The 115,343-nt window shown below is 62.7% G+C and carries 100 protein-coding genes, 1 tRNA gene and 1 riboswitch (2 of these 102 running past the window's edge); of the genes, 59 read left to right on the plus strand and 42 right to left on the minus strand.

The annotated features are described in order from the left end of the window. The 6 genes from NUH88_RS05000 to NUH88_RS05025 all read right to left on the minus strand — a co-directional run. Positions 1 to 971: the 5' portion of an ABC transporter ATP-binding protein gene (locus tag NUH88_RS05000; protein WP_257770323.1), read on the minus strand. 889 nt of this gene lie to the left of the window's left edge; the window shows 971 of its 1,860 coding nt (coding positions 1-971); it begins with the start codon at positions 969 to 971; the stop codon falls past the left edge of the window. A gap of 187 nt (positions 972 to 1,158) precedes the next feature. Next, on the minus strand, positions 1,159 to 2,505 hold the full coding sequence (locus tag NUH88_RS05005) for an MATE family efflux transporter (protein ID WP_257770324.1): 1,347 nt from the start codon (positions 2,503 to 2,505) through the stop codon (positions 1,159 to 1,161). Between the two features lie 18 nt (positions 2,506 to 2,523). Continuing rightward, entirely contained in the window at positions 2,524 to 3,240 is a 717-nt protein-coding gene (locus NUH88_RS05010) for an FAD-dependent oxidoreductase (RefSeq protein WP_257770325.1), read from the minus strand. Positions 3,241 to 3,326: 86 nt separating this feature from the next. After that, a complete protein-coding gene (locus NUH88_RS05015) occupies positions 3,327 to 5,756 on the minus strand; it encodes a TonB-dependent receptor (protein WP_257770327.1) in 2,430 nt (809 codons plus the stop codon). A 130-nt stretch (positions 5,757 to 5,886) separates the two neighbouring features. Beyond that, positions 5,887 to 6,819, minus strand: coding sequence for a FecR family protein (locus NUH88_RS05020; protein WP_257770329.1), 933 nt, complete (start codon positions 6,817 to 6,819; stop codon positions 5,887 to 5,889). Positions 6,820 to 6,908: 89 nt separating this feature from the next. Next, positions 6,909 to 7,427: a sigma-70 family RNA polymerase sigma factor gene (locus NUH88_RS05025; RefSeq protein WP_257770331.1), complete on the minus strand. Its 519-nt coding sequence runs from the start codon at positions 7,425 to 7,427 to the stop codon at positions 6,909 to 6,911. A gap of 277 nt (positions 7,428 to 7,704) precedes the next feature. On the opposite strand from NUH88_RS05025, the gene NUH88_RS05030 reads away from it, so the two are divergent. The 6 genes from NUH88_RS05030 (at position 7,705) to NUH88_RS05055 (ending at position 12,690) form a co-directional block, all read left to right on the plus strand. Next, the gene (locus NUH88_RS05030; protein ID WP_257770332.1) at positions 7,705 to 8,430 is read left to right on the plus strand and encodes an AzlC family ABC transporter permease; all 726 of its coding nucleotides are present in this window, start codon (positions 7,705 to 7,707) and stop codon (positions 8,428 to 8,430) included. Then, a complete protein-coding gene (locus NUH88_RS05035; protein ID WP_257770333.1) occupies positions 8,427 to 8,765 on the plus strand; it encodes an AzlD domain-containing protein in 339 nt (112 codons plus the stop codon). The genes NUH88_RS05030 and NUH88_RS05035 overlap by 4 nt, the downstream gene beginning before the upstream one ends. Before the next feature lie 123 nt (positions 8,766 to 8,888). After that, on the plus strand, positions 8,889 to 9,398 hold the full coding sequence (locus tag NUH88_RS05040; RefSeq protein ID WP_257770334.1) for a hypothetical protein: 510 nt from the start codon (positions 8,889 to 8,891) through the stop codon (positions 9,396 to 9,398). Positions 9,399 to 9,668: 270 nt separating this feature from the next. Further along, entirely contained in the window at positions 9,669 to 10,718 is a 1,050-nt protein-coding gene (locus tag NUH88_RS05045; RefSeq protein WP_257770336.1) for a hypothetical protein, read from the plus strand. Between the two features lie 9 nt (positions 10,719 to 10,727). Further along, positions 10,728 to 12,161, plus strand: coding sequence for a PI-PLC domain-containing protein (locus NUH88_RS05050; protein WP_257770338.1), 1,434 nt, complete (start codon positions 10,728 to 10,730; stop codon positions 12,159 to 12,161). Positions 12,162 to 12,375: 214 nt separating this feature from the next. Beyond that, complete coding sequence (locus tag NUH88_RS05055) at positions 12,376 to 12,690, plus strand: cupin domain-containing protein (RefSeq protein ID WP_257770340.1); 315 nt, start codon at positions 12,376 to 12,378, stop codon at positions 12,688 to 12,690. 157 nt (positions 12,691 to 12,847) lie between these two features. Here the strand turns inward: NUH88_RS05055 and NUH88_RS05060 are convergent, their stop codons facing one another. Continuing rightward, positions 12,848 to 13,018, minus strand: a complete 171-nt coding sequence (locus tag NUH88_RS05060) for a hypothetical protein (RefSeq protein WP_257772319.1) — start codon at positions 13,016 to 13,018, stop codon at positions 12,848 to 12,850. On the opposite strand from NUH88_RS05060, the gene NUH88_RS05065 reads away from it, so the two are divergent. From NUH88_RS05065 to NUH88_RS05075, 3 genes are all read left to right on the plus strand, one after another. Continuing rightward, positions 12,974 to 15,328 carry a response regulator gene (locus NUH88_RS05065; protein WP_257772145.1) on the plus strand — a complete coding sequence of 785 codons (2,355 nt, stop codon included), beginning with the start codon at positions 12,974 to 12,976 and terminating at the stop codon, positions 15,326 to 15,328. The two genes, NUH88_RS05060 and NUH88_RS05065, sit on opposite strands and share 45 nt — an antisense overlap. Positions 15,329 to 15,830: 502 nt before the next feature. Then, entirely contained in the window at positions 15,831 to 16,388 is a 558-nt protein-coding gene (locus tag NUH88_RS05070; RefSeq protein ID WP_257770342.1) for a hypothetical protein, read from the plus strand. After that, on the plus strand, positions 16,388 to 17,344 hold the full coding sequence (locus tag NUH88_RS05075) for a putative sugar O-methyltransferase (RefSeq protein WP_257772147.1): 957 nt from the start codon (positions 16,388 to 16,390) through the stop codon (positions 17,342 to 17,344). The genes NUH88_RS05070 and NUH88_RS05075 overlap by 1 nt, the downstream gene beginning before the upstream one ends. Before the next feature lie 174 nt (positions 17,345 to 17,518). Here the strand turns inward: NUH88_RS05075 and NUH88_RS05080 are convergent, their stop codons facing one another. Further along, positions 17,519 to 18,871 (minus strand): ABC1 kinase family protein, encoded by a 1,353-nt coding sequence (locus NUH88_RS05080; RefSeq protein WP_257772149.1) that lies wholly within the window; start codon positions 18,869 to 18,871, stop codon positions 17,519 to 17,521. Positions 18,872 to 18,984: 113 nt separating this feature from the next. Continuing rightward, positions 18,985 to 19,141, plus strand: a riboswitch (FMN riboswitch). An 87-nt stretch (positions 19,142 to 19,228) separates the two neighbouring features. On the opposite strand from NUH88_RS05080, the gene NUH88_RS05085 reads away from it, so the two are divergent. The 4 genes from NUH88_RS05085 to NUH88_RS05100 all read left to right on the plus strand — a co-directional run bounded on the left by NUH88_RS05085 (position 19,229) and on the right by NUH88_RS05100 (position 22,230). Then, the gene (locus NUH88_RS05085) at positions 19,229 to 19,714 is read left to right on the plus strand and encodes a 6,7-dimethyl-8-ribityllumazine synthase (RefSeq protein WP_257770344.1); all 486 of its coding nucleotides are present in this window, start codon (positions 19,229 to 19,231) and stop codon (positions 19,712 to 19,714) included. Positions 19,715 to 19,825: 111 nt separating this feature from the next. Next, a complete protein-coding gene (gene msrP, locus NUH88_RS05090; protein ID WP_257770346.1) occupies positions 19,826 to 20,839 on the plus strand; it encodes a protein-methionine-sulfoxide reductase catalytic subunit MsrP in 1,014 nt (337 codons plus the stop codon). A 40-nt stretch (positions 20,840 to 20,879) separates the two neighbouring features. Continuing rightward, positions 20,880 to 21,566, plus strand: coding sequence for a class I SAM-dependent methyltransferase (locus tag NUH88_RS05095; protein ID WP_257770348.1), 687 nt, complete (start codon positions 20,880 to 20,882; stop codon positions 21,564 to 21,566). 118 nt (positions 21,567 to 21,684) lie between these two features. After that, the gene (locus NUH88_RS05100; RefSeq protein WP_257770350.1) at positions 21,685 to 22,230 is read left to right on the plus strand and encodes a PAS domain-containing protein; all 546 of its coding nucleotides are present in this window, start codon (positions 21,685 to 21,687) and stop codon (positions 22,228 to 22,230) included. On the opposite strand, the gene NUH88_RS05105 is transcribed toward NUH88_RS05100, so the two are convergent. Beyond that, on the minus strand, positions 22,227 to 23,030 hold the full coding sequence (locus tag NUH88_RS05105; RefSeq protein WP_257770352.1) for a class I SAM-dependent methyltransferase: 804 nt from the start codon (positions 23,028 to 23,030) through the stop codon (positions 22,227 to 22,229). The two genes, NUH88_RS05100 and NUH88_RS05105, sit on opposite strands and share 4 nt — an antisense overlap. A gap of 108 nt (positions 23,031 to 23,138) precedes the next feature. Between NUH88_RS05105 and NUH88_RS05110 the strand changes: the two genes are divergently transcribed. From NUH88_RS05110 to NUH88_RS05125, 4 genes are all read left to right on the plus strand, one after another. Next, positions 23,139 to 23,552, plus strand: a complete 414-nt coding sequence (locus tag NUH88_RS05110) for a GFA family protein (protein WP_257770353.1) — start codon at positions 23,139 to 23,141, stop codon at positions 23,550 to 23,552. Between the two features lie 98 nt (positions 23,553 to 23,650). After that, entirely contained in the window at positions 23,651 to 24,619 is a 969-nt protein-coding gene (gene trxB / locus NUH88_RS05115) for a thioredoxin-disulfide reductase (protein ID WP_257770354.1), read from the plus strand. Positions 24,620 to 24,760: 141 nt separating this feature from the next. Then, on the plus strand, positions 24,761 to 25,654 hold the full coding sequence (locus NUH88_RS05120; RefSeq protein ID WP_257772151.1) for a LysR family transcriptional regulator: 894 nt from the start codon (positions 24,761 to 24,763) through the stop codon (positions 25,652 to 25,654). 463 nt (positions 25,655 to 26,117) lie between these two features. Further along, the gene (locus NUH88_RS05125; RefSeq protein ID WP_257770356.1) at positions 26,118 to 27,311 is read left to right on the plus strand and encodes an APC family permease; all 1,194 of its coding nucleotides are present in this window, start codon (positions 26,118 to 26,120) and stop codon (positions 27,309 to 27,311) included. 21 nt (positions 27,312 to 27,332) lie between these two features. Here the strand turns inward: NUH88_RS05125 and NUH88_RS05130 are convergent, their stop codons facing one another. From NUH88_RS05130 to NUH88_RS05150, 5 genes are all read right to left on the minus strand, one after another. Beyond that, positions 27,333 to 36,467, minus strand: coding sequence for an SPM autocatalytic domain-containing protein (locus tag NUH88_RS05130; RefSeq protein WP_257770357.1), 9,135 nt, complete (start codon positions 36,465 to 36,467; stop codon positions 27,333 to 27,335). A gap of 1,244 nt (positions 36,468 to 37,711) precedes the next feature. Further along, entirely contained in the window at positions 37,712 to 38,623 is a 912-nt protein-coding gene (locus tag NUH88_RS05135) for a DUF2927 domain-containing protein (protein ID WP_257770358.1), read from the minus strand. Between the two features lie 144 nt (positions 38,624 to 38,767). Then, complete coding sequence (locus NUH88_RS05140; protein WP_257770359.1) at positions 38,768 to 40,237, minus strand: HlyD family type I secretion periplasmic adaptor subunit; 1,470 nt, start codon at positions 40,235 to 40,237, stop codon at positions 38,768 to 38,770. Next, positions 40,234 to 42,402 carry a type I secretion system permease/ATPase gene (locus NUH88_RS05145; protein WP_257770360.1) on the minus strand — a complete coding sequence of 723 codons (2,169 nt, stop codon included), beginning with the start codon at positions 42,400 to 42,402 and terminating at the stop codon, positions 40,234 to 40,236. The genes NUH88_RS05140 and NUH88_RS05145 overlap by 4 nt, the downstream gene beginning before the upstream one ends. Positions 42,403 to 42,657: 255 nt before the next feature. Continuing rightward, a complete protein-coding gene (locus tag NUH88_RS05150; protein WP_257770361.1) occupies positions 42,658 to 44,040 on the minus strand; it encodes a sensor histidine kinase in 1,383 nt (460 codons plus the stop codon). A gap of 639 nt (positions 44,041 to 44,679) precedes the next feature. Here NUH88_RS05150 and NUH88_RS05155 point away from each other — a divergent pair. From NUH88_RS05155 to fhuB, 6 genes are all read left to right on the plus strand, one after another. Next, positions 44,680 to 44,874: a hypothetical protein gene (locus NUH88_RS05155; protein ID WP_257770362.1), complete on the plus strand. Its 195-nt coding sequence runs from the start codon at positions 44,680 to 44,682 to the stop codon at positions 44,872 to 44,874. 157 nt (positions 44,875 to 45,031) lie between these two features. Next, positions 45,032 to 46,072: a siderophore-interacting protein gene (locus tag NUH88_RS05160; RefSeq protein ID WP_257770363.1), complete on the plus strand. Its 1,041-nt coding sequence runs from the start codon at positions 45,032 to 45,034 to the stop codon at positions 46,070 to 46,072. Positions 46,073 to 46,099: 27 nt separating this feature from the next. Then, positions 46,100 to 48,187 (plus strand): TonB-dependent receptor, encoded by a 2,088-nt coding sequence (locus NUH88_RS05165; protein ID WP_257770364.1) that lies wholly within the window; start codon positions 46,100 to 46,102, stop codon positions 48,185 to 48,187. Between the two features lie 35 nt (positions 48,188 to 48,222). Continuing rightward, a complete protein-coding gene (locus tag NUH88_RS05170) occupies positions 48,223 to 48,990 on the plus strand; it encodes an ABC transporter ATP-binding protein (protein WP_257770365.1) in 768 nt (255 codons plus the stop codon). Positions 48,991 to 49,015: 25 nt separating this feature from the next. Further along, the gene (locus NUH88_RS05175) at positions 49,016 to 49,951 is read left to right on the plus strand and encodes an ABC transporter substrate-binding protein (RefSeq protein WP_257770366.1); all 936 of its coding nucleotides are present in this window, start codon (positions 49,016 to 49,018) and stop codon (positions 49,949 to 49,951) included. Next, positions 49,951 to 51,924: a Fe(3+)-hydroxamate ABC transporter permease FhuB gene (gene fhuB / locus NUH88_RS05180; RefSeq protein WP_257770367.1), complete on the plus strand. Its 1,974-nt coding sequence runs from the start codon at positions 49,951 to 49,953 to the stop codon at positions 51,922 to 51,924. Before NUH88_RS05175 ends, fhuB begins: the two co-directional genes overlap by 1 nt. Positions 51,925 to 51,942: 18 nt before the next feature. Here the strand turns inward: fhuB and sbmA are convergent, their stop codons facing one another. Then, a complete protein-coding gene (gene sbmA / locus NUH88_RS05185) occupies positions 51,943 to 52,947 on the minus strand; it encodes a peptide antibiotic transporter SbmA (protein ID WP_257770368.1) in 1,005 nt (334 codons plus the stop codon). Between the two features lie 98 nt (positions 52,948 to 53,045). Continuing rightward, on the minus strand, positions 53,046 to 55,268 hold the full coding sequence (locus tag NUH88_RS05190) for a PAS domain-containing sensor histidine kinase (protein ID WP_257770369.1): 2,223 nt from the start codon (positions 55,266 to 55,268) through the stop codon (positions 53,046 to 53,048). A 174-nt stretch (positions 55,269 to 55,442) separates the two neighbouring features. On the opposite strand from NUH88_RS05190, the gene NUH88_RS05195 reads away from it, so the two are divergent. Beyond that, complete coding sequence (locus NUH88_RS05195; protein WP_257770370.1) at positions 55,443 to 55,916, plus strand: GNAT family N-acetyltransferase; 474 nt, start codon at positions 55,443 to 55,445, stop codon at positions 55,914 to 55,916. Between the two features lie 9 nt (positions 55,917 to 55,925). Here NUH88_RS05195 and NUH88_RS05200 read toward each other — a convergent pair whose 3' ends face one another. After that, on the minus strand, positions 55,926 to 56,714 hold the full coding sequence (locus NUH88_RS05200) for an enoyl-CoA hydratase (RefSeq protein WP_257770372.1): 789 nt from the start codon (positions 56,712 to 56,714) through the stop codon (positions 55,926 to 55,928). A gap of 75 nt (positions 56,715 to 56,789) precedes the next feature. On the opposite strand from NUH88_RS05200, the gene NUH88_RS05205 reads away from it, so the two are divergent. From NUH88_RS05205 to NUH88_RS05240, 8 genes are all read left to right on the plus strand, one after another. Continuing rightward, positions 56,790 to 57,164, plus strand: a complete 375-nt coding sequence (locus NUH88_RS05205) for a winged helix-turn-helix domain-containing protein (RefSeq protein WP_257770374.1) — start codon at positions 56,790 to 56,792, stop codon at positions 57,162 to 57,164. A 79-nt stretch (positions 57,165 to 57,243) separates the two neighbouring features. Next, positions 57,244 to 58,026 (plus strand): molybdate ABC transporter substrate-binding protein, encoded by a 783-nt coding sequence (modA, locus tag NUH88_RS05210; protein ID WP_257770376.1) that lies wholly within the window; start codon positions 57,244 to 57,246, stop codon positions 58,024 to 58,026. After that, a complete protein-coding gene (gene modB, locus NUH88_RS05215) occupies positions 58,023 to 58,700 on the plus strand; it encodes a molybdate ABC transporter permease subunit (protein ID WP_257770379.1) in 678 nt (225 codons plus the stop codon). Before modA ends, modB begins: the two co-directional genes overlap by 4 nt. 7 nt (positions 58,701 to 58,707) lie before the next feature. Continuing rightward, positions 58,708 to 59,829 (plus strand): molybdenum ABC transporter ATP-binding protein, encoded by a 1,122-nt coding sequence (gene modC / locus NUH88_RS05220; protein WP_257770380.1) that lies wholly within the window; start codon positions 58,708 to 58,710, stop codon positions 59,827 to 59,829. Between the two features lie 429 nt (positions 59,830 to 60,258). Continuing rightward, entirely contained in the window at positions 60,259 to 61,686 is a 1,428-nt protein-coding gene (locus NUH88_RS05225; protein WP_257770381.1) for a DUF4856 domain-containing protein, read from the plus strand. 57 nt (positions 61,687 to 61,743) lie between these two features. Then, a complete protein-coding gene (locus tag NUH88_RS05230) occupies positions 61,744 to 63,756 on the plus strand; it encodes an extracellular solute-binding protein (protein WP_257770382.1) in 2,013 nt (670 codons plus the stop codon). Then, positions 63,750 to 65,420, plus strand: a complete 1,671-nt coding sequence (locus NUH88_RS05235) for an ABC transporter permease (protein WP_257770383.1) — start codon at positions 63,750 to 63,752, stop codon at positions 65,418 to 65,420. The genes NUH88_RS05230 and NUH88_RS05235 overlap by 7 nt, the downstream gene beginning before the upstream one ends. A 21-nt stretch (positions 65,421 to 65,441) precedes the next feature. Further along, entirely contained in the window at positions 65,442 to 66,611 is a 1,170-nt protein-coding gene (locus NUH88_RS05240) for an MFS transporter (protein WP_257770384.1), read from the plus strand. A 19-nt stretch (positions 66,612 to 66,630) separates the two neighbouring features. Here NUH88_RS05240 and NUH88_RS05245 read toward each other — a convergent pair whose 3' ends face one another. After that, on the minus strand, positions 66,631 to 67,266 hold the full coding sequence (locus NUH88_RS05245; protein WP_257770385.1) for a pyridoxamine 5'-phosphate oxidase family protein: 636 nt from the start codon (positions 67,264 to 67,266) through the stop codon (positions 66,631 to 66,633). A 61-nt stretch (positions 67,267 to 67,327) separates the two neighbouring features. Then, positions 67,328 to 68,314, minus strand: a complete 987-nt coding sequence (dusA, locus tag NUH88_RS05250; protein WP_257770386.1) for a tRNA dihydrouridine(20/20a) synthase DusA — start codon at positions 68,312 to 68,314, stop codon at positions 67,328 to 67,330. Between the two features lie 246 nt (positions 68,315 to 68,560). On the opposite strand from dusA, the gene NUH88_RS05255 reads away from it, so the two are divergent. Genes NUH88_RS05255 through NUH88_RS05270 form a run of 4 tightly spaced genes read left to right on the plus strand, consistent with a single transcriptional unit; the run spans position 68,561 to position 72,084 of the window. Beyond that, positions 68,561 to 69,541 carry a C4-dicarboxylate TRAP transporter substrate-binding protein gene (locus NUH88_RS05255; protein ID WP_257770387.1) on the plus strand — a complete coding sequence of 327 codons (981 nt, stop codon included), beginning with the start codon at positions 68,561 to 68,563 and terminating at the stop codon, positions 69,539 to 69,541. 44 nt (positions 69,542 to 69,585) lie between these two features. After that, a complete protein-coding gene (locus NUH88_RS05260; protein WP_257770388.1) occupies positions 69,586 to 70,032 on the plus strand; it encodes a TRAP transporter small permease in 447 nt (148 codons plus the stop codon). A 6-nt stretch (positions 70,033 to 70,038) separates the two neighbouring features. Then, positions 70,039 to 71,322 carry a TRAP transporter large permease gene (locus NUH88_RS05265; RefSeq protein ID WP_257770390.1) on the plus strand — a complete coding sequence of 428 codons (1,284 nt, stop codon included), beginning with the start codon at positions 70,039 to 70,041 and terminating at the stop codon, positions 71,320 to 71,322. Positions 71,323 to 71,355: 33 nt separating this feature from the next. Further along, on the plus strand, positions 71,356 to 72,084 hold the full coding sequence (locus NUH88_RS05270; protein ID WP_257770392.1) for a GntR family transcriptional regulator: 729 nt from the start codon (positions 71,356 to 71,358) through the stop codon (positions 72,082 to 72,084). A 9-nt stretch (positions 72,085 to 72,093) separates the two neighbouring features. Here NUH88_RS05270 and NUH88_RS05275 read toward each other — a convergent pair whose 3' ends face one another. Continuing rightward, positions 72,094 to 73,254, minus strand: coding sequence for a mandelate racemase/muconate lactonizing enzyme family protein (locus NUH88_RS05275; RefSeq protein WP_257770394.1), 1,161 nt, complete (start codon positions 73,252 to 73,254; stop codon positions 72,094 to 72,096). A gap of 46 nt (positions 73,255 to 73,300) precedes the next feature. Further along, positions 73,301 to 73,648 (minus strand): winged helix-turn-helix transcriptional regulator, encoded by a 348-nt coding sequence (locus tag NUH88_RS05280; protein WP_257770396.1) that lies wholly within the window; start codon positions 73,646 to 73,648, stop codon positions 73,301 to 73,303. A 93-nt stretch (positions 73,649 to 73,741) separates the two neighbouring features. Between NUH88_RS05280 and NUH88_RS05285 the strand changes: the two genes are divergently transcribed. Continuing rightward, the gene (locus tag NUH88_RS05285) at positions 73,742 to 74,185 is read left to right on the plus strand and encodes a GFA family protein (RefSeq protein WP_257770397.1); all 444 of its coding nucleotides are present in this window, start codon (positions 73,742 to 73,744) and stop codon (positions 74,183 to 74,185) included. 44 nt (positions 74,186 to 74,229) lie between these two features. Here NUH88_RS05285 and NUH88_RS05290 read toward each other — a convergent pair whose 3' ends face one another. Beyond that, positions 74,230 to 74,523 (minus strand): DUF1330 domain-containing protein, encoded by a 294-nt coding sequence (locus NUH88_RS05290; RefSeq protein ID WP_257770399.1) that lies wholly within the window; start codon positions 74,521 to 74,523, stop codon positions 74,230 to 74,232. 126 nt (positions 74,524 to 74,649) lie between these two features. On the opposite strand from NUH88_RS05290, the gene NUH88_RS05295 reads away from it, so the two are divergent. The 3 genes from NUH88_RS05295 to NUH88_RS05305 all read left to right on the plus strand — a co-directional run bounded on the left by NUH88_RS05295 (position 74,650) and on the right by NUH88_RS05305 (position 76,679). Further along, positions 74,650 to 75,255, plus strand: a complete 606-nt coding sequence (locus tag NUH88_RS05295) for a TetR/AcrR family transcriptional regulator (protein WP_257770401.1) — start codon at positions 74,650 to 74,652, stop codon at positions 75,253 to 75,255. A gap of 69 nt (positions 75,256 to 75,324) precedes the next feature. Then, positions 75,325 to 76,161: an RNA polymerase sigma factor gene (locus NUH88_RS05300; protein ID WP_257770403.1), complete on the plus strand. Its 837-nt coding sequence runs from the start codon at positions 75,325 to 75,327 to the stop codon at positions 76,159 to 76,161. 116 nt (positions 76,162 to 76,277) lie between these two features. Further along, complete coding sequence (locus NUH88_RS05305) at positions 76,278 to 76,679, plus strand: YybH family protein (RefSeq protein WP_257770405.1); 402 nt, start codon at positions 76,278 to 76,280, stop codon at positions 76,677 to 76,679. 23 nt (positions 76,680 to 76,702) lie between these two features. On the opposite strand, the gene NUH88_RS05310 is transcribed toward NUH88_RS05305, so the two are convergent. Then, complete coding sequence (locus NUH88_RS05310; RefSeq protein ID WP_257770407.1) at positions 76,703 to 77,146, minus strand: Lrp/AsnC family transcriptional regulator; 444 nt, start codon at positions 77,144 to 77,146, stop codon at positions 76,703 to 76,705. 148 nt (positions 77,147 to 77,294) lie between these two features. On the opposite strand from NUH88_RS05310, the gene rocF reads away from it, so the two are divergent. The 3 genes from rocF (at position 77,295) to NUH88_RS05325 (ending at position 80,326) form a co-directional block, all read left to right on the plus strand. Then, positions 77,295 to 78,230, plus strand: coding sequence for an arginase (gene rocF / locus NUH88_RS05315; RefSeq protein WP_257770408.1), 936 nt, complete (start codon positions 77,295 to 77,297; stop codon positions 78,228 to 78,230). Between the two features lie 21 nt (positions 78,231 to 78,251). Continuing rightward, complete coding sequence (rocD, locus tag NUH88_RS05320; RefSeq protein WP_257770409.1) at positions 78,252 to 79,460, plus strand: ornithine--oxo-acid transaminase; 1,209 nt, start codon at positions 78,252 to 78,254, stop codon at positions 79,458 to 79,460. 128 nt (positions 79,461 to 79,588) lie between these two features. Then, positions 79,589 to 80,326 carry a hypothetical protein gene (locus tag NUH88_RS05325; RefSeq protein ID WP_257770411.1) on the plus strand — a complete coding sequence of 246 codons (738 nt, stop codon included), beginning with the start codon at positions 79,589 to 79,591 and terminating at the stop codon, positions 80,324 to 80,326. 93 nt (positions 80,327 to 80,419) lie between these two features. On the opposite strand, the gene glk is transcribed toward NUH88_RS05325, so the two are convergent. Then, complete coding sequence (gene glk / locus NUH88_RS05330) at positions 80,420 to 81,367, minus strand: glucokinase (RefSeq protein WP_257770413.1); 948 nt, start codon at positions 81,365 to 81,367, stop codon at positions 80,420 to 80,422. A gap of 180 nt (positions 81,368 to 81,547) precedes the next feature. Between glk and NUH88_RS05335 the strand changes: the two genes are divergently transcribed. The 9 genes from NUH88_RS05335 (at position 81,548) to NUH88_RS05375 (ending at position 90,860) form a co-directional block, all read left to right on the plus strand. After that, positions 81,548 to 82,618: a radical SAM/SPASM domain-containing protein gene (locus tag NUH88_RS05335; protein ID WP_257770414.1), complete on the plus strand. Its 1,071-nt coding sequence runs from the start codon at positions 81,548 to 81,550 to the stop codon at positions 82,616 to 82,618. A 61-nt stretch (positions 82,619 to 82,679) separates the two neighbouring features. After that, positions 82,680 to 83,741: an Ldh family oxidoreductase gene (locus NUH88_RS05340; protein ID WP_257770415.1), complete on the plus strand. Its 1,062-nt coding sequence runs from the start codon at positions 82,680 to 82,682 to the stop codon at positions 83,739 to 83,741. 230 nt (positions 83,742 to 83,971) lie between these two features. After that, positions 83,972 to 85,489 (plus strand): ABC transporter substrate-binding protein, encoded by a 1,518-nt coding sequence (locus NUH88_RS05345; protein ID WP_257770416.1) that lies wholly within the window; start codon positions 83,972 to 83,974, stop codon positions 85,487 to 85,489. Between the two features lie 106 nt (positions 85,490 to 85,595). Continuing rightward, on the plus strand, positions 85,596 to 86,513 hold the full coding sequence (locus NUH88_RS05350) for an ABC transporter permease (RefSeq protein WP_257770417.1): 918 nt from the start codon (positions 85,596 to 85,598) through the stop codon (positions 86,511 to 86,513). Positions 86,514 to 86,517: 4 nt separating this feature from the next. Continuing rightward, positions 86,518 to 87,426 (plus strand): ABC transporter permease, encoded by a 909-nt coding sequence (locus NUH88_RS05355; RefSeq protein ID WP_257770418.1) that lies wholly within the window; start codon positions 86,518 to 86,520, stop codon positions 87,424 to 87,426. 36 nt (positions 87,427 to 87,462) lie between these two features. After that, entirely contained in the window at positions 87,463 to 88,467 is a 1,005-nt protein-coding gene (locus tag NUH88_RS05360) for an ABC transporter ATP-binding protein (protein WP_257770419.1), read from the plus strand. Then, complete coding sequence (locus NUH88_RS05365; protein WP_257770420.1) at positions 88,464 to 89,432, plus strand: ABC transporter ATP-binding protein; 969 nt, start codon at positions 88,464 to 88,466, stop codon at positions 89,430 to 89,432. Before NUH88_RS05360 ends, NUH88_RS05365 begins: the two co-directional genes overlap by 4 nt. 9 nt (positions 89,433 to 89,441) lie before the next feature. After that, positions 89,442 to 89,894, plus strand: coding sequence for a GNAT family N-acetyltransferase (locus NUH88_RS05370; RefSeq protein ID WP_257770421.1), 453 nt, complete (start codon positions 89,442 to 89,444; stop codon positions 89,892 to 89,894). 78 nt (positions 89,895 to 89,972) lie between these two features. After that, positions 89,973 to 90,860, plus strand: coding sequence for an endonuclease/exonuclease/phosphatase family protein (locus tag NUH88_RS05375; RefSeq protein ID WP_257770422.1), 888 nt, complete (start codon positions 89,973 to 89,975; stop codon positions 90,858 to 90,860). A gap of 12 nt (positions 90,861 to 90,872) precedes the next feature. On the opposite strand, the gene NUH88_RS05380 is transcribed toward NUH88_RS05375, so the two are convergent. The 3 genes from NUH88_RS05380 to NUH88_RS05390 form a co-directional block, all read right to left on the minus strand. After that, positions 90,873 to 91,796, minus strand: coding sequence for a DMT family transporter (locus NUH88_RS05380; RefSeq protein ID WP_257770423.1), 924 nt, complete (start codon positions 91,794 to 91,796; stop codon positions 90,873 to 90,875). Positions 91,797 to 92,161: 365 nt separating this feature from the next. Then, positions 92,162 to 93,892, minus strand: coding sequence for an ankyrin repeat domain-containing protein (locus NUH88_RS05385; RefSeq protein WP_257770424.1), 1,731 nt, complete (start codon positions 93,890 to 93,892; stop codon positions 92,162 to 92,164). 348 nt (positions 93,893 to 94,240) lie between these two features. After that, a complete protein-coding gene (locus NUH88_RS05390) occupies positions 94,241 to 94,927 on the minus strand; it encodes a GntR family transcriptional regulator (RefSeq protein ID WP_257770426.1) in 687 nt (228 codons plus the stop codon). Positions 94,928 to 95,087: 160 nt separating this feature from the next. Between NUH88_RS05390 and NUH88_RS05395 the strand changes: the two genes are divergently transcribed. Further along, a complete protein-coding gene (locus NUH88_RS05395) occupies positions 95,088 to 95,801 on the plus strand; it encodes a Fe2+-dependent dioxygenase (protein ID WP_257770427.1) in 714 nt (237 codons plus the stop codon). A gap of 7 nt (positions 95,802 to 95,808) precedes the next feature. Here NUH88_RS05395 and NUH88_RS05400 read toward each other — a convergent pair whose 3' ends face one another. Beyond that, on the minus strand, positions 95,809 to 96,042 hold the full coding sequence (locus tag NUH88_RS05400; protein ID WP_257770428.1) for a hypothetical protein: 234 nt from the start codon (positions 96,040 to 96,042) through the stop codon (positions 95,809 to 95,811). Positions 96,043 to 96,072: 30 nt separating this feature from the next. Then, positions 96,073 to 96,633 (minus strand): GNAT family N-acetyltransferase, encoded by a 561-nt coding sequence (locus tag NUH88_RS05405; RefSeq protein WP_257770429.1) that lies wholly within the window; start codon positions 96,631 to 96,633, stop codon positions 96,073 to 96,075. A gap of 119 nt (positions 96,634 to 96,752) precedes the next feature. Between NUH88_RS05405 and NUH88_RS05410 the strand changes: the two genes are divergently transcribed. Together NUH88_RS05410 and NUH88_RS05415 are read left to right on the plus strand one after the other, a co-directional pair. Beyond that, positions 96,753 to 97,736, plus strand: a complete 984-nt coding sequence (locus NUH88_RS05410) for a zinc-dependent alcohol dehydrogenase family protein (RefSeq protein ID WP_257770430.1) — start codon at positions 96,753 to 96,755, stop codon at positions 97,734 to 97,736. A gap of 164 nt (positions 97,737 to 97,900) precedes the next feature. Further along, positions 97,901 to 98,521 carry a glyoxalase superfamily protein gene (locus tag NUH88_RS05415; protein WP_257770431.1) on the plus strand — a complete coding sequence of 207 codons (621 nt, stop codon included), beginning with the start codon at positions 97,901 to 97,903 and terminating at the stop codon, positions 98,519 to 98,521. Here the strand turns inward: NUH88_RS05415 and NUH88_RS05420 are convergent. Genes NUH88_RS05420 through NUH88_RS05430 form a run of 3 tightly spaced genes read right to left on the minus strand, consistent with a single transcriptional unit; the run spans position 98,518 to position 100,372 of the window. After that, positions 98,518 to 99,375: a S49 family peptidase gene (locus tag NUH88_RS05420; RefSeq protein WP_257770432.1), complete on the minus strand. Its 858-nt coding sequence runs from the start codon at positions 99,373 to 99,375 to the stop codon at positions 98,518 to 98,520. The genes NUH88_RS05415 and NUH88_RS05420 overlap by 4 nt on opposite strands. 12 nt (positions 99,376 to 99,387) lie before the next feature. Continuing rightward, positions 99,388 to 100,176, minus strand: a complete 789-nt coding sequence (locus NUH88_RS05425; protein ID WP_257770433.1) for a tRNA1(Val) (adenine(37)-N6)-methyltransferase — start codon at positions 100,174 to 100,176, stop codon at positions 99,388 to 99,390. After that, positions 100,151 to 100,372 carry a putative signal transducing protein gene (locus tag NUH88_RS05430; protein ID WP_257770434.1) on the minus strand — a complete coding sequence of 74 codons (222 nt, stop codon included), beginning with the start codon at positions 100,370 to 100,372 and terminating at the stop codon, positions 100,151 to 100,153. The genes NUH88_RS05425 and NUH88_RS05430 overlap by 26 nt, the downstream gene beginning before the upstream one ends. 153 nt (positions 100,373 to 100,525) lie before the next feature. Between NUH88_RS05430 and NUH88_RS05435 the strand changes: the two genes are divergently transcribed. After that, a complete protein-coding gene (locus NUH88_RS05435; RefSeq protein WP_257770435.1) occupies positions 100,526 to 101,542 on the plus strand; it encodes a polyprenyl synthetase family protein in 1,017 nt (338 codons plus the stop codon). Between the two features lie 9 nt (positions 101,543 to 101,551). Here the strand turns inward: NUH88_RS05435 and NUH88_RS05440 are convergent, their stop codons facing one another. After that, entirely contained in the window at positions 101,552 to 103,897 is a 2,346-nt protein-coding gene (locus NUH88_RS05440; protein WP_257770436.1) for a methyl-accepting chemotaxis protein, read from the minus strand. A gap of 245 nt (positions 103,898 to 104,142) precedes the next feature. Here NUH88_RS05440 and NUH88_RS05445 point away from each other — a divergent pair. Continuing rightward, positions 104,143 to 104,219, plus strand: a tRNA-Pro gene (locus tag NUH88_RS05445). 79 nt (positions 104,220 to 104,298) lie between these two features. On the opposite strand, the gene NUH88_RS05450 is transcribed toward NUH88_RS05445, so the two are convergent. Next, positions 104,299 to 105,285: a hypothetical protein gene (locus NUH88_RS05450; protein ID WP_257770437.1), complete on the minus strand. Its 987-nt coding sequence runs from the start codon at positions 105,283 to 105,285 to the stop codon at positions 104,299 to 104,301. 421 nt (positions 105,286 to 105,706) lie between these two features. Here NUH88_RS05450 and NUH88_RS05455 point away from each other — a divergent pair, with 421 nt between their 5' ends. Further along, positions 105,707 to 108,526 (plus strand): DUF4347 domain-containing protein, encoded by a 2,820-nt coding sequence (locus tag NUH88_RS05455; RefSeq protein ID WP_257770438.1) that lies wholly within the window; start codon positions 105,707 to 105,709, stop codon positions 108,524 to 108,526. A gap of 9 nt (positions 108,527 to 108,535) precedes the next feature. Here the strand turns inward: NUH88_RS05455 and NUH88_RS05460 are convergent, their stop codons facing one another. Further along, positions 108,536 to 109,228 carry an HTTM domain-containing protein gene (locus NUH88_RS05460; protein WP_257770439.1) on the minus strand — a complete coding sequence of 231 codons (693 nt, stop codon included), beginning with the start codon at positions 109,226 to 109,228 and terminating at the stop codon, positions 108,536 to 108,538. After that, positions 109,225 to 109,689: a hypothetical protein gene (locus tag NUH88_RS05465; protein ID WP_257770440.1), complete on the minus strand. Its 465-nt coding sequence runs from the start codon at positions 109,687 to 109,689 to the stop codon at positions 109,225 to 109,227. The genes NUH88_RS05460 and NUH88_RS05465 overlap by 4 nt, the downstream gene beginning before the upstream one ends. A gap of 186 nt (positions 109,690 to 109,875) precedes the next feature. On the opposite strand from NUH88_RS05465, the gene NUH88_RS05470 reads away from it, so the two are divergent. Beyond that, a complete protein-coding gene (locus NUH88_RS05470) occupies positions 109,876 to 110,622 on the plus strand; it encodes a class I SAM-dependent methyltransferase (RefSeq protein WP_257770441.1) in 747 nt (248 codons plus the stop codon). A 58-nt stretch (positions 110,623 to 110,680) separates the two neighbouring features. Here NUH88_RS05470 and NUH88_RS05475 read toward each other — a convergent pair whose 3' ends face one another. From NUH88_RS05475 to NUH88_RS05500, 6 genes are all read right to left on the minus strand, one after another. Then, on the minus strand, positions 110,681 to 111,232 hold the full coding sequence (locus NUH88_RS05475; RefSeq protein ID WP_257770442.1) for a hypothetical protein: 552 nt from the start codon (positions 111,230 to 111,232) through the stop codon (positions 110,681 to 110,683). A gap of 172 nt (positions 111,233 to 111,404) precedes the next feature. Continuing rightward, a complete protein-coding gene (locus NUH88_RS05480; protein WP_257770443.1) occupies positions 111,405 to 112,085 on the minus strand; it encodes an esterase/lipase family protein in 681 nt (226 codons plus the stop codon). A 3-nt stretch (positions 112,086 to 112,088) separates the two neighbouring features. Further along, entirely contained in the window at positions 112,089 to 113,201 is a 1,113-nt protein-coding gene (locus NUH88_RS05485) for an NAD(P)/FAD-dependent oxidoreductase (protein ID WP_257770444.1), read from the minus strand. Between the two features lie 79 nt (positions 113,202 to 113,280). After that, positions 113,281 to 114,249, minus strand: a complete 969-nt coding sequence (locus tag NUH88_RS05490; RefSeq protein ID WP_257770445.1) for an MBL fold metallo-hydrolase — start codon at positions 114,247 to 114,249, stop codon at positions 113,281 to 113,283. A gap of 116 nt (positions 114,250 to 114,365) precedes the next feature. Further along, positions 114,366 to 114,956 (minus strand): YeeE/YedE thiosulfate transporter family protein, encoded by a 591-nt coding sequence (locus NUH88_RS05495; protein ID WP_257770447.1) that lies wholly within the window; start codon positions 114,954 to 114,956, stop codon positions 114,366 to 114,368. 1 nt (position 114,957) lies between these two features. Continuing rightward, a protein-coding gene (locus tag NUH88_RS05500) for a YeeE/YedE thiosulfate transporter family protein (RefSeq protein ID WP_372743546.1) crosses the window boundary here: on the minus strand, positions 114,958 to 115,343 show its 3' portion. 241 nt of this gene lie beyond the right edge of the window; the window shows 386 of its 627 coding nt (coding positions 242-627); the start codon falls outside the window, past its right edge; it ends in the stop codon at positions 114,958 to 114,960.

Below are 115,343 nucleotides of genomic sequence, written 5' to 3' on the forward strand. Positions count from 1 at the left end.
AGTCCCTCGACCTTCAGAAGCGGCTCCGCCTCGTGCCGGACGGTGTCCTGCATCTCCTCGAGCGTCGCCTCGGCGCTGGCGCCTTCCTTGACTACTTCGCCCTCGGCCCGGCTCACGTCCACATTGGCGAACTTGGCCGGAAACTTCTTGCCCTGCATGGAGCCGAGCTTCGGCACCGCCGCGAGCAGCGCCTTGGTATAGGGATGCTCCGGGTGATGGAAGATCTGCTCGGCCGGGCCTTCCTCGACCTTCTCACCCTTCAGCATGACGACAACCCGGTCAGCCACCTCGGCCACGACGCCCATGTCGTGGGTGATGAACATGACCGACATGCCAATTTCCTGCTGCAGCATCTTGATCAGGTCGAGAATCTGCGCCTGGATCGTCACGTCGAGCGCGGTGGTCGGTTCGTCCGCGATCAGCAGGCTCGGCCGGCAGGCCAGGGCCATGGCAATCATCACGCGCTGACGCATGCCGCCGGAAAGCTGGTGCGGATATTGAGTGAGCTGCTTTTCCGGCTCCGGAATGCGCACAAGCTTCAGCATCTCAAGCGCGAGATCGAGCGCTTCCTGCTCGCTCTTGCCCTGGTGCAGCATGATGGTTTCGGCGATCTGGAACCCGATGGTGAAAACCGGGTTCAGAGAGGTCATCGGCTCCTGGAAGATCATCGAGATATCGTTGCCACGAATATCCCGCATCACGCTCTGCGGCGACTTGGCGATGTCGATCACCTCGCCGTTCTTGCGCCGGAAGTTGATGTCCCCGGAATTGATCTCGCCGCCGGCGTAGTCGGTCAGACGCATCAGCGTCATCGCGGTCACGGACTTGCCGGAACCGGACTCGCCCACAACGGCCAGCGTTTCGCCCCGGTCGATATGCCAGGAAACTCCGTCCACCGCCTTGACGGTCTGATCGTCAAGCGGGAAATAAACCCGAAGATCGTCAACTTCGATCAGTCGGTTCTCATCCATTTATACGGCCTCCCTGGCTCGCTCGGTAGGGCTCGGCGCATTGAATTGTTTTTGTTTTTGCACCGAATTCAGCCGCAGAGTGTGTCCGCTTTTAACCGTCGAATCCAGACGCAATCTGGCAATTTTCGCTTGCCGGAAGAGCCAGAGCGCGAACCGCGCGGAAAAGCCCCGGATAAGTTGCGCTCCGTCAGCCAGCGGCGGCGTCCGGGATCAGCCTCACGCTTTGCCAGGTCCGGCGGCGCCAGAGCAAATACATCGCCGTTCCTTTCAGCGCCTCCTCCGTCAGATAAGCGTACCAAAGCCCTTCGACCCCGACGTCCAGCACCTCCATCGCTAGATAGGCTAGAGGCAGCGCCAGAGCAAAGGTGATGGTGAGGTTCGTCAGGACCGGCCGGTTGACGTATCCGCATGCCTTGAGAGAGTTGAACAGGATCAGATTGACCGCGCTGCAGGGCGTCACAAAGATCTGGACCAGAAGGATCTGCTTCACGCTCGCGAGGATTTCAGGATCCGAGGTCAGGAGCCCGGCGAAGAAATCCGAGAAGATATAGAGCAGCAACGAAGCGATCATCCCGACCCCGGCTGTGGCCAGTGCTGTCTTTCGCGCACGCCGGAAGGCCGTCTCGTCGTCGTCGCCCCCCTTGTCGTAACCGACGAGCACCTGGTTTCCGTGCGAAATCACCATCGTGATGATGAGCAACAGGGAAGCGACCGTCAGCGAGTACGACCGGGTCAGAACGCCGCTCACTCCCAACGCCGCGACCATCGATACGATGGCCAGCTGATAGAGGTTGTAGCTGAGATTCTCACCAACGCTTGGCGTGGAAATCTTGAGGATCTTGCGGACCGTCTGCCAGAAACCGGCTTCGAGATCCGCGAGAGTGATCCCGAGGCGCCAGTAGAGGATGAAGAGCAGCAGCGCGATGCTGGAAAGCCGGACCACCACTGTCGACAGTCCGGCGCCGTAAATCCCCATCTCCGGAAAGATCCAGACACCGTAGACCATCATGTATTCGATGCCGATATAGGTCACGTTGCCGATCAGCCCGAGCACGAGGATCTCGAGCGTATGGCCGAACCCGGTCAGGACCGCCTTGGCCGCCATGATGAATCCGTTGAACATCATGGCGGCGGCAATGATGTAGACATAGATCACGACGTCTTCGTAGATCTCCGCCGGGGTATTTACCCATTCCGCGAAGAACCGTGCGCCGATCACCAACACGCTCGCGATCAAAGCCCCGAGACCGAAACTGGCGATGATGCCGGTCACCGCCACGCCGCGCGCCTTCGCCACCTCGTCACGCCCGAGATACTGGGAAATGAGCACGAGCGCGCCGATCGAGATCAGTCCGGAGAGGTCGTAGGCGACGCCGAGAATCTGGTTCGCCATGCTGACCGAGGCGGCCAGATTCTCCTGGTAATTGGACAGCAACATGGTGTCGGCAAAGGACACGCCGATGGTCATCGCACCGTAGAAAAACAGCGGAAAGGTTATCTGGAACAAGTTCTTGCGTTTGAATTTCTGTGCCATCGGGCGCCCGATCCAGGGTCAGTAATCGAATTTCTCGGTGCGAATGCGGTCCGGCTCGACGCCTGACGCCGCGAGGAAGTCCTTCACGTCGGTCACGAACCCCGCCGAACCGCAGACGAAACAGATCTGATCCGGAACGCCGATCCGCCGCTCTATGGCCGCAAAAAGACTGGCGCGGCCGACGAACGCCACCCGCCCCGGCCATGCCCCCCATTCGTCGCGGTAGAGGTAATCGCGGCCCGCATAGATCAGCGACCAGTCAGCCTCGCTCTCCCCGAGCTCCGCGATATGCGCGCGGATCGGCGCGATCCCAATCCCGCCGGCAATGAAGAGAAGCGGCCGGTCCTCGGTCGTCCGGTCGCGGACGAAACCGCCGCGAACGGTGTGGAAGCCGACCGTGTGACCGACCCTCGCCCGCCGGAACCGGCGCTTGAAGCGCGATCCCGAGGCAAGATCCATGGAAATTGCGATTTCCGGCTCGGCCGGCGCCGAGGCGAAGGACATGTGCCGGACGGTATGGTTCGTCAGATAGGCGTTCGGCGCGATGACATGAACATACTGGCCCGCCTCGTAGGTCAGGTCGGCCGGCTTCAGGAAATAGTAGGTCCAGACATCGTCATACTCGTTCACCATCCGGGCAATCGGAAGGGTATGGACCCGGAGCCCCGGATATCCCCTCAGCCGGAAAACGAGAAAGTAGACCGGGCGGAGAAGCCTCTTCAGCCATTCCGGCATGGCACGCTCATCGATATCCGGTTTCGGAAACGGAGCGGGAATCCGCAGTCGGGTCCCCGCTCCCGCAGATCACGTCCGGGCAACGCTCAGAACCGCGCGAAGACCTGGACACCGAACGTCCGGCCGTCCCCAACGCTGGCCTCGATCGTGTTCGATGAGATGCCGGTCAGGTACTCCTCGTCGAAGATGTTGTCGACATAGAGACTGGCACTGAAATGCCCGAGCGCGTAGCCGATCCGGGCATTGGCCAGGTAGTACTCGTCGACCAGACGGGCATCGTCGTTATCGATCGCCGAGTTGGAGTAGAAGTCGCTTGTGTAACTCGCATCGGCGGCGGCAAAGAAGCCGGACTCATGCCGGTAGGACGCGCCGATTGAGGCGGTGACTTCCGGAGCCTCGGGGAACTTGTTCCCGTCGCAGATATTGTTCGTATTCGAGCAGAGAATGCTCGTCAGATCCTTGATCTCGGTCTTGAGCACCCCGAGCGCGCCGAAGGCCTGCCAGCCGTTGCCGAAACTGTAACGGCCCTCGACCTCCGCACCGTAGGATTCAGAACTCCCGGCATTGTCCGTGAGGACAGCACCGTCGAGCCCGACATCCCGGATCGTGATCTGTTGATCCTTGTAGGAATTGTAAAAAATATTGCCGCCGAGCGTCAGGCCCTCGATGGACTGATCACGGTAGGCCAGCTCCGTCGTCCAGACGAATTCGGGGTCGACTTCCGCCACCTGATCGATCGTGGAGTCGGCCACCTGGCTGAAACCCTGACGATAGCCCCGCGCCACGGTCAGCGCGACAGTGCGGTCCGGCGTCAAATCGTAGGCGATACCGGCCTTCGGCAGCAGGACATCGTATTCCTGCGTCGCATCCATCGACTTGTCGTAGAGGATATCGGCGATGGAATTCTCCAGAAACCCAGTCACATCCGTCACGATGAAATTGCGGACCTCGTCCCGCTGAAACCGCAGGGCGCCGAGCAACGAGAAATTCTCGGTCAGCCGGTAGCGCAGGTCCGTGTAGACCGCCGCACTTTCCGTTTCGTTCTGCGTCCGGGAGTCGATCGTGTGGTCGCCGGCACCGAACAGGATCGAGGAATCCAGGAAGAATCTGGAATCCGTCTCGTAGTCGAACTTGCCGTAGAACAATCCGACCGTCCCGGTCAGATCCCCGCCGCCATCGAGTTCGAGCCGGAGATCCTGGGTGAAATCGTCGTTCTCACGTCCCCCGGTGCGGGAATAGACCGGGTTCCCCGGCGCGGTTCCGATCGTGAGATCCGCATCGTGCAGCGCCGTGATCGAGCGCAGGGACAGGCCACCGTCGAACTCGTAGGTGACGTCGACGCCGTAATTGTTCACCTCGTTCTTGCGCAGTTCGGCCGTCGAGTAGCCGCTGGCACTTGAGTCGAACCGCCGGTCGAAATAGTCGGGGCCGGTGACGGTATTCGAGGCCGGCTGGTCGAACACGTCATTGGCAGTCAGTTTGATGCTGAGGCCGTCCACCGCCTTCGGAACGATCAGCAGCTTGCCGCGTACATTGCGGTATTTGTCGTCGTTCAGATCTTCGTCTGCGCTGTTCACAAAATCGATGTCCTTCTCCTCCTGCCGGAACTCACCGGCGAGGCGGAAGGCGACCTGATCCTCCATGATCGGGCCAGACAGCATGAAGGCCCCGTCCCGGCGCTCTTGATTTCCAAGCGTGCCCCGGGCGCTGCCTTCATAATCGAACGTCGGATCGTTGGATTCGACGACGATCGCGCCGGCCATCGCATTGCGGCCCTGCAGCGTCGATTGCGGCCCGCGCAGCACCTCGACCTGCTTCAGGTCCCAGGTCCCGCGGGAGCCGCGCCGCAGTGCCTCGGAGGACTGCACGACACCGTCGATCACCACCGTGATCTGCGGCGCGGAGTTTTCCGGTGCGGTAATGCCGTCGGCATTCACGCCGCGGATCTGCATCGCGTTGTTGCCGCCATTACTCGAGAAATAGCGGACATTGGCCATCGTGTTGAAAACGTCGCTGAGCTCGTCGAGCTTGTAGGTCTCGATATCCGCGCCGGTGGCCACGCCGACGCTGCTATAGGTCTCCTGATAGCTGCGCTGGACCTTTTCGCCATAAACCACCAGCGGCTTCAGTTCCGCGGCGTTCGAGCGCTGCTCCGCGGCAATGACGGCAACCGTCGTGCCGTTCAAGCGGTAATCGAGGTCGGTCCCGGCGAGGAGCTGCCGCAGGGCCTCCTCGACCGACATCGAGCCGGAAATAGCGGGGCTTTGATGGCCCTCCACAAGGTCGCCGCGCGCCGAGATCTGATGACCGGACTGGCTGGCGAGAGCCTGCAACGCACCGGCGAGATCCTGCGCCGGAATGTCGAAGGAATATGCCGCGCCGCTCTGGGCGATGACGGTTTCTTCGGCCGCGGCGGATCCGGGCGCCGCCATCGGTGCAAAAGCGGATATCAGCGCCAGCAACGCGGTTGTCCCGATGGACGGCCGCATTCCCCGTTCCAGCCTCGCGAATTCCATTCCCCTACCCCTTGGTCCCCGATGAAATCAAAATGCAAACCAGTCTGATTTGCATTTTCATATTTTCACTGACGACCGTCGGTGCGGAATGTTCAGAAAAAACTTTCACCGTCCCGGATGGAGCGGCGCGTCACTCTCCGGAGATGAGGGTGATCCAGGGAGAAAACCGGCGGATCCGCGCACCGTGCGAGAGGGAGAGGGCATCGAGAGCCGCCTCGGGGTCGTCGAGACGGAAGGCTCCGGTCACGGTCTGCCGACCGAGCCTCTCGTCGGTCACGATGACAAGGCCAGGCAGGAAGGCATCGATCTCCTCGACGACATCGGAGAACCGGTCCTGCGCGGCGAGGAGCCGGTGGTTCCGCCAGAGCGCGATCCGCTCCGGCATGCGTTTGCTGCGGAGCGCCTTTCCATCGGCGGAGAAGGCCAGCATGTCCCCGGCACGCAGCGTTTCCGAGACGGCGTCCCGCCCGGCACGCACCACGCCGTGCTGCACGGCGACCGAATTCCGGCCTCCATCGCCGCGTATTTCGAACGCGGTGCCGACGACCACGGCTTCCATTCCCTCGGACCGAACGGTGAAGGGCCGCTGTTTGTCGGGCGCGACCTCGAAGAAAGCACGGCCCGCCAACAGAGTGACCTCGCGGCGCGCGCCGGAGAAGGCGACATCGATTGCCGCGCCGGGCGCGAGCACAATCTCGCTGCCGTCCTCCAGACCTATGCGCCGGAGCTCCGAGCCCGGCGCCGCGTAGTCCGCCGTCAATCCGGGGAAGAGGCCCTGGCCGACAAAGACGAGCAGGCAGAGCGCGGCGGCTGCCGCTCCCCAGACCAAACCTTTGCGCCCCCGGAGCACCGGCTGCGGCATCGGGCTCTCCAGCTCCGCGCGCGCCGCCCCCCTGGCGTCGAGCAGGTCGCGCAGATGCAGGAGCTCGTCCCACTCCCGCACGTTCTCGTCCGAAGCAGCGAGCCAGACATTGAACCTTTCGATAAGAACGTCGTCATCCGGGCATTCGCGCAAGGCGATCAACCATTCGGAGGCCGTCCGCGGATTTGAAATCTCTTGCAACGCATCTCTCACTTGTCGTCTCGGCGGTTCAGTAACCGCCGCCTTGCCTTATCGACGTTCCGGACCGGGAAATGTTCAAAATGCACGGCCTAGACCTTGCCGCCGCGCAGCTTCAGCCGGCAATGATCGAGCCCGTCCGCGACGAGCGAATGGGTTAGCCCGAGCGAGATGCCGAGGGTTCCGGCGATGTCCCGCAGGGTGAAGCCTTCGTACCAGTACATCTCCAGCACGCGCCGGGTGCGGTCGGGGAGTTCCTCCAGCGCCAGTTCGAGACGGGCCATTTCCTCGCGCGAGCTGGCTTGGCGCTCCGGGCTCGGGCTACTGTCGGCGACATGCGCAAACGCGATGTCGCCGGCAGTGGATATCTGGCTCGCCTCCCGGACGTGCTTGCGTTTCGCGTCGAGCGAGAGATTGCGGACGATCCTGTGCAGATACGCAATCGGCTCGTCCAGGTCCTGCACCGCCGCCGCGCTGGAGAATTTCAGGTAGGCCTCCTGCAAAATATCTTCCGCGCTCGCCCGGTCGCCGACGATCCCGCTGGCATAGGAGACAAGGAAGTCCTTGTGCAGCCAGTAAACTTTCAGGATTTGGCTCTTCGAGATCGTCACGTCGGGAAAATCCGGTCGGCCTGTGCCACGTGATGCGCCCGCAGGTCCGCCGGAAAGGCCGGCCCTGCAACGTCGCAAGGAATGTCGGGCAGCCGGACGTAACCGGTATCGTTGGCGAAGGGCGCCGGTTCGTCTCCCGCAGCGGAGGGATTAACCTACGAATAGCCGCGCGGCCAAGACAAGAATTTCCGGAGGCTTACCCGCCCGCTCTGGCCAAGACGAGATCCGATCTGTCAGATTGCGGCATCGGAAACGACCGCGATGAATTGGGACAGGTGTGAGGGAACGGGGGACGATAGAGGCGCAGGGACCGGTCAGGCGCGTCGCATTTTTCGAAGGTGTCCGGCATGGCCTCGCGGTCCCCTCCATCGTCGTCTTCGCGACCATGCTCGGCTTCGGGTCCCTCGCCCACGCCAACGGTTTCTCAGCCCTTGAGGCCCTGCTTGCGACGGCGCTGATCTGGGCCATGCCCGGCCAGGTGGCGATGGCGGACCTGAAAGCCTCCGGCGCCGATCTCTTCGTCATTCTGCTCGCCGTCTCAATGGCCAGTGTGCGCTTCTTCCCGATGGCAACCATCCTGGTCGGAACCTTCCGGACCGAGGCGCGCCACCCGGCGGCACGCTTGCTGCTCGCGCATTTGATGTCCGCCTCGACCTGGCCGATGGGCATGGCGGCGGCGCAGCGCATGCCGGCCGCCTCGGCGCTGGTCTATTACTGGCCGGTCGGCACGCTCTGCATTACGGCAGGCTGTATCGGGACCGTCGCCGGCTACTGGCTTTCCGCCGACATGCCGGAGATCGTCCGCCTTACCCTGGTCTTCCTGAATGTCGTCTTTCTTGCCCTGCTCTTCGCCCTCAACCGCGATCGTCTGGTGATTCTCGCTGTGGCGGCGGGCGCAGTGCTCGGCCCGCCCCTGCACGCACTGGAGCCAAATTACGGCGTTGTTCTGACCGGGCTCATCGGCGGCACCTTCGCCTACGCGATCCTCGGGAGGCGGAGATGAGCAGCTTGGCGGTCACCCCCCTCGTCCTGGTCCTGCTCTCCGCGGCGGTGACATTTCTCTGGCGCGGGCTGGGCGCGGCACTCGCCTCGCGGATCGATACCGAGGGTACGCTTTTCCGCTGGATCGCTTGCGTCTCCTACGCCACCGTGGCGGGACTCATCTCCCGCATGACCGTCCTGCCGACGGGCGAGATCGCGGAAACTCCGCTGGCGCTCCGCCTCGGCGCCGTCGCGATCGGCTTCGCGGTGTTCTTCCTTGCCAAACGGAACCTGTTGCTGGGCGCAGCCGCCGGCGCCGCGAGTTTCGCAAGCGGGTTAATCCTACTTGGAAGTTGACGAGAGAGTCAGTCAAACCTCCGAATTCATTAGATATTTCCAATTTCTTCGGAAATCGGGCAAACTGACCGCGGATGGGAGAGCCCGGCGGCCGGCAAAGACCGCGCGAGGAGGACTCGCCCTATGGCAAAAGAGCTGAACCCGATCGACACCGAGGAAGAAGACCGCGCCGATCCGCTCAATCCGGCGGAGGACACGCCAAGCGAACTTGCCGAGACCACCCACGCCGAATTTCTCGCGATCTACACCGACGCCTCGGCCAACCTGCGCTATGCCAAGACGCAGCAATGGCGGTCTGTCCTCTATTTCTCGGTCGGTGCGGCCCTGGTCACCGGGTATGGGGAATGGACCCACTGGCAGGACAAGGAACTTTCCCGCCTTCTGCTTTTCATGGTCTGGGTGTTCAGCGTCGCCAGCGCCGCGCTCATCGTCAGCCTGCAATGGTGGCAGGCCGCCGAAAACGCCAAGATCACCTACGTGACCTCGAAATGGAGCAGCTTCAGCACTGCCGCGCGTAAAAGAAAATCCAAGCTGATGAGCGATATCCAGCGCTACGGAATCCTGATCGCGATGATCCTCTATCTCGAGTTCGCCACGATCGCCGTGACACGGATCTTCCTGCTGAAATTATAAGCTCGCGTCTCGGTCCCGGAAGCGGGATCAGGACCCAGATTCTTAGATCCACCTGGCACCGCGCGAACGGACTCTCGGAAAGCGGTTGCGTCCAATTGTTGCACCTGACGCGGGCAACCAAGCACGACTAACCCTACCTGCGACCACAGCATCAATATCGATTTTTATTGATTTTTCTTAGAAAATTTTCCGTTACTTTCAATGCATTTATACACGCTATGGTCGATTCGCATTCGCTCAGAATGAGTTTAGCAATCAAAGGAATTAACCATGTCGAACCCGACTTTTCCCTACCAAGGCGTACTCGTCCGGGACTCGTTCGCCGATAACGGCACTGAAGCCTCCATGGATTGCGTGTATCGCTCTCCCGACATCATACCATATGGAGACGATTTGCTTTCGCTGCAAGATGCCATTTCCAGCTACGGCAGCGACATCGGGAAGGGCCTGTCCACCGGCGCACACTCGGTAAACAACATCTACGTGCGGTCGAAGAACCTCAATTCCGCAAACCAGTCCGCCACGGTGGAACTCTACTATGCCCGCGCCTCACTGCTGAACGCGCCGACGATCGGCGGAACCTGGCAAAGCATTCTGAGCGGCACCGGCAACCAGAAGATCAATTTTGCGGTTCCCGCCACGCCCACGCCGTCCACCACCATTCCGCCGCAGGGAATCGCCGCCACCGAGCAGGCTTTCGCCCTCAACGATCTCGCCGCACCTCCCACCGGCGATCATTTCTGCCTTATGGCGATCGTCTACGATCCGGGTTTCGAGATCACCATCCCCTCGTCCTGGGCTTCAAACTCGGCCTTCGCCAACTGGGTCGCGCAGAACCCCGCAGTCGGCTGGCGCAACATCAGCTACTACACGAACACGACCAACGCTTTTTCGGGTACCTACCAGTTCGGCAACTTGAACGCCTCGAAGGAGACTTTCGAGTTCATCTTGAGCTGCGACGGCCCTTACCTTCCGATCGGAACGACGGTCAATATCTCCTGCACGGACGCGAAGTTCCCGATCTCTATGTCGCAGACCGTGGCCAGCGTCCCGACTTCCGGCACGCAATATATGACCTTCATCCCGGAACAGGACATGCCGGCGAACTTCACCGGGGCGCTGACGGTCGAAATCGTCCCCGGCACGGAGACCCCGATCCCATCCGGCCTGAGCGTCCACTTCAATTACTACCAGGTCCCCGACGCCAGCATCGAGCTGGACGTGCAAATGACCAAGACCGTGTCCTTTGCCGACCATACCGGCGCGGAACATTCCCAATCCCTCGTCGCGCTCGGCGCGATCACCATCGTGACCGAATAGGAGCCGACCATGACCAGCAAAGGCGTCGACTATTACTTCGTAAACACGTCGTCCTACGCGTTGAACGCGGAAGCGAAGAACACCGACGGCAGCTACGCGCTGTCTCCGATATCGGTCACCTCCAGCCCCCTGATAACCACGGGGAACTGTCAGGTCTCGCTGGAATTCCCGTATCTGGACCCGTATGGAAGCTTCCAGTTCAGCACCACGACCACCCCATCAAAGGCGGTCAACGAGAGCATCAACACCGTCACCGGGAATACCAGCGGACCGCTCGCGGACATGATGGACACCCCGTCCCTGATCGGCAGCGACTTCGCGCTTTCCTACGGCATGTTCGATGCGGGAACCGGCTCCGGGACGGGACTGACCAACCAGGATCAGATCTATGCCTACCTGACTCCGTCGCAGAAGAACTGGATGGGCAACCTGGCGGCGTCCAATGCTTCGGTGAATGCGGCCCCGCTCGCCAGCTTCGTGCTTCCCGGTGCGCATGATGCCGGCACCTTCGACCTGACCCAGGTCAACAAACTGTGCGGCTCGGCAGCGGGCGTCGCGGCACTGGCAGCGGCGATCCTGAGCTGGATTCCCGGTGCCACCATCATTCTGGGGCTTGCCGCGGCACAGCTCAAAGGGGTGGTTGTCGGCGAGGCGGTCACCCAGAAAGACAACACCACCACAATGCTGGACCTCGGTTGCCGCTATTTCGACTTCCGTCCCGGATACGCCCCGAGCGCGGTCAGGTCTATCTCTCCGGGCGTCTACCACATCCACAATGTCGTGCCCGGCGCGACCTATCAGGGCTTCATGCAGGACGTACTGACCTGGCTCGTCGCCAACCCGACGGAAATCGTCGCCGTCAGCCTGGGGACCGCCGGATTCAACGATCACAGCACGATGGATCCCTCGACCGAGACCCTGCAAAGCCAGTTCATCGCTGCCCAGCAGGCGGCGGGCGCGACCTCGATCCAGATCGGCGCCGCCTCGGATCTGCAGACTGCCTACAAGGATCTGATCGCAGCCAACAAACGGCTGTTCTTCCTGAACCAGCCGAGCCTGAACTGGTATCCGGCCGAAAAGTACGACTCCTACAATGACGATGATTACGCCACCACCGATCCCGCCACGATCATCAGGGCTCTGAACGGCATGACAAAGAGCGGCCAGGCGGGTCACGATTACACGGTGCTGCAGTTCCAGGCGACGGCAACCAACCAGAATGTCGTCAACAACGTCCTCGCGCTGGCGGACTCGCTGAGCAACGCTTACGAACCGCTGATGTCCACGAAGGCCGACATGGACTCCAATACCTACCCCTGGGCACTCACGAACGTTCCGAATCTGGGCGACGATCAGTTGGTCGTGCTGCTGAACGATTTCGTGGACAACGCCCTCGCCGGCTCCGTCGCGAGCGCCCTCACACTGGAACGATGCACATCCTGATACTTTCGGCCGACGGTCTGGCGGGGTCCCTTCGAGGTTCCCGCCAGCACCGGACCCGCGCCAGGTGTGCCAAGCGGCGGTATCCAGCCAAGCGCCACGTCCTATTCGAAAATTTTCCGAAAATTCACACCAGAAAATTGTTGAGAATTGATTGACGCAATATGATTGTCGGCATTACGAATTCCCCATTCACATGATTGGGGTGGGGACCGCAATGACTGTCTTCAATTACGATTCCGAGCAAGGCCACGGCGTGGCGATCAGCTCTCCGAACATCAAAGGCCATATCGTCGTCCTTCCGGAAAAAGGCGATGCGACCGACTGGCACAAATACGGTGCGGGCGAGACCTATGTCGTTACGGCAATGACCCGATTCCCGTTCCGCCGCGAGGTACGCCGGGAAGACGGAACGGTCGAGGTGGAAGAATACGATCTCGCGGCCGGGTCGACGATCAAACGCTCGGGGCCGTTCGAGCATCGCGTGATCAACCTTTCCGACGAGACCGTCGTCTTCGGCAAGCGCAGCTGACCGGGCGCGCTTTTCCGTCTGCGGCAAAGGCGGGCCCGTCGGGGCCCGCCGACAGCCGGATGTTCCGCTGCGTGTCCCCGGCAAGACGTATGCATTCCGGCCCGAAGGGCCCAGTTCCGTCTATGCGCGAGAGATGCAGCATATGAGCGATTTCCCGTTACGCCGCGGCCCGGACGGATCCGAGCCGCGTTTCCGGAGCCTGGCCGGCCTCCTGAGCGGGATTGCGGCCGCCGCGGACATAAACGCTCTCCGCCGGATCCTGCACGACGGCCTTCCGGAAATCCTGCCGTGCGATCGCGCGCAGCTTCTTCTCGTAGATAACGAACATCAGACCCTGGTCTCGGAACCGGGACAGACCGTCGGGGCCATTCCGCTCACGGATCCCGACTCGCTGTTCGCACGCTGCATTCGCAGCCGCGCGCCGATCTCCGCAATGGACCTTTCACCGAGCACGCCCGCGGCTCAGGGCTCGCACCTCGCGGCACCGCTCGTCACCGCCTCCGGAACGATCGGCGCGATCGCCGCCAGCTCCACTCAGGCGGATGCCTTTTCCGACACCGACCGTGAGATCCTCAGCGCCGTCTCGGCGACCGCCGCCCTCGTGCTGCTCGCTTTCCTCGACAACGGGCGCGTTCTCGCCGCCGCCCGGGACCAGTCCCGCCAGCTGCATGCCGAGCTGGACGCGGCGCTCCACGCCATCCCCCATCCGGTGATCATCTACGACAAGGAGTTCAACTTCCGCGCCTGGAACGACGCCTTCGTCGAAATCCAGGGCTACAGCCATGAACTGATGCGCGAGATGGGCGGCATGGCCGGCCTCATCCGATACGAGGTCGAGGAACTGAATTCCTTCCCCGGCCAGACCTACGAGGAGGTCTGGCAGCAATATCGCGACTATTACAAGTTCGAGGACTTCAACCACTCCTATCAGTACTGGCCGATGCGGCAGAAACATATCGACCGGCGGACCAGCCGCACGGCGTCCGGCGGGTGGGTATCGGTGCTGGTCGACATCACCGAATGGATCGACGATCAGGAAAAGATCCGCCAGGCGAAAGAAGAGGCGGAAGCGGCCGCCCGCGCCAAGGCCGCGTTCCTGGCGAATATGAGCCACGAGATCCGGACTCCGCTGAACGCCATCATCGGCTTCACCCAGCTGGTCCTGCGCGGCGACCTGACCGCCAAGCAGCGTGACCAGCTCACCCAGGTGGAGGGCTCGGGTCAGCTCCTGCTCCGCATTCTGGACGACATTCTGGACTTCTCCCGGATCGATGCCGGCATGCTGCAGCTCGAGGACGTGCTGTTCAAACGCGACGACGTGCTGGCCAATGTGATCACGCTGACCGCGAACAACCTCAATGCGCCGGATGTCGATCTGCTGCTGTCTGTCGGCGAAGGCGTTCCGGAAGTGCTGGTCGGCGACCCGCTCCGCCTGGCGCAGATCCTCCTCAATCTGACCAACAACGCGGCGAAATTCACCAGCAGCGGCACCATCGTTCTCGGCGTCGGTCTCGAGGCGCGGGACGAGACGAGCGCCACCCTCCGGTTCGAAGTGACGGATACCGGGATCGGGATGGAAACGGAACAGTTCGAGCGGCTGTTCCAGGCGTTCAGTCAGGGCGACAGCACGACGACCCGGCGTTATGGCGGCAGCGGCCTCGGGCTGGCGATCGCCAAGGCCCTGACCGAACTGATGGGCGGGACGATCGGGGTCACCAGCGAGATCGGCACCGGCAGCCGCTTCCATATTTCGGTCCGTTTCAATCTTCCCGGCGAAGCGATCGGCGCGGAGGTTCCGGCCGGCGAGGCGCGCGGCGGGATTGGCGTGCTCGTCATCGACGATTGCGCGGAGGCGCGGGAGCATATCGGACGCGCTTGGAAAGCCGCCGGCGTGACCGTCTCGACCGCTGCGGACCGCGCAACAGCCGAGGCGCAGCTTCGCACCCGGGAGGATCCGGTCGACCTTGTCCTGCTCGACCAGGGCCTCGCAAGCCCGGATGCGGTAGGCAGTCTTTCCGCCGCGCTCAATACCCCGCCATCGGGAAACGCCGGATCTCGAAACCGCTTTCTCCTGATTGCCGTCAGCGGGCATCAGGAGACGGCCGAGACCGCGATTGCCGCGGCGGACGGATCGCTGCCCAAAGCGGCCACACCGGCACAGATCGAAGGCGTGCTATCGACCCTGCGCGGAAAGACGGCCGGAAAAGCCCCCGCGGCCGCTCCGGTCGAACCCACCCTGCTCTCCATTCTCTCGGGGCTGCATGTGCTGCTGGCCGAGGACAATGTCACCAACCAGCGCGTCGCCCGCGAGCAGCTCGAACTCGTCGGGGTCGAGGTGACGATCGCGGAAAACGGCCGACGCGCTGTCGAGGAGGTCCGCCGCGCCGCGCCGGACAAATTCGCCGCCATCCTGATGGATCTTCAGATGCCCGAGCTGGACGGACTCTCCGCCGCCCGGGAGATCCGGGCGGACCCGGCCTTCGCGGATCTTCCGATCATCGCCATGACCGCCAACGCCTTCGACGAGGACCGCGACAACAGTAAGGCCGCCGGCATGGTCGAGCATATCGCGAAGCCTGTTTCGTCCGAAAAGCTCTACGCGGTGCTCGCGAAGCATGTGCGGCGGGGTGAGAAATGAGGTCGGCGGGGAAATCGGCGAACGGGTTTGCGGGACCAGGCCCGGACCGACGTTTGCCTCGCGAATTAAGTCGTGTGTCCCCTTAATCCGTCCCCTTAATCCTGCGTGTGTCCCCTTAATCCTGTCGAATTAAGTCGTGTGCCCCCTTAATCCTGTCCCCTTAATCCCCCCTAATTCCTCTTATTTCCCCTTAATTTTCGCATACTCAAAAAATGGGAAGTGACTCAGCTGTCAGAGCTAGTCATAGAGGTCGGGATAGCGTACCTGATGAATTGATGAACATCGACATGCGCTGCGTTTTTCGTTAAATCCGGAAGAGAGTTGATCTGCCTTGAACCGTAAGCGGTTGACCCGCTCTTTTCGGGATTTTCGGTTGAGTAGAATTTTATGTCTGGTGCGCTAATCGGAAGCCGCGATCACGGTATTTTGCTTGCCAATAGAACCAAGATTAAACTATTGGCTGCAAATTTTGTTTCGATGTCAATTTGGGTTGGATAGATACGTGACAGTAAAGTGGAAGTTTGCGATTGAGAAAGAGTCTGCTCAACAATTGGCTGACTTGGCAAAGATGCCACTCTATTCGCAAGAACGGTACCCTGCAATCCTCGCGCTTGCAGAAAAGGGTGTCACCTCGTATGCGCTGAAGTATGAAGCATTTAGAAATCTTCGTGGCCTTATCGAATTCGCGTTTGACGTAGAAGATGAGAAATTACGGAAGCATTATTTTTCATCAATATTCAAATTGATGCCCGAGTCACCGTCTTTGCCTACTACACTTTCCGACGAAATCAAGAAAGAGATCGTTGCGTTTGCAAAAAACACCATATTTGATCAGGACAAATCCAAAGGCTCAACAGTCCATTGGACGAGAAAGAAGGAAATTTCCGAATATATAATACGACACTTTCAAAACCCTAATCATTTAGTCTACTATGCTCAATCCAATGCGTCTGGATTTGACCACAGATCCATTTCCGATGAGGACGCAAAGAAAAATTCGATTTCAAAGTACGGTTTTTTTCTTCCGATTTTCAAATACAACCAGAACTACATGAAATAATATCTGATACCGAATTCTGTCTTCCTTTCGGTCAAAAATTTTGGAAGGGCCGAAAATACAGCACAACATCGTTTTGGCATGGACATTTTTACTTTAGCATCCTCAAAGGGCTTCAAAAAGCTTCCGAATCTCCAAACAACTTAAGTATTGTTGAATTTGGCGGTGGATACGGCAATCTAGCCCGAATTCTACTTGGGGCTGGAATAGCAAATTCCTATGTAATTGTAGATCTCCCAGAGTCATTGGTTTTTTCCTATACTTTTTTACGTTTGAATTTTCCAGATCTTAAAGTTTCCATGCTTTCTGATGCAAGTAACATTGATAATGAAGAATACGATATCCTGCTAGTACCGTTCGAGTTGCGGAGCGCCATTCTCTCTAGAGGTGTAGATATCGTCATAAATACCGGCAGCCTTCAGGAAATGCCGCGCAGTACAGCTGAAGAAATAATGCGATTCATCGAACAAGATATTTCATGCAGATACTTCTTCAGCGTGAACTACGCGTTCAACGCGGCCGGAAGCCGCAAAGAGCTCATTCAGTATGAGCCGAGAGAATTTAATTTCCTGGCGCCGACTCTTGATACTGGGTGGGATGTTGTGGATTTTCAGATCAATCCTAGAGATATTCTAGTTGATAGCTCAAGAAACTGGCTGAAAATTTTTGTTAAGAGGGACCTTGATGAGACGCGTGCGCTCCCAGAAGTCCCATCTTCGGATTGGACGGAGGAAAAAGAAGCGCAAGAGTGGTTCGCGTCTGTCTGGGGGCGACTTTGGAGGCACCCAGATAGCGAACTGATAGACCAATATTTGGATTGCATTGGGAAATTGATGCAGGGGAATTATCATATTCCGTTCGTAATTCATAATACGAGCGCTCCACCAGAATTAGACGATATTGGCGAAGTGAAATATTGGACGAAAATAAAGAAAGATATGATGACGCGCAGTGATTAGCCTTAGAAAATACATAATTATTCATAACACACCCAATAAAATGCAATACTTTCAGCTACCCTCCCAAAATCAATGTTCGACTGAAGCGATTTGAATGATGAAAATCGGTCCCGTCCGCACGGCACCAAATACTATTAGCAACGAGGGCCCTGTCGCGCCGAAATGCCCGCGCCATCACTCCGCCGCCGGCACCCGCGCCTCTTGGAGCGCCTTTGCCTGCCGCTTTGCCAGCGCGTCCACTTCGAAATCCGCGATCAGCTCGTGGAACAGCCGGTACCAGTTCACCTCCGCCTTCAGATGCAGGAAGACCGAGCCGAGGCCGATCGCGGCGCGGTCCATCAGGACGAATTCGCGCGGCGGTTTCACACCCTGCAGGCGGCGGAGTTCGACATGGACCTTTTCCGCCACCTCGCGGCCGTACATGCCCGTGTTGGTCTCCTGAATGCGGCGGGCCTTGTCCTCCATCAGCGGGGCGTAGATGAAGCGGGCCCACATGTTGAGAACATCGATCGTCTCCTTGTCGAGCCCCTCGAAGCCCCAGCTCTCGTAGGCATGGACCGCTAGCGCCTCGTCTTCCGTCGAGAGCGCGTTATAGAGATCGATCACGCCCTTCACGAAGCTCGGCGGGAAGACGCGGATACAGCCGAAATCAAGCAGGTTGATGCTCCCGTCCGGCCGCACCGAATAGTTCCCGAGATGCGGGTCGCCGTGGATCACGCCGTACTCGTAGAACGGCACATACCAGGCGCGGAACATGTTGAGCGCGACGCGGTTCCGCATCTCCTGGTCCTCATGCTCCCGGATGAAGTCGAGCAGCTTGGCGCCGTCGAGCCAGTTCATCGTGAGCAGCCGCGGCGTCGTCAGCCCCTCGACCGCCTCCGGGACATGGACGTTCGCCTCGTCCTTCAGCATCAGGCCGTAGAGCGCCATGTGTTTCGCCTCGCGCTCGTAGTCGAGTTCCTCGCGCAGACGGGCGGAGAGTTCCTTGTAGATCTCGTCGGTATGGATCGCCTTGTCGTAGCGGGCATAGATCGAGAAAATCAGCCGGAGCTGGCGAAGATCCGCCTCCACCGCCGAGGCCATGTCCGGATATTGCAGCTTCACCGCGAGCGCGTTGCCGTCATGGTCCGTTGCCTTATGCACCTGGCCAAGCGAGGCGGCGGCCGCGGCCTCGTGCTCGAAGGTTCCGAACCTTTTCTGCCAGCCGGCGCCGAGCTCCCGGCTCATCCGGCGCTTCACGAAGAGCCAGCCCATGCTCGGCGCGTCGGCCTGCAGCTGCACAAGCTCGTTGGTATATTCCTTCGGCAGGGCGTCTGGGATGGTGGCAAGGATCTGCGCCACCTTCATCAGCGGGCCCTTGAGGCCGCCGAGCGCCTCGCGCAGCTCCGCCGCATGCGCGCCCTTGTCAAGGCTGAAGCCGAGATAGCGCTCGCCCGCCATGCGCGCCGCAAGGCCGCCGACCGCGCCCGTGACCCGGGCGTAGCGTTTCACGCGGCCGCCCAGCGTATTGCGTTCCCTGTCCGTCATGCCGGTGAAGATAGGACGCTCCCGCCCCGATGCCAGAGGCAATCGACGCGGATTTGGCAATTGTCTCCCGCCCGCTCCGCGCCTACATTCCGGGTGCCGCCGGGCGACCGGCGGCATGTTCTCGGGGCGGGGTGGAATTCCCCACCGGCGGTGACATGGGGAGCCTCCCGGCTCGCCCTTGAAGCCCGCGAGCGCCCGGCTCTGCCGGGGTCAGCAGATTCGGTGCGATTCCGAAGCCGACGGTCACAGTCCGGATGAGAGAGAACGGCATGGGAACGCCGCGCCTTTGGCCCGGCGCATGTCCCCATGTTCGAACTCGGCCCCGATTCCTTTAGGTTTGACAAGGAGTTGGAACCGATGACCCAAATGACTTCAGGACAGAGCGCATCCGCCGGGCCCGGCGGCCGCATCGCCGTCATCCAGGCCGGGTGGCACAAGGACATGACCGACCGGGCGCGCGACGGCTTTACCGCAACCATGGCCGAACACGGTGCCGATCCGGCAAGGACCGACCTCTACGAGGTTCCCGGCGCCTTCGAGATTCCGTTGACCGCACAGCGGCTCGCCGCGACGGGACGCTATGCCGCGATCGTGGCTATCGGCTTCGTCGTCGACGGCGGCATCTACCGGCACGATTTCGTCGCCTCCGCGGTGATCGACGGGCTGATGCGGGTGCAGCTCGACGGCGGCGTTCCGGTGCTTTCCGTGGTGCTGACCCCGCACCATTTCCACGAGAGCGAGGACCATGTCCGGTTCTTCCGCGAGCACATGACCGGCAAGGGACGGGAAGCGGCCGAAAGCTGCCTGCAAATCCTCGACCTCGACAGCCGCCTCGCCGCCTGAGGCGGAGCCTGCGCGATGCCGGACACGGCCCTCTCACCCTGACGTGACTGGCCGTGTCCGGCCGCCTGGCTTATGTCTTCTCGCACGATTTTCTGCCGCGGAGGACGAACCATGCTGATCAAATGCTGGAAAGGCTGGGAGCTGCCGGAACGGGCCGTGACCGACGAGTCCCTGTTCCGCAACCGCCGCGCCCTGCTGAAAGGCATCGCCGCCGGGCCCATGATGCTCTCGGCGGCCGCGCTCGCCGGCTGCGGCGAGGAGGCGACGGCGGAAGGCGACCCGGCGAGCATGCTGGCCTCCCTGCCGCCCGATCCCTCGGCGCATCTCTACCCCGTGAAACGCAACCCGGCCTATGCCGATGCCGGCAAGAACTATCCGCTCACGGACGAGGACCTCGCCACCAGCTACAACAATTTCTACGAATTCGGCTCCCACAAGAACATCGTCCGCGCCGCGCAGGATCTGAAGATACGGCCCTGGACCGTCGTCCTCGACGGCGAGGTGACGAAAGAGAAGACCATCGATATCGACGACCTGCTGGAGCAGATGCCGCTGGAAGAACGGGTCTACCGCCACCGCTGCGTCGAGACCTGGTCCATGGTCGTGCCCTGGAGCGGTTTCCCGCTCTCCGCCCTGGTCAAACTCGCCGAGCCCCTCTCCTCGGCGAAATATGTCCGCATGGAGACCTTCAAGGATCCGGAGATGGCGCCGGGCCAGAAGCAGCACTGGTATCCGTGGCCCTATGTCGAGGGCCTAACCATCGAGGAGGCGATGAACGATCTCGCCTTCATCGCGACCGGGATCTACGGCAAGCCGATGCCGCGGCAGAACGGCGCTCCGCTGCGCCTCGCCGTGCCGTGGAAATACGGCTTCAAATCCACCAAATCGATCGTCCGCTTCACCTTCACCTCCGAGCGCCCGGTCTCCTTCTGGGAAGAACTGCAGTCCAGCGAGTACGGCTTCTGGGCCAATGTGAACCCGGAAGTGCCGCATCCACGCTGGAGCCAGGCCTCCGAAAAGCCCCTCGGCGGCGGCACCAAAATCCCGACCCTGCTCTATAACGGCTATGCCGAGCAGGTGGCGGATCTCTACAAAGGACTGGAGGGAGAGCGTCTCTTCATGTAGGTCCGGAGGTCCGATCCAAACCGGCTTCAAGGGCCCTGCCATGAGCGGACCGACCGACGATCCCTTTCTCGACGTCGTCAAAGACGCCGATGCCGCCCGGCGTCTTCTCGTCCCCTATCGCGACTCCATTCACCGGACCATCATCGACCGGCTTCCGCCCGCGGACGGTGTTGAGCCGCTGCGCATCCTGGATCTCGGCCCCGGAACGGGACTGCTGGCCGAACGGATTCTCGCCGCCGACGACACCGCCGAGCTTACCCTGATCGACATGTCCGATGCCGTTATCGCCGATGTCCGCGAACGGCTCGAAGGCTTCGGCCCGCGCGTGACGGTTACGGCAGGCGACTATGTGCATATGACCTATGACGGCCCCTACGACGCCATCATCGCCGAACTTTCGGTCCACCACCTCAATCCGAAATCCATCAGGACATTGTTCTCCGCAAGCTACGCGGGGTTGAAAAGGGGCGGCGTTTTCATCAATGCCGATCAGGTCAGGGGCGAAACCGAAGCGGTGGAAAGCGCGCATCTTGAGGCCTGGAAGCGCGATTCCCTGGCGCTCGGCGCGCCGGAGGGTGAAATCGAAGAAGCGATCGAGCTGCACAGCGAGAGCCGTCCGCCGACGCTGCAGGCAAGCATGCAGAATCTCTCGGACGACGGCTTCGAGAATGTCCGCTGCGACTACAAGCAATGGTGCTTCGCGGTCATGTCCGGCGACAAAATCTGAACGCCGGCCTGCCGCACCTCAAGATATTCAGGAATGACAGCCGGCTAACGGTTGCTAAACCATCCAGGCGGTACCTTCGGAACCGTCACGGCATGAAGAACGCTCTCAGACACAGGACATGACCCACACCGACAACGCGATCGAGCAATTGAGGAACCGCATTCCTCAGGCGGATCCGAGGCTTTTCAAATTTTTCGCCTGCTGGCTCGACGCACGCGAAGACGCGCTGGTGCCGCGCCGCCGCGATTTCAGCCCTTTCGAAGTGCCGACCTTGTTGCGGTTTATCTGGATCTACCGCTTCGATCCCGAGGCCGGGGACTATGTCTGCCAGCTCGCGGGCGAAAGCGTGAACGAGGCTTGGGGGCAGGGCATCAAGGGCCGCACGATCCGGGAGGTCGTCGGCGAGAAGGATTACCCGGTCTGCAAGAAACGGTGGGACCGCATCATCGGCGAACCGGCCGTGCAGTACGGCGCTGTCGAGGAAAAACTCTCGGCGCTCGATGCCTGGCACGCGGAACGCCTGATCCTGCCGATGGCCTCGGACGACGGTACGGTCGACGTGATCCTCGGCATCAGCCTCTACAATCTCGACCATGTCATCTCGGAGGGGAACGCGAGCGTCTCCGAATATATCCTGCAGATTCCCTGCGAGGAGTTCCGCTAGTTCCCGCCGGCCGTCCGCCGATACATGACGAGGTCCGTCTCGGCGATGTGCACCAGCGGCAACTGCTTCGAAAGCTCGTTCAGGAAGGCGAACACGTCCGGCGCATCCGGCTTGTAGTCGTGCCAGAGGATCACGCCCTCATCGGCGAGCATATTCAGCGCCTTGCGCGTATCGCTCTCGACATAGGTCCGTGTATGCGCCCCGTCGACGAACACCAGGTCGACTTTGCCTCGCAGCGCGCTCTCGTCGTAGGCTTTGCTGTCCGAGAAGATCTGGCGAATGTTCTTTTCCGTCGGCTGACCGTTGTAGAAAAACGTCTCGAACGCGGATTCCTCGACCGCGACGTCGCGATGATGCTTGTCGTCGCCGAGCCCGAACTCCAGAGCGGCCAGATCTTCGGGATGCAGCGTCAGGGTATGGATCTCGGCGTCCGGCGCCGCGTTCAGCGCGAAGACATGCGCCGTCTTGCCGGTACAGGTGCCGAACTCGAAGATCCGCTTCGCGCCCTTGGCGAGCACCGCCATGACCCAGGACTCCCGGTCCGAGAGCGAGGCCACGACACCTTCCCCTCCGATGAAGCGCACCTCCGACGCCGGACTTGGGCCATAGCGCGTCATCTCGAAACAGGGCGCGACCTCTTCCAGTTTAGCCTTGCGGATCGGATAGCCGGAGAAGGCGAAGGCCCGCTTTTTCTGCCGCCGCAGCTTCAGCATGCGCCTCGCGACGAAAAAGAGCGCAACCAGCGACAGCAGATTGGTCGCGATCAGCAGGATGGTCAGCCAAGCGGGCCAATCGGGCATCGGGTCCGTCCCTGAGGTTCGTTCGGATGGTCGTGACACATGCAGGCCCGGGACAATAGTGTCAAGCTGCCGCCTTCGGCCGAGCCGCGATCCTCGGGGGAGCACATCATGACGGAGCAGGATATCGAGCAACGAGGCCATTGCCTCTGCGGTGAAACGCGCGTGGTCTTCGCCGGACAACCCAAATGGGTAGCGCATTGCCACTGCGAAAGCTGCCGCCGGCAGACCGCCTCACCTTTCACGACTTTCCTCGGGCTTCCAAGCGATGCCGTCCGATTCGTCGGCGCGGAACCCGACGTCTACCGCTCGTCGCCCGGCGTCCGGCGTCTCTTCTGCCGGACCTGCGGATGTCCAACCGCCTTCATTTCGGAGGCGTTTCCCGGCGAGATCCATCTCTACGCGGCGACGCTGGAGGAACCGGAATCGGTCGCCCCCGAATGCCACGTGCATTGGGGCGAACATATCCGGTGGATCCAATGTGAGGACGGATTGCCGAAACACGAGCGTGGAAGCGCCGAATAGGCGCAGCACCGCTTGTGGCCCGCCGCCCGGTTGCTTATGTTCGAAAGACGCGCGGAAGCGCACTCCTTGCCTCCAGAAAATCAGGACCGCCCAGCCCCATGACCGAACATCGCGAGAAGATCGTTATCATCGGATCCGGCGCCGCCGGACTGACCTCGGCCATCTACACCGCCCGCGCCAATCTCAAACCGGCGGTGCTCGCGGGCCTGCAGCCGGGCGGCCAGATGACGATCACCTCCGAAGTCGAGAATTATCCGGGCTTCGCGGACGTGATCCAGGGCCCCTGGCTGATGGAACAGATGCAGAAGCAGGCCGAACATGTCGGCGCCCGGATCGTCTACGATCTCGTCACCTCGGTCGATTTTTCGAAGCGCCCATATACCCTCTCCATGGATAGCGGCGATACCTTCGTCGCCGATGCGGTGATCATCGCGACCGGCGCGCAGGCGCGCTGGCTCGGGTTGGAGAGCGAGCAGACCTTCAGCGGCCGTGGCGTCTCCGCCTGCGCTACCTGCGACGGGTTCTTCTTCCGCGAACAGGAGGTGATCGTTGTCGGCGGCGGCAATACCGCGGTCGAGGAAGCGCTCTATCTCGCCAATATCGCCTCCAAGGTGACGCTGATACACCGCCGCGACTCGCTCAGGGCAGAGAAGATCATGCAGGAACGGCTGTTCCGGCACGACAAGATCGAGGTCGTCTGGGACAGCGTAGTCGAGGAGATTCTTGGCGGAGAAGGCCCGATGGCCGGAGTCGAGGGCGCCCGGATCAAGAACGTGAAGACCGGCGAGACAAGCGAAATCAAGGCAACGGGCTTCTTTGTCGCGATCGGTCACGACCCGGCGACAAAGCCGTTCGTGGAAGCGCTCCAGGCGGATGAGGAAGGCTACCTGCTGACAGAGCCCGGCAGCCCCCGCACGTCCGTTCCGGGCGTGTATGCGGCGGGCGACTGTGTTGACAAGGTCTACCGTCAGGCGGTGACGGCGGCTGGCATGGGCTGTATGGCGGCTCTTGAGGCGGAAAAGTTCCTTGCCGCGCTGGAAGACGCCGCGGCCGTGGCCGCCGAATAAGGCGGCTTTCGGGTAACGAACCGATAACCCTCTTGCGGTAAAGTGCTTTTTGCCCCGTGTTCTTCTGGCCCATGCCGATTTGCTGGCCTAGACTGACCGCCGGGACGTTGAGCTAGGAAGGCGAGTCGGTTCACCATGGCCATGGACTGGGACAAACTCCGGGTCTTTCACGCCGTTGCGGAGGCGGGCAGCTTCACGCATGCGGGCGAGACCCTCAATCTCAGCCAATCCGCGGTCAGCCGGCAGATCAGCCAGCTCGAAGACTCGCTAAAGGTTGCACTCTTTCATCGCCACGCGCGCGGCCTGATCCTCACAGAGCAGGGCGAAACGCTTTACCGCACTGCACGCGAAGTCTTCGCCAAGCTCGCAGCCGCGGAAGCCAGCCTTTCCGAAGGCAAGGAACTGCCGCGCGGACCGCTGAAGATCACCACGCCGGTCGCCTTCGGCTCGACCTGGCTGGCCTCCCGCATCGGCCGGTTCCTCGAGCTCTATCCTGAAATCACGGTCAACCTGATCATCGACGACGGGGAGCTCGATCTCGGCATGCGCCAGGCGGATGTCGCGATACGGCTCAGCCCGCCACGGCAACCGGACTTGATCCAGCGCCATATCAAGAACATCAAGCTGCACCTCTATGCCGCGCCCTCCTATCTGAAGAATGCCGGCGTGCCACAGACAGCCGAAGAGCTGCAGGATCACAGGCTGGTGCTTTTCGGCGACACGCCGCACCCGCCCTTCCCGAACGTCAACTGGCTGCGCGAGCTTGCCACCGGCGGGAACCGTCGCGTCCACATGAACACCTTCTCGGTGAACAACTACTACGCCATCTTGCGCGCCGTTCAGGGCGGCGTCGGGATCGCAGCGATCCCGGACTATCTCGCCCAGGAAGACAGCAGCCTCGTCCGCGTCATGCCGGACGTCGAAGGCCCGCAAGTTCCCGCCTATTTCGTCTATCCGGAAGAACTCCGCCATTCGAAGCGGATCACAGTCCTCAGGGATTTTCTGATCCAGGAAGTGGCGAAAACGCAGTTTTGATTTTTAGAAAAGGTCGAAATTTCTGCTATTTCCGGATAACGTTCTTAAAGCCAGAAGACCAGTTTGCTTTCGATTCGGAATCTAATAGAGTTGCCAAATTGTGACATTCAAGGCGAATCGGTCATGCATTTTTTGCATATCCGAACTGAACAAAAATGCATGGTCGTTAACGTCTTATAGACATATCTAAGACATAGTAACGGTGCTGCTCTGCAGCATCTTCCCTTCAGGCCCCCGCCTGAAGTAGAGGGCCCTTCGGGGTCCTACGTCTCCCAGACGTGAAGCCTCCCTGTTCAACTTGCCGGGAACCCAACGGTTCCCGGCATTTTTTCTTTCCATCGTGTTTCCGGATTCGCAGCGCCTTCGGCATATGGCGGCAATTCGCTATATTGCGGCGCAACGCTTCGTCTATGCTTCTTCAGCGCTGCCCCAATCCTGAGCCGAAGCCTCTTCCCGGGACCCCATGCCGGAACCGACACTGAAACGGTCACTCTCGCTCCCGCTCGTCGTCCTCTACGGTCTCGGCGTGACGATCGGGGCCGGGATCTACGTTCTGCTCGGCGCCTCTGCGGGTCGGGCCGGCATCCATGCGCCGGTCGCCTTTCTTCTGGCCGCCACCGCCGTGCTGTTCAGCGCGATCAGCTTCGCCGAGATGGCACGCCGCTATCCGGTCAGCGCCGGCGAAGCCGCCTATGTCCAGGCCGGGTTCGGCCTCGGATGGCTGTCGACGCTCGTCGGCCTGCTCGTGGTTGCCGCGGGGACGATCTCCTGCGCCACCATCGCCCTCGGCAGCACCGGCTATATCAGGGAGTTCCTGGATCTCCCCGCCTCGACCATCCTGCTGGCCGTCATCCTGCTACTGGGCGCCATAGCCGCCTGGGGAATTACAGAATCGGTGCTCGTCGCGGGACTGTTCACGATCGTCGAGATCGGCGCGCTTCTCGCCGTTATCGTCGCCGGGCTCTGGACCGACCCTGGGATCGTGACCGAGATCCCGAAGGTCCTGCCGGCCCCCGGCGACGCCGCTGCCCTCACCGGTATTCTCTCGGCGACCTTGCTCTGCTTCTTCGCATTCATCGGCTTCGAGGACATCGTCAATCTCGCCGAAGAGGTGAAGCAGCCGGACAGGACGCTTCCCCGCGCAATCTTCATTACGCTTGCGCTCGCCGCCCTGCTCTATTTCTCGGTAACCGCGATTGCCGTGCTCTCGGTCCCGCTGGACGAGCTTGCCGCCTCGCCGGCGCCGATGAGCCTGGTCTTCGAGCGGGTGAGCGGACTTTCGCCCTGGACGATCACGCTGATCGCCATCGTCGCCACGCTGAATGGGGTGGTTGTACAGATCGTCATGGCGTCCCGCGTGCTCTACGGTCTGGCTCGACAGGGATCGATCCCCGCTGTCCTCGGAAGGGTGAACCGGGTAACGCAGACGCCGCTGCTCGCCACAAGCCTGGTTATTGCAATTATTCTGGTCCTCGCGCTCGCGTTTCCGCTTGAGCCTCTGGCGGAAATGACCTCCCGGATCGTGCTCACCACCTTCACACTGGTGAACGCATCGCTGCTTCGCCTGCACCTGCGGGACGGCGCATTGCGCAGGATCTGGCTACCCGCAGCGGGGTGCCTGACCTGCCTCGCACTGTTGTTCGGAACCCTCCGGTAGGCGCCTCCCGACTGGAGCCGATCAGGCTGCGATCCCGACCTGATCCTCGTCCTCGTCCGGGAAAATCTCTTCCGGCAGTACAGCGCCACTGTCGTCCGTTCCACCGTCTTCGTTATCGCCCGGATCCATCGCCATCGCACTCGCGAGCATCATCGCCTGATCCGCCGGAGACGGCGCATCGACGGAAACCTCTTGCGAAGACGGGCCATCTTCCGCATCCGGTCCACCTGCGACCGGGTTCCCGGCCACGCTCTCCGCATCGGCATCCGAGACCTCGGCCGTTCCTGCCTCGTCACCGGAGACGGAGCTGTCCTCAGGCTCCGGCGAACCGTTTTCCGCGATCGCCTCGTCGCCGCCTTCCTCGTCAGCGCCGGCATCTTCTCCAGATTGCAGAACCTCACGGTCAAAGACCGGTTCGTCCTGACCGTCTTCCAGATCCTCCGGGACGATATCCTCGCCCAGACGCAGGAAGCCATCCTGGTCGAAATTGGCGTTCTCGCCATAGCTGGTCACATAAGCAAAGCCGACATCCAACAGCTCGCCGACGGAGCCGTCCGCCCAATGGAAGCTCCCTTCGGCGACCAGTTCGGTGGTGCCATCCGTATCGTCGATCCGTGTCCAGCCGAGATCAATCGCCTCGACACCTCTTTCCGCGACGCTCGAAAGTTCGTCCGCGTCCGAGATGCCGTCCTGGTTCAGGTCCTGCCACAGCAGCAGCTGCGCATAGCCCGCGTCCAGCGCGTCGACGCGGCCATCCTCGTTCTCGTCAAGGCTGGCGAGCGCGGCCTCGCCGTCCGCAAAGCTCTCGCCATTGAAATGCTCGGAGAGCAATTCGGTGCGGTCATCGATCAACCCGTTTTGATTGAGATCCATGACCAGCATGGCATCGTCCGCCGCAACCCAGCCGGTCTGCTGCCGCGTGCCGTCGCCCGCCATGTCGAAACGCGCCGTACTGTCGAACATGTCGACCAGTTCCACTCCGTCGCCATCGAGATCAAGAACGACAGGATCCTCGGCCGTGACGTTGGTGTATTTGGCGATCTCCGTAGCATAATCGTTCAGGAACGCATCGAGCTTGGTCTGCGCCTCGGCAGCGGTCGATCCGTTATCCTGGAAAATCGTCTTGGCGAAATTGTCAAAGCTGTAAGTTGAGCCTTTGTATTCGAAAGATTCGATACGAGGATTGACGAAGGCCAGCGCACCGGCGGATGTCTGCAACATCAGATGGGCCGCTCCCTCCCACCATATAGTGCTCGCCCCGGTGATCGTTCCGCTTCCTTCGACAACGAATTTGTCGTTCCCCGTCGATACGTAGACGACGCTGGAATTGTTCGGATACTGATGGTCGGATTCGCTGATCCGGAACTGGGTGCTTCCGCTCGCGCCGTCAGTATCCCAAATGTAGGTGTCGTTTCCGTGTCCGGCGAATCCGTTCCAGACCGAGTGCCCTCGTATCGTGTCGTCGCCCGACTTTCCTCGCACCTGGGATGCAACACCTACATCGAGAAAATTGGCGCTGGAATTGCCGTAAATATTGTCGTAGTAGGCGGACCCTCTGACATGCTCGAAACCGGAATATGAATCTCCGGCAGCGTCTCCACCAGAAGCGGAATTGCTCCGCAGGTCAATGGTGACCGCCTCTGAGGACCCCGAGTAATCGAGCGTGTCCTCACCGGCTCCACCCGCCAGCACGTCAGCGCCGGCTCCGCCGGCAACGATGTCGTTGCCGTCCCCGCCGTCGATCGTGTCCGCATCGGCGCCGCCTGAGAGCACGTCGTTTCCGGCGCCGCCCGAGAGCACATCCTGGCCGCCGCCGCCCGAAACCGTCTCGTTGCCCGTGGACAAGGTGATGTTGTCGCCGTAGCCGGTCCCGACGACAGCTTCGAAATTGGTTGCGGTCGCACCGCTCGAACCGGCGCCGGTGATGCTACCGGCGGCGATGTCGAAGGTGACGGCGCTGGTCGCACCGGCGAAAGAAATGGTGTCGTTACCGCCGCCGCCGTCGAGACTGTCGGAGCCGCCGCTGAAGGCCAGCGCCTCGTCCCCGGCGCTGCCGATGATGGTGTCCGCGTAGGCCGAGCCGACGACATATTCGAAGCCGCTGATCGTATCCCCGTCGGCATGGCCGCCCGAGACCACGCCGGTTCCGAGATTGACATAGACCGCCGCGTTGGAGTTGGCGAAGGAGATGGTGTCGATCCCCGCGCCGCCGTCGAGATAGTCGGCGCCGAGCCCGCCTTCGAGGAGATCGTTACCGTCTCCGCCCAGGAGACTGTCCGCGCCCGCATCGCCGGCGAGAATATCGTTACCTGCTCCACCGGACAGCGTGTCATCGCCGTCGCCGCCGAAGAAACTGTTCGCGTTGGCGTCCCCGGTAAGGCCGTCGCCATAGGCAGAGCCGTTGACGTTCTCGACTCCGGTGAGCGTATCGCCGCCGTCGCCTGTGCCGGAACCGAGATTGACCGTCACTCCGGCCCCGGCCTGGCCATAGTCGGCTGTATCGATTCCGGCCCCGCCGTCGAGCAGGTCGCCGTCATCGCCGCCGGAGAGAAGATCGTTACCAGCACCGCCCGAAAGCGTGTCGGCACCGCGCTCGCCGGACAGCGTGTCGTTGCCATCTCCGCCATCCAGCAGGTCGTTTCCGGCCGCTCCGCGAAGGACATCCGCCCCGCCGGCCCCCGAAAGCTGGTCGTGCCCGGCGCCGCCGCTCATCGTATCGTCGCCCGCGGTGCCGGTCAGCGTGTCGCCGTCCGGCCGGTCGGCAAAGATGAAATGGCCCTCGGCAAGTGCACTTGAGGCCACACCGTAGAAGGTCAGCTGGTCGTTCGAGTTCCAGGAAATCCGCGCATGGCCGTTGCTGTCATTGGCCAGTTTCTGGCGCAGCTCTACCATGTCGTAGATCTGCGTCCCGCTCAGATCCACCTTGTCCGCGCCGGTGTCGAAATCGAGGATCAGATCGGCGCCATCGCCGGTTCCACCATGAATGAAACTGTCGGCCCCGGCTGCCCCCTGCAGGCTGTCATTTCCGGCGCCGCCGCTCAGCTTGTCGTCGCCATTTCCTCCATTCAGCAAGTCCACGCCATCGCCGCCGACAAGAGTGTCCGCGTCGTCACCGCCAAGCAGGGTATCGGCATCGGCGCCCCCGCTTAGAAGGTCCGCGCCGCTGCCGCCGGAAAGCAGGTCCGCGCCGGCTCCGCCATCTGCCGTATCCGCTCCGGAACCGCCGTTCAGCAGGTCGTTCCCCGCACCGCCGCCGAGCACGTCGTCGCCATCCTCTCCCGCGAGCGTGTCCGAACCGTCTCCGCCTGCGAGGGAATCCGCGTCGGTGCCGCCGTAGAGCTGATCGTTGCCATCTCCCCCGGAAAGCGTGTCGGCACCTGCTCCGCCGGAAAGGGTATCGTTGTTTCCGCCTCCGGCCAGAATGTCGTCCCCGGCCGCGCCCGAAAGCAGATCGGCTGCGCCGCCGCCGCTCAGGGTATCCGCGTGGCCCGAACCGGCGACGACCTCGATTCCGCTCAGGGTATCGCCCGCCGCCTCGCCGGACGTGCCGCTTCCGGTACTCAGATCCACCGCGACACCGGCCGCGGCAGCAGAGTAATCGGCCACATCGGTACCGGCACCGCCAATCAGGCTGTCCGCGCCGGCACCGCCCGAGAGCGTGTCGTTGCCGTCCTCTCCCGCGAGGGTGTCCGCTCCATCCCCGCCGAGCAGATTGTCATCGTCCGCCCCGCCGACCAGGCTGTCCGCACCGGCATTGCCATAAAGGCTGTCGCCGCCACCGCCACCGCTGAGGGTCTCCGCGGCTGCCGCGCCCGAAATCGTATCGCCGGCGGCCGTGCCGACGACCTGTTCAATACCGGTGAGGCTGTCGCCTTCGGCATCGCCGCCGCTCCCGGTACCGGCCGCAAGGTCGACGGATATCGCCGACGAGGAGGCCGCGTAATCGGCGAGATCGGTGCCGTCGCCGCCATCGAGGGAATCCGCGCCGGCGCCGCCCCAAAGCGTGTCCGCATCGTCGCCTCCGGAGAGAGAATCGTTTCCGGCGCCACCGGACAAGCTGTCCTGTCCGGCCTCCCCTGCAAGCACGTCGTCGCCATCGCCGCCGGAAAGCAGATCGTCCCCCGCGCCGCCGTTCAGACTGTCGGCGCCGTCCGCGCCGGTGAGTTCGTCCGCTCCGGCGCCACCGCTCAGCGAGTCCTCCGACGTTCCGCCAACCAGCGTGTCGTCAAAGGCGGAACCGACGACCTGTTCGATACCGTCAAGCGTATCGTCCTCCGCATCGCCGGCGGTGCCCTGTCCGGCAGCGAGATTGACGGCGACGGCAGTCGCCGAAGCCGCGTAGTCCGCCGCGTCGCTCCCCGTCCCGCCGGAAAGCAAATCCGCACCGGCGCCGCCGACAAGCGTATCGTTGCCGCTGCCGCCCGACAGGGTATCCAGTCCATCACCGCCGGAAAGCGTATCGGCACCTTCATCGCCGATCAGAATGTCGTTATCGGCGCCGCCATCCATGAGGTCGCCGCCGGTGCCGCCCTCCAGGCTGTCTTCTCCGGCGTTGCCGGTGATCCTGTCGGCACCCGCTCCGCCGCTGAGGGTGTCCGCTGCGCTCCCGCCGATAAGCGTATCGTCGTAATCGGATCCCGCGACCTGCTCGACGCCTTCCAGCGTATCGCCTTCCGCGTCACCGCCGGTCCCGGCGCCGGTCCCTCCGGTCATGTCGATCGAAATCGCGGCAGAAGAGGCGGAATAGTCGGCAAGATCGTTGCCGTCGCCGCCGTCGAGCATGTCCGCGCCGGCACCGCCCATCAGCGTATCTGAACCGCCAAGGCCCCAGAGGGAATCATCCCCGTCGCCGCCGGACAGACGGTTGCTCAATGCATTCGCCGCTATCGAGTCGGCTCCGTCCGTTCCGACAAAGTCCACCGGCAGGGGCGGCGGCGCGGAAACCGCCGCTTCCTCCGCAATGATCGTATCGGACGTCGTGCCGGTTTCGGTCGCACCGCTGCCGGTGTCCGCCGTGTCCGTATCTGTTGTGGCCTGTTCGACCGTATTGTCCGGACCGGAATCGGCCTCCGAACCGTCCGTCGCGGCTATCAGCGAGTCGAGAAGATCGTCATCGTCGTCGTCATCGAACACGCCGCTCTCGCCGGCGGCGACAATGTCCGCGCCGGAAATCGTATCTTCAGCCGCATTCCCGCTGGTCGAGGTCTCCGGACCGGAGGTTTCCCCGAGAAGGGTATCGTCTTCCGCTCCATCATCCGAATCCGCGACCGTGTCCTCGTCCGCGTTTTCGCCGCCTTCACCGCTTCCGCTCTGGGGCTGCGCCCCGGCGCCTCCCGGCGTTGCGGCGCCGGACGCGGCTTGGCCGCTTCCGCCTGTGCTTTCCGTGGTTGTCGCCGGGTTCCCTGCGGCGGCGGTTTCCGCACTTTCCTCCGCGCCGCCGGTTTGCCCGCCATCGCCGGAGCCTTCGGGATCGGCACTCGCCGCATCCGTCTCGGTCTCGGCGGTCTCGGGTGCCGCGACATACTGCACGTTGTCCAGGCTTTCGTCCGCTGCCGCCTGTTCCGCCGCGGCGAGAGCCGCAATCGCTGCAGCCGCCTCCGAAGCCGTCGCCCCGGTCTCGGCCGCAAGCATTTCCGCCTGGGCCGCAGCCTGCGCTTCCTCAGGCACCCCGGCCACCAGGGCCGCGCTCGCGCCAACGGCGGCGGCCAACATGACCTCGCCAAGATTGGCATTCGTCGCCGCAGCCTGCGCATTGGCCTGTATCGCCGCCTGGCGGGCCGCAAGCGCAGCTGCGGAACTCGCGCCGCCACCCGCTCCGGCCCCGCCGGCCGCCGCCGGGTTACCGGAACCCGATCCGGCTCCCCCACCGCCTGCCATGGCGGCGGCGTTGCGAAGCTGTGCCGCCTGTCCCGCGGCACCGGTCACCGCCGCCCGGGCGGCGGCCATCCGGTCCGCCGCGCTCTCGCCGCGACCAGTACTGCTCTGAGTGCGGTCGCGCTGGGTATCCGTACCGGACGCCGCACGTTCCAGAGCGGCCTCGACCTCGGCCTCGGTCTCGAGACGGGACTCCTCCGCTTCCGCGGCCTCTACCTCCCGGCGTGCGGCGTCTTCCTCGAGCAGCGCCTCGAGGCGCGCTTCCTCGGCCGCCTTCGTCTCCGCCGCGTCGATTTCGGCGGCGGTCTCCGAAAGCACGCCGTCCTCGCCATAGGCGCCCGCGCCGCCTTCCTCGCTCAGGGAGACGGTCTCGCCATCGTCGAACGCGACCCTCTCGACCCCGCGCGCGGTTACCTTTCCGCCGTCATTGGTGGTGATGATCGTCTGCCCGCCGCCTTCTTCGATGGTGACGTCGGCGCGGTTGTAGCCCTCCATGCGGAGCGCGTCGGAGCCGCTCTTGTCGACGATGACGTCCTCGCCGCCGCCGCGGCTATAGACGTAGGTATCGGCCCCTTCGCCGCCATAGAGCGCGTCGTTGCCCTTGTTGCCGTGCAGTTCGTCATCGCCGACGCCGCCATGCACGGAATCGTCTCCCTGGCCGCCATAGAGCGTATCGTCGCCCTCGCCGCCGACCAGCTCGTCCTCGCCCTGGTTGCCGTAGGCGACATCGTCGCCGGCCCCGCCGTGAACGATGTCCTCGCCCTTGTTGCCGTGCAGTTCGTCGTCGCCGAAGCCGCCGAGGGCGGTGTCGTCGTCCTGGCCGCCATAGAGGCTGTCGGCACCGGCGCCGCCGGAGACCTCGTCCTCGCCCTGGTTGCCGTAGACGACGTCGTCGCCGGCGCGCCCGTCCAGGGTGTCGTCGGCGTAGGAGCCTTCCAGCCGGTTGCCGTCGGCATCGCCTGCGAGACTGTCGGCATGGGTCGAACCGCGGACATTCTCGATCCCTTCCAGCGTGTCGCCCTCGGCATGACCGCCCGAGAGCGCACCGCTTTCGAGATCGACCGAAACGCCGGCGTCCGAATGATCGTAGGCGGCCGTGTCCGATCCGTCGCCGCCGGCGATCAGGTCCGCCCCGGCACCGCCTTCCAGATTGTCGTCGCCTTCGCCGCCGTCGAGCGTGTCGTCGCCCTGGCCGCCATAGAGCGCGTCGTCGCCCTTGTTACCGTAGAGCTCGTCATCGCCTTGGTTACCGTAGACAGCGTCGTCGCCCTGGCCGCCATAGAGGTCATCGTCGCCCTTGTTGCCGTGGAGCTCGTCCTCGCCCTGGTTGCCGTAGACAGCATCGTCGCCCTGGCCGCCGAAGACCGTGTCGTCGCCCTTGTTGCCGTAGAGCGTGTCCGCGTCCTGGTTCCCGTAGACGACATCCTCGCCCTGGCCTCCATAGGCGACGTCCGCGCCCTGGTTGCCATGCAGGGTGTCGTAATCCTGGTTGCCGTAGAGAACGTCCCCGCCCTGGCCGCCGAAAGCCTCGTCGCTGCCCATGTTCCCGTGCAGCGTATCGTCGTCCTGATTGCCGTAGAGCGCGTCGCCGTCCTGCCCGCCATAAAGCGCATCGGCCCCGGCACCGCCGTACAGCGCATCCTCGCCCTGGTTGCCGTAGACGACGTCGTCGCCCTCGCCGCCATAGGCGACATCGTTCCCGGCACCGCCCGAAAGCGTGTCGTCACCGCCGCCGCCATAGAGCGTGTCGGCCAGCTCGCCCGCCTCCAGCAGATCGGCCTCGTCGGTGCCGGAGAGCACCTCGCCCTGCTCCTCCTGCAGGTACTCGGCATCGTTCGCGCCCTCGCTCCACCACTGGGTCGCCTCGCCGATGGTCACCTCGTCGAGCCCGAGTTCCTCGGCCCGGGCGATGGCGTCCTTCAGCATCTCCGCCTCGGCCCCGCCCGCGGCAATCACCGCGGCGGCCCAGCCGGTATCCATCAGCGCGTGCTCATAATCGGCGGCGGCCTGAAGGTCGCTGAGCAGGCCGTAGATGTCCTCGGAATCGGAATTCTCGAAAGCCTCGCGGGCAAACGGATTGCCGCCTTCGAGATCCATCTGCTTCAACGTCTGGAAGGCGACTTTGTTGACGAGGCCATCGGCGGAGTCCGCGGTCACGCCTTGGCGCACCACCGGCCGCTCGAGGGTCATGTTGTGGTCGTCCCAGACCTCTTTGTAGACCCGCTGCTCGACCACACCCTCGCGGTTTTCCTCCGCGACGATATGATAGCCGCCCTCGAAACCTTCCTCGCCGCCCGACTCCCGCTTGTAGGTGGAAACCGCGCCGTCGTCCGCATCCGGTCCCGGCGGAACCTCGATCAGGCTCTCGACATCCTTGTCGTACATGCCGATGGAGCCGACGAAATCGCCTTCGCGCCAGCCAATCCGGAAATCGGCGAAGTCGTCCTCGTTCACCACATTGGCGCCGATATGCTTCAGGATCCCGTCCATCAGCTCCTCGGCGCTCTGCCCCATGGCCGCCGCAAGTTCCTCCGGTCCGCCATCCTTGGCATGGGTGCGCACCAGATCGACTTCGTCGCCGTTCGCATCGAGGATCGCTGTCGCAGTCGGCTTCGGCTTGCCGATGCCGGCGACCGAGCCGGCAAAGGCGGCGACGGCGATTCCGGCGATGGCCGCCGGGCCGAGCGCCGCGCCGGCAGCGGCGTAGCTCGCGAACGACATGGACGCTGTGCCCGCCGCGGTGATGGTGACGCCTGTCGCCGATGCCGCTGTGAAGGCTGCCGTCGCGGCCCCTCCGAACAGGGTGCCACCGATCCCCCCGCCGCCAAATTGCTCGCCGAGGAAATTCCCTGCGAACGAGGCGACCGACGCCGGATTGAATATATTCGCCTGGAAGCCGGCGAGACTGCCGCCGTTCGTGATCGCGTGCACGGCACCGTTCGCGGCCCAGCCGACGACCGCATTCCCGGTAAAATTCGCGATCGCGGCGGCCGGTCCGTCGAGATCCTCGGTCAACTCGCTGACGACATGAGAGCCCGCCGCCGCCAGCGCCGCCGTTGCGACGGAGCTGACATAGGCCCCGCCGTCAAAATTCTCCACCAGATCGCCTAGCGTCTCGACGCCTTCCATGGCGTCGAACACAGACCTCCAAGTGGACTGCAGGCCGATCTCGAGCGCCGTGTTGTCGATCCCAAGCCCAATCAGCGTGCTGCCGAAATTGGAGACGGCATTGGCCTGGTTCTCGGTGTAGGGGGCCTCCTCTTCATAGGAGGCGTCGGTCATTACTTGACCAGAGTCGGCAACCTGAACTTGCCCATCGAGAGTATCACCGCCGGTGCTCCCGACGAGAGTATCACTGCCAGTACCCGCAACGAGCGGCGGAGGTGCATCCGGGTCAGGCTCTTGTGGATCATAGTCCGGGTGCCGGTCGTAGTCATTTAGCAGACCATCGTCTGGCACGGATTCTCCATTCCCGTTAGACTGACCACTACCTGGAGCTGCATCGGGCCATATATCGTCAAAATGGTTGGGATCCCCGGCGCCGCTGGAGGGATCTTCGCCGGTTCCTGCGCCTTGCCCGCCCCCAGAGGGCGCATCCGGCCAAACGTCATCGAAGTGATTCTGATCGCCGAGGCCCGGGTTTACCTCGGGACCGTCTCCCGCAAGCGGCGGCTCAATGACTGGGTGTGCCGGCGGAACAGCCGGCTCCGGCCACATATCGTCATAGTAATTGTCGGCGCCCGGCTTCGGCGAGATGTCCGGATTAATCGGATTGTCGGCCTCGGGATCGTGGTTCGGATAGCCACCACCTGTGCTTGGATCATTCGCGTCATTGTCAATATCTGTCGGCGGCGTTTCACCGACTACGCGGCCTGATCCAGGCGACTCAGGGGGAGCGTCAAGACCAAACAAATCAACTAAATCGCCGAGCGTACCGAGCTCAGTTTCCCAAGCGTCTCCATCAAGCTCGACTTCTGCGCCCTGAGGGTGCGGTTTTCCATTCTTATCCTGACGCGGTTTCCCATCCGCATCCAGAACAGGGTTTATTCGAAGCGAGTATGACGCACGAGCCGTCACCTTGTACTCGTCAAGGTCACCGGCATTTTGAAGATTTTCGTTACGGACAACGATATTAAGACCGGGCGCAAGAGTAAAAAATCCCGCTTTTCCGCTAAAATTAGCACCCCCATGAATTTCTAAAGAAATATTTCCGCTATCCTCAGCAGTGAGTCGAAATGTTGCGCCGGGTCTAACAGAAATTTCTGCACCACTATTACCGGCACTACCGCCTATTCCAATTTTTGGACCAATTCGAAATTGAACGACCGGCTCGCCATCATCATTATAATACTGCTTTAATTCCACCAATTTATTATCAGATGAAATAACTTTCGATATTGCTGGCGGAAGACTTATTGAAACATCAATACCCGCATCATCCAATGCTTTATTTATCACATCATTTATAATATCATTTTGCTCACTCTCAACAATATTTGGATTTGACATAATATTAATTCCCGATATCAATCACAGATTCGTTTATAAAAACACATTTCGAACCAATTTAATTCCTCATCGAAAATTATCTCAATGTTCTCCTTTATATCAATCCAACTTGATCCACTTTGAATTTTTTTATTATACAACAATCTCAACAACAACAAATCTATTGCCCCGTATTTTTCTATATTATCTTCAAAATTCAAGACACTGCCATCCAATCCATTCATATCATTTGTTAAACCAAATACCTGTATTATCTCCTCTAACGCACACGATTTGAATGATTGATCCCGCACCTTATCGACCAAGCCGATAGTAGAAACAGACAACCCCCTTGCACCATCATCAACACCAATCACCGCGAAACAATACTCCCCAGATCTTAATGTACTGTCATATATTTTATGTCTTGTTTTATCATAATGTTGTATGAGAGTTATATTTTGAGACACGTTATTAATATATATCGCTATATCGACACCCTCCCAGGAGCTGTATGGTTTTCTTTTCACCTCCAATATTCTTAAGTTTGTGATTTCTGACAACCCCTTCATTATTGACCTTATATAATTCACTCTATCGATATTAGCTTTCGAATTGTTTAAAATTACATAATTCACTTGATCAAAACGCTTCCACGCGCCATCTGGCTCAGATTCAAATTCAGATTCTTTTCTCAAAATTATTTCTTTAAAATATACTTCAACGTCCTTGATTGAATATTTATTTATATGATCTACATATTTCTTTCGATCTACTCCCATAAAATAAATTTCATTTGTAGTAACTTCGTAAATTTTATTATACCCAGCAAACGCTAAATTCTCTATTCGAGAAAAACCGAATGCAATCGCAATAAAAACAAATGGAGGCAATATACGCAGGAAGACAGAGCGCTTCACCCTATTATCTTCGCTAATTTTATTTAACATTTTTGTCTCATTAAAAAGCGATTTCAAACAAGGAGCGCCGATATCCAACGACATTGCGTTGTAAAATGTACTTAGATACGACCCCCTCGCCAACAAACATCGCCTTGCATTTGATCTAATTTTCCCGCCATACGCGCAGGAAACTCACCGCTCCCGGAGACTCTCCTTGCGATAGCGCAGGACCGGCGCGAGCAGGTATTCGATCAGCCGCCGTTCGCCGGTGATGATGTCCACCGTTACAGCCATTCCGGGGGCCAGGGTGCGGCGGCCGGCGGCCTCGAAGGCGGCGACGCTGTCGGGGTCGAGATCGATGCGGGCCTCGTAGGGCTGGGGGGCCTGGCCGGCGCCCGCCTGGCCGGCGGAGCTCGCGGCCGCGGAGGTGCCTTCGCCGTAACCCTTCTCCGCCTCGGCGGAGATCGAGACGACGATGCCGCTGATGGTGCCATGGCTGACGAAAGGATAGCCCTCGACCTTGACCTCGACCCTCTGGCCGGGGCTGACCCAGCCGACATCCTTGTTCAGCACCCGCGCCTCGGCGCGGAGCGGGGCGTCGGTCGGGACGATCTTCAGCAGCGGGTCGCCCTCGCGCACCACGGCGCCGATGCTGTGCACGGTCAGTTCCTGGATCGTGCCGGAAGCCGGCGCGCGCAGGGTCTTGCGGGACTGGCGCTGCCGCGCCTTGTCGAGTTCCAGCGCGGTGCGTGCAACCTCGCGCTCCGCCCCTTCCAGCTCGGCGAGGCGGGCGGTCAGGAAATCGGTGCGCACCTTGGCCAGCGTCTCCCGTGCCACCGCGATCTCGGCCTCATTCTGCTTCAGCGTCCGGCGCAGCACCGCCAGTTCGCCCTCGCTCTCGATCAGGCCGCGCTGCAGTTGCAGCAGGGTCGAGCGCGCGACCAGTTCCTTTTCCCGGAGCTGCTGCTGCACCTCGACCAGGTCGCGGCTGATCGGCAGGGTCGCCTCGAGCTTCTCGATCTGCGCCGCAGTCGTCGCGTGCTGGGCCTCGAGGCGGACCACCTCGCGCCGCGCCACCGCCTCCTCCCGGCCGAGGCTTTCCCATTCGCTCTCCAGGCGCTCCCAGGCCGCGGCGGCAAGTTCGCTGCCTATCCCCTCCGGCGGGAGGAAATGCGCCGTTGGATGGGTTCCGTCCTCCGCCCGCGCCGCGGCGACGAGCGCGGAAAGGCGCGCCGCTTCCAGGGCGGACGCGTTGCGGTCGCTCTCCAGCTGCGCCAGATCGACCGTGGTTTCCGTCGGGTCGAGCGAGATCAGCGCATCGCCCTCAGACACCTTCTTCCCGTCGGCGACATCGATCCGGCGCACCACGCCCGAGCTCGCCGCCTGCACCACCACGGTCGGGCGCGACGGCACCAGCGTGCCCTGGGCCACCGAGACGATGTCCTGCCGCCCGATCCAAGACCAGGCGAGCAGCGCAAGGATGAAAAGGAAAATCAGGCCCGGCAGCAGCACGAGAAAGCGCGTCGGGGGCGTGTCCTGGATCTCGACCAGCCCGGGCAGAAAGCCGTGCGCGGCGGCGGGCGCGGCCTGTGCCGGGGCCTTCTTCTCGTCGCGCCACGCGCCCCACGCGACGCCGAAAGCGCGTTTCAGACCGCCGATCATTCCGCCGCCTCCTCCCGCGGCGCGACGTCGCGCTCGCCCTGCTGGATCTCGTAGAGGTGGCGGTAGCGCCCGCCCTCGCGGCCCATCAGCTCGCCGTGGCTACCTTCCTCGACGACCCGACCGTGCTCGATCACCAGGATGCGGTCGCAGTCGCGCACCGCCGCGAGCCGATGGGCGATGACGAAAACGGTGCGCCCGGCGGCGATCTTCTGCATGTTGCGATGGATGATACGCTCGCTCTCGTAATCTAGGGCCGAGGTCGCCTCGTCGAGGATCAGAATACGCGGATCGGTGACCAGCGCGCGGGCAAGCGCGATACGCTGGCGCTGACCGCCCGAAAGCGCCGCGCCCCGCTCGCCGACCGGCGTGTCGTAGGCCTCCGGCAGGGTGAGGATGAACTCGTGCGCGCCCGCCAGCTCAGCCGCCTCCTGGATGCGGTCCATCGGCAGCGACGGGTCGGCCAGCGCAATGTTCTCCCGGACCGAGCGGTTGAAGAGGAAGTTCTCCTGCAGCACCAGCCCGACTTTGCGCCTGAGCCATGCTGGATCGATCAGCGCGATGTCGACACCGTCGATCAGGATCTTGCCGCTTTCGGGCACATGAAGGCGCTGCATCAGCTTGACCAGGGTCGACTTGCCGGAGCCGGAAGCGCCGACGATGCCGATGCGCGCCCCGGCGGCGACGTCGAATGAGATATGGGAGAGGATCTGCGGGCCGTCCGGGCGGTAGCGGAAGGAAACGTCGCGGAAGAGTACCGCCCCCTTCAGATCCGGCAGAGAAGAGGCCTGGGTCCGAGCCGGCTCCGGGCGCTGGTTCAGGATCTCTCCGAGCCGTTTCACGGCGAGGCCGGTCTGCTGTACCTGCTGCCAGAGCTGGGCGAGACGCTGGGCCGGCGCCGTCACCCGGCCGGCGAGCATGTTCATCGCCATGAGCTGACCGGCCGTCAGGTCGCCGCTGATCACTCCCTTGGCACCGATCCAGAGGATCATCGCGGTCATCAGCCGGTTGAGAAAGGTGACCGTCTGCTGGGTCATGGTCGAGAGCCGCTCGGCCTTGAAGGCCTCGGAGGAGTGGCTCGCGATCTGGTCTTCCCAGCGGCGCTGCATCTGCGGCTCGACCGCGAGGCTCTTCAGGGTCTCGATCCCGGCCACGTTCTCGACCAGAAAGGCGTGGTTGTCGACCGAACCGGAGGATTTCTTCGAGAGCCGCGCCCGCAACACCGGCGTGACCACGGCATAGATCAGGATGAAGACCGCGACGAAGGCGACGACGATCCAGGTGAGCGAAGGCGCGTAGTGATACATCACCGCGAGGAAGACCACGGTGAAGAGCAGGTCGATCGCCGAGGTCAGCGCGGGGCCCGTGAGAAACGAGCGGATCTGCTCCAGCTCCGCCACGCGTTGCGCCGTCGCACCGACCGCCCGGGTCTCGAAATAGCTGACCGGCAGCCGTGCCAGATGGCGGAACAGCCGCGCCTTCAGCTCGACATCGATGCGATTGGTGGTGTGCGAGAAAAGGAATTGGCGGAGCGCGCTCAGCGCCAGTTCGAAAAGACCGACGCTGATCAGGCCGAGCACCAGCACGTCGAGCGTCGAGACCCCGCCCGAGACCAGCACCTTGTCCATCACAAGCATGACGAAGAGCGGAGTGGCGAGGCCGAAGGTCTGCACGATCAGCGAGGCGAGCGTGACCTGGAAAAGGATCTGCCGGTGCTTGATCAGCGGCGGGATGAACCAGGTGAAATCGAATGCCCGCTCCTCGCCGGCGATTTCCTCCGAGCGGGCAAGCAGCAGGAGGGAGCCGCTCCAATTCGCCTCGAACTCCGCGCGCGCAATTTCCTGCGGTCTCCCCACTTGAGGGTCCTGCAGCAGCACCCTGTCGGACATAACGCGGCCAAGCACCACCCAGCGGCCGTCCAGCATCGGAACGAGCGCCGGACAGGGAACGTCTTCGAGATCTTTCGAGCGGACCCGCTTCTCTGCCGCCTTCAGCCCGCGGGCCCGGGCCAGGCGGACAAGGTCGGCCGCCCCGGCCAGGTCCGAACCGAGCCCCGCCTCATGCTGCAATTGCCCGAGATCTGATGGGTACTCCAGAACAGCGAGCGCAACCGCAAGCGCCATAAGACCGCTATCACCCGGTGCCGAACTGTGCTCCCCTGCAGTCATCGCGCGCCCGACCTTCCGCCACGAGTTTCGCCTCTATGTTGCAAACCCAATAGAAGCAGAATGCGGTCGTATTCAAATATTATCGTTTTGGATTTATCACATAAATTCGGATAAATCCGAAACACGCGGCCCGCCATGGGCCGGGACCCGCAGAATGCGAAGCAGTAACCAGATCAACTTTATGGTTATGTCGTTTTTCGCAACAAGGCGGGATCACGCACCCGGTCGAGCAAACCGAACCCGATATTGTCCGCGTCAGCTCTGTGGCGGCACCGCGGGCAAGACAACGCTGATTGCCGTGCCGACGCCCGGTTCGCTTTCGATTTCCATTCGCCCCCCATACATTTCGACGAATTTCTTCGACAGCGCGAGGCCGATGCCTTTGCCATGGGGGTTGTAGGTCTTGCCGCTTTCCAGCTGGTTGAACGGCTCCAACGCGCGGGGGATCTCCGCTTCTGTCATCCCAATGCCCGTGTCCGAGACCCTGATCTCAAGGAACCCGCCGTCACGCAGCTTCGCGGACAGTTCAATCCTCCCCCCCTGCAGAGTGTAGTGGATGGCATTGTTCAGAAGGTTGATCAGGACCTGCCGCAGCTTCAAGGGATCCATCAGGACTTGCGGGAGAGGCTCCCTGTTGCGCAACAGTCGGAGATCGATACCCCGCGTCTTAGCAAAAGGCGCAAGCAGATCCCTGCAAAAGACCATAACATCACTGACATTGACCGGCTCGCCATCCACTGGCGGTAGGACGTTGTCCCCCCGTGCAAGGGTCAGCATTTCGTCGATCAGGCTTGCGAGATGCTTGCCGCTCTCGGCAACCAGACAACCATACTCTTTGTATTTCGTTGAACCGATCGGGCCGACCGCCTCGCCACCGATGATCTCGGCAAAGCCGATGATGCTGTTGAGCGGCGTTCGAAGCTCATGGCCGAGCTTGTTGAAAGTCTCCTGTTTGAACTCCCTCTCCAGCTCGGCCTCGCGCTGGGCAAGCTCGAGATTGGCCAAAAGGGTTTCCTTTTCTGCTGCAAGGGACAGCCGCTCTTCCATGGATTTCGCGATGGCACGCCCCCAGACAAGCACGACGGCGACATAGACGAGCCCCATAAGCGCAATGACGACGCTGCCTTCATGCCCCATCAAAGCAATACCGGCGATCGTCCCGATCCCGGCAGGTATCACGTAAGCTCGAAAGACCCGTTGACTGCCGGTCAGACTGAAAGTCGCGCCCGCCAGCATGCCGCACACCGCCATCGCCACGATTGCAAGAACTTCGGGCGGCATCGGGAACCTTGCGATCGCGAGACCGGTCGCGGCCCAGAGCAGCCCCTGACCGGCGACGCAACCGAGCAACCGGCGCTCCCACACGAGCAGCTCCGGGGCCTCAGCTCCGGACTGGAGGAAACCGGAACCGAGGCGGATGCGCAGAAAGGAAAATGCGCCCATCAGAGCGATCCAGACGAGCAAATAGCTCAGCGGAACGTAATTTCTTGCGGCGACCGCGACGAGGCTTGCGATCATGACGTTCGCGAGCGCCGGATAACTCGACCGGAACAGCGGCTCGATCCGCTGATAAAGAAGATCCCCGGCTGCGTCGCGAACGACGGAGTCTTCGATCGGATCCGGAGAAGCCTCACCCATAGACCTTCTGCCCCACTTATCGATCTCGAAGAGCTTACAGGAAGTAAGCCCGCCAGCCTCTCGGGAGTCGAGGCAATACGTGATTTTCGGCATCTAGGCGTGCTCGATCTGTTTGAATTCTCACAATCCTTTCGTGCCCACGCCTAGTACGTCAGCAAAGCTGACATTTCAGAAATGACCAAAAGGTTAAAATTCCGCACAAAAAGGCGCTAAAATTGGACTTGAAATCGAAGCCGTCGCCGAGACATCCCGCGAAATACTCTTTGCGAGTGCCGCTGCGGCGATCTGTTTCCTACACCGTGACGGAATAGATGATCTCCACGGCATTGGCCGCCGGCAAACCTGCCGTTACGAGAGCGACGGCGGCGGCCGCGCCCCTCGGAATGGATTAGACGCTCTTGTTTCGTGTTGTTCCCTTTCTTTTTCGAATTTCCTGTTCTGCGCGGGACGGTGAGTCGAACGAGTCGAACAACGCCTTCATCCGGTCTGCGTCCGGCGTAACGCCGGTAAACAACCCAATCGTGCGGACGGCCTGAAACAGCGCCATGCCAGCGGGGCGTGGTCTTTGGGCCGCCGGTTGAGCTCTTCCACCAGTCCTTCGGCCAAACCACAATTGAGTTCCCGGACCGGCCAAAGGCCGTGAACATTCTCTATGACGGGGACGATAGGTGCGAGTATTTCCAGATATACAGCCCGAACTATGCTGAAGGCTTCTTCTTCGAGATCGCCGAGCGCCGGAACGCATTTGCCGGATATTGCGCAGCGAACGCGCAGTTCAGAATCGCGGCGCAAAAACGGGTCATGAGTCCCGGATCATTTCAGCCCGGCACCTGACACCGCCGTCCCGCATCGCGAAAATACGCCTGATTTCAGATACAAGCGCCAAGCCCACTCGCTTCGGCGCTTGACAATGCGGCGAAATTGCGACTGATTCTGCGAACAACTATCATTTGCAATTGCGGCCGTCGAATGCCGCTACCGGCGCGGGGCCATGCAGTCAGAATTATCCGTAGAACTCGGGAATGCCGGGGTTTGGCTTGACGAGCATATCCGGCATCTTGCGACGCACGACATCCACCCTGTCGAGCGGCGCGAGGGCCGGGCCGTGTTCGAAACCGATTTCGGCACGGTCCGGCTCGCGGCAAGCGGCAAAGGCTTGGATGTCCGGGTCGATTCCAGCGATGCGAACGACCTCACGGTGCTTCAGGGCTCAATCTCCGAAGCCTTAGTCGCGGCAGATCCCGCGCTTTCGAAACGAATCACCTGGAGCGGAGAGGCGCCGAAAACCGGCCGCCCGAAGAATTTCCGGACGATGACAGTAACCGAGGTCCGGCCCGTCTGCGACTGGCTGCTCCGCATGACGCTCGAAGGAGACGACCTTTCCCCTTTCAGCGAGCGCGGGCTTCATGTCCGCCTGATGGCGCCGGCGCAGAGAGACGACCGCGAGATCATATGGCCGACCATCGAAGCCAACGGAACAGTCCGTTATCCAAGCGGTGAAGACGAACTGACGGTCCGAGTCTATACGATCCGGTCGATCGACGCGGAGAACGGAAAGCTCGACGTCGATATCGTTCGCCACCGGGGCGGCGCGTTCTCGGATTGGTCTGAAATGGCGCGGCCCGGTGACATGGTCGGCATGATCGGCCCCGGCGGCGGCTATTTTCCGCCGGAAGGCCGTCTGACGATCGGCGGCGACGACACGGCCGTTCCAGCGATCCTGCGGATCCTGGAAAACCGCACCGGCGATGCCGGGGGCCATGCCGTCATCGGCCTGCGCCAAAATCAGGCGCCGTTGAAAGTCACCCTGCCCGATGGCTTCGCCCTCGACTGGGTTCCGGTCAAAGAATTGCCGGCTGCGATGAAGGAAGCCGCTGCGGCGCACGGCGCCGATCAGTTCGGCTGGTTCGCAGGCGAAGCCGAACAGGCGCGCGAGATACGCAAACATTTCCAGACCGTCCTCGAACTGCCCACGGAGCGGCGCTACAGCGCCGTTTACTGGCGCCGGGACGAGTCCGCTCATTCCCACTGAATTCACAAGTCCGAAGCGAGTACCCAAATGAAGAGACTGTTTCTAACGGCGCTGACCGCCTCCACCGCTCTCACCGCTGTCGCGGCCCAGGCGCAGGATTCAACCGATCCGGTCGCCCTGGACCAGATCACCGTCACATCCGTCACCCGCACGGAAACGCCAGTCGAGGAGAGCACGGTCTCGGTCACCGTCGTGACGCGCGAGGAAATCGAACAGCAGAGCACGGTCAACACACCGGTCGGCGAGATCCTCGGCAAGACCGTTCCCGGTTTCGGACAGCCCACGCAGAACCTGACGGAATACGGCCAGACCTTGCGCGGCCGGAACTTCCTCACCCTGATCGACGGCGTGCCGCAGACCAACACGCTCAACAACAATTACCGGGCGCTCAACAGCATCAGCTCCAGCGCGGTCGAGCAGATCGAAGTCGTGCGCGGCGCGACCGCCGCCTATGGCTTTGGCGCGCCGGGCGGCCTCGTGAACATCATCACCAAGCGGCCAGAGGACGGCGAAATCAATTACGACGCTTCCGCCGGCTTCCGTTTCCAGCCGGAAGATGTCGGGGACTCGGCCAGCTACAATGCCAATGTCGGCGCGTCAGGCCGGACCGGGCATATCGACTATCTGGTGAACGGCAATTTCGATCGTGCCGGCAGCAGCTTCACCGCGGACGGAGAGCGTCGCCCGCCAGACAGCTACGGCACCCAGGGCGGCACCGACGATGTCGATTCCTACAATTTCCTCGGTAAGGTCGGCTTCGAACGCGAGGACCACCGCCTGCAGCTCAGCGCCAACTATTACGACTACACCCAGGATAGCGACTGGGCCGGTGTGGTTGGCGGCGGCAGCATCGCGAACAACACCAGCGCGACGCCCTCCAGGGGCAATCTCAATACCAAGAAGCCCGGCATCGAAAACCTGACCCTCAACGCGACCTACAGCAACATCGACGTGCTGGGCAGCGCGGTCAGCCTGCAGGGTTACTTCAACAACAACACGACGACCTTCACCCGGACCGAATTCCTGAATTTCGTCTATAACCAGTACGAAACCGAGTCCGAGAAATATGGAACGCGTCTGACCATCGACACACCGCTCCCGGTCGACGCCCTGCCGGTCAACCTGATCTGGGGCATGGACTACATCCACGACAAGACCGTGGTGAACGACATCGACGCCCCCTCCACCGTTCCCGATTACACGATGAACGGTTACGCCCCCTTCGCGCAGCTCCAGGCGGACCTGACGCCGGAGCTCAAAGTGACCGGCGGGGTTCGCTATGAGTTCATCGATGTCGATATCCCGACCCATGTGAACGAGCTCGGAACCACGGTGAATGGCGGAACCGTCGACTATCGCGAACCGCTCTTCAATATCAGCGCCTCCTACCAGCTGCTCGAAGGCCTAGGTGTCTTCGGCGGCTACTCCGAAGGCTTCCAGCTCGGCGATCTCGGCCGCTATCTCTATGATTCCGGCTTTACCGATGTCTCCCAGCTCTCCTCCGAGGGGCAGAAGACCGAAAGCTACGAGCTCGGCTTCCGGATCGAGCATGGCGGCCTGCTGCTTGAGCCGACCGTGTTCTATAACGAATCCAACAACGGCGTGACCTATGACGAGAACCTGAACATCCAGCTCGCGCCGGAGAAGGTCTACGGCGTCGAGGTCAATGCCGCCTATGCCCTGCATGAGAAAGTCGATATCGGCGGCACCTTCACCTGGCTCGAAGGCCGCTACGATGCCAACGGCGACGGCGATTACGATACCGATCTCGGCTCCGACCGGATCGCGCCGCACAAGATCACGACCTTCATCGAAGCGCGCCCCTGGGACATCGCCTCGTTCCGACTGCAGTCGCTCTACTCCGGCTACCGCAATCCGGACAGCAACCAGTTCAGCGGGCTGCAGACCATCGAGGACTATTTCATCGTCGACCTGCTGAGCCGTTTCCAGGTCGGACCGGGCGTCCTCAGTTTCGGCGTCGAGAACCTGTTCGACGAAAGCTACGTGCCGGTTCTGCAGCAGTCCTACTCTGTGCAGTCCTACGCCTATGACGATTACTATTACGTCAAAGGCCCCGGCCGGACGGTGTCGCTGGCTTACAGCGTGAAGTTCTGATCTAAGGGGGCGCTCACCGGCGCGGGGCTGTCACGATGTACGAGATAAGCGACCTCAGGGTCTCCTATGGAGGACGGACCGTCCTCGATCTCGAGCAGCTGACGATCGCCCCGGGCCGGTTTACCGTCATTCTCGGCCAGAACGGGTCCGGCAAATCGACCCTGATGAAAATCCTCGCGCGCCAGCAAAGCGCCGGAAGCGGCCGTGTCCTGCTCAAAGGCCGGCCGATCGGGGAATACAGCCAGGCGGAGTTCGCACGGACCGTCGCCTATCTTCCGCAGAACCTGCCAGAAGCGCCCGGCCTCGACACAAAGGCACTCTGCCGGCTCGGCCGCTATCCCTGGCGTGGCGCCTTCGCCCGCTGGCGTCCGGAGGACGACAGGATCGTCGCCGACTGCCTGAAGGCGATGAATGTCGAGCACTATGCCGGCGAACTGGTCGACCATCTCTCCGGCGGCGAGCGCCAACGCGGTTGGATCGCCATGGCGCTGGCGCAGAAGGCGGACTGCGTGCTTCTCGATGAGCCGGTCTCCGCCCTCGACGTCGCGCATCAGATCGAAGTCGTCGAGCATCTCTCCCGACAGAACAAGGAGACCGGGATCGGCGTCGTTGCCATCCTGCACGACATCAATCTCGCGGCCCGCTATGCCGACGAAATCGTGACCCTGAAGCAAGGCCGGTTGGCCTTCAAGGGCGCCTCCGAGGATTTGCTGGACAGTGCTCGGCTCCGGGAATTGTTCGGCCATCCCTTTTCCATCGCGCGGCATCCCCGCGACGACCGTCTCGTTGCGCTGAGCGACTGAGCCCAGATATCACAAGGATCCCTCCATGCGCTCCCTCGCAAGACGCCTTCTCTGCGCCGGCCTGCTCCTTGCGGCATCCGCCTGGATCGGACCGGTACCGCTCTTCGCCGGCGAGGCGCGCAGCATCACGGACGCGCGCGGGCCGCACAGCTTCGCCTCCGCACCAGAGCGGGTGATCTCGCTCAACTGGGCCCTCACCGAACAGCTGATCTCGCTCGGGATCGCACCGGTCGGAGTCGCCGATCCCGAAGGCTATTCGAACTGGGTCGCAGTGCCCGCCATTCCCGAGGCGTCGGTCGACATCGGCAAGCGCGAAGCTCCGAACCTTGAGCGAATCCTCGGCCTGCAGCCCGACCTGCTCCTGCTCGGCGGCCAGCAATCGGCCTATGTTCAGCATGCGGAAGCCGTCGCGCCGGCGCTGCAGTTCCAACTTTATAGCGAAGACCACGACAACGCGGCTGCGATCCGGGATAACTTCCTCGCGCTCGGAACCCTGTTCGACCGGCGCGCGCTCGCCGAGCAGAAGCTCGCGGAGATGGACCGGAACCTTGCCCGCCTGAGAGACGAGATCGCCGCCGCCTATCCGGACGGCGCCCCGAAAGTGACCTTAGTGCGCTTCATCGACGACAAACGGGTGGTGATTTCCGGCAAGAACGGCATGCCGGAGGCCGCCATGAACGCGCTCGGCCTCAAGAGCGGCTATCCGACGGAAAACTCTCGCTGGGGTATCGCCTTTAAACCGGTCACAGCGCTCGCTGCGATCAAGGAAGGGTATGTCTTACACATGGAGCCGTTCGAGAAGGGAGACCAGCTCTTCAACACGGAACTCTGGCACGAAATGCCGTTCGTGAAGTCGGACCGGTTCCGCACCTTGCCAACGCTCTGGACTTATGGCGGCGCGCTTTCGATAGGACGGATTGGCGAACAGATCGCCGAGACCCTGATGGCCGACAAGAACTGATGCGCCCCGCCGCGATCGCGCTGGCCCTGCTTCTCGGCAGCGTCGTGCTGCATGTGGCGGCCGGCTATCCCACGGGACTGACGCTGCGCGAGCTGATCGACGGCACCGGCCTCCAAAGCCTTCTGTTCTGGAGCTCGGAACTGCCTCGCGTCGCGATGGCGCTGCTGGTGGGCGCCGGCCTCGGCCTCGCCGGCAGCACCATGCAGGAAATAACCCGAAACCCGCTAGCCTCGCCTTCGACGCTGGGCACCATCGTCGGCGCCTGGCTGGCGCTGATGGTCGCGACCGTCTTCTGGCCGGAATTCGCAGGCCGCTACGGTGTCTGGATCTGCCTCTTCGGAGGACTCTCTGTCACCGCAGTCGTGCTCACCGTATCCGGGCTCTCGCGCATGGACGGGATCGTTGTGATCGTCGTCGGAATGGCGACCAACCTCTTCCTCGGGGGTGTCGTTCTGGTGCTCGCACTGCTGAACGGCGAAACCGTGCAGGCCGTTTTCGTTTGGGTCGCGGGGGATCTCACACAGACCGGCTGGGCCGACGCTCAATGGCTCGCGCCACAGATCGCCGTTGGCGCCGCCCTCATCCTCGCCCTTGCCCGTCCGCTGACCATCCTGCGGCTTGGCCAGGATGCAGCCAGAGCCCGCGGATTGGCGGTCCTGCCGCTGGTGATCGTGCTGCTCTCGCTCTCCGTCTGGCTGACCGCGGCCTCCATCGCGGTGGTCGGCGCCATCGGCTTCATCGGCCTGATCGCACCGAACGCGGTCCGCCTGCTGGGCGTCCGCTCGGTCGTTCCCGGCCTGCTGCTCGGCGCTCTTCTCGGAGCAGCGAGCCTCACCCTCACCGACGCCATTCCCGTCGCGCTCACCGACTGGTCCCGCACGCTCATCCCAAGCGGGTCGGCTGCGGCCCTAATCGGCGCCCCGGTACTGGTCCTGGTCGCGATGAAACAAATGCGGCCGGATGCCTCAAGCGGCTTCCAGATGGTCTGGGGACTTGAAAAGCTTCCTCCATTCGCGCAGCCGGCTCTCAGTATCGCCGCCATCGCGGCAACCGCGCTCGCCATCGGTTTCGGAGCCTCACCCGACGGTGCGGTCTGGATTGGCGATCAGGCGGAACGCCTCCGTCCGATGCTGATCTCTCTGCGCTGGCCGAGCGTCATAGCGGCAGCGGGTGCCGGAGCCGCACTCGCGACCGTCGGGGTGATCCTGCAACGTCTTCTGCGCAACCCGCTCGCCAGTCCGGACGTTCTCGGCGTCACCGCCGGCGCCACCTTCACCGCTGTTGCCGGCGTGGTCTTTCTTGGCTTGCCGGCCGCCGAAACCGCGATCCCCAGCGCCGCTTTCGGCGCCTTTGCCGTTCTGATCCTGCTTTCCCTGCTCTGGCGCCGCAGCGAGACGCCGCCTGCCATGCTGATCCTGGCCGGTATCGCGCTGGCGGCCCTGCTCGACGCACTGATCCAGTTCGCGATGGCGCGCGCCGGCTCGGAAGCGAATGAGCTCCTGGTCTGGCGCACCGGCGCAACCTCCCTCGCGACGCCGACCGGGGCAGTGACACTATTCGTCACCGCAGCTGTCATCCTCGCGCTCGCCCTGTCGTTCCGTCGCTGGCTGACCCTGCTGACCTTCGGCGAGGGCATGGCCTCGGCACGAGGGCTCGGCGTGATCCGCGCGCGTCGCACCTTGCTGGTGCTCGTCGCCGCCGGCGCCGGCAGCGTCGTCGCCTGGGTCGGACCGATTTCCTTCATCGGCCTGCTGGCGCCGCACGCGGCCACTATGCTGGGCGCCCGGCAGGTGGGTCAGCAACTCGTCGTCGCCACCGCGCTCGGCACGATCCTGCTTGTCGCGGCGGAAGTCACCGGCCGCTTCGTCGCCTATCCGAACCAGCTTCCGACCGGCGCCGTCGCATCGCTGATCGGCGGCGCCTATCTCTTCGGACTGCTGCTGCTCTCGCTTTTCCGGCGCAAAAGCATCTGACGCCGGCCGGACCGCCGCTCAGTCCGCCGCCTCCGGCTGCGGGACGGGTGGCATCGATCCGATCTGGGCCTCGAAGGCACGCAGACGCTTGTAGACGGAGATCAATTCGACGATCGTGCCCCAACTCCGCACCAGGAACTGGAAAGACGATTCGACCCGCCCGAAGGCGCGGACGATCTGCTGCATGACGCCAAGCGTAATGCCGGCCGCGACGATGGTCGGCGCCAACGCGATATAGGGCACCAGCACGCCGAACTGCAGGTAGCTCCATTTCGCGACATCGAAATACATGTAGTGGAAGAACAGGCGGAAATAGTTCCGGCGGACATTCAGGAACAGCTCGCGCACGGTCGGTGGATCGGCGCGCTCCTCGTGATCCTCGCCATAAACCAGTTCCTTGCGATAGGCCGCCTCGACCTTCTGGTTGTTGAACTCGAGCCCCGGCAGCTTGATCCCCACCGCCGCGAGAACCGCCGTTCCGAAGAGGGCAAAGATGATGGCGACATAGACCAGGGCATGATCGACCTCGCCGAAAAACGGGACGACCTTGATCTGTTTCGAGAGCCCCCAGAGGATCGGCAGGAAAGCAATCAGGGTCATCAGGGAGTCAAGCAGATTGCTCCCGAGGGATTCCATGATCACGGCAAAGCGTCTCGTGTCTTCCTGGACGCGCTGGCTCGCGCCCTCGATATGGCGCAGATGCTGCCAATGGCTCATGTAGAAATTGTTCATCGCCTGGCGCCACCGGAAAACCCAGTGCTTGGTGAAGAAGCTGAGCATGACGGCGACGAATATGTAGATCCCGGCGATCTGTCCGAAGGTCATCAGGAACCGGTAGAACTCGCCGATGCTGATGCTGCCAGGCTCGCCCAACGCCTTTTGCACCGTGTCGTAAAAGCCGCCGAACCACTCGTTGATCTGGACGTCCAGCTGCACTTGATACCAGGTGCCGCCAAAGATGATCGCCATACCAACCCATGCCCAGACCGCCCATTCGCGGGTCAGGAAAAAGGATCGAAACATCAGGTTATCCGTTCTCGGTTCCGTTCAATTGAGAGGATGTAAAGGCGGATGGAGCGCGGAACAACCGCAGCCATCATTTTGCCGAGATATTTTTGGGATCAGCTGCTGCCGCCGAGGTCTTCTTCGAGCACCGCCTTAGGGCCTGCCAGTTCAAGCGGATCCTGCGGCAGCCCCTCACCGAGAGCAGCCTGCAGCCATACCGTCACCTTGGTCCCGACGCCCAGCGTGCTCTCGATCTTGAGCTCGCCACCATGAGCTTCGACAAGAGATTTGACGATACTGAGACCGAGCCCTGTGCCCTCCCGGCTGTGATGAGGATGACTGCTAGCCTGCGCGAACGGGTCGGTGATGGTCGGCAGTTTCTCGGGTGGAATCCCCTCACCGCTGTCCTCGACCGAGATTGCGATCATATCGCCTCGGTCCGGTTGCGCGACCAGCCGGATCCAGCCGCCTTCCGGCGTGAATTTCACCGAGTTGGACAGGAGGTTCAGAATGATTTGGTGCAACGAACGCTCGTCAGCATATGCCGTCAGTTGGGCCCCAGGGACCCCCACCTCGAGATTGATCGACTTGTCCGCGGCGATAGGCGAAACCTCGACCGTACAATCCTTCATCAGTTCCAGCAGGTCGATCTCTTCCTTGTTGAGCGTCCGCTTCCCGGCCTCGATCGCGGCAATGTCGAGAATATCGTTCACCAGCGCGAGCATGTGGGCGCCGCTGTCGTTAATCGCTTCGGCATATTCGCGGTAAGTGTCCTGCCCCAGCGATCCGAGCACCTCCTTGGAGAGCATTTCGCTGAAGCCGAGGATCGCGTTCAGCGGCGTCCGGAATTCGTGGCTCATCGTGGCGAGGAACTCGGACTTCGCCCGGTTCGCACGTTCGGCATCGAGGCGCGCGCGGTCACGGGAGATTTCCGCCTCGCGCTGCTGGGTGACGTCGCTGCCCGTGCCGCGATAGCCGACGAATTCGCCGTCATTGTCGAATACCGGAATACCGTTGATGACCACCGCGACTTCATGCCCGCCATCGCCGCGCAGGAGGTAGCGGAATCCGCTGAACGGCCGTCTGGCCTCGATATCGGCGATGTGCTTGCGCCACTTCTCAGATGTCAGATCCTCGATTGTCGCCTCGAAGCGGCTCTTGCCAAGGTTGCTCTCCGGTACTAGGCCGCTGTAATCGCGCGAACCGTGCGCGAAATAAGTGAAGCGCCCCTCCGTGTCCGTTTCCCAGAGCCAGTCGGAAGAGGCCTCGGCGAAATCGCGAAATCGCTTCTCGCTTTCGAACAGCTGCCGCTCTACGCGTTTGCGGTCGGTCAGATCCTGCATGACGCCGACAACCCCCGGGCGATCGGTACCTTCGATTAGAAGAGGGACCTTTGAGACCACGAATTCCCGTTTCGCCCCTGCGGGACCCGCCATCCGCAGATCGAGGATCTCCGGCCGCCCTCGCAGAACGAAATCCTTGTCGACGGCGAAAACCCTCGCTGCCGCCGGATCGCTCAACACGTCCCCTATTTCATGCCCGACGATATTGTCGGCGGCTCGGTTGACCAACTCGGCGAAGGCCCTGTTCGCGCTGATGATCTTTCCAGCGAGGTCTTCCAGGACGATCGGGATCGAGATCGCATCGATGATACTCTGCTGGATCGCGAGCTGCTTGCGGAGCGCCTCGTCCGCGTGACTGCGCGCCGCGCCTTCGGCTTCGGCCCTCTCCATCAGGCGATGTTGCGCCACCAGGATCAGGCCGATCGCGACCGCGATCGCCAGGACCTCGGCGATGATGAAACCGTATGGCGCGAACCATTCGACCGGCCGCAGGAACGGGTAATCGAACCGGTGCAAGCCCCAGAGCGCGAAAGCGACGGCCACAACCTTGTGCCAGAAACCCGCGGCACCGTGCGGAGCCACCCGCCAAAGCAGGACGCCGGCGAACAGCAGCACGCTGCCGGCAAGCAAATAGACCGGCAGCGTCCGCGCAACAAAGCCAAGGTCGACGATTGCAGCAAACAACACCCAGAAGGCAACCAGACAGGTTCCAACGACGACAACCGGCGGCCTTATATTCAGGCCGGCGAAAACCCAGGCGCCAGCCAGCATCAGCATGGCGGCCGCAGCCTGGAGGATATCCCCCAGAACCGCATTCAGAGGCGACCGCACGAATATCATGCAGGCATAGGTTACAATCTGGATCCAGAATCCGGCGGCCCAGTACCCGATACCAGGCGCGGCATTCGAAACAATCCGGAGATAGGTTAGGACGGCGGCGAGCAGAAACGTCCCGAGCATCGCACCGAGCACCGCTGTCTGCAGGGAGATCGCCATGTCAGTCAATCCGCCGGTCGTGAACGGTTCTTGAATTTCTATCGAACCGACAATTTCTTGAAAACTAAGTCAGTTATCGGGATTTGTCATCCTTACCGACGCCGTTCTCGTGGACATATCATCGCAGCTTGAGACAAGGGCAGCCTACTTGGTAGGTTTCGGGAACCCTTTTCAGTGGAGGCCCTGTTGGACATCCGGATCGACGATTTGAGCGGCACCGAAATCGCGGCGCTGCTGAGCGCGCATATGGATCACGGAAACGCGCATTCGCCGCCGGAAAGCGTGCATGCGCTCGATATCGACGGTCTGCGCGCGCCGGACATCACCTTCTGGAGTGTCTGGGAAGATGGGGAGTTGCTCGGCTGCGGTGCGATCCGGGAACTGAGTCCAGAGCATGGCGAACTCAAGTCCATGCATACGGCGGCCCGCCATCGTGGCAAGGGAGTCGGCCGCGCGATGGTCGAGCATATCCTGAAAGAGGCCCGCGCCCGCGGCTACCGTCGAATCAGCCTCGAGACCGGCTCCATGGAGGCCTTCGCTCCGGCGCGCGCACTTTATGCCCGTTTCGGCTTTACCGAATGCCCACCTTTCGGCAGTTACAGCCTCGACCCCTACAGCACCTTCATGACCTGCGAGCTGGCGGCCTGAGAGCGGCCCTCAGCGTCCTTGCCAGTCCGGTTTGCGCTTCTCGAGGAAGGCCGACATGCCTTCGCGGAAATCGGCGCTGGTATAGGCGCTGACAATCAGATCGTGATCGTCCGGCACTGCGCCGGCGCTCTTCAGACGCCGGAGCGCCTCCTTTGTCACCCGCATGGTGATCGGCGCGTGGCCCTTCATCGTTTCGGCGAGAGCCGACGCGCGCTCCGTCACCGCGTCCTTATCCGCGAGGACTTCCGAGACAAGGCCGATCGCCTTCGCCTCCTCTCCGCCGATCAGGCGCGCCGTCAGCAACATCTCGGAAACGCGAGCCGGGCCGACAAGCCAGGACAGCCGCCGCAGGTTCTCGTTCGAGAGGCAATTGCCGAGCGTCCGGGCGATCGGGAAACCGTATTTGAGATCGGCGGCAGCGATCCGGATGTCGCAGGCGGCAGCGATCGCCGCGCCGCCGCCGGTGCAGGCGCCGTGGATCGCGGCAATCGTCGGCACTTCGCAGCGCTCGATATCGTTCATCATCTTGTTGCCGTTCGCCTCGTAGGCGAGCGCGTCATCGGCGCCGGAGAAATCCTTGAACTGGCCGATATCGGTCCCTGCGGCGAAGGCCTTGTCTCCGGCTCCCGACATCACAATGGCAGCGACCTCGCCGCCTGCCCTCGCCTCCCGGCAGATTTTCGCCACGCCCGCATACATCGCGAAGGTGAACGCGTTGCGGGCCTGCGGCCGGTTGAAGGTGATCCAGCCAATGCCGTCCTTCACCTCATAAAGAAGTTCATCCGTTGCGCCCGTCATCACGCCTCCCGCTGACCGTTCCGGTCTTTAGATTTTGCCGATGTGCCACGAAGAACTCCGTGGCAAAGTCGCCCCATGAAAGCAGGAAACAAAACCCTCGGTCCACGCCTGCGCGTCGTTCTCGACACGAATATCGCCATCGGCCCCGGGCAAGCGGACCTTCTCGAAGCGATCGGCGAGACCGGCTCGATCAGTCAGGCCGGGCGCAGCATGGGAATGAGCTACCGGCGGGCATGGCTCTTGGTGCAGAAGATGAACGGGCATTTCTCCGGGCCACTCGTGCAGACCGCGAAGGGGGGCAATAGCGGCGGCGGCGCGCAGCTTACGCCCCTCGGACGGGAGGTCGTGGCCTGTTACCGGCAAATGGAGGCACGCGCCTCCGATATCCTCAGGCCGGAAATCGAGCGACTGCGCGACCTGCTGGCGAACGACCTGCCGCAGGACGGCTAGAGTGCCTTGCTTGACGCTTCCGATATATCCAGGTGTATATATCGATCGTCTCCAGCGCCCGAACGAGTCCCGGCCGATCATGACCGCCCCCTTCCGCCTTTATACTCTCGCTCTGCTCCTTGCCTTCTTTCTGGTGGGGCCGGCTCGCGGTACGAACGCGGCCGAAGCAAATATCGCGGTCGCCGCGAATTTCACCTCGGCAGCGGAGGATCTCGCCGCCGCATTCGAACAAAAGACCGGTCACCGCGTAATCCTCTCAACCGGCTCGACCGGTCAGCTCTATGCCCAGATCACCCAGGGCGCCCCTTTCGACGCCCTGCTCGCCGCCGATACGGCGCGTCCGGAGCGACTTCATGCGGTCGGCATGGCCGGCGCGGCGCCTTTCACTTACGCGACCGGCCGGCTCGCCCTCTGGAGCCCGGATCCAGCGCTGATCCCCGGTGACGGTCAGACCTTCCTCGCCGCCGGGGTCGCGGGCCGCCTCGCCATCGCCAACCCGAAGCTCGCACCATACGGGCTCGCAGCGAAAGAAACTCTCACCGCGATGGGGCTGTGGGAGCGATACAATGCCAGCCTCGCCATGGGGCAGAACATCGCCCAGACCTTCCAGATGACCGCGTCCGGCGCCGCGCCGGCCGGATTCGTAGCGCTCTCCCAGATCCTCGCGGCGCCTGCGGAGCTTCGCGGGAGTCACTGGCCGGTTCCTGCAGCGATGCACGCACCGATCCACCAGAGCGCTGTTCTCCTGAAGAGAGGCTCAGGAAACGACGCCGCCGAGGCTTTCCTTGCCTATCTGACAGCGCCGGACGGCTGCGGCACGATCCGTGCCGCCGGCTACACGCCCAGCGGCAGCTGCCGATGAGCGACGGCGATCTCTCCGCCATCCTGCTGACCCTGCAACTCGCGGGCGCGACCGCGATCATCCTCGTGCTGCTCTCGACACCGCTCGCCTGGTGGCTGGCCCATACCGGCTCGCGCCTGCGCTGGGTCGTCGAACCGGTCGTCGCGCTGCCGCTCGTGCTGCCGCCGACGGTGCTGGGATTCTATCTGCTGATCCTGCTCGGCCCGGCAGGCGCGCTCGGCGGCGCCTGGGTCGCGCTCACAGGCGACAGCCTCGCCTTTTCCTTTTCCGGGCTGCTGATTGCCTCGCTCGTCTACTCGCTGCCATTCGCCGTGCAGCCGCTACAGACCGCGTTCCAGGCGGTCGGCACCAAGCACATGGAAGCGGCGGCAACGCTCGGTGCCTCGCCGCTCGACGCATTTCTGACGGTCGCCTCTCCCATCGCGCTGCGCGGCTACCTGACGGCCTTCGTGCTTACCTTCGCGCACACGGTCGGGGAGTTCGGGGTGGTGCTGATGGTCGGCGGCAATATCCCCGAGCGCACCCGCGTGATCTCCATCGCCATTTTCGAGCATGTGGAAACGCTCTCCTACGGCGAGGCGCATCGGCTCTCGCTCGGCTTGCTCGTCTTCTCCTTCCTGGTGCTGATGGCGGTCACGATCCTGCATCGGCGCGCGCCGGTCAGAGCCGGGTGAGGCGCCGATGCTGACCCTCCGCAGCGCGATCCGTTTTCCGGAATTCTCCGCCGAGGTGGACGTGACCGCTCCGCTCTCGGGGATCACCGGATTGTTCGGCCCCTCCGGTCACGGCAAAACCACACTGCTGCGCCTCGCAGCCGGGCTGGAACGCGGAATGGAGACCTATGTCGACCTCAATGGCGAGATCTGGCAGGACGATGCCAAAGGGATCTTTGTCCCGCCGCACAAGCGTCGGATCGGCTTCGTCTTCCAGGACAGCCGGCTCTTTCCGCACCTGACCGCCGGCGGCAATCTCGACTACGCCGCCCGCCGGGCAAGTCCGGATCGCCTGGCTCCGACCCGCGAGCATGTCGTCGACATGCTTGATCTCGGCCCGCTTCTGCACCGCCGGGTGCAAGACCTCTCGGGCGGCGAGACCCAGCGTGTCGCCATCGGCCGCGCCCTCGTCTCCCGCCCGCGGTTGCTGCTGATGGACGAACCGCTCTCGGCACTCGATCTCCGGCGAAAGATGGAGATCCTGCCCTATATCGAGCGCCTCAGGGACGAGATGGATCTGCCGGTGCTCTATGTGACCCATTCGATCGACGAGCTCAGCCGGCTCGCCGATCACGTCCTGCTGATCCGCGACGGCGCTGTCGCCGCTCAAGGGCCGGTCCCGGAAATCATGCAGCGCATGGATCTCGGCCCGATGATGGGCCGCTTCGAGGCCGGCGTGATCCTCGAAGGTCCTGTGGTTTCGCAGGACCCGGACTTCGCGATGACCGACCTTGCGATCGGCAAGCAAATCCTCCGCATGCCCAATATCGAGGCCGACCCCGGCACCGTCGTCCGGGTCCGCATCCGGGCACGCGACGTCTCTATTGCAACTCGGGAGCCAGCCGGCCTCAGCATCCGGAACGCGCTCAGGGCACGGATCTCCGAGATTTTCGTCGAAGAAGGCGCCTTTGCGGAGGTCCTGATGGATGTCGACGGAACTGGCCTCCGGGCCCGCATCACCCGGGAGAGCGTCTCCCAGCTCGAGCTGAAACCGGGTATGGATGTCTATGCCCTGATCAAGAGCAGCGCAGTCGACCGGCGCCTGATCCCGGGGGGGCGCGCCGGACGCCCTGGAACCCCGGATATTTAGAATTATTCCAACAAGATAACAAAAATGTTATTGCGCTGCCGGTCCGGGTTTTCAGAGACAATTCCAGCCCGGAAAGCGCTGGATTGGACGCCACCCTGGATGGCATCGAGCGTACCCCGTTGAATGATTATTTTTTGATATCGATCAGAAAGAAAGCACCCCGGATACCTTTGCCGCAGAAGGATTTTTAGCTGTCCGCGATTTTCCGGACGGGCCTTCCAGCCAACGTCTTCCTGCGGTGCCGCTACGGCCCTTGAGAGAAATTCAGTATGCGCTCCGCGGACCTGCCGGCGGGTCTCACGCGGCCTGTCACCATAATCCACCCACTCCGATTACGGTTTTCTGCGCTAACCGCAATTGATAAACAGTCGCATTATTATATTTCGCCAAATGCTGAATACAGCATGGCGATCATGTGGAGGAAGCCCGATGCGTAAACTGCCAATGCTAGCAACCACGATCCTGGCCGCGTTCTCGATCTCGGCCCCGGCCGTGGCGGACGACCGTGTCTATGCCGACTTCCCCGTCACGGTGAAGGGCTATACCGGGAGCAAGACCAGTTCGGTTTCCTATTCCGGTCAGATCGCCCGTCAGGCGCTGCACGATTCTCTGAAGAAGCTTGCCGGTTCCGGCGATGGCAGCAGCCCGGAGGACCTGAAGGCCCGCATGCTGGCCTACTTCTCGGCGAGCGATGCCGGCCGCGGCATTCTGGCCCCGACCAGCAAGGGCGATTTCGTGATCGCGCAGAGCACGATCGACGAGATCTCCAAGAAAAAGAACCTCGCCGGGAAAACCACCAAAGCAACGATCACCGGCATGCCGAACAACATGACCGGCCCGGAGCTGGTCGAGTTCTGGATCGGCAAGGCGAGCGAGGCCAAAGGCGGGGTCGATCTCGCCAACGGCTACGACTACGCACAGCTGATCTCCAAATTCATCATGGGCGCGACCTTCTACAACCAGGCGGTCGACGGCTATCTCGACGAGTATCTCGGTGCCGACAAGAAGCCGAACGACAAGCCCTACAGCGACGGCGCCGCCTATACCGGCAAGGAGCATGCCTGGGATGAGGCATTCGGCTATTTCGGCACGCCCGCCCACACCATGCGGCTGACGGCCAAGCAGGTCTATGACATCAACAAGCGCAAGGGCGCCGAAGCCCTCGCGGCTGCCGACTTCAACAAGGACGGCAAAGTCGACCTGAAGACCGAGATGACCTTCGGCCCGGCCTATTACGCCGCCGGTTTCGACGCCTCCGTCTATGACAAAGGCAATGCGACGAGCTACCTGCACACCATCACCGGCGCCTTCCTCGATGGCCGCCAACTGCTGACCGATGCCAACGGCGAGAAGCTGACCGATGCCCAGCGCGCTTCGCTGCGCAAGCATGCCGCAGTGATTTCCGAGAATTGGGAACGCGTCCTTGCCGAGGCGGTCTTCAAGTATGCCGGCTCGGTTTACAAGGACATGGTGAAGCTGCAGACCATCATGGAAGCCAACGGCGACACCACGAAGGTCTACGGCAACTACGTCAAGCACTGGGGCGAACTGAAGGGCTTCAGCCTCGCGCTGCAGACCGGCAAGGACAATCTCGGCGAGACCGCCACGCGTCTCAACCGACTCATCGGTTACGGCCCGCTGCTGACCAATTCCAGCCAGGTCGTCGATATCGACAGCAAGGGCAACTATGTCCGCGACCAGGGCGCCGCCTGGGGTGAGTACATGCTGCATATGGGCAAGGTCCAGAAGCTGATGATCGACGAGTTCGACGTGACGGCCCGCAACAACGACGTCACCGGCGACCTGGCTGATCTGGCCAAGGCTCTTGGCGGCTCGGCGAGCGCCGAGAACGACTGATCCAGTTAGTACCGACGGGCACCGCCGCGTGTCCGTCGGTCTCTCTCGGGCACCCGCATGTACGAATTGGTCTACAGCTATATCGATCAGGTCCTCGATCCGTTCCTCAATCCGGAAAAGAGGGTCTTTGTCGGCTATCTGGCCGGGGCAATTCTTCTCGCCTCGGCTTTCTACGTTCTGACCCAGCGCGACCGCTGGCGGCAGGCGATCGGCGAGGCATTCGGACGGCATGTCTGGTGGTCGCGCTCGGCGAAAGCCGACTACAAAGTCCTGCTGATCAATCAGGCGCTCTTCATGGGCGTGACGCCGCGTCTGGTCTCGAAGCTTGCAGTCGCGACGCTGATCTTCGAGGGCCTGCATCTCTGGTTCGACGGCCGCGCACTGATCTGGCAGGAGGCCCCCGCCTGGGCCATCGGCGCACTCTTCACACTCGCGCTCTTCCTGCTCGACGACGCAACGAAATACCTGGTGCATCGCGCCTTGCACCGCTGGCCGCTGCTCTGGTGCTTCCACCGGGTCCACCACTCGGCCGAAACCCTGACGCCGCTTACTGTCTACCGGACCCATCCGGTCGAAGGGGTGATTTTCGCTCTGCGCGGGATCCTCGTTCAGGGCGCGACGGTGGCCGCCTTCATCTATTTCTTCGGCGCCCGGGCCGAACTCGTCACCATCCTCGGTGCCAATGCGCTTCTTTTCGCTTTCAACGTGGCCGGATCCAACCTACGACATTCCCATGTCTGGCTTTCTTACGGTCGTTGGATAGAGCGCATTCTCATTTCACCCGCACAGCATCAGATTCATCACTCCGTCGCGTCGGAGCATTACGACAAGAATTTCGGTGCGGTGCTGGCGATCTGGGATTGGATCGGCGGCAGCCTCTATCTCGCCGACCGTCGGAAGCCGGTCACATTCGGTGTCTGCGCGGCGGAAAGCGCCGCGCCGCACGGTCTCAGATCGCTCTATCTCGTTCCTGTATTCCAGGCCGCGCGGATGGCGCGGCGTTCGGTGCAAAAAGGACTGAACTTCATGCCGACCTTGCTCCCGTCCTCTCTCCGCCGCGTTCTGGTCGGAAGCCTGTTGCTGCTGGCGGTGCTGGTCGCCTCGGCCGGCTACGCCTATTCCCAGCAAGAGCTGAACATCTACTCGCACCGCCAGCCCTTCCTGATCCAGCCGTTCATCGATGCCTATTCGGAGCGGACAGGCACAAAGGTGAATATCGTCTATGCCTCCCGCGGCCTCGCCCACCGTCTTCAGGTGGAAGGCGAACGCAGCCCCGCCGACGTGGTCCTCACCGTCGATATCGCGCGGCTGCATGTCTATGCCGATAAAGACCTGCTGGCATCGGTCGATTCCGAAATCCTGAAACAGAACATTCCGGCTCATCTCCGCGATCCGGAAGACCGCTGGTTCGCTTTTTCCAAGCGGGCCCGGGTGATCGCCGTCGCCAAAACCGCTGCGGATGCACTCAAGATCGCCCGCTACGAGGATCTGGCGGATCCGAAATGGAGAGGCCGCATCTGCTCGCGGCCCGGCAGCCATGTCTATAACCGGGCCCTGATCGCCTCGATGATCCATGCCGCGGGGCCCGAGAAGGCCGAGGAATGGGCGCAGGGTGTCGTCGACAATCTCGCACGCCGCCCGCAAGGCAACGACCGCGCCCAGATCAAGGCGATCTACGAGGGCGTCTGCGACATCGCGATCATCAACAATTACTATTTCGGCAAGCTGCTGCATTCGGACAAGCCGGAACAGCGCGACTGGGCCGCCGCGGTAACCCTGATCTTTCCAAACCAGAACGATCGGGGCACGCATGTGAACATCTCTGGCGGCGGCGTTGCCAAGTACTCCAAACACAAGGAGGAAGCGATCCGCTTCCTCGAATTCCTCACCTCCCCCGAGGCCCAGGAACTCTACGGCGCGATCAACTTCGAATATCCCGTGAACCCGTCCGTGGCGACCCCGGCGGAGCTGCGCTCCTGGGGCAATTTCGAGGAGGACCGGATGCCGATCGCCGCGATCGCCGATCTGGCGCCGCAAGCTCAGATCATCATCGACAGGGTGCGATGGTAGCCATTCCCGCATCGGGCCGCGGAAACGCAACGCGGATCACGGCCCTGCATCTGGCGAGCGGCCTGCTCGCCGCCGCCCTGCTGCTGCCCATCCTCGCCGTCTTCCTGACGGCAATGGGCGACAGCGAGGGGCTCTGGGCGCACCTCGCCTCGACGGTACTGCCGCTCTATGTCTGGAACACGCTCCTGCTGATGGCGGGGGTGACGGTCGTCAGCCTCGGCTTCGGCGTCGGCTCGGCCTGGCTGGTGGCACGATATGCCTTTCCCGGCAGCCGTGTGCTCGAATGGGCGCTGCTGCTGCCGGCGGCGGTTCCGGGCTACCTGATCGCCTATACCTATACAGATTTCCTCGAATATGCCGGTCCCGTGCAGGCGTCGCTGCGGAGCCTGTTCGGCTGGAGCAGCGCGCGGGATTACTGGTTTCCGGAAATCCGCTCGATGTATGGCGCCTCCCTCGTCCTCGGCGCGGTGCTCTACCCTTACGTCTACATGATGGCACGCACGGCCTTCCTGCAGACGCCAGCCTCGATGATGGAGGCCGGACAATTGGCGAGACGCAATCTGTTCTGGAGCATCGCCCTTCCGCTCGCGCGCCCCGCAATCATCGCCGGTCTCGCGCTGGTGCTGATGGAGACGATTTCCGACTTCGGGACCGTGGAATATTTCGCGATCCAGACGCTGACGCTCGGTATCTTCAATGTCTGGCTCGGCATGAACAATCTCTCGGCGGCGGCCCAGATCGCCTGCGTCGCCTTCGTGCTGATCCTGGCCCTGCTGGCGCTCGAGACCGTCGCCCGCTCGCGCCGGCGCTTCGCCGATACCTCGCGGCGCCAGCTCGCGGCGAGCCCAGTCCCTCTCCAAGGACGCAGGGCACTGTTCTGCTTCCTCGCCTGCGCGCTGCCTGTCACGATCGGCTTCGTCATCCCGGTGGCGGTCCTGCTCTCCTTCGTCCTGAAAGGCTATTCGCTCGATCTCACGGGAGGCGCGGGAGCGGCGGCAATAAACTCGCTCGGCGTAGCCTTACTTGTCGCGTTCCTCGTGATGGCGGCCGCAACATTCCTCGGCCTCGCCTCGGCCTACGGCGGCGGCAGCCATCTGCGCCGGCTGACGGCCGTGGCCTCGATTGGCTATGCCTTCCCCGGCACCATCCTCGCGGTCGGTGTGGTGACGACGGCCGGTTACCTCGATGGCGGCATCGCGCGGATCAGCGACGGTCTCTTCGGGATCTCCTACAGCGGCTGGCTGACCAGCGGGGTCGGCCTCGTGGTGCTTGCCTGTGTCGTCCGGTTCCAGGCCGTCGGCCGTGGTGCGGTCGCCTCCGGGCTGGAACGCGTGCCGCCTCATCTGGTCGAGGCGGGCCGGATGTTGGGGCAGACGCTGAGCGGCAGCCTCGTGAAGATCGTCACGCCGCTGATCCGGAGCTCCGTCGCCGCGGGCGCAGTACTCGTATTCGTCGATGTGATGAAGGAACTGCCGATGACGCTGCTGCTTCGGCCCTTCAATTTCGAGACCCTGGCGACCTATGTCTATCAATACGCTAAGGACGAGCTTCTGGAAGAAGCCGCACTCCCGGCACTGCTGATCGTTGCCGCGGGCATCCTGCCGGTGATAGTCCTGAGCCGGGCGATCTCCGCTTCCCGGCCCGGATGTCGCCGCCCCGCCTGAGGCCGGCCCCGAAAGAACGACATGTCCGTCGAGAGCGAAGCGGCCCCGGGCCGTCAGAGCCTGTTTCTCCGCCTTTCCGGTTTCTACGGCGCGTTCTTTCTGTTGTTTGGCGTGCTGATGCCGTTCTGGCCGGTCTGGCTCGACCATCGCGGGCTTGGCCCCGTCGAGATCGCTTCGATCATGGCGGCGGTGTTCTGGGTCAAGATGATCGCGCATCCGCTGGTGGCGCAGATCGCCGACCGCCGGAGCGCCGGACGCAAACTATCCATCGTGCTCGCCGCGCTCGCACTTGTCGTCTGCCTCGCGATGAACGGCGCCGAGGGGTTCTGGCCCATCGCCCTGCTCGCCGGTCTGTTCTACGCCCTGCACAATCCGATCCTGCCGGTGATGGAGAACATTGCGCTCCGGACTGTCCGCGATGCCGGCCTCGATTATGGAAGGGTGCGGCTCTGGGGTTCGATCAGCTTCATTCTCGGCACCACGGCGACGGGTGCCTTCCTCACCGGACGAGACCCGGACTGGGTGATCTGGATTGCCAGCGGCACAGTCGGACTCATCCTGATCGCCTGCTTCGCGATGCCGGAGGTGCCGCGCAGCCAGTCGACCGAGAGGGCGAACCCGCTCAGCCTTCTGGCGCGACCCGACTTCCTGCTCTTTGTCGTGACGGCCGGGCTGCTACAGGTAAGCCACGCCGTCTATTACGCCTTCGGCTCCATCGCCTGGCGCGACGCGGGACTCGACGAGAGCGTAATCGGCATGCTCTGGGGTGTCGGGGTCGTGGCCGAGGTTCTGCTCTTCGCGTTGGCAGGAAGGTTCGCCCGCCGGATCGGCCCGCTCGGCTTTCTCGCCTTCGCGGCAATCGGCGGCATGCTGCGCTGGCCGCTGACGCCGCTGACCTACGACCCGCTGCTGCTGGTCCCGCTGCAGTGCCTGCATGCACTCACCTTCGGTGCCGCCCATCTCGGTGCGATGGCCTATCTCACCCGCACCATCCCGGACAATGTCGGCGCCACCGGCCAAAGCCTCTACTATGCCCTGACCGGCGGCGTCCTGATGGGCGCGATGATGCCGCTCGCCGGCGCGCTCTACGAGAGCCATGGACCGGCGGCCTATAACGCAATGGGGCTTTGCTCGGCGCTAGCCTTTCCGGGACTGCTGGTCCTGGCGCGGATGAAACCGGCCGGAACCTGACCCGGCGGCTCTTCGCGCGTCACTTCGACGATGTTTCCTCGTTCACAATCCCGGCGTGGGGATCCCCGGCCGGCAGGATCGACCGGATATAGTCGCGGGTTTTCCATTCCGGCGGAGGCGGCGTGCCATCGCCTTCCCTCGGCACGTGCGGCGACGGTTCCTGGTCGGCCAAGTTCGGCGTGTAACGGGGGCAATTCGGATAGATCTCGCATTCGATGCGAACGACCATCTTGGCGCCGTAATGCCGGTCGAGCGCTTCCCGGTCGGTCAGAACCTCCGCCTTGCCGTTGACACGGATACGCCGGCTCTTGCCGTCGAAGGCAACGAAGAGCAGCCCGACATTCGGGTTCTTCGTAATGTTCCCGACCGTGCGGTACATCGAGTTCCCGTCATATTCGGGATATTCGAGGATGTTGGGGCCGACGATTTTTATGAACCCCGGATCGCCGGACTTGATGTTGCAGTCGACATAATCCTCGAAGGTCGAGGCGATGAAGAAGAACGGCGCACGTTCGATGAAAGCGATCTCGTCGTCCCAGAACGCGTAGTGTTTCCGGTTCCTCTCGATCGCTTCCGCCGTGGGCCGCCCGTCGAAACGGTCCTGCCATTCGCGCATACCCTCGTGAAAGAAGGCGCGGTCTTCGAAAACATTCATTGAATTGCCTGCACGTGTCTTTAGCCCGAACACGCATCAAACACCGAAACGCAGGCGACAGCTAGGCGGCTTCCCTCCGGAGGACGAGCGCGGCCGCTTCGCGGATCACCTCCGGACGCGCACCGTCGAGATGGGCGTTCTCCGAGAGATGCCGCCGCCACGCCCGGGCGCCGGCCCGGCCCTGGAAGAGGCCGAGCATGTGCCGGGTGATGCTCTTCAGCGGTACGCCCTCCGTCATCCGGGCACCCGCATACTCCACCATCGCCTCTGCGATCTCCCAGGGATCCGCCGGCGCCGAAGTCTCGCCATAGAAGCGGCGGTCGACATCGGCGAGGATCCAGGGCGTCTGGTAGGCCGCGCGCCCGATCATGACTCCGTCGACATGGGCAAGCTGACGCTCCGCCTCGTCCAGGGACTGAATACCGCCATTGATCGAAATCGTGAGGTCCGGCCACGCCTGTTTCATCGCATGGACCAGCGGATAGTCGAGCGGCGGAACGTCCCGGTTCTCCTTCGGGCTCAGACCCTGCAGCCAGGCCTTGCGGGCATGCACGATGACGTGGCGGCAACCGGCATCGCTGACCTGGCGGATGAACCCGGGCAGCACGTCTTCGGGCACCTGATCGTCGACGCCGATGCGGGACTTCACCGTCACTGGGATCGAAACCGCCGCGCTCATGGCCTCGACGCAGCGCGCGACGAGGTCCGGCTCCCGCATCAGGCAGGCGCCGAAGCTGCCGGACTGCACCCGGTCGCTCGGGCAGCCGACATTGATGTTCACCTCGTCATAGCCCCAATCCTCGGCCATGCGGGCGCATTCCGCCATCGCCTCGGGTTCGCTCCCGCCCAGCTGCAGGACCACCGGATGCTCCGTGTCGTCGTAGCGCAGGAACCGTGCCGCCTCGCCGTGGAGCAGCGCACCCGTCGTCACCATCTCGGTATAGAGCACCGCCCGCCGGCTGATCAGCCGCAGGAAATAACGGTCGTGCCGGTCGGTCCAGTCCATCATCGGTGCGACGGATATGCGGTGCATCGTGTCTTTCTGCATCGGCTTCACGGCAGTGCATCGATTGTCAAACGGTCCGCGCAAATCGCGGAACACGGCGCCTTCTTTATCATTTCCAAGCCGCGACCGCATCCCGAAGCGGAAAATGGCAGCCATGCACAGGACTGAAAGCGCATTGCCCTTACGCCGAAACTCCACCCCCTCCCTGAATCGGGTTGACTCTTTGAGCCGCGCCGATACTGTATCAAAAAACTAATATATTAATATAACAACAAAAGGGAGGAACTGATGAAAACCACCATTCGTGTGCTCGGACTGGGGGTCGCCCTCGCGGCCGGGCTTGCCATGAGCCTGCCGTCCTACGCTGCCACGACCCTTCGCATCGGCACGGTGCTCGCGCCGGACGATCCGATGGGCCGGGGTCTCGAGAAATTCAAAGCCGAAGTGGAAGAAGCGACGAAGGGGGAGGTCCGGATCCAGGTCTTCCACAGCTCGCAGCTCGGCGACACCACGGAGATGATCGATCAGGCGCGCGCCGGCGCGAATGTCGGCACCGTGACCGACGTCGCCCGTCTCTCGAGCTTCGTCCCGTCGCTCGCGGTGATGTCCGCACCGTTCCTGTTCGACACTTTCGAGCAGGCGGACAAGTTCGCGCTGTCGGAGGATTATCTCTCCTGGGGCGATACGCTGAAGGAGAAGTCGGGCCTCGTGATGCTGGCCTCCAACTGGTATCAGGGACCGCGGCACGCGCTGACACAGGTTCCGGTTTCCAAACCGGCGGATCTCTCCGGCATCCGCATGCGGACCATCGGCGCGCCGGTCTGGATCGAGACCATCCGGGCCATGGGCGCCGAGCCGACGCCGATCGCCTGGGGCGAGGTCTATTCGGCCCTGCAGATGGGTGTGATCGACGCCGCCGAGGCACAGCCGACCGCGATCAAGGGCGCCAAGCTCTACGAGGTGATCAAGCATGTCACCAAGACCGGGCATATCCAGCTGGTGACGGCCCTGGTCGTCTCGGCCGAGTCCTGGGACCAGATCTCCGCCGACAACCAGAAGATCGTGCGCGATCTCGCGGTGGAGAACGGGCGTTACGCCTCGGGGCTCACCATCGAACTCGGCGAGAAGGCCCTTGCCGATGTCGCGGCCAGCGGCGTCACCATTTCGGAGGTCGATCTCGCGCCCTTCAAGAAGGCCGTGGCCGGCGTCTATGAGCTGCTCGACCTCAACAAGGAGGTCGCCATCGTGAACCGGGTGCTCGGACGCTAACGCGTTCCTCCCTCGCGGCGCAGTCCGGAAACAGGGCGGACCCCATGCTGAAACGCTTTGAATTTGGCTGCGCCGCGCTCCTGCTGGCCGCCGTGGTACTGCTTGTCGGCATCGCCTCGGTGGCACGGGCGCTCGGTTCGCCCATCATCTGGTCGATCGAGATCGCACAGCTGCTCTTCCTCTGGCTCTGCATCTTCGCGATCGACCTTTCGCTTCAGCACGACCGGCATTTCGGCATCAGCCTGCTGCTCGACAACGTGTCGCCGGCACGTCGGCGGATCGTCGAGATCGTCAACCTGGTCGTGCTGATCTGCCTCCTCGGCTACCTGATCCAGTTCGCCTGGAAGAACACCATCCTGATGCATCCCAGGCTCGACGGCGCCTTGCAGATCCCCGGCTCCTATTTCCACGCCAGCATGATTGTCGGCTTCGCGCTGATGATCCGCACCCTGGCGGTCCAACTCTTCCGCCTCATCCGCGCGCAAAGCTGATCCCCCATGCTCTCGATCATCGCGATCCTGTTCGTTCTCTTCCTCCTGAGCGGCATGCCGGTGGCTTTCGCCCTAGCGCTCGCCTCTTTTCCCGTCTTCGTCCTGACCGGAACGATGCCGCCCACCGTGGCGATCCAGAAAATGGTGACGGCGACCCAGAGCTTTCCCCTGCTCGCGGTGCCGTTCTTCATCTTCGCCGGCAACCTGATGAACTCGACCGGCATCACCGAGCGGCTGATCACCTTCGCTCGCCTGCTGACCGGCTGGATGGCGGGCGGCCTCGGCCAGGTCTCGATCATGCTGAGCCTGATGATGGGCGGCATTTCCGGCTCGGCGGTCGCGGACGCGTCCATGGAAGCGCGCCTGCTCGGCCCCGGGATGATCGAGAAAGGCGGCTATTCCAAGGCCGCGACCGCCGCGGTCCTGGCCTTCGGCTCCATCGTTACCGCGACCATTCCGCCCAGCATCGGGCTGATCCTGTTCGGCTTCATCAACGAGGTCTCGATCGGACGGCTGTTCCTCGCCGGCGTCATCCCGGGCATGCTGCTGACGGCATTGCTGATGCTGACCGCCTGGATCGTCGCCCGGCGCCACGGCTATGCGGCCGATCTCTCGAAACCGCCGTCGACGCGCGAACTCCTGGCGAGCTTCCGGGAAAGCGTCTGGGCACTGGCCTTCCCGATCATCCTGATCATCGGATTCCGCTTCGGCTTCTTCACCGCCACCGAGGCCGGGGCCTTCCTCGTCTTCTATGCCCTCTTTGTCGGCGTGTTCGTCTATCGCGAGCTTTCACCCGGCAAGCTCTACGAGGCGATACGCAGCACGGTGACCGATCTCGGCATGGTCATGCTGCTGATCATGATGGCCTCGGTCCTCGGCTACGCGGTGACCATCGAGCAAGGACCGCAGCAGATCGCCGCCATGGTCACAACCCTGACCTCGGAGCCGCTCGCGATCCTGATCCTCGTGCTCCTGCTGCTCCTCGTCAGCGGTATGTTCCTTGAGGGTGCCGCCAACATCCTGCTGGTGACGCCGGTCGTCATGCCGGTGCTGATTCAGGCGGGCTTCGACCCGGTGCATGTCGGCATCCTGATGGTCACGCTGATCAATGTCGGCGGCCTGACGCCCCCGGTCGGCGTGATCATGTTCACCGTCTGCGGGATCCTCGACGTGAAGACCGGTGCTTTCTCGAAAGCCTCCGCGCCCTATTTCCTTGCGATCCTGGCCTTTCTCGTGATCCTGATCGCCTTCCCTGCCGTGTCGCTTTTCATGCCGGGGCAGCTTATGTAATCGGTTCGTTTTGGGCGTTTCGAGGTTCACTGGATGAGTGTCGGTTTCCTTTCCGAGGCATTGATCAAGGCATCGGACGAACTGTCCGGGCCGGGCCAGCAGGGCTCCGCTGCGGCCCGGGTCTATGCGGGGCTGAGGGCACGCATCATTTCGCTCGAGCTGCTGCCCGACACTGTGCTGTCGCGCGCCGAGATCGCGAAAGAGTACGAGGTCAGCCAGTCCCCGGTTAGGGAAGCGATCCAGAAACTGGAGCAGGAAGGGCTGGTCGTTTCCTATCCCCAGTCGAAGACGCTGGTGACGAAGATCGATACCGAGCACGCCCAGAAGTCCCAATTTCTCCGCGTCGGTGTCGAGCTTGAGGTCGCGAAGGCCCTCGCCAGGGCCGGCGACCCGGCGCTGCTGCAGCCCACCACACGGATCCTCCGCATGCAGAAACTGGCGGGAGAGGATTGCGACATCTCGGAATTCACCGCCCTCGACCGTCTGTTTCACCTGTCGCTGTTCCAGGCCGCCGGCGTCGGCTCGCTCTGGCAGCTGGTTTCGGGCTGTTCGGGTCACATCGACCGGCTGCGCACGCTGAACCTGCCGGATCCCGGCAAGATGGCCGACGTCCTGGCGGCCCATGAACGAATCCTCGAGGCGATTGCCGGAGGTGATCCCCAGGATGTCGAGCGCCAAGTCCGGGATCACCTCTCCGGCACGCTCGCCGCCATCCCGGCGATCAGGGCGGCCCATCCGGACTATTTCGAAGCCGAGGACTGATCCTGCGGCTCAGTCCACCGAAAAGTGTCTGAGAAAATCCGGGTCCGGCTCGACCCCGAGGCCCGGACCGCCCGGCAGCGCGACCGTACCGCCGCTTTCCCTGACCTGCTCGCCGATCCGGAGCGGCTCGGTCAGCAGTTCCTCACGGAACCGGTTGGGCGTGGTGTCGAATTCCAGCATCGGCTGCACCGGATGGGCGCCACCGGGCAAGTCCGGAAGCGCGGCCAGCAGATGCATGTTGGCCGCCACCGCCACGGCGGAGCCCCAGACATGGTTCACGATGGGCAGGAAATGCGCCTCGGCGAGCGCGCGGACCTTCAGATACTCGGTGATTCCGCCGAGCCCGCAGACTTCCGGCTGCAGCACGTCGACGCAGCGCTCGCGGATCAGGTCTCGGAAGCCCCAGCGGGTGAACTCGCCCTCGCCGCCGGCAATCGGCATGTCGAGTGTGCTGCACAGATCGCGATAGCCCTGACGGTCCTCCGGCGCCACCGGTTCCTCGAACCAGGCGACACCGAGACGTTCCAGCTCGCGGCCGAGCGGGATCGCCTCGCGGGCAGTATAAGCGTGGTTGGCATCGACCATCTGACCGGTCTCGCCACCGATGGCGTTCCGGACCGCCTCGACCAGCTCCAGGTCCTTCCGCGGACCGAGACCGATCTTCATCTTCATCGCGCCGTAGCCCGCCTCTTTGATCGCCGCGCTTTCGACCGCGAAGCGCTCCGCCAGATCCGGCACCCGCTGCAGCATCATGCCGTAGCCATAAACCGGGATGCGGTCGCGGAAAGCGCCGCCGAGCAGCCGGTAGAGCGGCACGCCATGGAGTTTCCCCGCGATGTCCCAGAGCGCAATATCGACGCCGGAGAGTGCCTGCATCGGCATGCCCTTCTGGCCGTGGTCGCGCAGCAGGTTGTAGACCTTGTGCCAGATCACCTCGCGGGCCAGCGGATCCATGCCGAGCACCATGGGCTGAATCACCCGCTCCACGATGGCCTTGTTCGCGAAGGCGACATCTCCGCCGCCGAAACTTTCGCCCCAGCCGGTCACCCCCTCGTCCGTCGTTACCTCGACGAGATGCGTCGTCCGTTTCAGATAATATTGCTGGGAGTATCCGAGCTCCTCGGCGAGGTCGTATTGCAGCACATGGCTGCGGATCGCGGTGATTTTCAAGCTCGGTTCCCTCCCCTCGCGTCGGCCGGTTTGTCCGGCCGTACGGTCATTGCATGAAGCTCTCCGGGGGCACCCATGTTTCGGGCATGAAACGGTTCCCCCAGCGGCACATCTCCTGAAGGACCCGGTGCAGCCCCCGGCCCTTCTCCGTCAGATTATAGGCATAGCGTTTGGGGCGCTCCTGGTAGAGCGAGCGTTCGACAAGACCGCTCGCCTCCATCCGGTTCAGCCGGTCCGCGAGGATGTTGGTCGTGATGCCTTCGGGCGATGCCATGAACTCGGAATACCGGCTCTTGCCGGTCAGCATGTCGCGCAGAATGACGAGGGTCCATCGGTCGCCGACGATATCGAGCGTCGTCGCGATGGGGCATCCGGAGCGGGGGTCGAAATCCAATTTTTCCATCCTAGGCTCAATAGTGACTTGCAACTTGCAATTCACAAGTTATGATCCAGTTCGTCTTCTTCAACATATCAAGGAGTTCAGGGAATGTCGGAGGGATTCACCGGGGGATGCCTGTGCGGCGCCGTCAGATACGAGGCGAAATCGGAGCCGAAAATCGTCGGTGACTGCTATTGCGACGACTGCCGCAAGGCGAGCGGAACGACGCATTGCACCCATCTCGGCCTGCCGGAGGCGGATGTGTCGGTAACCGGCCGGCTGAAGTTCTTCGACAAGCCGGCGGACAGCGGAAACGTGGTCAGCCGCGGCTTCTGCCCCGATTGCGGTTCGGCCGTCTATTCGACCAATTCCGGGGTGCCCGGCATGCTCTTCCTCCGCGCCTCGAGCCTGGACGACATCGAGATCGCGGAACCGCAGATGACGGTCTATGCCGGCCGCGCACCGAGCTGGGCAGCGATCGACCGGAATAAGCCGGTCTTCGAGGCCATGCCGACCCAGATGCCCGAGGAAGTTGCGGGCCAGGGCTCTTGAATGACTTCGGGAGGCGCCGTCGCCGGTGCCTCCCGGCTAATTGCCTATTCCGGCACCTCATACGCGGCGATAGCGATGTCAGCCGCCTCGTCGCGCAGCGGAATGATCGCCTGATAGGCCTCCGACGCGTACCAGGACTTCAGATCCGCCAAGGACGGGAACTTCGCGATCCCTGTCATCTGGTGATCGATCTCTCCCGCAGTCAGAAGACCGATCGCCTTGCCGCGCATCACCATCTCGCCTCCAAAAGGCGCAAAGGTCTCCGCGGCCTTCGCTCCATATTCCTGCATCTTCGCAGGATTCTTGACCGTTACCGTCGCAACGAAAAACGCCGTCATCTTGCTCTCTTCCCCATTTGCGTCTGACTTCACATTCCGCGAAACCCGCGTTATGTACATATATGATCAAAATGGCGCACAACCGTATTGTCCATACATGCACAAAACACATCCGCGTGAGGAACCATGGCCCGGCCCAGCAAGTTCGACCGCGACGAAGCCATTGAGACGGCTATGGAGGCCTTCTGGCGCGACGGGTACGAGTCATGTTCCGTCAAGGCGCTCTCGGAACGGCTCGGAATCACCCGATCCAGCTTCTACAACGCCTTCAATAGCAGGGAAGATCTCTTCGCAGAGGTTCTGGAGCGCTATGCCAGGCAGTCTCCTGACAGAGCCTTCGCCGATCTGGTCAGCGACGGACAGGTAAGAGCGCTCATCACCCGCACTTTTCGCTTGGCGTGCCGGGTGAGAGCGGCGGATCCGGATGGCAAGGGCTGCCTCGCGGTGAAGAGCGTCGACGAGCTTTGCGGCCGGGACCGCATACTGGGACCGCTGCTGGAAGAAGCCATTCTGGGAAACGTTGCCCGGATCGAGAGATTGCTGGAATTCGGAAAGGAAACCGGCGAACTCCCGGAATCGCTCGAACCGCATGCCACCGCCCTCGCACTGAAGGCCCAACTGGTCGGGCTCAACGTCATTTGCAAAGTGATCCGCGACGAGACGGAACTTCGCCTTGCTGCCGAAACCGCACTCCGCGGGCTCGGCCTTTTCGAAGAGGCTACGGACGCATGACGTTTTCTCCCGGTCACACCTTGCCCCTCTCCGGTCTCTAAGCATCCGAACCGACAACGGAGAGGTGCTATGAGACAAGACGAAAGAGAGTTCGCAGACTGGACAGCGCTCGCGACCCAAGCGCAATCCGGGGACCGGGAGGCGCTTGAGGCGTTGATCCGCAGCAGCCAGGATCAGATCTACGGCCTCGCCCTGCGCTTTCTCGCAAACCAGGATGACGCCCGGGACGCTACCCAGGACATTCTCATCCTCCTGATCACCCGGCTCTCCAATTTCGAGGGGCGGAGCAGCTTCCGGACCTGGGCTTTCCGGATCGCGGTCAACCACCTGCTACGGTCGCGCAAGGTGCGAGCACGGAGCCAAAGCCTGAGCTTCGCAGCCTTCGAGGAGGACCTACATACCGGCCTTTCGGATCAGGCCGGCCCCGGCGCGGACCACACCGCCATGATCGGCGAGCTTCGCATCGCATGCACCATGGCGATGCTTCTCTGCCTCGACGTGGAGCAGCGGATGGCCTTCGTGCTTGGAGAGATCCTCGAGCTGGATCACCGGGAGGCCGCCAATATTCTCGCGATCGAACCCGCAACCTATCGCAAGCGCCTCTCCCGTGCCCGTTCCGCAGTCATCGGCTTCTCGGGCCGGGTCTGCGGCAATGTCTCGGAGAGCGCCCGTTGCAGCTGCGACCGGCGCGTCCCGGAGGCGCTTCGGCTCGGTCGCATCCACCCGTCCGCCCCGCTCACCCGAAGTGCCGGGGACGCAGGTCTCGGCGCGATCCTCGAACAGACGCGCGGCATGGAGCGGAACCTGAAGGCGCTCTGCCAGATGAAGAGTCCCGCCCGCTTCACCGCGCCGGACGATCTGGCGGATATCGTCCGCTCCGCGGTCGACGCCCCCCACACCCACTGATCGATTCCGTCCGCCCGTACTGAAGGACGCGCGGATGCGAAGCCCGGCGGGGCCGACGGCACAAATGCGCGCTCACACCCCGCCCCCGTCCCATTACCCAATCACGGAGTAATGAAATGGAAAACCAGAACGCTGTCCTGAACACCATCCTCACGATGACCGCGAACCTCGAGAAAGGAGATCTCGACGGAGTTATGGCGGCCTACGAGCCGGACGCCGCCATTCTCTTCGAGCCGAATACCCCCGTCGCGGACGCCGCATTGTCGCGGCAGATCTTCTCCGAGCTGGCCGCAGCCAACCCGTCAGTCAGCTACGGTGAGCACGAGGTCTATGTTGCCGGCGACATCGCCATCCATCTCGCCCCCTGGTCGATGAAGGGCGAGAGTCCCGCAGGCGATCCGGTTGCGATGGGAGGCCTTACAGTTGCAGTGCTGCGCCGGCAGCCCGACGGCAAGTGGCTCATGGTGCTGGACAATCCGCACGGAGCGCATGCGCTCTCCGCGGCGAACGCGCACTAAGCCCTATCCGCGCCGTCCGTCAGTCAGTTCCGGCGGGCGGCGCGGGCGCTGCGCCGGGTTGCGAGCAGTAGATTGGTCTCCGAATTCGCGATTCCGTCGATCAGCCGGATGCGGCGGAGCACGTCGTCGAAATCGGCCAACGTCTCGGCCCCGATTTCGGCGATCAGGTCCCACCGGCCGTTCGTCGAGTGGATCGCGCCGACCGCACCGATGCCGGTCAGCTGGCGCACCACATTCTCGGTTCCCCGCCCCTCGATCTCGATCAGCATGATACCGCGCACCGGCAATTCCTGCGCATCGCCCCGCAGCACCACGGTATAGCCGAGGATCTGCCCGTCCCGCTCCAGACGCTCAATGCGGCTCCGCACCGTCGCCCGGGAAACCCCGAGCAGATCCGCAAGTTCCGAGATCCCGGAGCGGCCATTGCGCCGGAGCGCGGCAATCAGCTTCTCGTCAATCGCATCCATTTATCATTTCGCCATTTTTGCTTATCAATTTGCACATATAATGCGTCTTTTTGCGCTATTTGCTATCTTTTTTGCGCCATCGCCTTGCCCACATAGTCAGTCAGGGTTGTCGCCGGGACGCAGTCCCGCCGAACGAATGGAGCAATAGATGACCGGATCCCGTTCTTGCGTTCTTGTCGGTGCGCCGGTCCAGATCGGCGCCGGCCAGCCGGGCTGCCTGATGGGGCCGGATGCCTTCCGAACCGCCGGGCTCGGCCGGGCGCTGGAGAGCCTCGGCCATGGCGTCGAGGATCTCGGCAATTGCGCCCCCGCCCCCCTTCCGGAGCGCAGCCACCCGAACAAGGCGATCAAGAACCTGACCGAAACCGCAGGCTGGGTGCAGTCGCTGACCGAAGCCGCCTATGCGGCGAAGCAGGGCGGACGGACGCCGATCTTCCTCGGTGGCGACCATGCGCTGGCGGCGGGTACCCTGCCCGGCATTGCCAAAGCGGCGAAGGAGGACGGGCGCGAACTCTTCGTGCTCTGGCTCGACGCCCATAGCGACTATCACGACCTCGACAGCACCGAGAGCGGCAACCTGCATGGCGTTCCCGTCGCCTATTTCACGGGCCGCAAAGGCTTCGACGGATACTTTCCCGAGCTCGACGTTCCGGTGAAGCCGGAGAATATCACGATGATGGGCATCCGCTCGGTCGATCCGGCGGAGCACCGCGAATTGCTGAACCAGCCGATCGAAGTCGTCGACATGCGCGCCATCGACGAGAAGGGTGTCAGCGCCTTGCTGGCCGACTTCCTGAAGCGTGTTGAGGATGCGGACGGCGTCATCCACGTGAGCCTCGACGTCGATTTCCTCGACCCGGAGATCGCACCCGCCGTCGGTACCACCGTTCCGGGAGGCGCGACCTTCCGCGAGGCCCATCTCATTATGGAGAAGCTCTGCGACAGCGGCCGCGTCGGCTCGCTCGATCTCGTGGAGCTCAATCCCTTCCTCGACGAGCGCGGCAAGACCGCACGACTGATGGTCGACCTGACCGCGAGCCTGTTCGGCCGCAAAGTCATGGACCGGCCGACCCGATCCTACTGAGCAAAGCGAAGGAGAACCCCCATGTCCCATGCCGCAGATTTCATTGCTACGGAAAACCGGCTCGGCGCTCACAATTACAAGCCGCTCGACGTCGTCCTGACCCGGGGCGAGGGCGTGCATGTCTGGGATGTGGACGGGAAACAGTATCTCGACTGCCTCTCGGCCTATTCCGCCGTAAATCAGGGCCATTGCCACCCGAAGATCTACGAGGCGCTGGTGACCCAGGCCAAGAGGCTGACCCTGACCTCCCGCGCCTTCCATAACGACCAGCTCGCCGGCTTCTACGAAGACATCGCCCGGCTAACCGGGTCGCACAAGGTGCTGCCGATGAATTCCGGCGCCGAGGCGGTGGAATCCGCGGTCAAGGCGGTGCGCAAATGGGGCTATGAGCAGAAAGGCGTGGCGGAAAATCAGGCCGAGGTCATCGTCTTCTCCAACAACTTCCACGGCCGCACCATCGGCGTCGTCGGTTTCTCCACCGATCCGGTGGCGCGCGGTAATTTCGGTCCTTTCGCACCGGGATTCCGGGTGGTGAAGTTCGGCGATATCGAAGCCTTCGAGAAGGCGATCACCGAAAACACGGTCGCCGCCCTGATCGAGCCGATCCAGGGCGAGGCTGGGGTGATCATCCCGCCGGCCGGCTATTTCAAGCGGATGCGCGAGCTCTGCACCGAGCACAACGTCACGCTCATCCTCGACGAGATCCAGACCGGCCTCGGCCGTACCGGCAAGATGCTGGCGGAAGAGCACGAGGAAATCGAGGCCGACGTGACGCTTGTCGGCAAGGCGCTCTCGGGCGGTTATTACCCAGTCTCGGCGGTGCTCTCCAACAGCGAAGTCCTCGGCGTGCTGCAGCCGGGTCAGCACGGCTCGACCTTCGGCGGCAACCCGCTCGGCTGCGCCGTAGCACGGGCCGCGCTCGATGTGCTTGTGAGCGAAGGTATGATCGAGAATTCCGCCGAGCAGGGCGCCTATTTCAAGACGGAGCTGGAAGGCATCCGCTCGAACGCGGTGAAGGAAGTCCGCGGCCGCGGCCTGATGCTGGCGGTCGAACTGGAGCCGGAAGCAGGCGGTGCCCGGAAATACTGCGATGCCCTGAAAGAGCGCGGCATCCTTGCCAAGGACACGCACGAACATTCGATCCGCATCGCTCCGCCGCTGGTCATTACCCGCGATCAGGTCGATTGGGCGCTGGAACGCTTCAGCGACGTGCTGACCAACGTGCACTGAGCGTTGTTGCAACGCGTGTGGCCATCACCTTAGCGACATAAGCATTCAGATTGTTTTCAGATCGCTCCAAGCCGTTAAACTCCTGTTGGATAATCGGATTGACCGAAAGCGGCTTGGGGTAGAAGGCAATGACGCATTGTCAACGTGCGGCGCGATTTGCAGCAGCAATTGCGCTTTGTTGGATCATCGTAGGATGTTCAAGTGCAACCACGTCTTTCAAGGATGGACCCAGCCCCGGAAAAGCCGTCGTTATTGTCGGTGGGGCCTTCCGGATCCCTAATGTACCGATTTCAAAGCCAATCGCTCCGATCCATATTGTTGCAGGCCCTCTGAAAGTCCCATCCGCAATCCTTAGCGCCCAGATTAACTTTCGCCGGTTTGAGGTCAACAATGGCAAAAAGCTGAGCAATATCGGGCTGTCTTTCGAGGGGAACCCGGAACTGATCATGGTAGGACTGGGAGAACCGAATTCGTTATTCGGTCCAGGTCGCACATTAGATCAGTTTGGCAGAACGACATACGCAATTGCCGAAGTTAATCCCGGCGACTGGTTCCTCGAGCGTCAAATTGTAAGCTCTCCGAATCAAACGACGATTATCCACTCCTTGAAACAAGAAGACTCACGGATGCGGGAAGGCATACCGATTTTCAGCGTTGAGGCTGGAGAAACTATCTATGTTGGAGATGTGTTCCTAGTGTCTTCAGCGTTCCTGAAGGAACATGAACCATCGAAACATCAAAGATTAGGAAATGACCAATGGTTCCTCGGATATTCGTTTGATTTCGTCAACTCGATCCCTTCCATTGCGAGCAGAATAGACGCGGCTTCGATAAAGGAACGGAAACTCGTTCTCTACGATAAATGATACCCAACATCGAGGAGGACGAACTTCAACACCCCATGAAACCGCTTGCACAGACACAGCCGAGCTAGGTAGTGCCTCTCCGAACTGGTACACTTACCCTCTGGCCAGCGCCTGCAGTCCGAAAAGGCCGGGCTCCGGATGGGTGATGCGGTAGACCGGGACGGTCTCCAGATACGCGCGCATCCGGCCCTTGGCGTTGAACGCGGCCCGGAACAGATCGGCGCGGAAGCGCTCTCCCAGGTTCTGCAACACGCCCCCGGCGAGATAGACCCCGCCGCGGGCGCCTGCGGTCAGGGCAGCGTTGCCCGCGACGGTCCCGAAAAACGAGGCGAACCGGTCCAATGCCTCGCGTGCCGCCGGGCAGCCTTCCCGGTCGAGGCGCTCGACGACCTCCTCGCCCGTCGCCGGTTCGGGATCGAGCCCGTCCCGTTCCGCGATGGCGCCGAAGAGGTTCACGAGGCCCGGGCCGGACAGCACGTCCTCAGCCGATACGTGGCCGAGACGCTGTCGAAGGTGCGCGATCAGGTCAGCCTCCGCTTCGTTCGACGCGGCCAGCGTCGCGTGGCCGCCCTCGCCGTCGAGCACATGCCAGTCCTCGCCGGACGGCACGGCGGCGCCGACCCCGAGACCGGTTCCCGGGCCGAGCACCAGCTTCGGCCTGCGTGCGACCTCGATCCCGGTCTGCACAGCGTCGAGATGGTCCTCGCCGAAATGCGGCAGTGCCGCCGCCACCGCGGCGAAATCGTTCATCAGACCGAATCGGTTCCAGCCGAAGCGCTCGCGCACGGCATCGCGGGAAAACTGCCAGGGGCAGTTGGTGAGTCGGATCCGGTCGCCGGAGACCGGTCCTGCCACCGCAACGATTGCGTTGCGCGGCCACTCGGGCTGCGGGATCCCCTCCAGGAATACTTCGAGCGCCACCTCAAACCCCTGATGTTCCGCCGTCTTGAACGCACGCTCGCTCCGGAGGCTCTCTCCATCGGTCAGGGCCAGCCTGAGATTGGTGCCACCGAGATCCCCGATCAAAGTACTCCCGCGCATACCCCGCTCTTCTCCTCCGCAACAATCCAGCCCCGGTCACGTTAGCATGGAGACTGTTCAACGCGAGCGGCGCGGTCTCCGACGAAGCTCGCGCGCCGAACCCACCTGACGGAGGCGTTACTTCACAGTCAACCCTGGATAAGGCATATGCGACGGCAGGCAATTTACGGGAAATCGTCGATGGAAAGTATCTACTACGTCCTATCCTGGGCCTGTCACCGGCGCTGCAAGCATTGCTACGAGGAGCGCTTCCGGCCCTATGTCCGCGACGAACTCAAAGCGGTCGTCAGCGCGGCGGAAGCCAATTTCCCGAAGATCATCGCGAACCTTCCCGACCGGCTGACCTATCTCGACCTGGAGCAGCCGGACGACAGCGCAGCCGGCGGCTATGTCGAACGCACCAGCCGCATCATCGTCTCCGGCGGCGAGGTGCTGCTCGACCCGGTGCGCGAGACCATTCTCTATCCGGCACTGGAACAGATCCGCGACAAGTACCGGTCGCAGGGCGGCGTGAAGCTGGTAGTGCAGACCACCGGGGACCTGTTGACCGAACGGATCATCGAAGAGCTGCTGGAGCGCGGCATCTACATGATCTCCGTCGCGGGCATGGACGATTTCCATGTCGGCATGGAGGGCGAGAAGCGGGTGCCGCTGCAGGAAAAGCTGACCGGCTGGTTCGAAGCGGCAGGCATGCGCCCGTTCCTGCATGATCCGAAAGTCCGGGCCTGGGACGATGACGGCCCCAATTTCTCCTTCTTCGGCGCGACCGAGGATGCCTGGATCGGCAAGATCTGGCCGCGCGGCCGGGCCTGGGCCAACGGCCTCTCCCGCGCGACGATCAACGACAATTTCTGCAATGTCTGGTCCGGCGGCCTGAACTTCCTGAACCGGCGCTATTCCGGATCCGAAGTCTCCATCGACCCCAACGGCGACGTCTTTCCCTGCTGCCTCAAGACTAAGGCCCCGCTCGGAAACCTGACGGAAGAGCGGCTCGAAGACATTATCGACAGCCTGGTCGGGCGACCCGCCTTCGAAGCGATCTCCATGGGCCATCCCGAGCGCATGGGCATCGCCCATGGCTGGGACGTTGAAACCTTCCTGAAGAAGTCCGAGACGATTACCGTCGATGGCCGTCCCTACCGCAATCTCTGCATCGGCTGCGACCGGTTCCACACGGAAATTCTCGCCGGCGTGCTCGAGGATGCGCGGCGGGATCGCATGGCGCGGCGCTCACTCGACGCGGCGGAATAAAGCCGCGCCTTTTCACCGGGCACCGGACGCGGCACTCTCCCTGCAAAGGGAGGACTGCTCAATGGACAAGAAATACGACGCGAAGGCCCTCGCCGCCTTCGCCACAGGCCTGTTCGAAGCCGCCGGGCTGGACGAGGCCAAGGCAGGCACCATCGGCCCGCTGCTCGTCGAGGCCGATCTGATGGGGCACACGACGCACGGCCTCCAACTCTGCGCGCCGTATCTGAAAGCGCTCGATGACGGCACCATGGAAAAAGAGGGGGGCCCGCAAGTCCTGAGCGACCGGGGCGCCGTCGTTACGTGGGACGGCCGCCGCCTTCCCGGCGTCTGGCTCACCGCCCGCGCCGTCGATCTTGGGGTTGAACGGGCCAAGCTCTACGGAACCGCCAGCATTGCGATTCGGCGCAGCCACCATATCGCCTGCCTCGCCGTGTTTCTCGAGCGCGCGACCAGAGCGGGTTGCATGGTGCAGATCGCATCTTCAGACCCCGCCGTCTCCAGTGTGGCGCCCTATGGCGGAACGGAACCGCTCTTCACACCGGATCCGATCGCTGTCGGCATACCGACAGGCGGCGACCCGATCCTGATCGATACCAGCGCCTCGATCACGACCAATGGCCTGACAGGCCGCCTGCATGGCGAGGGCAAGAAGCTTCCGGGCGCATGGGTGCAGAATGCGGAAGGTGCCGCGAGCGACGATCCCGCCGTGCTGTTCACCGACCCGCCCGGCACGATCCTGCCGATCGGCGGAAAGGAGTACGGTCACAAGGGCTATGGCCTCGCATTGATGATCGAGGCCCTGACACAGGGACTTCCCGGCCACGGACGCGCCGACCCGGCCGAAGGATGGGGCGCCGGCGTCTACGTTCAGGTGATGGACCCGACAGCCTTCACCGGCGAGGCTGCCTTTACCCGGCAGATCGACCATATCGTCGAGCGATGCCGCGCGAACAAACCGGTCGCGGGCGGTCCGCCGGTGCGCCTGCCGGGTCAAAGTGCGATCGCAAAAAGAGCTGCGTCATCCTCGGGAGGCGTCGCACTTTATCCGGGGATCATCGACGCGCTGGCGCCTTGGGCAGAGAAATACGGGCTGGTGCCGCCGGTTCCGATCTCCGCTTCCTAAGACCAGCAAGCGATGGCGGAACAGCACGGCATTCGACATCAATTTTAGCCATATTGCATTGCAATAATGGCATAAATTTTTTCATGAAAACAATGGCTCCAATGCCTTGCCAACACGTTTTCGGCCTGCAATGCTTCGCGCTCCAAACGGTCTGGACATTCGTCCGATGGTGGGTCCGCATCGCCCGGTGCGCCCGCTGCCTGAGAAACCGGAATACGACAGGAGTGGACATGAAGAGATTTCTTGCTGCGTCGGCATTGGCTTCGCTGGCGCTCGTCTCGGCAGTACCGGCGGCCCTCGCCGGCAAGGCTGACGACACCCTGAACATCGTGTGGGAACGCGAGCTCGAGAACGTCGATAGCTACTTCAACACCGCACGTGAAGGCATCATCTTCTCACGTATGACCTGGGACGCGCTGCTTTATCGCAACCCGCAGACCATGGCTTACGAGCCGTTGATCGCGAAATCCTACAAGTGGGTCGACGACACCACGCTCGAGTTCGAGCTGAACGAAGGCATCACCTTCCACAACGGCGAAGAACTCGACGCGGACGATGTGGTCTTCACCTACAACTGGGTGTCCAATCCGGACAACGGCGTGAAGACCCAGCGTAACGTCAACTGGATCAAGGGCGCCAAGAAGCTCGACAAGTACAAGCTCCAGGTGATGCTGAAGGCCCCATTCCCGGCGGCCCTCGAATTCGTGGCCGGTTCGGTCTCGATCTACCCGAAGGACTATTACGAAAAGGTCGGTCCGGACGGCATGGGTTTGAAGCCGGTTGGCTCCGGCCCGTACAAGGTCACGGAACTTGAGCCCGGCAAGAAGATCGTCTGGGAAAAGTTCGACGGCTACATGAAGGGCAGTCCGAAAGGCACGCCGACCATCGGCAAGGTCATTCAGCGCACCATTCCGGAACGTAACACCCAGATCGCCGAGCTGCTCGCTGGCCGCGCCGACTGGATGTGGCGGGTTCCGGCCGACCAAGCCGACCGCCTCAGCGGGTCCGGCCGGGTTCAGGTTGTCAACGAACAGACCTTCCGTATCGGCTACATCACCATGGATGCCGCCGGCGCGACGGGCGATACGCCGCTGAAGAACCCGCTGGTCCGCAAGGCGATCGCACACGCGATCGACCGCGAAGCCATCGTCAAGGCGCTGGTCCGCGGCAAATCCTCAGTGGTCCATTCCGCCTGCTTCCCGACCCAGTTCGGCTGCGAGCAGGGCGTTACGAAATATCCGTACGACCCCGCCAAGGCCAAGGAATTGCTTGCTGAAGCCGGCTATCCTAACGGCTTCGAAATTCCGTTCTACGCCTACCGTAACCGTGACTATGCTGAGGCTATGATCGGCTTCCTCAACCAGGTCGGCATCAAGACCAATTTCGGTTACCTGAAGTACGCCGCCTTGCGTGACAAGATCCGGGCCAAGGAAGTCCCGATGGCTTTCATGACCTGGGGCTCCTACTCGGTCAACGACGTGTCTGCGATCACCAGCAACTTCTTCACTCATGGCAAGGACGACCTCGCGCTCGATCCGCAAGTGAAGGAACTGCTGCACACGGGCGACACCACGGTCGATTCCGCAGCCCGCAAGACAGCCTACAGCGCCGCTTTGAAGCGGATCGCCGACGAGGCCTACTGGATTCCGCTCTGGTCCTACAACACCAACTACGCCTTCTCGAACGATGTCGACTTCACCCCGACCTCCGACGAGATTCCGCGGTTCTTCACCGCGAAATGGAAGTAGTCTAAACTTTCTATCCCGATCCCGGTCGAGGCCGGGATCGGGATAACCAAGAATAACCGGCAGGGATCCCTTCCCTGATAACCCGGCACCCACCGGATATAGAGGCATGCTGGTCTACACTCTGAAGCGCCTGATCTTGGCATTTCTTGTCGCCCTGACGGTGTCGGGGATCACTTTCTCCCTGACGTACCTCGCCGGCGACCCCGCCACCGCCATTGCCGGCGAAACCGCGAGCGACGCTGATATCGAATATATCCGCGAGCTCTATGGCTTCGATCGCCCGATCTACGTGCAGTACCTGGAATGGGCCGGGAAGGCGTTCCGGGGCGATTTCGGCATGAGTTTCTACTTCAAGCTTCCGGTCGCGGATCTCCTGCTTGAGCGCCTGCCGATTTCCATGACTCTCGGTGTCTGTGCGATCAGCTTCGCCATTCTGCTTTCTATTCCGCTTGGCGTCCTCGCCGCCATGCAGCCGAACAGCATCCTCGATAGGCTGGCCCTCGGAATATCCGTCGTCGGCCAGGCCATGCCGAGTTTCTGGTTCGCCCTGATGCTGATCGTGATGTTCGCGGTCTGGTACCCGATCCTGCCGACGACCGGATCAGAGACCTGGCAGCATTTTATTCTTCCGACCATCGTGCTTGGTTATTACGCGACCCCCGCCATCATGCGGCTGACGCGAACCGGCATGCTTGAGGTTCTTGGATCGGACTATATCCGCACAGCGAGGGCCAAGGGGCTGCCGCAGCATGTCGTGCTCTTCAAGCACGCATTGCGCAACGCGGTGATCCCGGTGGTGTCACTTGCCGCTGTTCAGTTCGGCTTCATGCTGGGCGGATCGATCGTGATCGAGAGTATCTTCGCCCTGCATGGCGCCGGCTATCTTGCATGGGAGTCTATCGGACGGAACGACTTGCCCGTGGTGCAGGCCGTGGTTCTGGTCTTCTCGCTCTTCTACATCATTCTGACTTTTCTCTCGGATCTGCTGAACGCCTGGCTCGATCCGCGGATCCGGGTGGGCTGACGCCATGACGACGACCATCGCAAATCGCGGCCTTCCGGCAGCAGAGGACATTGTCGGCCCGACTCCGGGACAACAGCTCCGCAGGCGGATCTTCGGCCATCGCGGCCTGATGATCGGCGGCGTCATCCTCGCCATCATGTTCCTGATGGCGCTGAGCGCCCCGTTTCTCGCGCCGCACGATCCCTACTACCAGGACCTGCTCGCGCGCATTAAGCCGCCGGTCTGGATCACCGGCAACTGGGGGCACGTGCTCGGCACCGACCAGCTCGGCCGGGATTATCTCTCCCGCCTGATGTATGGCGCCCAGATTTCTCTTCTGATCGGTTTCGCGGCGGCCTTCATCTCCGGCGTCATCGGCACCGCGATGGGTGTCGCGGCAGGCTATTTCGGCGGCCGCGTCGACATGGTGGTGACGTTCCTGATCACCGTCCGTCTCTCCATGCCGGTGGTGCTCGTGGCCCTCGCCGTGGTGGCGCTCGTCGGCGGCTCGCTGATCGTGGTGATCAGCGTGCTCGGATTGCTGCTCTGGGACCGCTACGCCGTCGTCATGCGCTCGGCCACGATGCAGATCCGTCAAATGGACTATGTCTCCGCCGCCAAGGCAGTCGGCTGCTCGACGACGCGCATCCTGCTGACCGAGATCATGCCGAACATCGTGAACAGCCTGATCGTCGTCGCGACGCTGGAGATGGCCCATGCCATCCTGCTCGAAGCGGCACTGTCCTTCCTCGGCATGGGCGTGCAGCCGCCGACCCCGTCCTGGGGGCTGATGGTTTCGGAGGGCAAGGACTACATCCTCTTCGAATCCTGGATGATCACGATCCCCGGCGTTGCCCTCTTCCTGCTCGTTCTCGCGATCAACCTGGTCGGCGACGGGATCCGCGACGTCACCGCGCCGGAGGCCCGGAACTGATGCCCGCGCGGAAGAATTCTGGAACAGGAGTGTAACGTGTCAGCCGTTCTCGAGATCAAAGGCCTTACGGTCGACATCCCGGTCGCGGCCGGCGACCTTCATGCCGTGCGCGGTATCGACTTCTCCGTCGACAAGGGCGAGACCCTCTGCATCGTCGGCGAGTCCGGTTGCGGCAAGTCGCTCACCTCGCTTTCCATCATGGGTCTGTTGCCCAAGCGCGCGAAGATCTCGGCGGAGAAGATGACGTTCGCCGGAGACGAGTTGCTGAGCCTGAAGGAAAAGCAGCTGGCGCATATCCGAGGCAACCGGATGGCGATGATCTTCCAGGAGCCGATGACCTCGCTCAATCCCGCCTACACCATCGGCAACCAGCTGATGGAGCCCTATATCCGGCACAAGAAGGCGAGCGAGAAGGAAGCGCGCGAGCGGGCGATCTACCTTCTGGAGCGGGTCGGCATCACCGCCGCGGCAAGCCGGCTATCGCAGTATCCGCACCAGCTCTCGGGCGGTCTGCGCCAGCGCGTGATGATCGCCATGGCGCTGATGTGCGACCCGGAGCTGATCATCGCGGACGAGCCGACCACGGCCCTCGATGTCACCATCCAGGCGCAGATCCTGCACCTGCTGGCGGAGCTCCGGAACGAGTTCAACTCGGCCCTGATCCTGATCACCCACGACCTCGGCGTGGTCGCCCGTGTCGCGGACAAGGTGGCGGTGATGTATGCCGGTAAGATCGTCGAGGCCGGGACGGTTGACGAGATCTTCAACAAGCCGCTGCATCCCTACACCCAGGGCTTGATCAATTGCATTCCGGTGCCCGGTAAGACCGCGCGCGGCTCCCGCCTCGGTTCGATCCCAGGCATCGTCCCGACACTGGTCGGCGACATCCGGGGCTGCAGTTTCCGCAACCGCTGCGCCTTCGCGCATGACGAATGCAACACCAAAGATCCCTACCACACACTCGGCCCGGGGCGCGGCTATCGCTGCACTCTCGATGTCGCCGCCTGTGAAGCCAATGCGAAGGAGCTCGTATCCGCATGACCGGAGAGACCGTCCCTCCCGTCCTCGAAATGCGGGACGTCACCAAGACCTTCATGATCCGGCGCGGCATCTTCAGCCCGAAGCAGCCTCTGCACGCCGTGAACGGGATTTCTCTGAAGATCGAGAAAGGCGACGTGCTCGGCCTGGTCGGCGAATCCGGCTGCGGCAAGTCCACGCTCGCCAAGATGCTGCTCGGGTTGGAACCGCCGACCACCGGCGAGATCTTCATCGACGGCGAACCCGCTTACCAGGGTGGCAGCCGGACCGCGGTCGCACGCCGCATCCAGCCGATCTTCCAGGACCCCTATTCGTCGCTGAACCCGCGGAAGACCATCGGCTCCATCGTCTCTCTGCCGCTCCGCGTGCACAAGGTGGGCGATCCGCTGAGCTGGCGGAAATCGGTCGAGGATATTCTCGACATCGTCGGCCTTCCGCGGCGGGTCTATGACAGCTATCCGAACCAGCTTTCCGGCGGCCAGCGCCAGCGCGTCGCCATCGCCCGCGCGCTGATCATGAAGCCGGAAATCGTCATCTGCGACGAGCCGACCTCGGCGCTCGACGTCTCGGTGCAGTCGCAGATACTGAACCTGCTGATGGATCTCCGCGAGGAACTCGGCCTCACCTACGTGCTGATCAGCCATAACCTCGCCGTCGTCGAGCATATCGCGACCAAGGTGGCGGTGATGTATCTCGGCCGGATCGTCGAGGAAACCGATACCGCGACCCTCTTCGAGAAGGCGCGGCATCCCTATACCGAAGCGCTCCTCGGTTCGGTTCTGACCCCGGAACCCGGCCTCGGCGTGCCGGATAGCGGTCTCGGTATCGCCTTCCCGAACCCGATCAACCCGCCGAGCGGCTGCACCTTCCATCCGCGCTGCGCAAAGGCCTTCGGCCCCTGCTCCGTTAAGGCGCCACCGAAGATCAACGACGCGGACGGCCATGTCGAGTGCCATCTCTACGCCTGAGCAAGCCCCGTGACCGGAAGCGGTGAAGTCACCTACCGCACGCTTGTTCCGACGGATTTCGACGACGCGCTCGCGCTCTATCGCGAACTCTCCGGCGCACGGCCGGTCGCGGAGGGCGCGCTCGGGCAGGAGCGGTTCGCGGCGATCCTCACGCAGCCGGGAAGCGCGATCCATGGCGCCGAGGTTGGTGGGCGCATGGTCTCGATGGCCACCGTCCACGTGATGCCGAACATGACCTATGGTGGCCGCCCATATGCACTTGTCGAGAACGTCGTGACGCTGAAAGCGTTCCAGGGGCGCGGTCTCGGGCGCGGCGTGATGCAGTCGCTCATCGATACCGCCTGGGCGGCCGGCGCCTACAAGATCATGCTGCTCACGGGACGCCGTGCCAAGGCCCGCGGCTTCTACGAGAAACTCGGCTTCAACGGCGACGAGAAGCACGGCATGATCCTCCGCCGCTAGACTGACCAAGCGTCATCCGGGTGTCATGGTCGGCGGCTAGGCTGCGCGTCCTTCCTCTGCCAAACTTCCGGGACCGCCATGACGCTCACCTTCGCCACCTACAACATCCAGTTCGGCCTCGGCCAGGACGGCAAGTTCGATACCGGCCGGATCGCCGACGCGGTCGCAGCTGCCGATATCGTCTGTTTCCAGGAAGTGGTGCAGGGCTGGCCGCGCGACGATTACGAGGATCAGGCCGCGACCATCGCCGGGCGGCTGAACCATTTCTATGTCTTCGGCTCGACCTTCGACGTCGACGGCAGCTTCCGCGACGAGGACGGCAAGGTGGTGAACCGGCGCCGCACTTTCGGCAACATGGTCGCGAGCCGCTGGCCGATTTCCGCCTCGCGGACCCTGCACCTCCGCAAGAAACCCTCCCCGGGCGTCTTCGATCTGCAGCGCTGCGCCGTCGAGGCCATCGTGGAACTGCCGTCCGGCCCGATCCGCGTCTACAGCACCCATCTCGCCCATCAGGCACCGTCGCACCGCATGCCGCAGGTCGAGGCGCTGCGCGAATATGTCTTCCGCGCGCCTCACGAAGGCGCGCCAATCGACGGCCCGCACCCGTTGCCGCCGGAAGCGGCCTTTGACTGGACGGAGGGCCTGCCTTTCGCGCCCGCGCCGAAGAGCGCGATCCTCGCCGGCGACCTCAATTGCCGCCCGACCTCCGAGGAATACGCCCATCTCTGCGGCGAGCCGCACCAAAAGCGCGGCCGAACCCGGCTCTACGACCAGCTCGTGGATACGTGGGTTGCGGCAGGCCACGATGAGGAAGGCGTCTCGACCCTCTACAACCGGGACGGCGACTACAAGATCGACCATGTGCTGGTGACGGACGATCTCGCCCCGAAGGTGAAGAGCAGCCGGGTTGCGTCGGAGGTCACCGCCTCCGATCATTATCCGGTCTTCGTCGAATTCAACCTCTGAGAGAATTGCCGATCAAGTTTCGGCCAGCGCCCGGCGCCTCCGCCGCGCCACCGCCTCGCGATGGGCGATATAGGTGATGCTGCCGACGATGATCGCGGCGCCGATCCAGGTGAAGATCTCCGGAACTTCCCCGAAGATCGCGAAGCCGATCAGGGCGGACCAGACCAGCTGGACGAACTTGATCGGCTGGATTGCGGACATTTCGGCGACCTTGAAGCCTTGGGTCATGAGCAAATGGCCCAGGGTCGCGAGCCCGGCCGTGATCAATACGAGCAGCAGTTCCTCGATTGTCGGCGTGCGCCAGACATAGAGAGCGGGAATGAACGTAAACAGCGTGACGAAGACGGAGAGATAAGCCACCACCGCCGGGCCCGTTTCGGTCAGCGTCAGTTTCTTCGCGACGATATCCGCGCAGGCGAAGATCGGCGCCGCAACGAGCATCGCGATGGCGCCCGGGTCAACCACCGCGAAGCCGGGACGGATGATGATCAGAGCGCCCATCAGGCCGATGATGATGGCCATGATGCGCCGGAACCGGATCGCCTCGCCGAGGAACAGAGCGGCCAGGAGCGTCGTATAGACCGGCGCCGTGAACCCCATGGCGGTCACTTCCGCCAGCGGCATCCGCGACATCGCGTAGAACCAGAGCAGGACGCCCGTCCCGTGCAGGAACCCGCGCAGGGCATGCAGCGGCAGTTTGGCGTTGCGGATGTCGGAGGGGCGGAGCTTCAGGAAAAACGGCGCCATGAAGACGAGCGCGAAGGCGTAGCGCAGGAACCCGGTCTGCACCGGATCCAGCGTGGCGCCGACATAGCGCACGATCGCCATGAAACAGGAAAAGACGAGCCCCGAGAGAGCGATCCAGAACATGCCCTGAAGATTGGGCGAAATGGAGGAAAAACGGGTCTGGAGTTCACGCAGCGGGGCGAATGACATCTTGGCCAATTGGAAACAATAAAGCGCTCTAGGGCTACACTATTCCATATTCGGAAAAGAAAAACAGCCCTATGCATACTTTTCGGGTTAATCCGCCGAATGGATAGCAACCGGCAAGTCGATCGGAGATCTACTGCCTCTCGCTCTACCCGAAGCCGGTCCGCACGCCACATTTTGGCGACCTGTAAAACATCCCGCACGGACGCATCTTCGTGCACCGTTCCGGATCGCGACGCAAAACAGGAAAACGTCCTGGCTTTTCCTGCTTCGCAAACCGCGTCGCAATCCGGAATCTCGCAGCCCTTATCATCGGCCGGACTGGATTCGACCGATCTCCTCCTAAGAGACTGAAATTATGTCAATAATCACCGAGGGTATTCGCGCAGAAGTTCCGCCACATCTGAATGCCCGGCGCTTGCGGCAGACTCCGCAATGCTCGTTCCGGACGGATCGCATATGTCCGGATTGGCGCCCTTCTCCAACAGATGCTCCACAGAGCCGATCTGGCCGCTTACCGCAGCTTTCCAGAGCGGAGGCGCCCAATGATCGTCTCCGGAATTCGCGGACTGGGGAACGACCCGGGAGAATGGCGCGTCGAGCCAATCCGGATCTTCTGCGAGACGGGCATCGATTTGATCGGTCCGCCCCATCGCAGCGGCGAAAAAAATATCCATCGGAGCCTGCAGGAGCAGCGCGATCGCTTCCTTCTTTTGCGAATAGAACGCGTGGCCAAGAGGTGGGGAGAGATGCTCCGGATCGCGCAACTTGGCATCCGCGCCGGCCGCGAGAAGAACCTTAAGAGTGTTTACCTGTCCACGCCAGGCGGCCGCATGCAAAGCTGTCTGCGTGCCTACCGGACTAAGCTCGAAGCCGAGAGCGATCATAGTTTCAACGGCTGCAAGATTGCCGTTGCCGGCCGCTTCGCGCAAAATCTCGGCTTCAGTATCCGGATCTTTTCCCATGTGTCCGGGCTTGAGTTTCTCGGCGGTTTGCAGATCACCAGACATGCAGGCGGCAAAGAACTGTTGCCGCTCCGTCAGTGGCTCCGCATCGCCGCCCCGGGCTTTTATGATTTCCGCGATATCCGGGAGCCCGCGCATCAAAGCCGATTGATAGGGCGTGACCCCTTCGGTGAAGGTCGGATAGGTATTGTTGTCGGGTGTATCGATATCGACTCCATGTTCGATCAGAAGTCGAGCCCGATCGGCAAATCCCCACCGGAGCGCGATGATCAGGTTCCAATGCATTGTGCGGTGCGCGGCGGGCAACCCGCCATCCTCCACCGGCCACCAATTGCTGGGATCGCTGTCTTTCAGACCGAATTCGAGCATCAGCTCCAGATGCGTATTATCGGGATTGAAACAGCGATTGTAAGCACCTTGGCTGTCATTCGGGTTTGCTCCGGCTTCAAGTACCGCGCGGGCGAACTCGGCCATTTCCGGGTGTTCGGGAAGGCGCACCTTCCCTCCTTCTCCATCGCCGAATATGCCCGTAAGGACGGAGAAACGGTAGGTGCCTCCCCAGAGATAATGGGCATTCGGATCGGCTCCGGCTCCAAGCAACATGACCCCGGTCATATATGACGAGGCGCCGGGCAGTCGCGCATAGGCCGCATACATGAGCGGCGTCCATTGAAATGGGCCGCCGGGCTCATCGACAGAGAACGATTCTCGGGCGAGCCAGCGAGCCAGAGCCGCCTCGTCTCCGGCCGCAGCGGCAACGTGCGGTGAATGTGCCACGATCTCCGGATGTGCCTCCAGGATGGCGGCAGCCATTTCAAATGCCGCCGGTCCACGCGTGTTATCCGGGCCGTAGTGCAAGCAAACGAGGTCGAGAAACCGGTTTGCGCGCTGTTCCGTCGTTTCCCGTGCTCCGAGACCGGCATCGATATGCCGTTTCATCCGGGTCCAACTGGAGAAATCGTATTCCCTCGCTATCACCAGCTGGGCTTGCTGCAATGTGATTTTCGCAGGATTTCCAAAGTACGGACCTACTCGCCCGAGGGCGGACTGGTCTTCAATCCGAACGAGTTTATGAAGTTGCTTAGCCTGCCCTTTGAGATGCTCAAGGGAAGGGCGCGCGGGAAGGTTTGCCATATCGGCCTCCTTTCAACTGTCCGGTATCCGCGCCCACGGACCTGAAAGAAGGTCGGGTGGTATTGGCATTACTTTGGACAGAGAGGCTAAGCCCTTCCCGCGGATCGGAAGCGCCCTGACGCGCGGACATAGCGTTAGCACATGGACCAAACGAACGAAAGCGGCTGTTACACAAAACAGACCTCCGCAAAAGAAGCCAAGTCCCCGAAATCCACCACGGTGAGCTGTTCTATCTATATCTCCGGCGCGTGCCTTCGATTGCCGAGGATACCGGTTCGGTCTGCTCAAGTTTCAACGCCCGATCTAAACGCGAAAGGCTGGCCGCCTCTTTACTTCGCCCCGGGCGAGTTAGCCCTCTTCGCTGCTGGCGAGGAGGTGTAGGCGCGCCTTCTGGGCGCCGCGGATATGTTCGCGCATCAGCCGCTCTGCCAGTTCGGCGTCTTTATCGGCAATCGCCTGAACGACCGCCGCATGTTCGCGCTTGGCCTCTTCGGATCGCCCCGGCACCGCCATCGTAGTTGGCCCCAGAAGCACCATCGCGTCCTGCAAAACGTTCAGCGTCTTCAGAAGATAGCGGTTGTGGGCGGCGTGATAGAGCGAACTGTGGAAGCGCCGGTTGTGACCCGCAACCGCTGCCGCCTTCCCTTTGCTGCCAGGGTCCAGCGACACCAGTTCCTGCAGGATCTGGATCTCGGCATCCGAGGCCCGGCGCGCCGCCAGTCCCGCCGCCGTGCCTTCCAATACCTCGCGCATGAAATAGAGCTCCATCACCGCCTGGTGATCGAGTTCCGAGATCACCATGCCCCGGTAGGGCGCGAAGCTGAGCAGCCCATCCGCCTCAAGACGCCGGAACGCCTCCCGCACCGGGGTCCGGCTGACATCGAGCCGTGCCGCCATGTCGCTCTCGCGCACACGTTCTCCCGGCTTCAGCTCGCCCGACCGGATCGCCTCTTTGAGCTTCAGATAGGCGGTTTCCCCGCGGGGCTCACCGGCAGGAGAACTGTTGCCGTCTTTCGCCAGTCTCTTTCTGGCCATCGCCATTCCTCTTCGGGTTCGCGCCATGGGAGGCGCTCGCGGGGGTCACCATAGTGTAACCCCGGCTCCGCCCCCATCCGCAAGATGACACAGAGTTGCCACTGGTCCGCCCGCGGACGGTCGGCTAGTGTGGCGCGCATCGTATCTAAGTGAGTCGCACATGCCTTACGTCTACCCAATTCCCAATCTGCTGCCGCCGGAACTTGTCTCAGAGATCAACAAGCGACTGGAGTCCGAACCGGAAGCCTGGGTCGACGGCGCGCAAACGGCCGGGCGGGAACGCGGCAAGAAAAAGAATCTCGAACTGGCCGTGGACAGCGACCTGCGCGTGCAGGTCTCCGACGCGATCACCACGGTCCTGCGTGACTATCAGCGCCGCGAGTCGCTGCTCTTCACCTTCCTCGCAGCACCGTCGAAGATCGGGAAGTTCCTGGTCTCGAGTACGGATGCCGGGGGCGGCTACGGCGACCATATGGACAACAATGTCATGGGCAAGGGGACGGCGGAGGAACTGCGCTCCGACCTCTCGATGACGATCTTCCTTTCGGACCCGGAGAGCTACGAGGGCGGGGAACTGGTCATCGACAGCGACATGGCCTTCGCGCCCAGCTTCAAGATGCCGGCGGGCGGCGCCGTGCTCTACGCGACGAACTCAATCCACCGGGTCAATCCAGTGACCAAAGGTACACGGGTTGCCGCCATCACCTGGATCGAGAGCGAGATCGCCGATCCATTCATGCGTCAGGTCAACGCGGATTTGCTGCAATGCCTGAATGCGGTATCGCTCAATGGCGAGCAAAATCCACAACTCGCGGCGTTCCTGACGCTGAAACTCGAGAAAATCCGGGGGAACCTGCAGAAACGGTTCGGCTGAGCCGGACTCAGGCGCTGCGGTCCTTTTTCTTCGCGCCGTAGGTCCCGTCCGGGTTCTGCACGAGGTCGACCACGCCGTCTTCCGGCTTGGAGCTGCCGGGAGACGCGGACGCGCCGCCGCTCTTCGCCTCTTCCTTCAGCTTCTGCTTGCGCGCTTGGTCAAGCCGCGTAACCAGCTTGAAACCGTACCAGACAGCCGCCAGGACGGCGAACAGAACCAGGATCTTTTGAAGACTGAACATGTCTTGGTTTTAATCGATTAATGCCGGAGTTCAAGAGCCAGTCGTGCGCACCAGCTCGTACTTGACCACTCCGTGAGACTGACCGGGCACGTCGTAGCGGTCCACGAGCGTCATGCCGAGTTTTTCCAGCACCTTGTGCGAGCCCGTATTGTCGCCCCGCGAGCGGGCGACGAGAAGCGGAAGCTCAAGCACCGTCATCGCCGCGTCGCGCGCCGCCTTGGCCGCCTCCGTCGCGTAGCCCTTGCCGCGGAAAGTCGGGAACAGTCCGTAGGAGAGCTCGATTTCACCGGCATCGCCGTCGTCAGCATAGCGAAGCCCGCATTCGCCGCAGAAACCGCCGCTTTCCTTCTCGACGACGGCATAGAGCCCGAAACCATGCTCATCCCAGTGCCGTTTCAGCACGTCGAACGCCGCGCTCGCCGCTTCCGGGCCGCGGGCGCCGTATTTGCGGATGGACATGACCTCCGGGTCTCCATAGAAGCGCACCATCTCCGCCCGGTCGGCTTCGATGAAGCGCCGCAACACGAGGCGAACGGTTTCAATGCGCTCCGGCGCCTTCGCTGCATCCTGGTTCGATAGTTTTTCTTCCATGCGGAAAGCCTATACGCCTCGGGCGACCGGACACAGCAATACTGACGGAACTTATTGAATCGCGCTCCATTTGGCTCATCTCTGAACTGGGCGTTGTCAAAGATCGAGGGAGAGAAAGCATGAAAGCCGCCGAACTGACCCGGGTCGGTCCCGCCGAAGAGGTTGTTGTCTGCAAGGAAGTTCCCGGCCCCTCCGCTCCGGCGAAGGGCGAGGCGACGATCGAGCTCATCGCCTGCTCGATCAATCCGGCGGACATCCTCGGCATCGAAGGCAACTATGCGAGCATCCCCGAGACGCCTTCCCCGCTCGGCATCGAAGGCGCCGGACGCGTGACGGCCGTCGGCGACGGTGTGAAGGATCTCGCCGCCGGCGATATGGTGATGAGCCTCCACCGCGCGAACTGGGCCCAGAGCCTCACACTCCCCGAGGCGCAACTCGTAAAGCTGCCGGCGAACATCGACCCGGAACAGGCGGCGATGATGAAGGTGAACGCCGCGACGGCGCTCCTCATGCTGCAGAAATACGTGAAGCTGAAACCCGGCGACTGGCTCATGCAGAACGCCGCCAATTCCGGTGTCGGCACGGACGTCATCAAGCTCGCCCGCAGGCTCGACCTGCACACGGTCAATGTCGTCCGCCGCCAGGAGCTGATCAAACCGCTGCATGACATGGGCGCCAATGTCGTCGTACTGGAAGGCCCGGATCTCGCGGGGCGGATCGCCTCGGCGACGAACGGGGCGGAGATCAAGCTCGGCCTCGATGCGGTCGCGGGCAATGCCGTGCAGACGATGGCGGAAAGCCTCGCACCGGGAGGCACCATCGTGAATTACGGCCTGCTGAGCGGCGATCCCTGCGTGATCGCCCCCCATGAGGTGGTCTTCCGCGACATCTCCCTGACCGGATTCTGGTTGGCGAAACTGATGCGCGGCATGTCGAAGAAGAAAATCCAGGAACTCTACGAGGAGCTCTCCGGCTACTTCCTCGACGGCACCCTGAAGGTCGCGGTCGAGGCACGCTACGAGCTGGACGACATCCAGAAGGCAATGGCTCATGCCAAGCGGGAGGGCCGTGGCGGGAAGGTGCTGCTACGCCCGAACGGGTAGACAGCTTCGCATCGTTTACTAGAATGCTTTTGGCCAAGGTGCAGCCTGCTGCTCACATCCCAAGAGGAATGGTGAATGCGCCTGATTTTCCCCGGTTGAGCCCCATGGGCGACGGTCAGCAACGTGAGCACTGACGAACGATCGCCCGAGTCGAGGACCAACCGATGGATATTATTGAGCAAGCCAAACGATCCGCGAAAATTCTCCGAAAGTCTCTGAATGCGAAAGCCGTGGAGCTATCCCATGGCGCGTGTCTGGAGATCGTCGCCCATCAAATGGGATACGAAAGCTGGAACGAACTCTCTGCCCGGAGCGCGGACGAAGAACGGCTCAGCATTCATCTTTTTGTCGAGCATGGCCGTGTGGACGAAGCCTCGGCCTTTTATTCTTCCGCTTTCGGCGCTGTCGAAGTATCGCGGCACGATCATCAGGGTAATACGCGGGCGGTTTATCTCGCTCTGAGAAAAACGAGGATCTGTGTAGTGGGATCAAATCCCAAACGCGAACAGAATCCAGCGATCGGAGGTCCCTTCTCTCCCAAAGACAAAGGAACCGTGAGTTCGGTCGTTGCGCTAGACGTCTCTGATCTGGACAAGGTCGTGCAGCGGGCCGTCAACGCTGGAGCCACCTTGAGGTTCGGTCCTGACACAGACTCAACCGGAGGCCTTGCCGCTTCGCTTTTCGATCCTTTCGGCCACATTTGGGCCCTCGCTCAAGCCACGTCGGGCGGGAGAACAAAACCTCGTCTTTCCGTCCCAAGGGGATCGCTGACCGCGACCGCCTAGAGCCCGAAGCGATTCCAGAGCAGCCGTTCCTCCACCGCGGCGATCAGGCCGTGCATGAGGGACGGCGCCCCTTCGGCATTCTCCGCCGCGACATTGCCCCGCCGCAGCTTCTGCCAGAAAGAGAGGCGCGGGCCGTAGCGCCGGAAGCGGACATCCTCGCCGTAGCGTTCGCGCATCACCGTGCGCAGATCGCCGAGTCCGTCGACAATGCCGAGTTCGAGCGCCTTCGTCCCGGTCCAGACGGCGCCGCTGAAGAGTTCGTCCTCCTCGCCCTTCAGCTTGGTGCCACGCCGGCGGCGCACGACCTCCTTGAATCCCTCGTAGAGATCCTGCTGCAGCGCCTCCAGCCGCGCGACTTCCTCCGGCTTTTCCGCCTGGAACGGGTCGAGCATGCCTTTCGCCGCGCCTTTGGTGTGGACCCGGCGCTCGATCCCGAGCTTGCCGATCGCCTCCTGCAGACCGAAACCGGCGGTGATCACGCCGATCGAGCCGACCACCGAGGAAGGATGGGCGATGATCTCGTCCGCGGCCTGGGCAATCCAGTAGCCGCCGGAGGCGCAGAGATCCTCGGTGAAGGCCGTTACCGGCTTCTCGTGCTCGCGGGAGAGCGCCTCGATCCTTGTCTTGATCAGGTCGGACTGCACCGGCGATCCGCCCGGCGAGTTGATCACCAGCGCCACCGCGGTCGTTCTGCGGGACGCGAAGGCGGCCTTCAGGACGCCGTCGAAGCGTTCGATATTGAGGCCTTGACGGAAAGAGCCGAGATCGCCGATCGGGCCCTTGAGGCGGACGACCGCCACTTCGGGATCGCGCGGGGCGAAGGGGTTCAGGCGCGACCAGCAGGGGCGGGGCATCTTTGTCTCCTCTTATCGGACCTCGCCCGCCGCGAGCGCGCTGCCTTTCTCGAGGGCAGACGCCACGGCCGGGCTGTAACTCCCATCCATATTGTGCAGCACCACCCCGCTTGAAAGGGCGAGCGGCGTGCGCACGCCCTTGCGGGCCACCAGAACGACGCGTTTGGCCGGGCGTCCGGGCTTCGGATAGAGCGGATGCACCTCTATGCCCCCGAACCTCCGGTCGAAGGCTGTCAGCAGGTCGGCCAGCCGGTCCGCCCGCTGGATCATCGCGACCCTTCCCTTGTGGCGGAGCGCGAGAAAAGCGGCCTCGATCCAGTCCGCCGCCTCCGTACCGGCCTCGACATGGGCCGCCGCCTTCAGGCGGTTCGCCGACGGATCGGCCGTGGCCGGATCCTGATAGGGCGGGTTCGCCAAAACGAGGTCGAACGTCCCTTCCTCGAAGACCGGCGGCCGAGCCTCGACCCGCCCCTGCCGAACGAGAAACCTCTTGGCCAGACCGTTCAATTCCGCATTGCGGCGGGCGAGATCCCACATTTCCGCCTCCGCCTCTACGCCGGTCACCTGAAGCTCCGGCACCCGCGCGAGAAGGCAGAGCGGCACCGCGCCGGCGCCGCAGCCGAGATCGAGCACCCGCATTCCCGCCGCTGCCGGCGCCATCGCGGCGAGCAGCACCGGGTCGACGGCCGCCCGATAGCCCTCCGCCGGCTGCAGAAACCGGACCCGGCCGCCGAGCAGGCTGTCCTCGGTCACGTCGGGCCCGGCCGGCGCGGTCTCAGTCGTCTTCGTCGAGAGGCTCACCCGCTTCCTCCAGAACGCGTTTCGCCGCCGCGTAATCCTCGTCGCTGACCGCGAGGCGGCGCGGGATCGCGTTGGCGCTGCCTTCGAGCACGCTCATGTGATTGTCCAGCACCAGCGGCTCGACCCCGGCATCGCGCAGCAGCGCGCTCAGAAAGGAGAGCCGGACAAGATCCGTCGAGCGCAGCAGTTCCTTCATCGCAAATCCATGAAATTTTTATGCCTAAAGCGTTTCCCCGGCGCGACATATCGGCCGGTACGGTGCCGGAAATGGGCGCGAGACTTGACCGTCCGAAAACCGGACCTATGCTCGCTGCGCGATTGAAAGCCGTCAAGCGACACGGAGTTTGCCTTGGGCGTGGTTGTGGATTTCGGGGACAGCGGGAAGCGCAAAGCCTCCATCGAGGGTCTCTCCAATCTGGTGAAGGCCGATCTCGACCGGGTCAACAAGACCATCATCGAGAACATGCAGAGCCCGGTGGCGCTGATCCCGCAACTCGCGGGCCATCTGATCGCCGCCGGCGGCAAGCGCCTGCGTCCCATGCTGACACTCGGCGCGGCGGCGCTCTGCGGCTACGAGGGCGAGCGGCACGTGAAGCTCGCGGCCTGCGTCGAGTTCATCCATACCGCCACCCTTCTGCATGACGACGTGGTCGACGAGAGCGAGCTGCGCCGCGGCCAGGAAAGCGCCAACGCCGTCTGGGGCAACCAGGCGAGCGTGCTGGTCGGCGACTTCCTGTTCAGCCGCTCCTTCCAGCTGATGACGGCGGATGGGTCCATAGAGGTCATGCGCATCCTCTCCGAGGCCTCCGCCGTGATTGCCGAGGGCGAGGTGCAGCAGCTCATCACCACCAACGACACCGAGACCGACGAGAGCGCCTATCTCGAGGTGATCCGCGGCAAGACCGCGAAACTCTTCGCCGCCGCCGCCGAAGTCGGCGCGGTGGTCGCCGAACGCCCGAAGGCGGAACAGCAGGCACTCGAAAGCTACGGCATGAATCTCGGCATCGCCTTCCAGCTCGTCGACGACGTGCTGGATTATTCGGCACAGCAGGAAAAGCTCGGCAAGAATGTCGGCGACGATTTCCAGGAGGGCAAGATCACCCTTCCCGTCATCCTCGCCTTCCGCCGCGGCGACGACGAGGAGCGCGCATTCTGGCGCCGCACCCTGCAGGATCTCGACCAGCAGGAGGGCGACCTCGCCCATGCGCAGGCTCTGATGGCAAAGCACAACACGCTCGCCGACAGCCTCGACCGCGCCCGCCACTACGCCGCCATCGCCCGCGACGCACTCGGCCTGTTCGATGACGGCGATGCCAAGCAGGCGCTGGTGGACGTGGTCGATTTCTGCGTCGAACGGGCCTACTGACGCCGTCGGTCAGACAGCACCCGTTGCCCTGAGAATAGCATCCTTATTGGTGCCGCCATCGTGGAAGGCGAGGTTGACCAGACCTTCGCGCGCGGACGCGATCCGACATTTGATGCCGCTGGCGACGCCTTCGATCGATACGGTCCCGTCCGATCCTGCTGCGATCTCGGCATCGGTTTCTACCCGGCATCCCCCAGCCGACAGATCCACCACCGTCGCCTTGACCGCCGCACCGCCAAACCTTAGCTCGCACGCGATCCGGACGCCTTTTCGCTCATCCCGCCGGCGGTCCACATTCGGATCGGCCGAGCGGACCGACGCGATTACGGTGGAGCGCAGATCCTGGACCTGTTTCGCCACCTGTTCCGCGACCGTGGCGACTTCGGCGGCCCTCCGGCCAGTTGCGTCCGCCTCGTCCGTCACGGCGGTGATCTGTTCCGTCATCTCGCGCGATGCCGAAGCCGTCTCGGCGACATTGTGCGCGATCTCGTCGGTGGCGTTCTTCTGCTCGCCGACGGCATGGGAGACGGACCCGGCCACCTCCTCGATCTCCCGCACCTTGGCGATGATGTCGCTCACCGACCGGACCGCTGTCTCGGTCACGGTCTGGACCTCCGCGATCTGCTGGTTAATCTCCTCGGTTGAGCTACCGGTCTGGTTCGCAAGGTTCTTCACCTCGCTGGCAACCACCGCGAAACCTTTGCCGGCCTCGCCGGCGCGAGCCGCCTCGATAGTCGCATTCAGCGCCAGCAGATTCGTCTGCTCGGCGATGTCGCGGATCACGGTCACCACCTCGCCGATCCGCACGACGGCGGATTGCAGCTCGTTGATGGTCTGTTCGGTCCCCGCACCGAGATCGGCCGCGTCCCGGATGATATCGGTCGCGTGGCCCATCTGGCTGCTGATCTCGTTGATCGATGCGGTCAGCTCTTCCGCCGCACTCGCTACGGTTTCCGCGTTGGCCAGAGCTTCGTGGGCTGCCGCGGCGACGCTCTCCGACCGACCCGTCACCTGCTCGGCCGACTGGCCCATCTCGCTCGCAGCACTGCGAAGCTCGCCTGTGCGCTGCCCGATTTCCTCAGCGGCGGTCGACGTCTCGCCTTCGACCGTGTTGGCCATGGCGCGGAGCGACTCGGCACGCTGCTCCTCGGCCCGAGACTGCTGCTCCATCGCCGCCCGCTCGAGCCGTTCGCGTTCGCGCGCCGCCTGCAGGAAAGTTCCGGCGGCCCGGTTCAGGCTGCGAACTTCGGTCGGCCCTGAACTCTGGGAGTCGATGTCGATATTGTCATTACCATTTGCAATCGCGAGCAGGGTATCCGTGATACGCCCGAGCGGGCCGGTCGTGGAGCGGATAATCACCCAGGCGGCGACCGAGGCCAGCACGAGCGCAGCGAGGTTCACCAGGAGCAACTGGATCATTTCCACGAATTGCGCGTCGATATGGCCCTGAGCGTCGGCGAGGAGCTTGTCCGAGATTTCCACCTCGACCTGCTTCATCAGATTGATCCGCTTGGTCGCCGTCGCAAACCAGTCGACGCCTGCAATTCCCTGTGTATCGTTGCTCGACGGAAGATCCACGAGAACCTTCTTCCAAGCTTCGTACTGCTCTACATCCGGCCCGGTCACGATGCGGTCATAAATCTCTTTCTCACCGGCAATCGCGAAGATCTCGAACTCGTGCAGGAAGATCTGCTGGCCCCGGACGAAATTCAGGAACCGTGCGTAAAGCGCCGGATTGCCGAAGTTTGTATTGAACACGCCGGCTCCGATGGCGCGCTCCAGTCCCGCATTTTCCTTCGCCCAGACCAACGCACGTAGCGCTAAAAGTTCCTGGGAGATTTCCGGATCGGGGCTGGCTTCTTCTGCAATCGCGATGATGTCGATCAGCTCACGGATCACGCCGGAATAATACCCGACATTCTGCGCGACGCTCACCGAGGCCGCATCGACCCCCTTGCGGTGCGCGGCGATATTCGCGAGAGCGCTTTCCGCCCTGTCGAGGGCCTTGTGAACATCGTCGAGATGTTTGCCGTGCAGCGAGTCGTCCTTGCGGAACTCCACGGCGAAGGCCTCGAAACGCGCCAGTTCCCCATCGCTGGCGCCCCGTGCCTTGGCGACGCGTTGCGCGGCGCCTTCACCGCCGGTGAGCAGGCCGACGGATGTCCCGCGCTCGATCTGAAGCTCGTGCACCAGAGCTCCGGCGCGCTTCGAGAGTTCCCCAAGCGGAATCAGCGCCTTCAGTCCGTTGTAGGTACCGAGCTGCATAACCAGCAGGAACAGGGTGACGGCGGCCAGGGCCGCCAGTGGAATCACCGCAATTAGTGCAATCCGCACCCCTAGCTTATTGAAGTCCATCTCGCGATCCCCGCTGCTTCCGAGGCCCTTGCCTCAGCTTCCGTTCGACAGGCCAGGAACCGTTTCCGTTTCCTGCATGCGACGAAGTATCGCAAGGCCGCTGAACAAACAGTTAATACGATAGTATTCTTGCGGCAGATCAAAAATTCGGCCTGCTGGAGGTCGGCGCGGGCCCTTTGCAAAAAAACAGAAATCACCGCTTGATGCGGCTTGGAGGCCACGCTATATAGCGCCCTCCCATCGGTCGGGGAGTAGCTCAGCCTGGTAGAGCACTGTCTTCGGGAGGCAGGGGCCGGAGGTTCGAATCCTCTCTCCCCGACCATTTAAACTTCCTGCAACGCGAATAGGAAGATAACGTCTGCCCGTCACGTGTGCCGCGGCTCCGCGTCTTGCGCGCGCCGTCAGTCGGCAGAGCGTTCGGGGGCGTTCCCAAGAGCCGAAACCGCAGACGCGTCCGGCACGGCAGGCGGGGCGCCGAGGATCTTGCTCGCCATCGCGTTCATCACAGAAACCGGCGCCTCGATCAGGCCACGGTCCCCGTCGCCGGCGAGAAACTTCATTACGTCCGGCGCAAGATCCGCCGCCCGGTCCGCGTCCATTCCGAAATCGACGAGGCACTTGCTCAGCTCGTCCGGAACCAGGTTGAGATAGCCGCCACTCCGTTCCGGCGCCGCCCAATCATCCGGCAGCCGGAAACTGGCGATGCGCGCCGCGATCGGGCGCATCTCGGCATCCTGCAGGGTCACGCCGCTGATGATCCCGAGCATCACGGTGCCCGGCGGCGGCGGCAGCGCGTAGGTCATGTTCAGCATGTATTCCTGATCCGGACTGAACATCATCGCCGTCAGGTTCCGGCCGATGCGGCGAAACGTTCCGACGACCTGCAGGTCACCCCAGGGCAGCCGTTCGACATAATCGATGTCGAGAACGCCCTCCTCGGTCGCTGTCACGGTTGTCTCGCCACAGACCAGACAGCCCGGCCGGTGCGGCGACCAGGCGCGGGAAAACGAGACGTAGCGCCCGACCAGATAGGCCGGAGGCGGATAAGCCGAGATGGCTGCGGCACCGGCCACCTTGGGATTGGCGTCGGCGGCCGCCACGGCGGGCAACTGATCGCCGTAGTGCCGCGAGAGCCGGCGATAGAACCGGTCGTAGCTGCAGGTCCGAAGCTCCTCGCCGCTGATATCCAGTCCGAGAAGCCGCACCAGATCGTCATAAACGCTGGAATTCCGTGGATTGGAGCGCCCCTTGATCCATTTATAGGCCCGCGCGGGATCGTAGCAGGTCTCCGGATTGACGGCCTTGATCTGCGCATAGAGCGCCTTCTGCGTATCGCACCCGGTGACGCGCATGATCAACCGGAGCTTCTCGGCAAAACTCCTGGTCATGGCGACAATCTCCGTCCCCCATTGGAGGCTGGGTAAAGATTGGAAAAATTGGAAATTGCACGCATCTGAGCCACGTTACGAATATACGGGATCGCGAAGCCAATGTGAACCGCCATCACGAATCGCATGAAACCATTAATTATCTGTAAATATTGAATATTTCCCCTCTCAACGCCCAATAATTTCATCGCAAAATCTACATAAATGCGGACTTTGGCCGGCCGGGAAACACCCCCGAAATCGTCATCTTCGGAATTTCCGATTTTTCCAAACGCGTCCCGGATCGAGTCCGCATAGCTTTCCGGCGGCGCCGTCCTGGGCCGCCCTGCACGCGTGGTGCGACTACGGACCGGCTCGGCGTTGCACGGAAACCGGACCTGAAAAGGCCGGCGCCGCTTCCCTCTCGACCGGAGATCCCGACTTGCCCAATCTGCCGTTTCTCCCGCTCATGACGGGGCGTCCCGTCCTTGACGCCGATCCGGCTGCCCTCGCGGTGATCGACCCGGCGGTGCCCCACGCGGACCGTCTGGTCGAGGGCGCGGCGCCCGATATCGGTATCGCCCGCCCGAGCGTGGGCATGGGAGACGCGGTGGCCGCGGCGCTGGCGGATGCAGGCACACCCGTCGAAACCCTGCACCTCGTCAGCCACGGCGCGCCGGGGCGGCTGACGCTCGGTGGCCGGTCGCTCGATGCAAGGGCGCTGGCCGAGCGCGGCCGGCGCTGGCGCCGCCATCTGGCGCCGGGCGCGACCATCGTGCTTTACGGCTGCTCCGCCGGGCGCGGAGATGCAGGACGCACCCTCGTCCGCAAGCTCGCGCGGGCGACCGGCGCGCGGGTCCTCGCCTCCTCGACGCCGACCGGCGCCACCGATCGCGGCGGCGACTGGCGCTTCGATGTCGCCTCGTCCGGAACAAGTTCATCCGCCGCCAGCGCCTTCGCGCGCGCGCACGACACCTGGCCCGGCCTGCTCGCCAACGTCTCGAACACCAACGATTCCGGCGCCGGCTCGTTCCGCTCCGTGGCCACGACGAGCAACTCCATGAACGTCACCCTGACCGGCACGCAGACCGTCACGCTCAACTCAGGCCCGGTCGTCGTTCCAAGTTCGGCTTCTGCGCTGTGGGATTTCAACAGCGTCGATATCACGTTCGAAGGCGACGGCATTGTCTTCAACAATTCCAATGCCATCAGCATGTACGGCAATGATGGCATTCTTAATATCACCTTCAACAACAACCTGTCGGGGGCCGGTGACCTGACTTTCGGCTCTGCAGGCACCGGCAACGATCAGACGGTGACCCTCGGCGGCACCAATTCCCTCACCGGGACGATCAGAGTCGCGGCGGGCGACACGCTGTCGATCGCGTCGGACGCCAATCTCGGGGACGCTACTGTCAGATTGGACCGCGCAACCCTGACGGTCACCGGCGCGACGACCATCCACAACGCGGTCCAGCTGAACCACGCCGACTCCGCGATCAATACCGCCGCCGACGTGACGCTCTCCGGCACCCTCTCCAGCACCGGCAACCTGACCAAGACCGGCGCCAGCACGCTGACCCTTTCCGGCACCAACACCTTTAGCGGCACCACAACGGTCTCCAGCGGCACGCTCTCGGTCTCCGCCGACAACAACCTTGGCAGCGGCGCCGTCACCCTCAATGGCGGCAACCTCACCGTCACCGGCGCCACGACCATCGACAACGCCGTCGCGCTCTCCTCCAACGCGACGGTCACCAACAGCGCCGACGTGACGCTCTCCGGCGTCGTCTCCGGGGCCAACAACCTGACCAAGGCCGGCGCCAGCACCCTCACCCTGTCCGGCACCAACACCTACAGCGGCACCACCACCGTCACCGGCGGCACGCTCTCCGTCTCCGCCGACGGCAATCTCGGCACCGGCGCCGTCACCCTCAACGGCGGCAACCTCACCGTCACCGGTGCCACGACCATCGACAACAGCATCGCGCTCTCCTCCAACGCGACGGTCAGCAGCAGTGCGAACGCCACCGTCTCCGGCGTCATTTCCGGCACGAACAATCTCACCAAGTCCGGCACCGGGACGCTGACCCTCTCCGGTACCAATACCTACAGCGGCACCACCACCGTCGATGGCGGCACCCTTGCCGTCGACGGCTCGCTGACCGCCAGTACCGTCACCGTCTCCTCCGGCGGCACGCTCGGCGGCTCGGGCAGCATCAGCGGGGCGGTCACAATCTCCTCCGGCGGCACGCTTGCCCCCGGCAACAGCCCGGGCACGCTCGCCACCGGCAACCTCACCCTCTCCTCCGGCTCCAAAGGCAGCTTCGAGATCAACGGCACGACGGCGGGGACGAACCACGACCAGATCGACGTCACCGGTTCGGTCGACCTCACCGGCGCCACGCTCTCCACCAGCTTCGGCTTCACCTCCGCCACCGGCGATGTCTTCACCCTCATCGCCAATGACGGCGCCGACGCCATCACCGGCACCTTCTCCGGCCTCGCCGAGGGCGCGACCTTCAATGCGAACGGACGCATCTACAAGATCAGCTATGTCGGGGACACCGGTAACGACCTCACCCTGACGGACACGGGAGCAGTGCCCGCTTCCGCCACCATTACCGAGCCGATCGTCGGCACGGAGGCGGACGAGCGGCTCATGGGCGGCAGCTTCATGGACACGATCTCCGGACTCTCCGGGGACGACACACTGAGCGGCCGGATCGGCGACGATCTGATCTATGGCGACGGCGGGAACGACCTGCTCTACGGCAATCGCGACAACGATACGCTCTGGGGCGGCGGCGGCAACGACACGGTCTATGCCGGGCAGGACGACGATCTCCTCTACGGCAACCGGGATGCGGACCGGCTCTGCGGCAACCGCGGCAGCGACACGCTCTATGGCGGACAGGGTGACGACATCCTCTACGGCAACCAGGAGGACGACCTGCTCCTCGGCAACCTGGGCGGCGATACACTCTATGGCGGACAGGGCAACGACACGCTCTCCGGCGGCGCCGGCGACGATGAGCTCCGGGGCAACGACGGAGCCGACAGCTTCGTCTTCTCCTTCGGCGACGGCAACGACACGGTCGCCGATTACGACAGGACCGAGGGCGACGTCCTCCGCTTCGAGGCCGGAACCGGCGTCACCTCCGCCAGTACAGACGCCGGCCTCCTCCTCACCGCAGGCGACACCACCGTCACCCTCACAGGCGTTACCGCACTCGCCGACGTCGACATCGTCTTCCAGTAGGGACGCGCGTCAGGACCCCAGCAGGTCCAGACGCGCCTGCAGCCAGATCAGCGACGGATAGGAAGCGACCCAGACCCAGACGAAGCGGTTGAAACCGAACAGAACGAAGTTTGCGACGTGGAAGGAGAGCGCGAGCGCGAGGCCGGCATAGAGCGCCGGTGCGGACAGCAGCGCCAGCGGGAAAAGAAGCTCGAGCAGGATCACCGCCCAGGACATCACGAAGAGCAGCCGCGGATATTCCGCCCAGCCCCGGGTCGCCTTGCTCACCGGATAGACGGAGAAGGCGAAGACATCGCGGAGCGCCTGGCCCGTCCGCCAGTCCCGGTAAATCACCTTTGCCCAGCCGGACTTGAAGTATGAAAAGGTCACCTGCAGGGCGAGATAGGCGAAGATATATTCCCGCCAGTCCGGCACGGGCACGAAGTGGACCGCGGCGAGGCAGGTGATCAGCAGCATGCCGAGGAGATCGCTGCCGCCGTTATAGGGTCCCTGAAAGCGGTGCAGCACGAAGAGCACATTGACGAAAAGCGCAAGGCAAACCCAGTCGGTCTGCACCCCGGCGAGCAGCAGCACGGCGAGCACGAGACGCAGGAGATAATGCGGCCGCTCATCCGGCAATCCGAATAGATGCTCGAGGCTCTGCTGGATCAGCGCGATCGCGAGCAGGATCTCCGTCGAACGGATCGCGACCTCGAGGCTCATCGGTCGGCCGGATCGACGGTCTGGACGGCAGGGGAAACGAAGGCGACGTCACGCCGCACGGCGCCCTCGAAGCGGCTGACGAAGACCAGCCGGAAGCGGAAGAACGGCGAAGCGGCCTCCCCGGCAGATCCGGAGAGAATGTCGGCGCGCAGGCGACGGCGGAGCTCCCGCGTGCAATGCTCCGTCTGGCCCTGAATCAGGCGCTCCGCACAGTTCGCGTAGAACAGGGTCTCGTTCCAGGCCGCGTTCCAGAAGAAGGATATCAGCCGGTCCCGAAAGGAAAGCCGTGCTGGCCTCGGCCGGCATTCATGCCAGTCCGCAGTCTCGTCATGCGGCGTTTTCAAGAGGCAATACTCGACCCGGGGCGACGGCCCGATGACGTCGAAAAAGCGCCATGACGGGAACAGAGCGGGGAGGAGAAGTTTGAAGACACCGAGAAATCGCAAAATCAGATCCCGCACTTTCGCCGCCCGCTCGGAGCGATCGGAACCGCTCGTCCGAAAATACCGCATTTTGCCGCCGCAGCCTTATCAATCCGTAAAATGAGAATAATTGAAACAGAATGCGCGAGGCTCACGTTCACATAGCGGCAAGAATATTGTAACAGGGCCAACGGTCCGATTTGCCCACAAGCGGAACGACATCCGATGACGCTCTACAACCGGGAATTCTACGAGGCCATCAAGGCAAGCGCGGTCCGATCGGCGCGGGTCATCGTTCCGAAGGTGCTCGAACTCACCGGGCCGGTCCGCTCCGTCGTCGATCTCGGCTGCGGTCTCGGCGGCTGGCTCTCGGTCTTTCGCGAACACGGGGCGAACCGTGTGCTCGGACTCGATGGCGACTACGTGCAGCGGGACATGATGGAGATGGACGACGAGGATTTCCGACCGACCGATCTCGCACAACCGATCCGGTTCGACGACAAATTCGATCTCTCGATGTCGCTGGAAGTCGTCGAGCATCTGCCTCCGGACCGCGCGGACAGTTTTGTTGAAGACCTGATACGCATGGCCCCTGTGGTGCTGTTCTCGGCCGCTGTTCCGGCGCAAGGCGGCGACGGTCACCAAAACGAGCAATGGCAGCATGTCTGGGTGGAGAAATTCGCCACGCATGGCTATCGCGCGATAGACAGCTTGCGCCCGGACATCTGGAGCAATACCGAGGTGAGCTGGTGGTACCGGCAGAACCTGCTGCTCTTCGCAAGCGACGCGGCCATTGCCGAACGCGCACCATTGCGGCTCGCTCATGAGCAGACGGACCTCCGCCAGGTCTCAACGATCCATCCGACCGCCTATCTCGCCCGCGTCAGCTTCTTCAAGAAGGCCTATAGCGAGCTGCATGCGGAGAAAGAGGAGCTCAGGGCGAGACTGGCCGCTTTGGAGGCAAAGTCCTGAGCTTCGTTCCTTGCGTCACTCGCCCCCTCCCGCTCCGGAACTGCTACCGCTTCCGGGCCTAGGTCGACCGATGGAGGCCGAGCCCGGTATCGCGGCCATGGAGAAATTTTTTCCGCGACATCGCGACAGGATCGAGCGTGAACCGGGCAAGCGCAACGAATGCGAACGTCTCAGCCTCGATCCTGTACGGACAGATGAGGCGTTCGATCTCTTTCACATAATCGTATTCGCCGATATACGGCCCGCGCGAATAGATCGGACAGCGCCTCAGAACGGTGAGCCCGAATTCGCGCGCCATCACGCGCTTGTTTTTCAGCGGCAAATCCGCGAGGTAGCGCTTCGCCGCCGGAAAGCCGTTGTGACGTTCGATTGCCTGCCCCACGACTTCGTAGAAAAAACGGCGAGGCGTGCCGATCAGTTTGCAGAGGATCAAATGACTGATCAGGGCGGGCGGCATGTCCAGAACGTCGAAGCAGGCATATGCCGGGAAGTCGTCCTGACTCAAAGCGGCGCTCGATTGCCAGTGCCGCAGAAGCGGGAAGAAAAACTCAGGAATGTCGCCTCCCGTACCCGGGAGTTCCCGGCGCTCGACCGTGTCCAGATATTTCATTCCCGCACGACTTCTTTCCGGCTGCGTGACCTGAGCCCAGCCTTCCCGACCGCGATCAAGCCAGCATGAACCACACTCCCTTTTTACCTCAAGATTGAACTATTCTTAAATGGTTCAATTATTGGATCACGCGCAGTCATCTCGACCGAACGGCGCCGGAGTCCACAGAAAGTCAGCTTTTCCGGTCGAATTGGCCGGTCTTCAGGAACGCCGAAATCTGCCTTAGCACGACCGGCCTCCAGGGGATCAGGGTATGGGTCGCAGCGACCGTCATATGCGCCGCCATTCCCGGCAGTTTGGTACGCTCCACCGCGACCCTCCCGTCATGGCGGCCACCGAAAAGGAAATGCGCCGCGGGGTAGAGCCAGCCGCTTGTTCCGGCGATGATCCCAAGTTCGTAGTACGGAGTTTCGACATCGGCACGTTCCGCCGTGGTCAGTTCCTGTCCCGCCGGACCGTAAAACCAGCGATAGAGCCTGTTTCCGTGCAAGAAATCAGCGACCTCGCTGCCACCATGGGGCGGAGCCAGCATGACGACCCGGCCAAGCTTTTCCTCCGGGAACGCATCGCGATATTTCGCGAGATAGCGCGCGGCCACCAGTCCGCCCATGGAATGGGTGACCAAATGGACCCGGCCGGGGCCGTCCCAGACGCCTTTTTCGTCAAGCTCCGCTGCCAGCCTGTCGGCGAGTGCGTCGAGATCAAGCGCGGTTGAGGGATAGGTCAGCGAAAGCGGCTCGAAACCTTCGCGGCGCAGGAACCAGGCGACGGCGCCCATATTCCAGGCCGTCTGAGCGATCCCGTGGAGGATGACGACTCGGTCCCTCGCAGCAACGCTCGCGCCGCCCGCCATGATCTAGCCGAACCGCCCGAAAGCGAAAGGCTCCAGCAGGCGCGGCTTGGTGCCGTCCAGCACCCAGTCGCGCATCAGTTCCGCCACCGCCGGCGCGATCGCCCAGCCGTGGCCGGTCCAGCCGGCGGCGTAGAGCACGTGCTCGTTCCCCGGCAAACTGTCGATCACCGGGATCTTGTCGATACATTCCGCCTCAAGGTGATCGGTGTCGGCGGTCTCGACCTCGAGACCGTCGAGCGACGGATAGACCGCGACCGCATCGGCAACGTTGAGATCGACTTCTTCCTGAATAGGCGTGCCGCGGCCGGTCACGTAGTCCCAGCGCCCGGGACGCCCGCCCGAGATCATCAGCCGCCCGTCCGGTTCTCGCTTGAGCGAGAGGGTCCGGCTCGCATGGCCGACCAGGTGACGCACCGGATTGTGCGCGAGCGGCGCAGAGACCGCGACGAGGAAGGCGCGGCTCCAGAGCGGCAGGTCGATCCAGGGCGCGACAAGGGGTTTCACTCCGGCATTGCAGAACAGCAGCAGCTTGCCTTCGACCGGGATCTCCTCCCCGTCGGCAGTCTGGACGGCGCTGACGCGGCCGTCTTTCTCGATCAGTCGCGCCGCCGCCACGCCCTCGCGCAGCACGGCGCCGGCGGCCCGCGCCTTCGCTGCATAGGCCAGAGTCGTCGCCTTGTGGAAGGCGACGCCGTCGCCGGGGCAATAGAGCCCGCCGCGCACCATCGGCGCGACCTCCGGTTCGAACTCCCGCACCTCGTCGTGACCGAGCACCCGGCTCTCGATCCCGAGGCGGGTCTGCAGGGCTGCGCGTACTTCCATCGGCGCCAGATCGACCTCTCGCTCGAAGAGCTGGATCTGGCCCGTCGTCTCGAAGAGCGGGTCGGTGTCCAAGGTCTCATGGAGAGCCGGCCAGATCTCCCGCGCCCGGACCATGAGCGGGATTTCCCGCTGGTCCCGGCCGTTCGCCCGGACACCTCGGCGCCCCGGACCGCCCGAAGCCCCGGAAGCGATGCTGCCGGCCTCGATCAGCTCGACCGCCTCGCCCCGCGAGGCAAGATGCCAGGCGACGGCCGCGCCATAGACGCCGCCGCCGACAATGATGTGTTTGGACATGAAGCCTCTCCGGAACGGGATATCCCCTCACCTATAGGCGAGGAGACCGGCCCTGTCGAAGCCCGGAGCGGAACGGGAGCTATTCGAATTCCATCTGCTCGTAGACACGGCCCGCATTACGCGTCGCCAGTTCCTCGAACGTATCGAGATGCCGGTAGGGCGACTGATCGACGTAATAGGCGTCGGCGAGGGACCCGCCGGCATCGAGATGTGCGCGGATCTTGCCGCGAAGATAGACGAGGTAATCCTTCGTGTAACGCCGGACCTGATCCATGTTGGTCGGATGGCCGTGTCCGGGGATAACGTAGGTTGCGTTCAGCGCCTCGAAGCCCTCGTCCCAGCTTACCAGCCAGGCCGCCGTATCGGTCTCCTCGAAGATCGGCAGCATCCGCTCGTGGAAGGCCATGTCGCCGGAAATGACGAGGCTCTGTTCCGGCAGCCACACCACGGCGTCCCCGGGAGAATGAGCCGGACCGAGATTGAGCACCTCGATCGGGAAACTTCCGAATGCGACCCTATAACTCTCCTCGAAAGTCTCGTCGGGGAGCACGACCTCCGTGCCATCCGCCTTCTCCTTCTGGATCCGCTCCGCCGCTGCGAGACTGTCGTAACCGGTCGCCCCGAACTCTTGCGCGGCCTCCTCCTGGGCGACGATCTTCACACCCTGCGCACGCCAGTAACTATTGCCGAGCATGGCATGTCCCTGCCCGTTCTCGTTCACCACGAGACGGACCGGCTGATCGGTTACCTTTTTGATCTCCTCGTGCAGCGCCTCGGCGAGCTTCCACGACGCGCCGCCGTTGACGACCACGACACCTTCGCCGGTCAGGATGAAGGAGAGGTTGTTATTGTGGCCGCTGTTCTCGTAGGTCGGCGGCGCGGTCGCACCGATGGCGGAGAACACGTTCGGAATGAACTCCACCGGCTTCGAATAGAGCACCGAGCCCGGATACTGGTCCGGAATGTCCTGGCTGGCCTGCGCTGGCGCGGCTGCGCCGAACAGAAATGCGAACAGCGCCGGAACGGCGCGCATGAAAATCCCGATCATCGAATAGGTTCCCTCCCGCGGGTTTGTAGCCGAGGCCTTTGGCCCTGTTTTGATGTCCCGACCTTGCGCCGAGAAAGTCCCGGCACGGCGCGCCGTGCCGGGCAGGTGGCGAGAGACTATTCCGCCGCCACGGTGCGGTTCTTCGCGCCGACGATGCGGTCCGGCAGAAACCAGGCGATGGCGATGAAGGCGGCACCGAGCACGAGCCCCACCAATTCGCCCGGGATATCCATCAGAACCGGGTAACTCGTGCCGGCGATATTCCCGAGCGTCGCCTTGCCGCCGAGGATCTTGTCGAGCATTCCGCTCGCCTTCACGTCGGCATAGGTCACCATATAGCCGAAGGCGCCGGCGAGACCGCCGAGCACGAAGACCATGGCATCGAAGCGCCCCGAAGCCGCGGCGGCGAGCCCCGTGCCGGGACAGTAGCCGGCGACGGCGAAACCGAGACCGAGCAGGACGCCACCGACAAAGACCCCGAGATAGGCGTCTTTCACCGAGAGATGGCCGGGATCGACCAGGCCGCTCAGCAGGCCGCCAAAGGTCAGCAGAGCCGCAACGCCGATGGCAAGCAGGATGGTCCGCATCAGGTGCAGGTTGGTGAGGTTCAGCATCCGGATGATGAAGTTCGGATTGGTCGCGCCGACCCGGTCGAGCGTGAAGCCGAAGGCGCCACCGATGACAATGGCAAGGAGGATGGAACTCATCTCACGACTCCTTTCGGAACAGCAGAAGGGCCGTCGGTATACCGGCGGCGAAAGCCCCTGCGGCAAAGACGAAACCGGAAACGGCGGTCTGCATCATCCCGCTCATCATGTGCCCGGAGGTGCAGCCCCCGGCCAGACGGGCGCCGTAGAGCACGACGAAACCGGCAAGAAACGCGGCGAGGTAGCGCTTCCAGGGCGCATCGCCGAAATTGTCCCGCCAGACCGCGGGCATTGCCCGCTCCGCCTTCTCCACGCCGCCGCGCAGACGGGCGGAGATCGCCGCACCGCCGATCAGGGCAAGAACGAAGACGAAGCTGTAGTTCAGCGGGTTCTCGACGGACTTTGCGTATTTCCCGCCGCTTTTAGCGAGATAGACGTTCATGCTGG

This window comes from Nisaea acidiphila, assembly GCF_024662015.1.
Lineage (GTDB): Bacteria > Pseudomonadota > Alphaproteobacteria > Thalassobaculales > Thalassobaculaceae > Nisaea > Nisaea acidiphila.

Bases quoted from the DNA above. Each gene is read 5' to 3' on its own strand.
- NUH88_RS05005 (WP_257770324.1), bottom strand. From the start codon at position 2,505: ATGGCACAGAAATTCAAACGCAAGAACTTGTTCCAGATAACCTTTCCG.
- NUH88_RS05010 (WP_257770325.1), bottom strand. From the start codon at position 3,240: ATGCCGGAATGGCTGAAGAGGCTTCTCCGCCCGGTCTACTTTCTCGTT.
- NUH88_RS05015 (WP_257770327.1), bottom strand. From the start codon at position 5,756: ATGGAATTCGCGAGGCTGGAACGGGGAATGCGGCCGTCCATCGGGACA.
- NUH88_RS05035 (WP_257770333.1), top strand. From the start codon at position 8,427: ATGAGCAGCTTGGCGGTCACCCCCCTCGTCCTGGTCCTGCTCTCCGCG.
- NUH88_RS05040 (WP_257770334.1), top strand. From the start codon at position 8,889: ATGGCAAAAGAGCTGAACCCGATCGACACCGAGGAAGAAGACCGCGCC.
- NUH88_RS05045 (WP_257770336.1), top strand. From the start codon at position 9,669: ATGTCGAACCCGACTTTTCCCTACCAAGGCGTACTCGTCCGGGACTCG.
- NUH88_RS05050 (WP_257770338.1), top strand. From the start codon at position 10,728: ATGACCAGCAAAGGCGTCGACTATTACTTCGTAAACACGTCGTCCTAC.
- NUH88_RS05055 (WP_257770340.1), top strand. From the start codon at position 12,376: ATGACTGTCTTCAATTACGATTCCGAGCAAGGCCACGGCGTGGCGATC.
- NUH88_RS05060 (WP_257772319.1), bottom strand. From the start codon at position 13,018: ATGTTCGTTATCTACGAGAAGAAGCTGCGCGCGATCGCACGGCAGGAT.
- NUH88_RS05080 (WP_257772149.1), bottom strand. From the start codon at position 18,871: ATGACGGACAGGGAACGCAATACGCTGGGCGGCCGCGTGAAACGCTAC.
- NUH88_RS05085 (WP_257770344.1), top strand. From the start codon at position 19,229: ATGACCCAAATGACTTCAGGACAGAGCGCATCCGCCGGGCCCGGCGGC.
- msrP (WP_257770346.1), top strand. From the start codon at position 19,826: ATGCTGATCAAATGCTGGAAAGGCTGGGAGCTGCCGGAACGGGCCGTG.
- NUH88_RS05095 (WP_257770348.1), top strand. From the start codon at position 20,880: ATGAGCGGACCGACCGACGATCCCTTTCTCGACGTCGTCAAAGACGCC.
- NUH88_RS05100 (WP_257770350.1), top strand. From the start codon at position 21,685: ATGACCCACACCGACAACGCGATCGAGCAATTGAGGAACCGCATTCCT.
- NUH88_RS05105 (WP_257770352.1), bottom strand. From the start codon at position 23,030: ATGCCCGATTGGCCCGCTTGGCTGACCATCCTGCTGATCGCGACCAAT.
- NUH88_RS05110 (WP_257770353.1), top strand. From the start codon at position 23,139: ATGACGGAGCAGGATATCGAGCAACGAGGCCATTGCCTCTGCGGTGAA.
- trxB (WP_257770354.1), top strand. From the start codon at position 23,651: ATGACCGAACATCGCGAGAAGATCGTTATCATCGGATCCGGCGCCGCC.
- NUH88_RS05120 (WP_257772151.1), top strand. From the start codon at position 24,761: ATGGACTGGGACAAACTCCGGGTCTTTCACGCCGTTGCGGAGGCGGGC.
- NUH88_RS05125 (WP_257770356.1), top strand. From the start codon at position 26,118: ATGCCGGAACCGACACTGAAACGGTCACTCTCGCTCCCGCTCGTCGTC.
- NUH88_RS05130 (WP_257770357.1), bottom strand. From the start codon at position 36,467: ATGACCGACGCCTCCTATGAAGAGGAGGCCCCCTACACCGAGAACCAG.
- NUH88_RS05135 (WP_257770358.1), bottom strand. From the start codon at position 38,623: ATGTTAAATAAAATTAGCGAAGATAATAGGGTGAAGCGCTCTGTCTTC.
- NUH88_RS05140 (WP_257770359.1), bottom strand. From the start codon at position 40,237: ATGATCGGCGGTCTGAAACGCGCTTTCGGCGTCGCGTGGGGCGCGTGG.
- NUH88_RS05145 (WP_257770360.1), bottom strand. From the start codon at position 42,402: ATGACTGCAGGGGAGCACAGTTCGGCACCGGGTGATAGCGGTCTTATG.
- NUH88_RS05150 (WP_257770361.1), bottom strand. From the start codon at position 44,040: ATGGGTGAGGCTTCTCCGGATCCGATCGAAGACTCCGTCGTTCGCGAC.
- NUH88_RS05160 (WP_257770363.1), top strand. From the start codon at position 45,032: ATGCAGTCAGAATTATCCGTAGAACTCGGGAATGCCGGGGTTTGGCTT.
- NUH88_RS05165 (WP_257770364.1), top strand. From the start codon at position 46,100: ATGAAGAGACTGTTTCTAACGGCGCTGACCGCCTCCACCGCTCTCACC.
- NUH88_RS05170 (WP_257770365.1), top strand. From the start codon at position 48,223: ATGTACGAGATAAGCGACCTCAGGGTCTCCTATGGAGGACGGACCGTC.
- NUH88_RS05175 (WP_257770366.1), top strand. From the start codon at position 49,016: ATGCGCTCCCTCGCAAGACGCCTTCTCTGCGCCGGCCTGCTCCTTGCG.
- fhuB (WP_257770367.1), top strand. From the start codon at position 49,951: ATGCGCCCCGCCGCGATCGCGCTGGCCCTGCTTCTCGGCAGCGTCGTG.
- sbmA (WP_257770368.1), bottom strand. From the start codon at position 52,947: ATGTTTCGATCCTTTTTCCTGACCCGCGAATGGGCGGTCTGGGCATGG.
- NUH88_RS05190 (WP_257770369.1), bottom strand. From the start codon at position 55,268: ATGGCGATCTCCCTGCAGACAGCGGTGCTCGGTGCGATGCTCGGGACG.
- NUH88_RS05200 (WP_257770372.1), bottom strand. From the start codon at position 56,714: ATGACGGGCGCAACGGATGAACTTCTTTATGAGGTGAAGGACGGCATT.
- NUH88_RS05205 (WP_257770374.1), top strand. From the start codon at position 56,790: ATGAAAGCAGGAAACAAAACCCTCGGTCCACGCCTGCGCGTCGTTCTC.
- modA (WP_257770376.1), top strand. From the start codon at position 57,244: ATGACCGCCCCCTTCCGCCTTTATACTCTCGCTCTGCTCCTTGCCTTC.
- modB (WP_257770379.1), top strand. From the start codon at position 58,023: ATGAGCGACGGCGATCTCTCCGCCATCCTGCTGACCCTGCAACTCGCG.
- modC (WP_257770380.1), top strand. From the start codon at position 58,708: ATGCTGACCCTCCGCAGCGCGATCCGTTTTCCGGAATTCTCCGCCGAG.
- NUH88_RS05225 (WP_257770381.1), top strand. From the start codon at position 60,259: ATGCGTAAACTGCCAATGCTAGCAACCACGATCCTGGCCGCGTTCTCG.
- NUH88_RS05230 (WP_257770382.1), top strand. From the start codon at position 61,744: ATGTACGAATTGGTCTACAGCTATATCGATCAGGTCCTCGATCCGTTC.
- NUH88_RS05235 (WP_257770383.1), top strand. From the start codon at position 63,750: ATGGTAGCCATTCCCGCATCGGGCCGCGGAAACGCAACGCGGATCACG.
- NUH88_RS05240 (WP_257770384.1), top strand. From the start codon at position 65,442: ATGTCCGTCGAGAGCGAAGCGGCCCCGGGCCGTCAGAGCCTGTTTCTC.
- NUH88_RS05245 (WP_257770385.1), bottom strand. From the start codon at position 67,266: ATGAATGTTTTCGAAGACCGCGCCTTCTTTCACGAGGGTATGCGCGAA.
- dusA (WP_257770386.1), bottom strand. From the start codon at position 68,314: ATGCAGAAAGACACGATGCACCGCATATCCGTCGCACCGATGATGGAC.
- NUH88_RS05255 (WP_257770387.1), top strand. From the start codon at position 68,561: ATGAAAACCACCATTCGTGTGCTCGGACTGGGGGTCGCCCTCGCGGCC.
- NUH88_RS05260 (WP_257770388.1), top strand. From the start codon at position 69,586: ATGCTGAAACGCTTTGAATTTGGCTGCGCCGCGCTCCTGCTGGCCGCC.
- NUH88_RS05265 (WP_257770390.1), top strand. From the start codon at position 70,039: ATGCTCTCGATCATCGCGATCCTGTTCGTTCTCTTCCTCCTGAGCGGC.
- NUH88_RS05270 (WP_257770392.1), top strand. From the start codon at position 71,356: ATGAGTGTCGGTTTCCTTTCCGAGGCATTGATCAAGGCATCGGACGAA.
- NUH88_RS05285 (WP_257770397.1), top strand. From the start codon at position 73,742: ATGTCGGAGGGATTCACCGGGGGATGCCTGTGCGGCGCCGTCAGATAC.
- NUH88_RS05290 (WP_257770399.1), bottom strand. From the start codon at position 74,523: ATGACGGCGTTTTTCGTTGCGACGGTAACGGTCAAGAATCCTGCGAAG.
- NUH88_RS05295 (WP_257770401.1), top strand. From the start codon at position 74,650: ATGGCCCGGCCCAGCAAGTTCGACCGCGACGAAGCCATTGAGACGGCT.
- NUH88_RS05300 (WP_257770403.1), top strand. From the start codon at position 75,325: ATGAGACAAGACGAAAGAGAGTTCGCAGACTGGACAGCGCTCGCGACC.
- NUH88_RS05305 (WP_257770405.1), top strand. From the start codon at position 76,278: ATGGAAAACCAGAACGCTGTCCTGAACACCATCCTCACGATGACCGCG.
- NUH88_RS05310 (WP_257770407.1), bottom strand. From the start codon at position 77,146: ATGGATGCGATTGACGAGAAGCTGATTGCCGCGCTCCGGCGCAATGGC.
- rocF (WP_257770408.1), top strand. From the start codon at position 77,295: ATGACCGGATCCCGTTCTTGCGTTCTTGTCGGTGCGCCGGTCCAGATC.
- rocD (WP_257770409.1), top strand. From the start codon at position 78,252: ATGTCCCATGCCGCAGATTTCATTGCTACGGAAAACCGGCTCGGCGCT.
- NUH88_RS05325 (WP_257770411.1), top strand. From the start codon at position 79,589: ATGACGCATTGTCAACGTGCGGCGCGATTTGCAGCAGCAATTGCGCTT.
- glk (WP_257770413.1), bottom strand. From the start codon at position 81,367: ATGCGCGGGAGTACTTTGATCGGGGATCTCGGTGGCACCAATCTCAGG.
- NUH88_RS05335 (WP_257770414.1), top strand. From the start codon at position 81,548: ATGGAAAGTATCTACTACGTCCTATCCTGGGCCTGTCACCGGCGCTGC.
- NUH88_RS05340 (WP_257770415.1), top strand. From the start codon at position 82,680: ATGGACAAGAAATACGACGCGAAGGCCCTCGCCGCCTTCGCCACAGGC.
- NUH88_RS05345 (WP_257770416.1), top strand. From the start codon at position 83,972: ATGAAGAGATTTCTTGCTGCGTCGGCATTGGCTTCGCTGGCGCTCGTC.
- NUH88_RS05350 (WP_257770417.1), top strand. From the start codon at position 85,596: ATGCTGGTCTACACTCTGAAGCGCCTGATCTTGGCATTTCTTGTCGCC.
- NUH88_RS05355 (WP_257770418.1), top strand. From the start codon at position 86,518: ATGACGACGACCATCGCAAATCGCGGCCTTCCGGCAGCAGAGGACATT.
- NUH88_RS05365 (WP_257770420.1), top strand. From the start codon at position 88,464: ATGACCGGAGAGACCGTCCCTCCCGTCCTCGAAATGCGGGACGTCACC.
- NUH88_RS05375 (WP_257770422.1), top strand. From the start codon at position 89,973: ATGACGCTCACCTTCGCCACCTACAACATCCAGTTCGGCCTCGGCCAG.
- NUH88_RS05380 (WP_257770423.1), bottom strand. From the start codon at position 91,796: ATGTCATTCGCCCCGCTGCGTGAACTCCAGACCCGTTTTTCCTCCATT.
- NUH88_RS05385 (WP_257770424.1), bottom strand. From the start codon at position 93,892: ATGGCAAACCTTCCCGCGCGCCCTTCCCTTGAGCATCTCAAAGGGCAG.
- NUH88_RS05390 (WP_257770426.1), bottom strand. From the start codon at position 94,927: ATGGCCAGAAAGAGACTGGCGAAAGACGGCAACAGTTCTCCTGCCGGT.
- NUH88_RS05395 (WP_257770427.1), top strand. From the start codon at position 95,088: ATGCCTTACGTCTACCCAATTCCCAATCTGCTGCCGCCGGAACTTGTC.
- NUH88_RS05400 (WP_257770428.1), bottom strand. From the start codon at position 96,042: ATGTTCAGTCTTCAAAAGATCCTGGTTCTGTTCGCCGTCCTGGCGGCT.
- NUH88_RS05405 (WP_257770429.1), bottom strand. From the start codon at position 96,633: ATGGAAGAAAAACTATCGAACCAGGATGCAGCGAAGGCGCCGGAGCGC.
- NUH88_RS05410 (WP_257770430.1), top strand. From the start codon at position 96,753: ATGAAAGCCGCCGAACTGACCCGGGTCGGTCCCGCCGAAGAGGTTGTT.
- NUH88_RS05415 (WP_257770431.1), top strand. From the start codon at position 97,901: ATGGATATTATTGAGCAAGCCAAACGATCCGCGAAAATTCTCCGAAAG.
- NUH88_RS05420 (WP_257770432.1), bottom strand. From the start codon at position 99,375: ATGCCCCGCCCCTGCTGGTCGCGCCTGAACCCCTTCGCCCCGCGCGAT.
- NUH88_RS05430 (WP_257770434.1), bottom strand. From the start codon at position 100,372: ATGAAGGAACTGCTGCGCTCGACGGATCTTGTCCGGCTCTCCTTTCTG.
- NUH88_RS05440 (WP_257770436.1), bottom strand. From the start codon at position 103,897: ATGGACTTCAATAAGCTAGGGGTGCGGATTGCACTAATTGCGGTGATT.
- NUH88_RS05450 (WP_257770437.1), bottom strand. From the start codon at position 105,285: ATGACCAGGAGTTTTGCCGAGAAGCTCCGGTTGATCATGCGCGTCACC.
- NUH88_RS05460 (WP_257770439.1), bottom strand. From the start codon at position 109,228: ATGAGCCTCGAGGTCGCGATCCGTTCGACGGAGATCCTGCTCGCGATC.
- NUH88_RS05470 (WP_257770441.1), top strand. From the start codon at position 109,876: ATGACGCTCTACAACCGGGAATTCTACGAGGCCATCAAGGCAAGCGCG.
- NUH88_RS05475 (WP_257770442.1), bottom strand. From the start codon at position 111,232: ATGAAATATCTGGACACGGTCGAGCGCCGGGAACTCCCGGGTACGGGA.
- NUH88_RS05480 (WP_257770443.1), bottom strand. From the start codon at position 112,085: ATGGCGGGCGGCGCGAGCGTTGCTGCGAGGGACCGAGTCGTCATCCTC.
- NUH88_RS05485 (WP_257770444.1), bottom strand. From the start codon at position 113,201: ATGTCCAAACACATCATTGTCGGCGGCGGCGTCTATGGCGCGGCCGTC.
- NUH88_RS05490 (WP_257770445.1), bottom strand. From the start codon at position 114,249: ATGATCGGGATTTTCATGCGCGCCGTTCCGGCGCTGTTCGCATTTCTG.
- NUH88_RS05495 (WP_257770447.1), bottom strand. From the start codon at position 114,956: ATGAGTTCCATCCTCCTTGCCATTGTCATCGGTGGCGCCTTCGGCTTC.